Below are 115,343 nucleotides of genomic sequence, written 5' to 3'. Positions count from 1 at the left end.
CGGCGATCGCAGCCGTGGCCAGGGCACGGCGGGCGGCGGTGGTGCGCCACAGCAGCCCCAGGACCGCGTAGACCAGCATGGTGGCACCGACATCACTCACGTAACCGCGGATGAACGGTTGTCCCGGCCCCCGGTAGAAGAGGGTGAATGCGCCGACGGCGAGGGCAACACCACCCAGAAGGATCATGGCGCGGCGCATGAGATCGACATCTTCTCCGAGCTCTACGATCAGGACGAACCCGATCATAGAGCCCGGCCCTCAGAACCTGTTTGAGATCCCATGACTGATCGGTTCATCTGCGTGGTGACCGGTTCTGCTCTGATGCTTGCAGCCGGCATCCTGTTCTCGCCGAGGAGATCGCCAAGGTCTTGGGCAGAGCCCCGCGCGGATGATGGGTCGGCTCCCGTCGTCTGGGTGGCCAGGTTGGACGGCGGACCGTAGTAGAGCGCGCGCACCCGGTAGCTCGCGCGCTTCTCCTCGGGCAGTGTGACGATGCCGAAGGCGTTCACGTCCGGGTCCAGGAGCGCCAGCACCCGCTCGCCGCTCTCCAGCAGGTAGCCCTCCTCGTCGGAGGCGTGGTCGGTCCAGGTGAACCGGATCCCGTTGGCGTGCACGATCGTGGCGCGCAGCCCGCCGGGCGTGCCACGGGGGCCGGTGGTGACCGGGCCGGTGCGGATCACCTGCGGGTCCGCCCAGGCGTGGTCGGCGCCGGGGTCCAGCTCGCCGGGCGGCAGGCTGACTTCGACCGCGTTCGACGTGGGCCCGCCGTACGGCCGGAGCCGGTAGTGGAAGCGGGTGTGCGGGATCAGCTCTTGGTGCTCGTACGAGGTCTGCCCCGGCGGCGCGAACGCCAGAATCGTCCATGGCCCCGCGGGGTCGGTGGCGAACTCCACCACGTGGCCGGTGTCGCCGGCCTGCCAGGTGAGCGTGATGTCGGTGGGGCCGGCCAGCCGGGCCTGGAGCCGCGGCGTCCCGGTGATCTCCGGTACGGCGGAGCAGCCCGCCAGCGCCAGCACGCAGATCACCAGGAGCCGGGTTCTCATCATCTGCGCCAGAATCCGATGTTGCTCCACTGGACGGTGATCTGCCCCTGGCCGCTGGCGGTCCGGTAGGCGCCGAACTTGTCGTAGAAGCTGCCGCTTGGGCTGGACACGGTGTGCTTGCGCGAGCCGTTGATGTAGGTCCGGTGCTCGCCGCCCACCACGTGCACGGTGTTGACGCGGACGGTGGTGCCTACGGTCGCGCCGGTGGCGATGGTGGTGCCACCGTGCACGGCGTACAGGCGCCCGCCCTTCTCCACAGCGAGCATGAAGAACGGCCCGGTGGTCTGGAAGGTCTGCTTCAGGCTGATCCTGGTGCCCGACATGCTGCTGATGCGGAAGTAGCCCTCGAACTGTCGGGTGCCGCTGGAGTAGGTGGCGTAGCGGCGTTCGGCGCGCTGGTCGCCGGAGGCGTCGCTGCAGGTGAGCTTGAAGGTCAGCCCGCTGATGTCGCCACAGCCGCGTTCCTGCTCGGTGTAGGTGGGCGAGTAGGAGGTCCAGGATCCGCTCTCGACGGGTCCGGCCATGGCCGGTGCCGGTAAGGCCGCGAGCAGGGCCGCCGCGGCCGGGAGGATGAGTAGTCGCATGATCGCCGATCCCTCTCTAGAGGCGCTGCCACAACGCGGGAGTGGTGGGCGGTTCCCAGCCGGTCTGAGCCGTGTGCGCCTGGAGGCAGCGGTAGGTGACGCCGTTGTAGGTGACGGTGGCGCCGACCGCGTAGGCCGTACCGGGCTGCCAGGAGGTGGTGCCGGTCTGCGTGGGTGTGGGTGTGGGCGTTGGCGTGGGAGTGGACGACGGCGAAGGGGTGGAGGTGGGGGTGGGCGTCGGGCTGGGCGTGGTGGTGGTGCCGGTCTGCTGGTAGGCCTTCATGTTGCGCAGCAGCAGGTAGGTGTCCTGAAGCGAGCCGGAGGTGTCGCCGAGGGAGCGGTAGATGCCCCACTTGGGTCTGACCCGGTCGGCCAGGAACGTGTCCACGCCGGTCCTGGTGGCGTCCACGACGGTGCTTCCCGCGCTCTTGACCACCCAGCGGACCGAGCCCGCGGTGCCGTCGCCGATCTTGATCTCGTACTCGATGTCGATCCACTTGTTGTGCAGGGGCTCCAGGTTGGTCCGGCCGACCAGGACGTCACCCGCGATGACCTTGTGCTCGATGGTCTGCACGCCGTTGACGCGGCGCAGCGAGGTGACGGTGATGGGTGAGGTGCCGCTGCCCGGCTGCTTGGTCTGGAAGATGTGGGTGAAGCTCGTGGTGGCCTTGAGCGAACTCGGGATGTACATGGAGTAGGTGACCCGCCAGGTCTGGCCGAGCTTCCACTGCAGGTAGGACGTGGAGGAGGTGCGGTTGCCTGTGACCTCGTGCCGCTGCCGGTCGGTGGAGGTGTCGCGGTCGACCATGTGCATGTCGAAGCGGTAGGAGTCGCCCGACACCTTGATGTGCGGGCCGAAGCTGGTGTGCGAGTCGGCGCGGTCGTCCTCGAGGGTCTCGAACGCGCCGAGACCGACGCCGGCGGGGGTGGGGCTCCAGCGCAGCGTCCACACGGGCGCGGCCTGGGCGGGCACGGCCATCGTCACCGCGAGGACCGCGGCGGCGCAGGCGAGTAATCCGGATTTCGTCACGGAAGGCTCCAGGAGTTGGGGGGTGGCCTCCCATGCTGCACGCCGCCAGTTCGTTAGTAAAGGTTCCTATCGATCTAATTTTTTCTTCCGTCAACTATTGTGCGGCCGCAGCCTCGCCTCTATCCTCCTCCATAATTAGGAAAGCTTACTAACGATTGGAGCAGGAGCGATGCGCCGCATCACCCCCCTCGTCGCGCTCGCTGCGTTATGCGCCCTCGGCACAGCGCCGACGCCCGCATTCGCGCAAGCCGTACAGCACTCGGTGGTGGCCTACCCGGCCTGGAGCGCCGGGACCTACTACGCCGTCGGCGCACGAGTCACCTACGGCGGGATCGACTACGAGTGCCTGCAGGCGCACACCGCGCTGGCCGGCTGGGAGCCGTCAGCCGTCCCCGCCCTGTGGAAGGCCGTCGGAAGCGGGGGCGGAGGGGGCGGCGACACGACCGCACCGAGCGTCCCCGGCAGCCTGCGGGCGACCGCCACCACCTCCAGCAGCGTCTCGCTGGCCTGGAACGCCGCCACCGACAACGTCGGGGTGACTGGCTACAACGTCTACCGCGGCACCTCACTGGTGACGACGGTGTCCGGCACCACCCACACCGACTCGGGGCTGAGCGCGAGCACGAGTTACACCTACACCGTCCGGGCCCGTGACGCCGCGGGCAACCTGTCGGCGGCCAGCGCCGCCGTAACAGCGACCACCTCCTCCGGAGGCACCACGCCCACCGGCACCCCCGTCCAGGCCAACGGCCAACTGCGGGTCTGCGGGGTACGGCTGTGCAACAAGAACGGCAAGCAGATCCAGCTGCGGGGCATGAGCACGCACGGCCTGCAGTGGTACCCGCAGTGCGTCACCGACGGCTCGCTCAACGCCCTGGCCAATGACTGGAAGGCCGACGTCGTCCGCCTGTCGATGTACATCCAGGAGGGCGGCTACGAGACCAACCCCCGCCTGTTCACCGACCGCATGCACAACCTGATCGACAAGGCCGTGGCACGCGGCCTGTATGTCATCGTCGACTGGCACATGCTCACCCCGGGCGACCCGAACTACAACCTGTCGCGAGCCAAGACCTTCTTCACCGAGATCGCCCAGCGGCACGGCACCAAGCCCAACGTGCTCTACGAGATCGCCAACGAGCCCAGCGGCGTCAGCTGGTCGACCATCCGCAGCTACGCCAACCAGCTCATTCCGGTCATCCGCGCCCAGGACCCCGACAACATCATCCTCGTCGGCACCCGCGCCTGGTCCTCGCTCGGCGTCTCAGAAGGCGGCAGCGAGACCGAGGTCGTCAACAACCCGGTCAGCGGCACGAACGTGATGTACACCTTCCACTTCTACGCCGCCTCGCACGGCTCCACCTATCTCAACACCCTCTCCAGGGCCGCCGACCGCATCCCGATGTTCGTCACCGAGTTCGGCACCCAGAACGCCGCCGGCGAGGGCGCCAACGACTTCACCCAGTCGCAGGCCTACCTCAACCTGATGGCCCAGAAGAAGATCAGCTGGGTGAACTGGAACTTCTCCGACGACAACCGCTCCGGCGCCGTCTTCAAGACCGGCACCTGCAACGCGGGCGGACCGTGGACCGGAACGGCGCCGTTGAAGGAGGCCGGAATCTGGATCCGCGACCGGGTCAGGACCGCGGACGACTTCTGACCCCCGTGAGCGGCCGGAGGGCATGATCCAGGACCCGGGACCTCGTCACGGACCGTGGCGGGCGCCGCGGCCACCGAGCCCCGAGAGCACCGGATCGGCCCTCCACCCGGCTCAGCCGTACGGCGGGCCGGCGTGAACTCTGTCACGGAGCTCCCGCCGGCCCGCACCGCTGCCTGTCATCGTCAGCCGAGCAGGAACCCGCGCGCCTGCTCGGCGACCGGCTCGGGAGCCATCCAGAAAGCGGAGTGATCCTGGCCGTCGAGCGTCAGCACGGTGACGTTCGGCAGGATCGCGGCCAGCGCCTCGGCCCCGGCGCGCATGAAGTCCTCGCTGTCGCCGCCGACGGCCACCGCGATCGGCGCCTTGATCGACCAGCGGTCGGCGGGCAGCGGCTTGCCGTCCTGCAGACCTCGCATGATCTGACCGTCGTAGGCGTAGGTGTGGGCGTACGCGGCCATGGCATCCCAGGAGGGGTCCTGCTTCATCGCCGGGATGTACTCGGCCGGGACCCCGATCATCTCGGTCATGAAGTATTCGACCGCTTCGCTGCGTTTTCCGGCCGCGACCAGGGCTCGCTGGTGTTCGACGTAGCCGGCGGGCGCCGGCGGCCTGGAGTCGTCGACGATGAACGCCGGCTCGTACAGATAGAGCCCGGTGACCTTCTCCCCTAGCGCGCTCGCCGCGTCCAGGGTCAGCCCGCACCCTCCGGATCCGCTGGTCAGCGCCGCGGATCCGCCCGCGACCTCGATGAGCGCGGCGATGTCGTCGATCTCGCGCGCCGGATCGTAGGGTTGCGGATCACCGCTGGCCCCGCGACCGCGCCGATCGAAGCTGATCACGGTGAAGTCCTTCGACAGCGCCGCGGCCACGCCCGCGACGCCGGTGTGGTCCTCGGCGACGTTGCTGACCACGATGATGGCCGGGCCTGACCCACTCTTCTCGTAGGCGATCGTGGTGCCGTCGGCGGAGGTGACGGTGGAAAGCTCAGACATGATCGTTTCTCCTTCATGGTTGGAGGGGCCGTCCAGCAGCCCGCCGAGCCGGTCGAGGGCTTCGGCGTAGCCGTCGGCCATCTGAAGGTCGACGGCCCGCTGCAGGGCCTTGCTGTCGGGAAAGCTCGCGGCGACGGAGACGAGGCAGCCGTCGCCGGCGGTGGTGAAGGTGACCGAGGTCGGGAAGGCGTCCGTGCCGTCGGGCTGCCAGGCCGCGTCGGCGAACACGTCGTCGTAGGCGAGCTCGCGACGATCGACGACGGTGGTGTAGGTGGCGATGGTGCGCACCGGCGCGGCCGAGCCGTCCATCGGCGCGATCTCGAAGCGCCAGCGTCCTCCCGGCCGCACGTCCATTTCGTGCACGGTCGCGGTCCACCCTTGCGGCCCCCACCATCGAGTGATCGCCTCGGCGTCGGTCCAGGCCCACCACACCCGCTCGACCCCGGCCGCGTACGTGCGGCTGATGCGGAGGGTGTTGGCCGACCTGTCGACCACGATCCCGTCGGCGGCGTCTGGGGACATCTTCAAGCTCCTCGTCGATCGTCGGTGTCGTCGGTGTCGTCAAGAAAAGTGCCGAGGCGATCCATGCGCTCCGACCACAGGACGGCGAATCCCTGGACCCAGTCGCTCAGCTCACGCATCGCGCCCGGGTGCAGCCGATAGATGCGCTGCTGGGCCCGCTTGGTGACCTCGACGACGCCCGCCTCGGACAGCAGCCGCAGATGCCGGGACACCTGCGGCTGGCCCAGGCCCAGCGCCTCGACGATGTCACCCACCGAGTGCGGGCCCTCCCTGAGCAACTCGACGATCCGGAACCGGTTGGGCTCCGAGATCGCCGTCATTCGCAGTTGCACGCTGTTGACCACACATCGAATATACATGGCGCTGTATATACGCGCAAGAACATGTACAGAGCTGAGGCAGCCCGTCAGCTGGCAGAGGCGGCGCGACGGCGGCGATTGTTCGGTGACCGGCAGCCGTTCGCGCGAGCAGCCGCAGGAGCGCGTCATCCTCCGGCATCCTCGACCGGTGCGAGCTGGAGTGCCGGGCCCGCCCCTCGGTCTAGCGTCATCGTCAGCGTCTACCTACCGGGACCCGCCCCGGCAGGCCGGGGCCGCCGGGGTGGTCATCTGGGGCGGCGACCACGCCACCACCCGGTTCACAGCGTGCGAAGGAAGGCGAGTCCCTCCACCGCCAGCGCATCCTGACTGGGCGCGAGCGGCCGCCAGATGGAGGCCGCGGTGGCGATCGTCTGGTTGTGGGCGGTGAACGACTCGATGACCAGCGGCCCCCGATAGCCGGCGGCGTCGAGCGCGGCGGTGAAGTCCGGCCAGGCGAAGCGGTCCTGGCCGGGTGCGCCCCGGTCGGTCCCGCACACCTGAACGTGTGCGATCCGGTCCGCGGCCAGCCGTACGGCTGCCGCGGGATCCTTCTCCTCGATGTTGAGGTGGTAGGTGTCGAGCGTCAGCCCGGCCTCCTCGGGAAGCGCCTCCAGCGCCTGCTCCACGGTGTTGATCAGGCTCGTCTCGTAGCGGTTGAGCGGCTCGACGGCCAGCCGTACCCCGTGCTCTGCCGCGTGGGCGAGCACGGGCTTGAGGTTTTCGCGCAGCTCCGCGTAGGCGCGCAAGCGCTCTTGCGCCGACATGCGCCAGGTACGGCCGACGGAGGTGTAGGCCGGTCCCCCGATGACCGGCGATCCCACCGTCGCGGCCACGTCCACGCAGTGCCGCAGGTAGTCCTGCGTCTCGGCCACCGTGTCCGCCGCGACCAGCTCGCGGCCCGGCGGCATGACCAGCACCACCGAGGCCGCGAGCCCGTGCTCGTCCAGGAGGTCCCTGGCACGGACGGGGTCCCAGTCGCCGGGCTGCTCGACGGGCAGCTCGATGACGTCGAATCCCCATCCCGCGATCTGCGGCGCCAGCCGTGCCAGGTCGTCGTCCGTGAGGGGCGAGACCCAGACCCAGGTGTTGACGCCGAGCTTTCTCATCCCTTGCCGCCCCAGTTCGCCGGGAAGCCGGGCAGGGTCTCGCAGCCGCACAGGGCGTAGTGCAGGGGCGGCATGTTCGGCTTGAGGTACTGGTCGAGGTTCTCCGCAGTGATCTTGGGCTGCGGCAGCTTCCAGGTCTTCGGCACCTCCTCGCCCTTGAGGATCTTCAGGGCGGCGATGACCGGGGTGCGCCACTGGTAGGTCGGGTAGGTCGGGGCGACGGCGGTGAGGTTGTTGTCCTTCCACTTCTGCAGGAAGTCCTGCTGGTCCTCGCCGACGATCGGCGGCACGGGCAGGCCCGCGTCCTCGAAGGCCTCGATCGCGGCGACCGCCGTGGCGCCCGCGTCCATCCAGACTCCGTCGATCTTGCCGTGGCGCTGCACGTAGTCGCTGACGATGTTCTTGGTCTTGGCCGCGTCACCGTCGGTGAACTCCACGCCGACGACCTCGAGCTGCGACTTGTCGAAGGTGACCTTCGCCGCCGACCAGCGCGTCTCCAGCACGTCCACGCCGGGCAGGATGCGCAGCGCGAGGATCTTGCCGCCGGCCGGCACCTTCTCCACCAGGAACTCGGCACCGTCGGCGCCGAAGGCGTAGCCGCCGATGGGGTTGATGAAGGTGACCGGGCAGTCGGTCTCCACGCCGCGGTCGAAGACGATGACCGGCACCTTCTGGCAGGCCGCCTCGACGGCCGGGGTGAGGGTGGCGGTGGTGTTGGGCGAGACGATCAGCGCGTCGCAGCCCTTGCCGGTCAGCTCGGCGATGTCGGAGATCTGCTTGTCGTCCTTGCCCTCGGCGTCCAGGGCGGTGAACTTGGTGATCTCCTTGTGCAGGCTCACCTCGGCCTGCATGTTCTTCCAGCCGACCTGCCGCCACGGGTTGTTGACCGCGGCGTTGGAGAAGCACAGGTGCACGTCGCCGGACTTCTTGTAGCCGGCCGTGTCGGTCATCTGCGGGTCGATGGCCTGCTCCCACGGCTTGTCCGCCGGACCCTGCGCCTGCTTGGTGCGCATCGCGAGTTGCGCGTCGTAGTCGGCCTGGACGAAGAACTTCGACTGCTCGCCCGTTCCGGCGGCCGGGGACTCGGTGGCCGAGGCCTGCGGCGCGGTCGCGCCCTGGCTCGCGGTCACGGTGGCGGTGGGTTTGTCGCTGGCGCAGCCTGCCGCGAGCAGCGCGACCGCGACGACCGCTAAAGACGTGCTACGACGCATGTGCGTCTCCTTTTCGGGGGGTTGGCGTAAGGCGGGGAAGCTGTACGGCTCCCGCGGCCACGGCCGCGATGATGATGACGCCCTGCAGGGTGTACTCCAGCGCTCCGGAGATCCCGTAGAGGTTGAGCAGGGTGAACATGGCTTCCAGGGTGAACGCGCCGCCCATCGCGGCGACGACGGAGCCCCGGCCGCCACCGAGGGCGACGCCGCCCAGGACGACGGCGGTGATCGCGGAGAACTCCAGTCCCTGGCCGACCTGCGCCGAGACGCCGGCGAATCCGCCGAGCATGATGCCCGCGACCGCCGCGGCCAGGCCGGAGATGACGAAGGCGAGGATCCTGGTCCGGGTGACCCTCACGCCGGACAGGGCGGCGGCCCGTTCGTTGTCGCCGGTGGCTATGAGGGTCCTGCCGTAGGTCGCCCGGGTGAGCAGCACCGCCGCCACGCCGACCACGACCATGATCGCCACCGCGTACAGGGTGTCGCGGCCGAAGATCCGGAACGTCTGCGACAGCGCGCCGCGTGGCGCGCCGCCCGTCCACAGGAAGACCGCGCCGGACAGGATCAGCATCATGCCCAGCGTGGTGATGAACGAGGGCACTCGCAGCAGGGTCGTCACCACGCCGTTGACCAGCCCGACCAGCAGTCCGAGCGCCAGCAGCAGCGCGAGCACCGGCCAGGTGGCCGCCTCGTTCCCGTCGATGAGGCGGGCGGCGACGACAACCTCGACGGTCACCAGCGAGCCGACCGAAAGGTCGAACTCGCCGGAGACGATCACGAAGTACTGCCCGGCCGCCAGGATCACCAGGGGCGCGGCCCTCTTGACGAACGCCAGGAAGCCGGCCGGTTCGAGGATGAACGGGTTCGCCAGCGCGATCGCCGCCAGCAGGAGGACCAGCACCACGAAGATGGCGTATTTCATGACTTGCGCCTCCTGACGTAGACCGCCACCGCCGCCACGATGACCACACCGCGGACCACGTCCTTGAAGAAGGAGTTGACCTCCAGCAGGTTGAACAGGCTGTCCAGGACCGCCAGCAGCAGCACGCCGCCCACCGTCCCCGCCACCCCGCCGCGCCCACCGGCCAGGGCCGTACCGCCCAGCACGACCGCCGCGATCGACTCCAGGTCGTAGCCGCCGTCGGTGCCGACGGTCGGCGCCCCCGCGCCCAGCCGGCTGGCCAGCAGCAGGCCCGCGATGCCCGCGCACAACGAGCAGAGCACGTGCGTGATGATCACCACGCGGTCGGTGCGCACCCCCGACAGCCGGGCCACCTCGACGTCGCCGCCGACGGCGTAGATACGGTAGCCGGTGCGTGTCCTGGTCAGGATGAACCAGACGGCCAGCGCGACCCCGGCCCAGAGCAGCGCCGAGACGGGGATCGGGCCGATCCGGTCGTAGCCGAGGCGCTGGAAGGAGTCGGGCACTCGTCCGGCGGGGCCGTCGTACAGGTGGTCGAGCACGCCCTTGATGACGAGCGTCATGCCGAGGGTGGCGATGAAGGCGTGCACCTTGAACTTCGTGATCACCGCGCCGTTGACCAGCCCCACCAGAACGCTCACCGCCAGGGCGCCGGCCACGCCGCCGGCCACGTTCCCGCTCTCCATCATCTCGGCGGCCACCAGCGAGGTGAGGCTGATCAGGACCGCCACCGACAGGTCGAGCGAGCCGGCCAGGATCGCCAGGGTCTGGCCGATGGCCACGATGCCCAGAGCCGCCGAGCGTTGCTGGATGCCGACGACCGTCTCCATCGACATGAACTCCGCGCCGCCGACGATCGCGCCGAGGACGAGCACGGCCAGCAGGGCCAGGAAGACGACCTGCGCGGGGCCCATTCTCAGGGACAGGCTGCCCAGCACCCTCTCGCTCACGCCGCCGCCTCGTCCGCCGCGGCCAGGTGCATGATGGTCTCCTCCGAGGATCCCGGCGGCAGCTCTCCGGCCAGGCGTCCCTCACGGAGGACCAGGATCCGGTCGCTCATGCCGATCAGCTCGGGCAGTTCCGAGGAGATCATGAGCACCGCCATGCCTTCCCTGGCCAGCTCGCGGATCAGCTCGTGGATGGCCGCCTTGGCGCCCACGTCCACGCCGCGGGTGGGCTCGTCGAAGACGAGGACCCTGGGCGCGACCGTCATCCACTTGGCGAGGACCACCTTCTGCTGGTTGCCGCCCGACAGGTAGCGGACCTCGCGCTCGGGGTCGGGTGGCGCGAGCCGTACTCTGCTCAGCAGTTCGCGCACGCGCGCTGCCGTACCGCGTCCCATGGCACGGGAGACCAGCAGGGCGTTGTCGCCGACCGACTGGCGTAACGCGAGCCCTTCGGCCTTGCGGTCCTCGGTGACCAGCCCGATGCCCGCCGCGATGGCCTGGCGCACGGAACGGGGGCGCAGCGGTGTCATGGTGCCGTGGGTGAACGGCTCGGCGCCGAAGACGGCCTTGGCCAGCTCGGTACGGCCGGAGCCCTGCAGCCCGGCCAGCCCGGTGATCTCCCCGGCGCGCAGGTCGAGGTCGATGTCATGGAGCGTGGCGTTGCCGGCGCCGCGGATGCTGATCACGACCTCGCCCTTCTCCTCCGGCGCGGCCCTGGGCGGGTAGTAGTGGCTGAGCTCGCGGCCGACCATGAGACTGACCAGCTCGCTCTGGGTGACGTCCGCGGTGTTTCTGGTGGCCACGAGCGCGCCGTCCTTCAGGACGGTGACCCGCTGCGACAGGTCGAAGATCTCGCGCATGCGGTGGGAGATGTAGAGGATCGCCATGCCGCGCTCGCGTAATCGGCGCACGAGGTCGTAGAGCAGCTCCACCTCGTGCTCGGCCAGTGAGGCCGTCGGCTCGTCCATGACGATGATGCGCGCGTCGACCGACAAGGCCTTGCAGATCTCGACCACCTGCTGCTGGGCGACGCTGAGCCGGCCGACGGCATCGCGTGGGCCGAAGGTGCTCTCCCCCAGCTCCAGCAGGAGCTTCGAGGTCTGGCGCTCCATGGCGGAGCGATCGACCATGCCCCGCCGCGTGGGCTCCCGTCCGAGGAAGACGTTCTCCGCGACGCTGCGCTCGGGCAGCAGGGTGAGCTCCTGGTAGATGATCGCCACCCCGGCTCGCTGGGCGTCGAGCGGATGACCGAAGGTCACCGGGACGCCGTCGATGGAGATCGTGCCGGCTTCGGGGGTGTGCACTCCCGCGAGGATCTTCATGAGGGTCGACTTGCCGGCGCCGTTCTCGCCGACCAGCGCGTGCACCTCGCCTGCCTCGGCGTCAAGGCTTATGTCAGACAGGACACGAACACCGAGGAAGCTCTTGTCAATCTCCCGCATGCTAAGCATGCAAACCTCCTTGGTTACGTCGAATGTCGACATAATCACTGGATGGCCTGGATCGTAAGAGCCACTTATAGCGACGGTCAAGCAAAAGGCATGATAGAAACCTAAACAGTCGGACATGAGGGGGATAGCTGGTGGAAGGCACGGCAGCGCTGCTCGCGATACTCAGGGACGGCCAGGCGCGCACGAAAGCCGACTTGGCCCAGCTCACCGGGCTGGCCAGGTCGACCATCACGCAGCGGCTGGACGTGCTCCTGAACGAGCGCTGGATCGTGCCGCACGAGGAGGCCATCGCCTCCGGCGGCCGCCCGGCCACCGCCTTCTCCTTCAACCAGGCCGCCCGCGTCGTGCTCACCGCCGACCTCGGCGCGACGCACGACCGGCTGGCGGTGACCGACCTCGGCACCACCATCCTCGCCGAACGCATGGCGGACGTGCAGATCGACCGAGGCCCGGAGGCCACGCTCGGCTGGCTCGTCACCAGCTTCCACGAACTGCTCGCCGAAGCCGGCTACACCCTCGACGACGTCTGCGGCGTCGGCGTCGGCCTCCCAGGGCCGGTCGAGCACTCCTCAGGCCGCCCGGTCAACCCGCCGATCATGCCCGGCTGGGACGGCTTCGCCGTACCCGAATGGCTGAGCGAACGGCTCGGCGTGCCGGTCCTGGTCGACAACGACGTCAACATCATGGCCCTCGGAGAGCACTGGGCCGCGCACCCGCAGACCGACCACCTGATCTTCGTCAAGATCGGCACCGGCATCGGCTGCGGCATCATCTCCGACCGGCGCCTGCACCGAGGCTCCCAGGGCGCCGCCGGCGACATCGGCCACATCCAGGTGGCCGGAGGCCAGGACGTGCTGTGCCGCTGCGGCAACACCGGCTGCCTGGAGGCGATCGCCGGCGGCGGCGCCCTGGCCGCCCAGCTCGAGGGCGCCGTGACCACGCGCGACGTGGTCAGCCTCGTGCGCGCCGGCAACCTGCCCGCCATCCGGCTCGTACGGCACGCCGGCCGCGAGATCGGCACCGTGCTCGCGTCGATGGTCAACTTCTTCAACCCGGCGACGATCGTCATCGGCGGCACCCTGGCCGAGGCCGGCGAGCACGTGCTGGCAGGGGTGCGCGAAGTCGTCTACCGGCGCTCCCTGCCGCTGGCCACCGAACATCTGCGGATTCAGTTCAGCGAACTCGGAGGGCGGGCGGGCATGATCGGCGCCGCCGTGATGGTCATCGAACAGGTGCTGGCTTCCGTCGACTGAACCCTCGCTTCTTCGCCGAGCGATCGGACCCACGAGCCGCTCGAGCGGCGAGCCGAGGGATGACTCAGCGTGGCGTGTCAGCACCAGGGATGAACGCGGGACCATGGCCGGGGACGACGATGTCGGCCACCGCCAGGACACGCTCCCGGCCACGATGCAGAGCGTCAAGATCGACGGCGTGCCTGTCTCCTGTGGACGCGGCGTCGTTCCATAGATGGGTGAAGGCGACGACCCCGTCCGGAGTTCCGACGAGGGTGGTGATGTCCTCTTGCGTGTGCCCAGGCGTCCTGATCAGCTTGATCGACGGCGTGAGCTCGTAGCCCTCGGCGTCCCGCCAGGTCCACTCATCACCGAAGTAGATCGCCCAGTGGTCATGGAACCTGGCCTTGGGAAACAGCGCCGCATTCAGCGTGTGATCGGGATGATGATGACTGAAGACGACGTCGGTCACCGACTCGGGCTCCACGCCCATCGCCCGCAGCGGATCGAGAATGAGCGACTGGCTCTTGACCATGCCCGGGTCGGTCACCAAACGCACGTCGCCGTCCTGGACATATCCGACTGTGCTCGCCACGCCGTCGCTGCCGTATCCCTCGTACAAGACCGTGTAGGAAGCTGTCCTGGCGGCCAAGATGTCCTTCATCAGTTGCCTCGCAAGTATTCGGTGGGCATGTATCGCCTTCGGGGGCGGGTCTGGACGTCAGCCAAGTCGACGTCGCCGCCGCAGGTGGAACAGCGGATCTCGTACTCGACCTCAGCGCCGCACTGCCGGTGCACGATGTCCACCGGCCCGGGGCCGATCCATTGATCGCCCCATCGCGTCAGCGAGACGATGACCGGCTTGAGCGATTGGCCCATGTCGGTCAGGAGATACTCCTGGCCCCGGGACTCAAGAGCACTTGCCCGGAAAATCCCGGCCTCGACCAGGGTGTTGAGGCGTTTGGCCAGGATGTTCGGCGCAATGGCCAGGCTGCTCTGGAACTGGGAGTACCGGGTGAAATGCCGGAAGAGCGCGTCGCGCAGAATCAGCAGGCTCCATCGTTCGCCGACCACTTCCAGCGCCCGTGCCGCCGCGCAGTCTTCGCCTTCGTACATCCGTCCCAGCATGCGCCTGCCCGTTTCCTGCAGGATGAAGCACCCGAACTAGCATCACGCTATCAGGCGAGGCCGAGCCGGGGACGCACCCATCGCGCGAGCCTCCTGATCGCCTCGTCGGCGGCCGGGCAACGACCGGCGCCCATGTGCCAGGTGTGCTGCCAGCCTGGATGTACAGCGGGGGCAGGCCGGACAGGTCGGCGTACAGAGCGTTGACGGCCGGGTCCTTCGGGCTGCCGTTCTCGCCCAGGAGGATCTGCGACAGGAACTCCATATTCATCGGTGTCTCGCCACCGAACAGGACGTCCGTCATCCGGTTGGCCGTGCGCGTCTGACCGCCGTTCTCGATGTCGAACCAGGGCGACAGCGGCATCACGGCCGCCGCGACGGGCAGCCCGTTGTCGCGGGCGTTCAGCATCGTCAGCACACCGAGCCCGCCGCCCGCCGCCCGCCGGTGACGGCGATGCGCCCGGCCTCGACGCCCTGATCGAGCAACCAACGGTAGGCAGCGGCGGCGTCATCGAGCTGGGCGGGGTGCTGGTGCTCGGGTGTGAGGCGATAGTCGACGATGAGAGCCCTGGCACTGACGGTGCCGATCGCTCACCAGTCATGGCGAGGTTCGGCGTCCCCGGATCCCGATCACCCAGGTGGCCCAGCTTCCGGCGGAGATCCCCGCCATCACCGCGAGAGTCGCGACGATCCACCGGTAGAGGTCGGCGGCCTCGGTGTACCGGTGGCCTCCTGCGAGGACGATGAGCAGCGATGCCGTGAAGCTGCCCACGGCGACGGCGCAGACCAGCCCGAGCGACACCGCGAGCAGGGTGTGGGGCCAGCGGGAGCGGGGCGGGCGGGGCGCGACGAACCGCAGCCGGTCGGCGATGGCCTCGGCGGGCTCGTCGACCCGCCCGAGGATGCCCTCCGCCTCTACTCCCGAGGCGCTCTCGCTCAGGCACACCCACTGCTGCTCGTGCACGAACAGGATCGCCCGCCCGCCGCCGGGATGCCGGAGCCGGGCGTGGCGCTGCCCCTCGGGGAAGGTCTTCACGCGGTAGCTCACCTGCGGCCAGCGGGTGTCCAGGGCGTCGAGGATCTCCTCGATCCTGGCGTCTTTGAGAGCCATGACGACACACCTTTCCTCGGATCGTTAGAGCTGCTCAGCGCAGGGCCATGATGACGTCGAGTTCCACGGGCATCCCGGCGGGAAGCGAGGCGGCGCCGAAGGCCAGCCGCGCGTGCCGGGCGGGCGCGAAGGCGAGGTCGAACACCCGGGACGCGCCGTCGGCGACCGCGGCGTGGCCGTGGAAGGCGGGCGGGCACGCGATGTGCACCGCCAGCCTCACCACGGCAGCCACCGCTTCCAGGCCGACCTCGGCGTGCGCGACGGCGAGAGCGTTGAGCGCCGCGACCTGCGCGGCGGCGCGGCCCGCGCCGGGGTCCAGGTCCTGGCCCACGAGCCCGGTCGCCACCGGCTCGCCGTCCTGCAGGGGCAGCATGCCGCTGAGGTACAGCAGGCCGCCCGCACGGAACGCGGGCACGTAGGAGCCCAGCGGGCGCGGCGCCTCGGGAAGGCGCAGTCCCGCGTCGCGCAGGCGGTCCAGGGGTTCGTTCATCGTTGCGGCCGTTCTGACGAAGGGTTCACAGGACGCTGTAGACGCGGTAGTTCACGTGCTCCAGCGACAGTTGGTTGACGACCACGGCGACCGTCGAGTTCAGCCACGCGTAACCGGCGGCGCCGGTCTCGAACAGGGGAGCCGACCGGGCGTGCATCTCGTGCGCCGCGATCACCTCGCCCGCCATCAGCCGCCCGACCGCCTCGCCCGGCAGCGCCGCCCGGCCGGTGGAGGTGACGAGCACCGGCTCGCCGTCGTCGGTGCGGATCGTCGCCCTGACGTCCAGGCGGGCGACGCCGTCGGCGCCGAAGGTGACCCAGTCGCCGCCGCCGGGGAGGAACCGTCCACGCAGCCGCGGACCGTCCACGGTGCCGCCGCCGATGACCGCGATGAGGCGGGTGGCGACCGGAGTGGAGACGATCTGCACGTCGCTGAACCTGACGGCGAAGTCGCACAGGTGCTCCAGCTCGACCGCCGTGACGGCCGGATCGGTGTCCAGCAGGTTCACGAGACCTCCCCCGTCGGATTGTCCTGCCCAGCACTAAGACGAGGTGGCGCCGCCGAATGTGACACGTTCACGGGGTGAGAACCACCCTGCCGCGCACGCCGCCGCGTTCGAGCAGCTCGTGAGCCGTACGGCTGCGCGCCAAGGGCAGGGTCCTGGCCACGCGCGGCGTGAGGGCACCCGCGTCGACGAGGGCGGAGAGCTCGGCCAGCCGACGGCCGTCGGCGAACACCTCCTGGACCACCACGCGCGTGCCGCGGATGGGCGGCGGCGCGTAGGGGGCCACCAGGGCGACGAACGTGCCCTGGCCGCGCAGGGCCTGGTGGGCCTGGATGCCGAGCACGGCGGCGTCGATCACGGCGTCGACGCCGCCGGGAACGATCGCGCGCACGGCGGATCCGAGGTCGTCGGCCGAGGTCAGGACGTCGGCGACGCCCAGCGAGAGCACCCGGGCGGCGTCGTCGGGACGGGCGAGCGCCACCGTCCGCAGCCCGGCCAGCGCGGCGAGCTGGACGGCGAAGCCGCCGACGCCGCCTGACGCGCCGGTGACCAGCAGTGTCTGTCCCCGCTCGAGCCCGGTCAGGCGCAGCGCCCGGTCCGCGGTGAGCGCGTTGAGCGGGAGTGCGGCCGCCTCGACCGGCGACACCGAGGTGGGAGCGGGCGCCACGGCCTGCTCGTCGAGCACGACGTGCTCGGCGTGGGAGCCGCCCGCGAAGAGCAGGTCTCGAAGGCCGATCACGGGGTCGCCGGCCCGGAACCGGCGTGCTCCCTGGCCCACCGCGTCGACCGTGCCGGACACGTCCCAGCCGAGGCCGAGGTGCTGCGCGGGGGCTACGAGCCCCGCCTCGGTGAGGCGCCCGGCACGCGCGGAGAGGTCGATCGGGTTGAGCGCCGCTCCGGCGACCCTCACCCGCACCTGGCCGGGTCCGGGCTCCGGCACGGGGGTGTCGATCACTTCGAGGACCTCGGGGCCGCCGAACCGGCGGACGATCACGGAATGCATACGATCGACGCTAGGAAGGCCGGGGTGCGGCGGGAAGGCGGCACCCGGAAGTGCCTACGGTACGCGGGAGAGACGATGCCCACGATGAGCGCCGCCGACCGGCGGGAAGTCCTGAGACGCGAGTACAACGCCAACCTCGCCGAGTGCCCCGGCCACGAGATCCTGGCGACGCTGAGCGACAAGTGGGTGACGCTCGTGCTCAGCGCGCTGGCGGACGGCCCGCTGCGTCACAGCGAGATCGCCCGCATCGTCGCGGGGGCGACGCAGAAGATGCTCACCCAGACGCTCCGCAAGCTCGAACGCGACGGGCTGGTCCAGCGCGCGGTCACGGCCTCGGTGCCGCCGCGCGTCGACTACGAGCTGACGGAGCTCGGGTTCGGCCTGCTCCCGATCCAGCGGGCGATCAAGGCCTGGGCCGAGAGCCACATCGCCGAGGTCCACGCGGCCAGGGCTCGCTACGACAAGGAGTAGCTTCCTTTTTTTGAATTTCCTACTTCAATTTCAGGAAGTAGGATCCCGCCATGACGACCTTCATCCTGATTCACGGCGCATGGCACGGTTCCTGGGCGTGGGACCGCCTCGCGCCGTTCCTCCGAGCCGCCGGTTCCCGAGTGATCGCCCCTGACCTGACCAGCCCCGACGACCGCGGACTCCACGACGACGTGCAGACGGTCGTCTCCGCTCTCGACGCCGTGACGGACGACGACCGGGTGATCCTGGTGGGGCACAGCTACGCGGGCCTGGTCGTACGGCAGGCGGCCGACCTGCGGCCCGACGCTGTGGATCATATCGTCCTGGTCGACGGCTGGGCGGGCGGGGACGGGCAGAGCATGCTCAGCCTGGCGCCCGGCTCCTTCGCCGCGGCCGTGCGCGCCGCCGCCGAGACGCTGGGCGACGGGCGGTTCATCCCCGCCCCGCCTCCCGAGCTGTTCGGGGTGGGCGCCGACGACGCCGCCTGGCTGGCCGTACGCCTGCTCCCGCAACCGCTGCGCACCTTCACCGACGCCACCCGGTTGAGCGGGGCCGTCGACAAGATCCCCGGAACCGCCATCCACTGCCGCCCCGAGACCTACCCCTTCGACCGGTTCGGCCGGGAGGTCGGCTACCGGACGATCCCGCTCGACGGCCCCCACGACGTCATGCTCAGCCACCCCGAGCGGCTCGCGGAGGTACTGCTCCACGTCGCGGCGCCGGAGGAGGAGCGGCCCGCGCTCTAGGTGACGGGTGCCCGGGCGTCACCCGCCGCCCGGAAGATCTCCCGCAGCACCTCCGACACCCTGTCCGTCACCGGCTCCACGTCCTCGCTCTCGCGTGCCACGAGCAGCACCCTGGGCGAGGGCAGGCCCGGCGCCTCGATCGTGGCCAGCCGCCCGTCGCGCACCGCGTCCGCCACCGTGACGCGGGGCACCACGCTGAGCCCGAGCCCGGCCGCGACGCAGGCGCGCACCGCGTCGATGTTGCCGAACCGGCTCACCCGCGCCCGCCCCCTGGCCGCCATGGCCAGCCGTCCGGCGACCACGTCGCTGTAGCTGCACCCCTCCTCCAGCAGCATGAACTCGTGCTCGGCCAGCCGCTGCCAGCCCACCCGCCGCCCTGCCAGCGGATGGGACGGCGCGCAGATGACGGTCAGCGGCTCGGCCCCGACCCGCTCGCCCTCCACCCGGGCGCCCGGCGACCATTCGCAGTCGAAGACCAGCGCCACGTCGGCGGAGCCCTCGCCCAGGGCCTCCAGCGCCCGCGCGGTGCCGGCGGCGGCCACGGAGATCTGCACCGGCGGCTCCTGCCCGCGCAGGATCGACGCCGCCTGGGGCAGCCGATGGCCGCAGATGGTGCCAGGGGCGATGATGCGGACCTGGTGACCGCCGGCGGCCGGGTCGCCGATGCGCTCGGCGCGTTCCACCAGCTCCAGCATCTGGCGGGCGATCGGCAGCAGGTGCCGGCCGTGGGCGGTGAGCAGCGTACGGCTGGGCAGCCGGTCGAACAGGCGCACGCCGAGCCGTTGCTCCAGCGCCTGGATGTGGGCCGTCACCGTCGACTGCGCGTAGGCCAGTTCCTGCGCGGTCGCGGTGAAGCTGCCCGTGGTGTGCAGGGAGAGGAACGTCCGCAGCAGCCGCGTATCCATGCGCCCAGCCTATCGGGATTCCCGATAGCAGTGAGCGAGAACGTTCGTTGGACTCGATCGACCGTGGGGAGGCAAGCTGGCCGGGCGGCGACGCGCCCGCCTCGATGGAAGGAGAGCCATGCGCAGCTACGACTGGACCTGACACACGACACCCACTCACCACTCTGAAAGGACCCTTCATGAAGATCGGGATCCTGGGCACAGGGCGCATGGGCGTCCGGCTCGCGATCATGTACAGCGAGGCGGGTCACGAGGTCGTCCTCGGCTCCCGCCACCCGGCGCGCGCGGCCGGCATCGCCGAGAAGCTCGACCATCCGCTGCTGACCGGCGGAGGCTACCGCGGCGCCCTGGAGGCGCCGGTGGTGCTGCCGGCCATCTTCATCCGCGACGGCCTCCTCGACCAGCTCGAGGACATGCGCGAGCGGCTCGCAGGCAAGATCCTCATCGACATCACCAACCCGTTCAACGACGACTACTCCGGCTTCGTCACCCCGTGGACCACCAGCGGCGCCGAGCAGATCGCGGTACGACTGCCCAGGACCCGGGTCGTGGGAGCGTTCAAGAACGTCTGGTGGGAGGTGTTCGACGCCCCCGACTTCGGCGACAGGCGCAGCGACGTCTACGTGGTCTCCGACGACGACGAGGCCAGGACCGAGGTGATCCGGCTCGGCGCGGGCACACCGTTCCGCTACCTGGACGCCGGGGCGCTGGTCAACGCCCGGACAGTCGAGCGTATGACGTTGCTGAGCGGCGAGCTCGGCACCCGCTACGGGTTCTTCCCGCGGATGAACTACGCGCTGCTGGGCGAGCCGTGGACGCCCGGCCAGGCCGACCACACGGTCGGCCCGCTGATCGCCTGACCCGGGAGCGTGACGAGATCATGCCGGCCTCGCCACCGATCGTGCTCATGTGAGTAATTTTCAGCGGTAGCGCGACGCTTCGATGGTCATGATGGCCGCACGGACATCGATCCACGCCGAGAAGGAACCGATCATGCCCTCAGTCATCGTTGGACACGACGGCCCGCTGGCCGGCAGGCGGTTCCCCCTCGGCGACGCGCCGACGGTCTTCGGCCGCAGGCAGGACGCCACCGTGGTGATCACCTGCGGGCGAGCCTCGCGCTCCCATGCGGAGGTGCGGCGGGAGGGCGAGCGCCACGTGCTGCGCGATCTGGGCAGCCGCAACGGCACGCTGGTCAACGGCCGCCGCGTGACGACGCACGTGCTCCAGCCCGGCGACACGATCACCATCGGCAACGAGCGCTTCCGCTTCGTGGCCTCCGACGACGCGGTGACGATCGCGGCGACCTCCCTGCTGCCGCCCTCCGCCCGGCAGCACGCCGCGGACGAGCCGCTGCGCGTGACCGTGGCGGGCGGCGGGCCTGTCGGGCTCAGCTTCGCGCTGCTCCTGGAGCACCTGATGGGCCCGCGCGTCGCCGTCACGGTCTACGACGGCCGCTGGATCGAGCGGGGGTCGCGGATCGTGTGGAAGGGCGCCGAGCACGGCAACGTACGGCGCCAGCAGGTCGTCACCGTGCAGAGCCGTCAGTACCTCAACCTTCCTGAGGCGGTGCAGGAGCGCCTGTTCGCCGCCGGGTCGTACTCCGAGATGTGGCCGCCGGGCCCCGACTCCATCCGCGGCCACGCCCCGCGCAACCTGCGCATCTCCTTCATCGAGGACACCCTGCTGGACCTGGCCAACGACAAGGCCGGCCGGATCCGGCTGGTGCCCGCCCGCTTCAGCCCCGACGAGCACGGCGAGATCGCCAGGCAGGACCACGTGCTGGCCATCTGCGACGGCGGCCGGTCGCGCACCCGCGAACACTTCGCCGCCAAGTTCGGCACCGCCGACAGCTCGATCTACTCCCTCGACGGCCGGCACCTGCAGGATGTCGTGCTGGGCCTGCGGGTGAAGTCGCGCCTGCCCGACGCGATGAGCGTCCTGCTGACCGTGGCCCAGAACCGGTTCCTGCTCAACGCCCTCGACGGCGAGGGCTTCCTCAACATGCGCCTGACCGACGAGGAGGCCAAGGAGGTCATCGGGATCGACCCGGTGCGTCACGTGTTCGAGGAGTGCGTCGCCGCCAGCCCCTGCATGATGGGCCGCGACGGGCACGGCGACTTCCACTGTTCCACACACGGCACGCTCTTCCTGCCCGCCCTGCTCAAGGGCTCCGCCCTGTGGCGGCGGGTGAGGGAGGGGCTGGCCATGTTCGGCGTCGCGGAGGACGATCTGAGCGCGGTCACCGCCTTCCGGCTCGACATGGTGCAGCGGCCCCGGTTCACCGCGCGCCTGCACGCTCCGACCGCCTCCACCCCAGGCACGTTCGGCTTCCTGCTCGGCGACGCCGCCAACGCCATCCACTTCTGGCCGGGCCGGGGGCTCAACAGCGGACTGGCCTCGGCCATCTCGCTGGCCCGCTCGCTCCGCCAGGCCTGGCGCGGCCAGTCCTTCCGCGACGCCGACTTCATCCGGCACGAGGCGGCCATGGCCATGCTGCAGTACCGGCACAAGAGCCGCGCCTGGCAGGCGATGGTCACCACCGACGAGCAGGGCGTCACCCAGGCCATCAAGGACAAGATCGCCACCGGTCTCGCCGAGGACGACCGGACGACCGGAGCCGCCGCCATCGACGTGCTCATGGACCGGCTGCGCCGCATCCGCGGCCGCCTGGCGCAGCGGGTCTCCGGCCTGCCCGACGACGTCCGGCTCCGCGCGCACCTCGGCAGGCTCTCGGCCGAGACCCTGCGCAGCCTGGCCGTCAGCGGCGCGTGGGACACGCTGGTCATGGGCGGTGAGGAGGTCGACATCGACATCTTCTACGGCCAGGAGCCCGAGGACCGTAAGGGTGCCGAGCCGGTGTGGGCTCCCCGGCTGGCCCGCGAGCGCGAGGAGCACACCCGGGTGGTCTCCAGGGGCACGCTCAGGCCGCTGCGTCAGGCTCAGGAGGTCCGCCCGGCGGGAGCCGTACCCCGCCCGCGGGCCGCCGGCCGCCTGTCGGCGCCGGCCTGACGCCGTCCGCCGGCATACCCGCGGCATAAGGCCGTGGGGGTTGAAGACGGCCCCAATCCCCGCTCCGGGTACGGAACCTGGCTTCTGCCCGCCAACGCGTGGTCAACCCTTGATAGATCGCCGCGTTATATCCCGAGGTGGCGGGCACAGCCCTCAGCATGACTTCGTGCGGAATCGTCTCCGTCGTGCTCGCAGGCGGAGAAGGCAAGCGGCTGCTCCCCCTGACTCAGGATCATGCCAAGCCACATCTGAGGTTCGGTGGAACACCCCGGCTGATCGACTTCGTGCTCGCCAATCTCACCAACGCGGGCTATTCGCAGATTCTGGTGCTGACCCAATATCAGAGCCGCAGCCTGGACGACTACATGGCGTGCGCCTGGCGTCCGGCGTCGGGTTACATCAGACCTGTGCCCGCCGGCGGGCGGACGCACTGTTCCGGGACCGCCCAGGCCCTGGCGCAGAACCTGCATCTGCTCCAGGCTCAGACGTCGCGGATGCCCGAGCACGTGATGGTGTTCGGCGCCGACCACGTCTACCGGATGGATCCGCGGCAGATGGTCGCCCAGCATCGGGAGTCGGGTGCGGACGTCACCGTGGCGGCGATCCGTCAGCCGGTCGGCCTCGCGCGCCATTTCGGCGTCATCGAGTGCGTCCCCGGCAGCCGCCGCGTCGACCGCTTCGTGGAGAAGCCGCAGACGTGCCGGGGCCTGCCCGACGCGCCCGACCAGATCCACGCCTCGATGGGCAACTACGTCTTCAGGACGGAGGCGTTGATCGAGGCGCTGCGCAGCGACGCGCTCGATCCGTTCAGCGCCCACGACATCGGGGCCAACATCATTCCGATGATCGCCGGTGACGGTCACGCCGACGTGCACGAATTCGCCGACAACCTCGTCCCGGGAGTGGACGAGCGTCAGCGCGGCTACTGGCGTGATGTCGGCACCCTTCAGGCCTACTACGACGCCCACCTCGATCTGCTCGGCCCGGAGCCCGCCTTCAGCTTGCACAACGACCGGTGGCCTCTGGGCCATCGGCATGACCCGGCCCTGGCGATGCTGCTCGGCGGGCAGCGCACACATTCGGCCGCGGTGACCGACTCGATCCTCTCCCCCGGCCTGCAACTGGGCAGCAGAGCGTCGATGAGCCGCTCCGTGGCCGGTCCGCGCGTGTTGCTGGAATCCGGGGCGCGGGTGGAGGACAGCGTGCTGCTCGACGGCGTGCGAATCGGCGCGGGCGCGCAGCTGCGCCGGGCCATCGTCGACCAGGACGTGGTCGTTCCCGCGGGAACGGTCGTCGGCTTCGATGCCGAGGAGGACGAGCGGCGCTTCAGCGTGACTGAGTCGGGTGTGGTGGTCATCAGCCGCGACAGCTTCGGCCTCGCCGAGCGTCCCATGCCTGATCAGGCCTTGGTCAGATAACCCTAAAAACTGCCAAACGCAGCCTTTCTGGCAAAACTCGACGGGTACGGCCTGACTTGCCATTCAACTCGAAGCGGCCCGCAGCGGGCCGCCTTCCAGGAGGCCAGATGTTCACGTACGGCAAAGCCAGCCGGGACGGCCGGGTGCAGGTGCACTTCGCCCTTCCCGCAGAGACCGGCCCGGTGTCGGTCGTCGGAGACTTCAACGCGTGGGACCCCTACGCCCATCCGATGGTCAGCAAGGGAGACGGCACGTACTCCGTGACCGTGTCCGTCCCGAGGGGCGAGGCCTTCGCCTTCCGCTACCTCGGCGACGGGGGGCGCTGGTTCGACGAGCAGGACGCGGAGGAGTACGACCATCGGGGCGCCATTCTGCGCGCCCCCGTGCCGGCTCGCCAGGTCAAGGCCGCGGCAGCGCCGGCCGGCCGCGCCAAGACCGCGCCCGCTCCGGTCCGCCGCGCCAAGTCCGCGGCAACGGCCGTCTAGCTACCCGCACGGGCGACAGGCGGTCTTGCCATGGCGCCGGGTATCTAGTCGTTCGTTGTGGTCACCGCCCAGGTAGAGGACGTTTCTTCGTGACGTCGTGAGCTCCGCCGATCTCGTCGGGGCTCCCTGGGCGGTGACCACGGGGCCGGCCGCCGAGGGTCCTCGCCCCGAGGGACCTGGGCGCACACGGCACTCAGCTCCCCGCCACCCCCGCCCAGGCTCGCGCTTCGCCGTCCAGTTCCCATCGGCCGCTCACGAACGCCGTCGGCGACAACCGTGCGAGCGTGGCCGCGTTGGCGGCCACCACCTGTTCGTCCAGTCCCGCCAGCACGCTGACCGGCGACAGGTCCACCAGCCACAGCGGCCGCAGCCGCGCACCGCGCAACGCCTTGGCCTCGCTGGATCCGGTGCCCAGGTGCACCCAGCGCGCCCCGATCGCGGCTGCGCGGCGCAACATCTGGTAGATCACGACGTTGAAGTACTCGGCCACTCCGCGCAGCCGCGCGTAGGTGAAGCCTGCCGAGCGGATGTAGAGCGTGTCGCCGTACACGTAGAACAGCACGTGGCCGACCGCGGGCCCCTCGGGCGGCAGGCACAGCAGCACCCTGGCCTTGTCTCCGAGATGGCGGGCCTGCGACCGCAGCGTCTCGAGGTAGAGCAGGCCGCTGCGGCCGTACTTCGCCTCGGTCTCCTCCAGCTGGACGGCGGTGGCCTCGGCGCACTCGCTCAGCGCCACCTCGCGCAGCCGGTATCCGGCCTCGGCGAAGCGGCTCGACTCCTGACGCACGACGTGGCGGCGGCCCCGGCTGAGCCCGGCCAGCCATTCGTCCCAGCCGCCTTCGGGTACGGCCAGCCAGGCGTCGGCGTCGAGCAGCACCGGTGTGACGGGCGCGCCCGCCTCCCGCAGTGCCGCCGCGTCGGGGGTGACGAAGAACATGCCGATCGCGGGCATCCCGGTCCCGGCCAGCGTGTTCCGTACGGCTGCCGCGGCCTCCTTCCTGCCGACGCCCGGTGTGCTCAGCAGGTGCGCCTGGTGGCCGAGGACGGGCCCGGCCATCAGGCCGAAGCGCGGCGGGAGGGGCAGCCCGCGTTGTCCCAGGAGGGTGTGCCAGTCGCAGAACGGCTGGAGGTTGGGACCGGCCAGCGATACAGGCAGCCCCGCCATGCCGCCGCCGGGCAGATCCACCACGACGGCGGCCGCCGGGGCGAGCGCGGTCTCCGAGCAGTAGGCGAGCCACGGCCGGGTCGAGTAGAACCGGTCTCCGGCGAGCTTGTCCCAGGTCAGGCTGATGGGGCCGGCCAGGGGGTCAGCGAGCGTGGGCATGGGTGCTCCGATCCGGGCGGCGATCCGCGATCGCGGCCCACCAGATGATCACTGTCGAATTCCCCTTGAATGCCGACATGTCGTCCCTAAAGTGATCAGTGGGACCGACTCTTTGGAGGCTTTCGTGCGGCTCGGATTCAGCATCGGCACCCTCGGCCCGATCGCGGCCTCCCACGACGATCAGCTCACCCTGGTCCGCGAGGCAGAAAGGCTCGGATACGACTCGGTATGGGCGTCCGAGGGGTACGGCGTCGACCCGGCCGCCACGCTCGCCTGGCTGGCGGCGGGCACCGAGCGGATCGGCCTGGGCACCGGCGTGCTGCAGGTGACCGCCCGCACCGCCGTCGCCACCGCGATGACCGCTGTCACGATCGACCGGCTGTCGCGCGGCCGATTCCTGCTCGGCCTGGGCGCCTCGGGACCGCAGGTCGCCGAGGGCTGGCACGGCCACCGCTACGAGCGGCCGCTGGCCCACCTGCGCGACTACGTGGCGGTCGTGCGCACCGCCGTCGACGGCCGCCCGGTCGCGCACGACGGTCCCGAGCTCACCCTGCCGCTGCCTGACAGCCGCGGCAAGGCGCTCAGCATGTCGGTGGCTCCCCTGCAGCGCCCCCTGCCGCTGCACCTGGCCGCCATGGGACCCAGGGCGGTCGAGCTGGCCGGCGAGATCGCCGACGGCTGGCTGCCGATCCACTTCCCGCCGGAGCACGTCGCCGAGCTCGGCGAGCGCCTGACCGCCGGAGCCGCCAGAGCGGGCCGCCCGGCCGGCGCCGTCGAGATCTCCCCCATGGTCATGGCCATGGTCGACGACGACGCCGACTACGCGCGCGACATGGTCAGGCCCATGCTCGCGTTGTACCTGGGCGCGATGGGCACCCGCGGCGTCAACTTCTACAACCGCCTGGCGCACCGGCTCGGCTTCGGCCAGGAGGCCGAAGCCGTGCAGGACGCCTACTTCGAGGGTGACCTGATGGCGGCCACCGACGAGCTGGCCGACGACCTGGTCGACGCGCTGACGTTGTGCGGCACGCCGGAACGGGTGCGCGAGCGCCTCGGCGCCTACCGCAAGGCGGGCGCCTCGCGGCTCATCGTCGGGCTCAACGCACCCACCCTGGACGACCGCATGGAGCAGCTGGCCTGGCTGGCCGAGCTGAACGCATGACGGCTCAGCCGGGGACGGGAGCAGTCGGCACCTCTTTCATCTTCGGCACGGGAGAGAACCACAACACGAGCATCGGCACGATGGCGCCGATGAGCGCCGCGCCGAGCACCACAGGACGCATGCCGAACGTCTCGCCAATCAGGCCCGCCAGCAGCGCGCCCAGCGGCGCGGGCACCAGCCCGAGCGCCCAGATCGTGGCGATGACGCGGCCGCCCATCTCCCGGGGGGTGGCCGACTGCAGCACGGTGATGTTGTTGACGACGAAGACCTGCGTGCAGATGCCGACCAGCAGCTGGGAGAAGCCCAGCACACCGATGGCCGCCCACAGCGGGCCACCGGCCAGCGGCACCAGGATGAGCGCGCTGTTGCCGATGATCGTCGACCAGACCATGACCGGCCCCGGGCCGTACTTCTTCATCAGCCGCACCGACAACCACGCGCCGATGATGGCGCCCACGCCACCCACGGCCAGCACGCCGCCGGTCCAGGCGGCGGGCACCCCGACCTCTGCCACGACGAACGGGATGTAGAGGGTCTGCAGCACGCCGATGTCGAAGAAGGAGTAGACGGCGGTGGCGATGGCGATCGGCCGGATCATCGGCTGCGTCATCACCCACGCGAACCCGGCCTTGATCGCCGGGATCATGCTGCCGCCCGCCTCCTGCTCGGGCGGGTCCTCCCGCTTGCGGATCGCGCCCAGCGTCAGCGCCGAGACCAGGTAGCTGGCGGCGTCGACGAGCAGGATCACCGGGGCGGCGTTCCTGGCCGCGATCAGCAGGCCCGCCAGGCTCGGCCCGGCGAAGCGCGAGATCGACTCGCTGAGCTGCAGCTTGCTGTTGCCGTCGCCGAGCAGCTCGGGCTCGACCAGCGCCGGCAGGTAGGAGCGGTAGGCGATCTCGAACAGCACGCCCGCCACTCCCATGATCAGCACGACGCCGTAGAGCCACCACAGCGTCAGCATGTCCATGAAGAACAGCACGGGGACGCTGGTCAGGACGGCCGCGCGCACCAGGTCGGTCCAGATCAGCATCGGGCGGCGCCGCATGCGGTCCACCCAGACGCCGACGACGAAGAACAGCACCATCGGCAGCCGGCCGAGCGCTCCCAGCACGCCCATCTCGGCGACCGACGCGTCCAGCATGATGAACGCGATCAGCGGCATGGCCAGCAGCGTGAACTGCGAGCCGACCAGTGACAGGCTCTGGCCCGCCCAGAGCTTGAGGAAGTCCGGGTTGCGCCACAGGGAGGCGGGCGCGTCAGTGGGGGGTGACGCCATGATCGATGGTGCTCCTCAGCTCGTCGGCCGCCAGGGCGACCCGTGGTTCGTACATGACGGTGAAGCGTTCGCCGTGGATGGGCGAGATACGCAAGGAGCCGGTGACGACCTCGCGCCAGCCCATGTCGTCGGGCGGGGCGTCCTGCGACGTGGGCGAGAACAGGAGCACGTCGCCGTCGTAGGGCTCGTGCCGGTAGTAGCCGACGGCGTGCGCGTTGGCGCGGAAGACCGACAGGAACCGCCTGGCCTGGTTGAGGTCGGCGGCGTCGGGCTGCAGGGTGTCGGCGCGGGCCGCGGCGTCGATGACGGCCAGCAGCCGCTCGTCGGGGCGCATCCGGTGCAGTTCGTCGAGGTCCATGCGGACGTTGCCGCCGGCCAGGGCGTGCATGAGGAGCACGGAGTCGTCTTCCAGCGAGGCGCGGATGACCGGCTCCTCTGCGTCGGAGTAGAACAGCACCACCAGCGGCACCTGCTCGCCGAGCGCACGCAGCCGCCGCGCCGTCTCCAGCGCGATGTTGCCGCCGATGCAGTAACCGCCCAGGATGTACGGCCCGTGCGGCCTGACCTTGCGGATGTGGGCGGTGTAGTCGTCGACCATCTCCTCGAGCGTGGCGTGCGGGACCTCCCCCGGCGCCAGACCGGCCGCCTGGACGGTGTAGACCGGCTGGTCGGCGCCGAGCCTGCGGGAGAGCGGCAGGTAGCGGAAGACCTGTCCCCCGAGCGCGTGGAAGAGGAAGATCGGCGAGCGTGGCCCGGCGGTGCGCAGCGGCACGATCCGTTCGGCGTCGGCGTCGTTGTCCGCGGGCCTGCGCAGCTCCGTCGCCAGCGACGCCACCGTGGGGGCGGTGAGCACGGTCGCCAGCGGCACTGTGCGGTCCAGCTCCTTGCGCAGCAGCATGGTCAGCCGCAGCGCCAGCAGGGAGTGGCCGCCCAGGGCGAAGAAGTCGTCGTGCACGCCGATCGCCTGCACGCCGAGCGTCTCCTCGAACAACGTCGCCAGCCTGGCCTCGAACGGGTCGCGCGGCGGCACGTACGGCTCACGCTCGGGGCGGTCGGGCTCGGGCAGCGCGGCCCTGTCGAGCTTGCCGTTGGCGGTGACGGGCAGTTCCTCCAGCCACACCCACGCCGAGGGCACCATGTGGTCGGGAAGGTGTCTTCGCAGGTCGGTGGCGACGACGGCGAAGGCGGGCGGTGGCTGCTCGGCCGAGGCGGGCACCAGATAGCCGACCAGCCGCTCACCGCGCAGGGCCACCACGGCCGCGCGCACGTCGGGCCGTTCGGCCAGCCGCGCCTCGATCTCGCCCAGCTCGACGCGCTGGCCCCGGATCTTGACCTGGAAGTCGGTGCGGCCCAGGTACTCGATCTCGCCGCCGGGCAGCCATCGGGCCATGTCGCCGGTGCGGTAGAGCCGGGTGCCGGGCGGGCCGTACGGGTCGGGCACGAACCGCTCGGCGGTCAGCCCCGGCCGCCCCACGTAGCCGCGCGCGAGCTGCACGCCGCCCAGGTGCAGCTCGCCGGGGGTGCCGACGGGCACGCGGCGGCCGGAGGGGTCCAGCACCTCCAGCCGGGTGTTGGCGACCGGCCCGCCGATGGGCACGATCCGCTCGCCGGGAACGCACGCGTGCCAGGTCACGTCGACCGCGGCCTCGGTCGGGCCGTACAGGTTGTGCAGCTCGGCCCCCGGCAGCCGCTCGTGGAAGCGGGCGGCCAGCTCGGGGCTGAGCGCCTCGCCGGAGCACACCACCCGGCGCATCGCGGCGGGCAGCTCGGGTTCGTCGAGGAACAGCTGCAGCATCGACGGCACGAAGTGCACGATGCCCACGTCGTGGGCGGTGATCAGCTCGGCCAGCCTGCCGCCGTCCTGGTGGGCGCCGGGTTCGGCGACGACCAGCCCGGCTCCCGCCAGCAGCGGCCAGAACAGCTCCCACACCGACACGTCGAACGACAGCGGCGTCTTGTGCAGGACCCGGTCGTCAGGGGTGAGCCGGAAGGTGTCCTGCATCCACTCCAGCCGGTTGACGATCGCCCGGTGGGAGACGCCGACGCCCTTGGGGCGGCCGGTGGAGCCGGAGGTGAAGATCACGTAAGCGAGCGTGTCCTCGTGCGCGCCTCCCGGCTCCGGAGCCGGGCCGTCGAGCTTGTCCAGGGTGAGCCCGTCGCCGATCACGATCCTGGCGCCCGCCTGGGCGATCATGTCGGCCTGGCGTTCCTCCGGCACGCTCGACTCCAGCGGCAGGTAGGCGGCACCGGCCATCAGCACTCCGAGCAGCGCGGGCAGCAGGTCGGGCCCGCGCTCCAGCCGTACCCCGACCACGTGGTCAGGGCCCGCGCCGGCCGCGCGCAACCGCCCGGCCAGGTCACGCGCCCGCTCGGCCAGCTCGCCATAGGTGATCCACCGGCCGGCGAAGCAGACGGCGGGCGCGCCGGGCCGCTCGGCGGCTCGCTCGGCGATCAGCTCGTGCAGCAGCCCCTGCCGGTACGGCCGGGCGGTCTCGTTCCACGCCTCGATGGCAGCCGCGTCGGCGCCGAGGTAGGGCGAGGCGGGACGCGGGTCGGCGCCCGGATCGGCGCACTGCTCCAGCGCCGTCATGTAATAGCCGGCGACGGCCTCCATCTGGGCGCGGCCGTACGTCTGCCGGTCGTAGGTGAGCGTCAGGTCGAAGCCGCCGTGCTCGCGCGAGCGGGTGAACCCGGCCGCGAAGGCCAGGTCGGTCTCCTCGAAGAACTCCTGCCCCTCGATCCTGATGCCGGGAAGGCCGCGGTAGACGTGGAAGTCGCGGAAGTCGAAGAGCACCTCCAGCATCGGGGTACGGCCCGCCAGGCGCTGGATCTCGAACAGCGGATACTGCCGATGCGGCAGCAGCGCCACCTCCTCGTCGAACACCCGCTTCACCAGCTCGCCCCACGTCGGGGCGGCGACGTCGAGCCGCACCGGCACGGTGTTGAGGAAGAGGCCGAGCACCTCCTCGCCGCCCTCGCTCTCCGGCCGGTTGTGCGTGACCAGCCCGGTCACCACCTCGTTCTGGCCCGAGACCAGGGCCAGCACCCGCAGGTGGGCGGCCAGCAGCACGGTGCGCAGCGGCACCCGCAGCTCGCGGGCCACCGCCTCCAGCCGGTCCAGCAGGGCGGCCGGGACCGGGCGGCGCAGCACCGACACGCCCTGCTCGTCCGCGAACGGCCCCGGCAGCCGTGGCACCCGGGTCTGCGGCAGTTCGGCGACCCGCCCCTGCCAGAAGGCGCGCGCACCGGGCGAGGCGACCGCGGCACGCTCCGCGGCCACCAGGTCGCGGAAGGCGGCGGCGGGCGGCGGGGCGGGCAGCGACCGGCCGTCCAGGAGTGCCTCGTAGCGGCTGAAGATCTCCGTCATCAGCGCCGCCACGCTCCACCCGTCGAGGATCGCGTGGTGGAAGCTGAAGCTGAAGGCGAAGCTGTCGTCGCCGGGCAGCAGATGCACGTGGCAGCGGGCCAGCGGCGGCGCCGCCCAGTCGAACGGGCGCCGTTTCTCCAGCTCGCTCCAGGCGTCGATCTCCGCCCGCGGGTCACCGGACCCTCGCAGGTCGGTGACCTCCAGCGGCAGCGTCACCCTGCCGTAGACGAACTGCAGCGCCTCGCTGAAGCTGGTCAGGTCGATCGCGGTGCGCAGCACCGGGTGCCGGGCGCTCACCTCGGCCAGCGCCGCCTCCAGGGCTTCGCGCTCGAAGCGGGCACGGAGCGTGAGCGTGGTCAGGTCGTGGTAGGTCGCGGCGCCCGGTTCGGACACGCTGTGAAAGATCATGCCGGCCTGGAGGGCCGCCAAGGGGTAGGCGTCCTCCGTTCCGCCCCACGCCGCGGCTGTAGTCGCAGCTGTCATCTCGCGTCGCCTTCCTGAAGACGGGCCAGGTCCGCCGGATTGAGCAGGCCGAAGGCCGCCACGGTCGGTGGCGGTTGCTCGGCCGGGGTCGCGGGCAGGAGCGCTCCGGCGAGCTCCCTGACCGTCTGGTGAAGGAACAGGTGCTCCAGCCGTACGGCGTAGCCCCGCTCGCGCAGCCTGGAGAGCACCTTGAGGCTGCGGATGGAATCGCCGCCGGCGGCGAAGAAGTTGTCGTGCGCCGACATGCGCTCCAGCCCCAGCACACCGCACCACGCCTCGGCCACCGCCCGCTCGGCCGCGCCGTCGGGCTCTTCGTACTCGACGGCGTGCGCCCGGGTGGTGCGGGGATCGGGGAGGGCGGCGCGGTCGAGCTTGCCGCTGCGGGTCAGGGGGAGGGTGTCGAGCAGCGTGCAGGTGGCGGGGACCAGATGCGCGGGCAGCACCTCACGCAGCGCCTCCAGCGAGAAACCTCCCGCGTCTGCGTGGCTCGTCGCGGGGACGACGTAGGCGGCCAGGCGCAGGCCCGCGCCGTCGGACACGGCGCGCACGGCGGCCGCCGCGACGCCCGGCAGCCCGCGCAGGGCCGCCTCGACCTCGCCGAGCTCCACCCGCATGCCGCGGATCTTCACCTGGTCGTCGGCGCGGCCCAGGTAGTCGATCTCGCCGTCGGGCCGCCATCTGGCCAGGTCGCCGGTGTCGTACAACCGGGCGCCCGGCGGTCCGTACGGGTCGGGCAGGAACCGCTCGGCGGTGAGGCCGGGCCGTCCCACGTAGCCGCGTGCGAGCTGCACGCCGCCGATCCACAACGTGCCAGGCACTCCCACCGGCACGCGGCGCATCGCGGCGTCGAGCACCTCCAGCCGGGTGGCGGTGATCGGCGCCCCGATCGGCACCGACCGCTCTCCCGGCACGCAGGCGTGCCACGACACGTCCACGGCCGCCTCGGTCGGGCCGTACAGGTTGTGCAGCTCGGCGCCCGGCAGCCGCTTGTGAAGGCGGGCGGCCAGCTCGGGGCCGAGCGCCTCGCCTGAGCAGATCACCCGCCGCAGCGTGCCCGGCAGCTCCTCCTCGTCGAGGAAGGGCGCGAGCATCGACGGGACGAAGTGCGCGGCCGTGATCCGTTCTGTGGCCATGAGCCCGGCCAGGTATCCGGGATCGGCGTGCCCTCCGGGCCGGGCCACCGTGAGTGACGCCCCGGTCAGCAGCGGCCAGAACAGCTCCCACACCGAGACGTCGAACGAGAACGGCGTCTTGTGCAGCACCCGGTCGTCAGGGGCGAGCCGGAAGGTGTCCTGCATCCAGCGCAGCCGGTTGACGATGGCCCGGTGCGAGACGCCGACTCCCTTGGGACGTCCGGTGGAGCCGGAAGTGAAGATCACGTACGCGAGCGCGTCGGGGTGGATCTCCAGCTCGGGCAGCGGGCGATCCGGCCACCTTTCGTCGAGCAGCACCCGCCCGGCTTCGGGCGGCAGCCGTACGGCATGGGCGGCGACGGAGATCGCCACCCGCGCGCCGGCGTCGGCCATCATGCCCGCCAGCCGGTCGGCCGGGTGGTCGGGCTCCAGCGGCAGGTACGCGGCCCCGGCCGCGACCACGGCGTGCACCGCGACCACCAGGTCAGGCCCGCGCTCCAGGCACACCCCCACCACGTCGCCCGGCCGCACACCCGCCTCGGTCAGGAGGGCAGCCAGTCCGCCCACCCGGCGGGCGAACTCCTCGTAGGAGAGCCCGCCACCGTGAGGCGCGGACAGGGCCAGGGCCTGAGGGGTGCGGGCCGCCTGGCCGGCGAGCAGGGCGGCGAGGGTGGCCGGCGGCTCCGGTTCGCCGGTGTCGTTGGCGGCGGCGATCAGGCGCAGCTCCGGCTCGGTCACGAACGGCAGCTCGGCGATCGGGAGGTCCGGCTCGGCCAGCGCCGCGGCCAGCAGCCGCCGGAAGTGGCCGGCGAACCGCTCCATCCGGTCGTGGTCGAAGAGGTCGGTGGCGTAGTGCAGCACGCCCACCAGCTCCTCGCCCGCCTCCTCCACCACCAGGTGCAGGTCGGCCTGGGTGACGCCGGGATCGACATCGAGGGTGCTCAGCCGCAGCGCCGCGTCGCCCGGCGGGGCGGGCGGCACGTTCTGCACGGCGAGCATCACCTGGAACAGCGGGTTGCGGCCCAGGTCACGCTCCTGCGCGAGCTCCTGCACCAGCAGCTCGAACGGCAGCTCGGCGTGCTCGTGCGCGTCGAGCACCCGCTCGCGGGTGCGCAGCACCAGTTCGCCGAAGCCCGGCCGCCCGGACAGGTCGCCGCGCAGCACCAGCGTGTTGAGGAACAGGCCCGCCAGGTTCTCGGCGGCGGTGTGGGTGCGGCCGGAGACGGGAGTGCCGATCGGGATGTCGTCGCGGCCGGTGTAACGGGCCAGTACGGCCTGCAACGCCGCCGCGAGCACCATGAACGGCGTGGCCCGCCGTTCCGCTGCGAAGGAGCGCGTCGCCGTGGTGGTGGCCGCGTCGATACGGAAGGTCAGCCGCCGCCCCTCGTGCGTGGGCAGGCCCTGCCGCTGCCGATCGGAGGGCAGGTCGAGGGTGCCGGGCAGCCCTTCCAGGGCCTGCCGCCAGTAGGCCAGGTCGGCCTCGCGCGAGGCGGCCCGCTCGCGATGCCAGGCGGCGAAGTCGCGGAATCCGGCGGCGAGCGCCGGCAGGTCGCCGGAGGCTCCCAGCCGTGCCCGGTAGCGGGTCATCAGATCGCGCAGCAGGATCGACAGGGTCCACCGGTCGGCCGCGACGTGGTGCAGTGTCAGGTAGAGGTCGTGCGTGTGGTCGTCATGACGCACCAGCAACGCCCGCACGAGCGGCCCTTCGGCCAGGTCGAAGCGGTGGCGTGCCTCCTGCCGTCCCACGTCGGGCGGCAGGCTCGCCGCGTCGTGCACCCGCAGCACCGGCCGGTGGCGGCACTCCGCCAGCTCCGGCTCGCCGTCGCGGGCGACGATGACCAGTCGCAGGGCGTCGTGCCGGTCGACCACGTCGGCGAAGGCCGCCACCAGCACGTCCACGTCGAGACGGCCGGTCAGCCGTTCGGCCCATGCCACGTTGTAGGCGGGGTTGCCCGGGTCGAGCTGGTCGAGGAACCACAGGCGCGCCTGGGCGTGCGTGGGCGCCACCGGCCCAGGACCGGCGGGCGGCAGCGTCGCCGGCCCGCCCGCGGCTCCGGCGGCGGCCACCACCGGCGCGAGCCCGGCGATCGTCGGCGACTCGAACACCCGCCGCAGCGGCACCTCCGCCCCGAACCGCTCGCGCAGCCGGGTCACCAGGCTGAGCGCCAGCAGCGAATGACCGCCCAGCGAGAAGAAATCGTCGGTGACCCCGATGCGCTCCCGTGCCAGCAACTCCCGCCACATCCCGGCCAGCTCGGCCTCCAGTGGCGTGCGCGGTGCCACGTGCACGCGCTCCTGCACGACGGCCTCCGGCGCGGGCAGGGCGCTCCTGTCCAGCTTCCCGCTCGGCAGCGTCGGGAAGACCTCCACCCGCACGAACGCCACCGGCACCATCGCCTCGGGCAGCCGTGCCCGCACGTGGGCGCGCAGCTCACCGGCCTGCGCGGTTCCGCGTACGTAGGCGACCAGGCCCCGGCCGCCGGGCGCGTCGTCGCGCACCGCGACCACGGCCTGCCGGACACCGGGGTGGGTGGCGAGCGCGGCGGAGATCTCGCCCGGCTCGATCCGCACGCCGCGGATCTTCACCTGGTCGTCCAGCCTCCCCAGGTACTCCAGATGCCCGCCGGCGTGGCGGCGTACCAGGTCGCCCGTGCGATACAGCCGCCCGCCCGGAGGACCGAACGGGTCGGGCACGAACCGGTCGGCCGTCAGCCCGGCCCTGCCGTGGTAGCCGCGTGTCACCCCCGCGCCGCCCAGCACCAGCTCGCCCGGCACACCGATCGGCTGCAGGCGCAGGTTCGCGTCGACGACGTGAGCCGCGGTGTTGGCGACCGGGGTGCCGATCGACGAGCCGCCGGGCCGTACGACCTGGTGGCCCGAGGACCAGATGGTCGTCTCCGTGGGGCCGTACAGGTCCCACAACTCGCCGGTCAGCCCCACCAGCTTGGCCGCCAGCGCGGACGGCAGCGCCTCACCGGTGCTGATGATCCTCGCCACCCGCCCGGCCGCCAGCGACGGCACCAGCGTCGACAACACCGACGGGGTCGCCTGCACCGTGTGCGGCACGCCCGCCTCGATGAGCCGCTGCGCCCTGCCGATCTCGCCGGTGTCGGCCACCAGGACCGTGCCGCCGGACACCAGCGGAGCGAACACCTCGGCCATGGCGATGTCGAAGGAGACCGACGTCAGGAACAGCCACGCGTCGCCCTCGCCCAGACCGGGCCGCTCGCGCAGGTCCTCCAGCAGGCTGACCAGCCCCCGGTGCGGCACCGTCACGCCTTTCGGGCGTCCGGTCGAGCCGGAGGTGTAGATCAGGTAGGCCGCCTGCGCGGGATGGCACGGGGGCAGCTCGCCCGGCTCCGGATCCCGGTCGCCCGGCTCGGCCACCGGCGTGGTCGCCATGCCCTCGGGCAGCCTGGCGGCCAGCTCGGGGGTGGTCACCACCAGCTCGGCCCCGCTGTCGTCCAGCAGCGTCGCCAGCCGCTCCGCCGGGTAGCCGGGATCCAGCGGCACGTAGCAGGCCCCTGACTCCAGCACGCCGAGCAGCGCCACGACCAGCTCGGGCGTGCGCGGCAGGCACACTCCCACCCGTTTCTCCGCGCCGATGCCCAGCTCGCGCAGCCGTACGGCCAGCCGCCGTGCGCCGGCGGCCAGCTCGGCGTAGGTCAGCTCCGCCAGGCCCGTGTCGCGTACGGCAGGCGCGTGCGGAGTGCGCTCCGCCTGGGCCGCCACCAGCGCGGGCACGCCCACCTCCGGCACGTCGAGCTCGCGCCCCCTGGCGGCGGCCAGCCCCCGGCGCGTCTCGGCCTCGTCCATGATCGGCAGCTGCGACAGGCGTGTCCCGGGATCGGCGGCGGCCGCTGACAGCAGGGTGCGCAGGTGATCGCCCAGCCGGCGCATGCGGGCGTCGTCGAACAGCTCGTCGCTGTAGTCGAGCACGCACAACAACGATCCGTCGGCCCGCTCCTCCACGATCAGGTCCAGGTCGAACATGGCGGTGCCCTGCCGCACGTCCAGCCGCTCCATCCGCACGCCCGGCAGCCCGGAGGGCAGCGGGGGCGTGTTCTGGAAGGCGATGAGCACCTGGAACAGCGGGTTGCGTGACAGGTCGCGGCCCGTGGTCAGCTCGTCCACGAGCGTCTCGAACGGCACGGCCGCATGCTCGAAGGCCTCGATCACCCGCCCGCGCGTGCGCGTGAGGAGCTCGGAGAACGCGGGATCGCCGCCCAGGTCGCCGCGCAGCACCACCGTGTTGAGGAACAGTCCGGCGGTGCCGTCGAGCGACGGGTGCGGCCTGGCGGCCATCGGCGTGCCGACGGCGATGTCGCGCTGGCCGGTGTAGCGCGACAGCAGCGCCTGGAATCCCGCCAGCACGACCATGAACAGGGTGGCGCGCTGCCCGGCGGCCATCGCACGCAGCGCGCCGGTCAGCTCCTGGTCCAGGTCGAACAGCAGGCGCCTGCCGCTGCTGCCCAGCAACGCGGGCCGCTGCCGGTCGGCGGGCAGGTCGAGCGCCTCGGGCAGGCCGTCGAGCGTGTCCTTCCAGTACTCCAGCCCCGCCGCGGCCGGCTGGGCATGCTGCCAGGCGGCGTAGTCGGTGAACGGCACCGGCCGGGGCCCGACGTCCTGCCCCTGGTAGAGGGCCAGCCAGTCGCGCATGAGGATGGCCACGGACCAGCGGTCGGCGATCACGTGGTGGATGGCCAGGCTCAGCAGGTGCTCATCCGGTCCCGAGGCCGCCAGGCCCGCGCGGACGGCGGGCGCCGCCAGGAGGTCGAACCGGTGCCGCGCGGCGGCCTCCAGCCACGCCGTGCCCTCGTCCTGGCCGTCCGTCCGGGCCAGCTCCAGCCGCGGCGGCGATCCGGGCACCAGGTACGGCTCGCCGCCGATCACATCGATCACCCTGGACAGGATCGGATGCCTGTCGACCAGCGCGTCGAAGGCCGCGGCGAGCCGGTCGGGGTCGACGGGACCGGTGAGGCGGTAGGACCACGACAGGGTGTAGGCGGGATTGCCGGGATCGAGCCGGTCGATCACCCACAACCGGCGCTGGGCGGGTGTCAGGGGCGCGGACTCCCCCTCCGGCCGCGCGGGAATCGGCTCGGGCTCCCCCACCGGCCGCGCGGGAATCGGCTCGGGCCCTCCGCCCGCCAGCAGGCGCGCCTCCAGGGCTGCCCGCTGTTGCGGGCTGAGCCTGGCCAGGCGCTCGCGCAAGGCGTCGCCGTCGCTCACTGTGCCTCCTCCAGCAGCTCATCGAGGTCCAACCCGGCGAGGCTCGCCTCCAGGACGGCCAACGCCTGCTCCTCGACCGTGGTCGCGTCGAACCACCGCCGCAGCGGCACCCGCACCCCGAACTGCTCCTCGACCCTGGCGGCCAGCTTGGTGACCAGCAGCGAGTGGCCGCCGAGTCCGAAGAAGTCGTCGGTCACCCCGACCTGGTCGCGGCCGAGCAGCCCGGCCCAGATCCCGGCGATCGACTCCTCCACGGGGGTGCGCGGGGGCACCGGCTCGGTGCTGCGCGGCTCCTGGCCCGGCGGTGGCAGCGCGGCCCGGTCGAGCTTGCCGCTCGGCAGCGAGGGAAAGCCGTCCACCTGGACGAACGCGGCGGGCACCATCGTTTCCGGCAACCGCTCCTTCAGGTGCGCACGCAGCACCGCGGCCAGATCGGGGCCGCCTGTCTCGGGTGCGGCGATCACGTAGGCCACCAGCCCGCGACCGCCCGGCGCATCGTCACGCACCGTCACGACCGCCCGCCGTACCAGCGGATGCTCGTTGAGGACGGCGGCGACCTCGCCGGGCTCGATCCGTACGCCGCGGATCTTCACCTGGTCGTCGAGGCGGCCGAGGAACTCCAGCACCCCGCCCTCCCGCCAGCGGGCCAGATCTCCCGTGCGGTACAGGCGTGCGCCCGGCGGCCCGAACGGATCCGGTACGAACCGCTCGGCCGTCAGCCCGGCCCTGCCGTGGTAGCCGTGGACGACGCCGTCGCCGCCGATCAGCAGCTCGCCGGGCACGCCGACCGGCTGCGGACACAGCCGGTCGTCGGCGACGTACACCCGCGTGTTGGCCACCGGCCGCCCGATCGTCACCGGGCTGCCCGGCTTCACCAGGTGGCAGGTGGACCAGATTGTCGTCTCGGTCGGTCCGTAGAAGTTCCACAGCCGGCCGCCCTCCAGCGAGCGGCCCAGCGTGGCCGCCAGGTCGGACGGCAGCGCCTCGCCGCCGACGATGAGGTCGCGCGGCCCGGCCACCTGGCCGCCGGCCACCGCCGCCACCGACGGCGTGAGCTGCACGAGTTCGGCCCCGCGCGCGGCCAGCCGGATCTGCTCGGGGTCACGGCCCGCGCCGTCGGGGGCCAGCACGAGGGTGCCGCCCGACAGCAGCGGGGTGAAGATCTCCAGGGCGGCGATGTCGAAGGACAACGACGTCATCAGCAGCGTGCTCGTCCCGCCCAGTCGCTCGATCACGTCGGTGACCAGGTTGACCACCCCGCGATGCGGCACCCGCACCCCCTTGGGGCGGCCGGTGGAGCCCGAGGTGTAGATCAGGTAGGCGACCTGGTCAGGAGAGACCTCCGGCCCGGCCACCGGCCCGCCGGGCGACGGCTCGTCCGGGCCGCCGACCGGCAGCACCGGGGTCGTCGTGCCTTCCACCGGCCGGTCGGTGACCAGCAGGGCCGCCTTCGAGTCGGCGAGCAGGTACGCGACGCGCTCCGCCGGATGACCGGGATCGAGCGGCAGGTAGTGGGCGCCCGCCCGGAGCACGCCGAGCAACGCCACGATCAGCTCGGGCGAGCGGGGCAGGCTGACCGCGACGCACGTTCCCGGCCCCACCCCGTGCCCGGCGAGCCGGGCCGCCATCGCCGCCGACCGGGTGTCGAGCGTGGCGTAGGTGACCTCCGCCCCGTCCGCCGCACGGATCGCGACCGCGTGCGGCGTGGCCGCCGCCCGCTCGGCGACGAGCGTGTGCAGGGGCCTGGCCGGGTACGGCCGCGCGGTCGCGTTCCATCCGCTGACCAGCTGCTCCAGCTCGTCGTCCGGCACGATCCGCACCTCGGAGATCCGCCGGCCCGTATCTGCGGCCACCGAGGTCAGCAGCATCTCCAGGCTGCGCCCGAGCCGGGCGACGGTGGAGGCGTCGAACAGCTCGGTGGCGTACTCGATCCAGATCCCGATCCCGTCGGCCTGCCTGATGACGTCGAACGACAGGTCGGTCTGGGCGGTCCCGATCGGGAACTGCCCCCGCTCGGCCATCGGCAGCAGGTTGAAGGACACCTGGTAGAGGGGGGTGCGGCTGGGGTCTCGCTCCGGCCGTACCGCCTCCACGACCCGGTCGAAGGGCGCGTCCGCGTGGTCGAGCGCCTCCAGCACGGTCGCCTTCACCCGCTCCACCAGCTCGGCGAAGGACGGGTCGCCGGTCACGTCGGTCCGCAGCACGAGCTGGTTGACGAACATGCCGATGACCGGCTCGAACTCCGGCAGGTCACGCCCGGCGACCGGGGTGCCGACCACCACGTCGCCCTGTCCTGCCCAGCGGGACAACACCGCCTTCAGCCCGGCCAGCAGCACCATGAACAGCGTCGCCCCGCCGGACCTGGCGGCCTCCTCCAGCCGGTCGGCCACCTCGGCGGGCAGGTGCAGCGCGTGCTGGGCGCCGGCGTGACCACGGGTGGCGGGCCGCGGCCGGTCGGTGGGCAGCCCCAGGTCCTGGGGAAGTCCCGCCAGCCGCGTCCGCCAGTGGTCGAGGTGCGCCTCCGCTCCGCCACCGGCCAGGAAGTCGCGCTGCCAGGCCGCGAAGTCGGCGTACTGGATGCCCGGCTCCGGCAGCCGCGCCTGCCGGCCCTCCATCCGCGCCGCCAGCAGCTCGCGCAGCTCGCCGCCGAACGTCGTCGCCGACACCGCGTCGAACACCGCGTGATGCACCACGAAGATCATCCGCGGTGGCCCCGACGGCATACGGACCAGCCTGGCCCGCCACAGCGGCGCCCGGTCGAGCTCGAACGGCCGGCGCCCGTCGGCGACGGCCAGCTCGTCGAACGCCGCGGCGGCCGGGCCTGGCTCCAGCCCGCTCAGATCGTCCTCGGGCAGGCTGACCGGAAGCTCGACCCGCACGATCTGAGCGAGCTCGCCGTCCTCGACGGCCAGCGCGGTGCGCAGGGTCTCGTGCCGCCGCATGAGCTCGAGCAGGGCCCGCTCGAGACCGTCGCGGTCGGTGCCCTCCGGCAGCTCGACCACCGCGTTGATGTGGAAGGCGGCGGACCCGGGATCGAGCCGGGACAGAAACCACAGCCGTTCCTGCGCGAACGACGCGGGCAACACGTAGAAACCTGGCACCGGCCGACTCCTCCTATCCGTCCATCGCCTCGCGCAGGCTGCGCGGGCGCATGTCGGTCCAGACCTGCTCGATGTGCTCCAGGCACACCTGCTTGTCGCCGGCGAACCCGGTCTCCCGCCACCCGTCGGGCGCGGGCCGGTCGGCGAACCACACCGAGTACTGCTCCTCGTGGTTGACCACGACCTTGTACTGCTCCTCGCTCATCTCAGGACCTTTCCGTACGGCGCAGCGGGGTCACCTTCGGCTTGTCTGCTCCGGCCTGCTTGCCGCGCATCTCCTCCACCAGCGCGGACATCCCGGCGATCGTCGGCACCTGGAACAGGCTGCGCATCGGCAGCCGGATGCCGATCTTCTTGCGGATCAGGGCGATGAGCTGGACCGCGACCAGGGAGTTGCCGCCGAGGTCGAAGAAGTCCTGCTCGACGCTGACCTGGCGGGCACCCAGCACCTCGCCCCACAGACCGGCCAGCATGGTCTCCAGGTCGTTGCGGGGTGCGACGTAGTCGACGCCGGAGGCGTCGCCGCCCTCGGCCGCCGCCGCCGCGTCCAGCTCGTCGACCAGGGTGTCCTGGGTCAGCTCGCGGGCGCGGGCGACGAACTCCTGCAGGTCCACGGCGCTGATGACGACCTGGGCGCCGAGCCTGGCCGACAACACGCGGCGGAAGGCCTCGGCGCCGTCGGCCGGGGCGATGCCGCGCCTGCCTCCGTCGACGTCGAGCGCCACGCCCGCCGCGGCCGAGCCCTCCTCGACCGTCAGCTCCTCGGCCGTGCCCCGGGCGCCCTCGCCGACGGTCTCGGTCATCGCGCCCCTGTCGATGCGGCGCATGACGAAGTCGGTGATGGCGACCAGCGGTTCGCCGTGCTCGCCGTACAGGGTCAGGTCGGCCGCGAGCACCTCGCCGCCGCCGGTGTCGCGCAGCCTGGCGTGGCTCCACACGACCGGTTCCAGGGCGCCCAGCACCGTCAGACGGCCGTAGCCGAGCGGCAGGTAGCTGTGCTCGGTGGCGACCGAGACGAACGCCGTCGCCTCGTCCAGCAGCGCGGGGTGCAGCGGCAGCGACTCCAGCTCGCCGGAGACCTGGCCGCCGGCCACCAGCCTGGCCACCTGCTCGCCCTGTCCGTGCGCGACGGCCCGCAGGCTGGTCCAGCGTTCGCCGAAGACGACCAGCCCCGACGCGGAGGCGAACGGGTTGCTCTGGTCGGCGGGCAGGTGGGTGCACCGGGCCCGCACGTCGGCGAGCGGGTCGGCGCCGACGTCCGGCACCACCCAGGCGGCGCTGCCCCTGGCGTGCTGCGTGGCGGCGCCGCCGACGACGCTGACGATCTCGAAGTCGAGGCCGTCGCCGCTGGGGGTGAACAGCACCCGCACGTCGGCCGAGGCCTCGTCGGCGACCGCGAGCGGCGCCACGAAGGCCACGTCCGTCAGCTCCACCCGGTAGGCGGGACCGGGGCTGGGCACGGCGGCCTCGAAGGCAGCACGTGCCGTCTCCAGATAGCCGGTGCCCGGCAGCACCGGCACCCCGGCGACGCGGTGCTCGTCCAGCACCCAGTGGGTGGCGGGCGCGAGCGTGCCGCCGTACCAGGGCTGGCGTGCGGCCGCCTCGTGCCGGTGGGTCAGGAACGGATGCTCCAGCTGGGTGACCCGGTCACCACGCTGCAGCGCGCGGAAGGCGACCGGTGCCGCCACCTCGGCGGCCATGCCGACCTCCAGCCAGGCGCCCCAGTTGGCCGACACCACCCGGCCGGGCCAGGCGTGCGCGACGGCGTCGAGGTAGGCGTTGGCCGCGCAGTAGTCGACCTGGCCGAGACCGCCCGCGACCGAGGTGATCGAGGAGCACAGCAGGACGAAGTCGAGCGGCAGGTCGCCGAAGACGGCCCGCAGGTTCGCGGTGCCGGTGATCTTCGGCGCCAGGACCGCCTCGGCCGCCTGGCGCTCCTTGACCTCGGCCATGCCGCCGCCGGGCACGCCCGCGGCGTGCACGATGCCGTCGACGCGGCCGAACCGCTCCAGGGCCGCCTCGCGCACCCGGCGCATGTCGCCGAGGTCGGCGACGTCGGCCGCCAGCACCAGCACGTCGGCGCCGGCCCGCTCCATCCGGGTGACCGCGCGCGCGGCCCGCAGGGCGGTGCCCTCCAGCCCGTCCCACTGCTCGCGCGGCGGCAGCCCGGTACGGCCCAGCAGCACCAGCCGGGCGCGCACCCGCTCGGCCAGGTCTTGCGCGAGGGTCAGGCCGATGCCGCCCAGCCCGCCGGTGATGACGTAGACGCCGTTCTCGCGCAGGGGCCCGTTCGCTCCGCTGTCCGGGACCTGGGCGGGTCCGTAACCCCGCGTCCAGCGCCTGCCTGTCCGCAGCGCCACCGGGGAGGGCGCCTGGCCCGGCTCCGGCTCGCAGACCGCCGCGCGCAGCTCGGCCAGCACCTGCTCGATGTCGAGCTCGGCACCGTGCGGCAGGTCGATGTGGTTGACCGTCAGCCAGCGTGCCTCCAGCGGCACCACCCTGGCGATTCCCGCCACGGTGGCGTGCTCGGGACAGGTCAGGTCCGCCCCGGTGACCTCCTGCGTTCCGGCGGTCAGCACGTCGAGCCGCACGCCGCCCTCACGCTCGGCGGCGGCCAGGGCCTGCGTCAGGGCCAGCAGGCTGAAGAACCCGCTGTCCTGGGCGGCCATGGCGTCGCCTTCGCCGCTCGCGGCGTCGAGCGTCCAGGCGTGCACGATCCGCGCCGGCACCCCTGTCGCGGCCAGGAGCGCCTCGTAGTCGTCGCGCTCGCCGGGCCGTACGGTTACGCGGTCGCCTTCGCTGCTGTAGGACGTGCCCGCGATCACCGTGACGACCTCGGACCCGGCCGCGCGCAGCCCGGCCACCAGCGGACCCGCCTGCTCGCCCGCGAAGACCAGCACGCGCGCGCCCGACAGCTCCGCGGCGGGGTCGGCGATCGCGCCGCCCGGTTCCTGCCGCCAGACCGGCACCGAGAACCACTCGTCGACCGGCAACGCCCCGGTCCTGGCCGGACGCGGGTAGATCAGCTCCGCGTCGACCGGGGTCGGCGCCCAGTAGTGCCGCCGCTCGTACGGGTAGGCGGGCAGCGGCACCCTGCGGCCCCGCGCCTCGACCTCGATCAGCGCGCCCGCCGCCCACAAGGTGCCGGCGGCCTGGTAGATCACCTCCAGGTCGGACCGGGGCTCGCTCGGCGCCGGCAGGCTCTGCAGCGGCGCCGGCCCGGTCTTGAGCTGCGCGCGGGCGAGCCCGGCGAGCTGCCGTCCCGGGCCGCACTCCACGACGTGCCACTCGCCGTCGGCCACGAGCGCCGCGACGCAGTCGCCGAACCGTACGGCCTCGCGGATGTGGGAGGTCCAGTAGGCGGGATCGACGGCCTGCTCGGCGGTGATCCAGGTGCCGGACACGTTCGACAGGAACGGCATCGTCGGCGCCTGCAGCGAGACCCTGGCCACGGCCTCGTGGAAGTCGCCCAGGATCGGGTCCATCATCGCCGAGTGGAAGGCGTGCGAGGTGCGCAGCATGGTGTGCTGCACTCCGGCCGCCTCCAGGTCGGCGGCGTAGCGCTGGACCAGTTCCGTCGGTCCGGCCACCACGCAGGTGCCCGGTCCGTTCACGGTCGCGATCGACAACCCGTCGGGCAGGCCCGGCCGTACCTCGTCCTGGTCCTGCCGTACGGCGAGCATCGACCCGGACGGCACGCTCTGCATCAGCCGGCCGCGAGCCGCCACCAGGCGCAGCGCGTCGGCGGCGGTGAAGACCCCGGCGACCGCCGCCGCGACGTACTCGCCGATGCTGTGGCCGATCATCGCCGCGGGCCGCACTCCCCACGCCTGCCACAGCCGGCTCAGCGCCCACTCGACGGTGAACAGGGCGGGCTGCGTCAGCCACGTCTGCCGCAGCTGCTCCTCGGCCGCCTCCTTCTCCTCGGGTTCGGGGAACAGGAGCGTGCGGATGTCGAGCCCGCCGAGCTCGTCGCGCAGGACGGCCGCGCACTCGTCGACCGCGGCGGCGAACACCGGCTCGCTCTGGTAGAGCTCGGCGCCCATGCCGGCGTACTGCGCGCCCTGGCCGGAGAACAGCCAGGCCACCCTCGGCGCGCCCGCCTTGCTCTTGACCAGGCGCTTCTTGTCGGCCAGCGCGGCCACCGCGTCGGCGGCGTCGCGCGCGGTGACGGCCGCCCGGTGCGGGTAGGCCTTGCGGCCGGTTCGCAGCGTGTACGCGACGTCGGCCAGGTCCACCTCGTCACCGGCGAGGCGGGTGCCCAGCCGCCGCACGGCCTCCTCCAGCGCCGACGGCGTGCGCGCCGACAGTTGCAGCAGGTGCGCGCCGCGCGGGGGCGCGGCGGGCAGCGGCGCGGGCGGCGCCTGTTCCAGGATCACGTGCGCGTTGGTGCCGCCGATGCCGAAGGAGCTCACCCCGGCCCTGCGCGGCAGGTCGTCGGTCTCCCACTTGGTCAGCGAGGCGATCACCCGGAACGGGTTGCGGCCGAAGTCGATGCGCGGGTTGGGCGCCTGGTAGTGCAGGTTCGGCGGGATGAGCCCGTGCTGCAGCGACAGCACCGTCTTGATGAACCCGGCGATGCCGGCCGCCGGGCCCAGGTGCCCGACGTTCGTCTTGACCGAGCCGATGCCGCACCAGCCGGGCTCTCCCGGCCCGAACGCGCTCGACAGCGCGGCCACCTCGATCGGATCGCCCAGCGCCGTACCGGTGCCGTGCGCCTCGACGTAGGTGATCGTGCGCGGGTCGACCTGGGCGACCCCCAGCGCCTGCGTCACCGCGGCGGCCTGGCCCTCGGCGCTCGGCGCCGAGAAGCCCATCTTGGTCGCGCCGTCGTTGTTGATCGCGTTGCCGATGACCACGGCCCTGATGTGGTCGCCGGCGGCGACCGCGTCCGACAGCCGCTTCAGGACGGCCACGCCGCCGCCACCGCCCCAGATCGTCCCGGCCGCGTCGGCGTCGAACGTACGGCAGTGACCGTCGGGGGTGTAGATGCCGTCCTGGTGGTACTGGTAACCCCACTCGGGTGGAAGCTCCAGCGACACGCCGCCGGTCAGCGCCATGTCGCACTCCCCTGTGCGCAGCGCCTCGACCGCCATGTGCAGCGCCACGAGCGACGACGAGCACGCCGTGTGCACGGTGACGCTCGGCCCGCGCAGGTCGAGCTTGTAGGAGACCAGCGTCGACAGGTAGTCGGGGTGGTTGCCGGTGAAGACGGCGAGGTTGCCGACCGAGGCGAACAGCTGGGGATTGTTACGGATGTACATCCATTGGTATTCGTCCGAGCCGACGGTCCCGTAGACCCCGATCTCGCCGTCGAAGCGAGCCGGGTCGTAGCCGGCGTCCTCCAGGGCGGTGTGGGACAGCTCCAGGAACATGCGCTGCTGCGGGTCGCGTAACTCGGCCTCCCTCGGCGACATGCCGAAGAACGCCGCGTCCAGCGCGCCGTAGTCGGCCGCGACCGACGAGGCGGGTACGAAGGTCGGGTCGTCGAGCAGGTAGTCGGGCACGCCGAGGGCGGCCTGCTCCTCCCGCGTGTAGAACCTCACCGACTCCACGCCGTCGACCAGGTTCCGCCAGAACGTCGGCACGTCCTCGGCGCCGGGTAGCCGGCAGGCCAGCCCGACGACCGCGATCGGTTCTACGCCACTGAAAGGTTCTTCGCTAGTGTCGGCGGTCATTGGCCGTTCTCCCGTCTGGCCTGGTGAGGCCGTTGTGTTGCGGGTCGTGCGCGGCGTGACGCGAGTCGTCTCGCGGCACGCGCGGAGCCGGCCGGGCGAGCCTCGCCATCAAGGTGTGCGGCGAGGGCCCGGACGGTCGGATGGCGGAACAGGTCGACGATGGCCACCTCGCGCCCGAGCGAGGTGCTCAACCTGGCCTGGACCTGGGCGGTGGCCAGCGAGTGGCCGCCGATCTCGAAGAAGTTCTCGTCGGTGGAGACCCGCGGCAGGCCGAGGACCTCCTGCCAGACACCGGCCACCAGCCGTTCTGTGGCCGTGGCCGGCTGCTCGCCGCGCCCTGCCGCCTGCGCCCGTGGAGGCGCGGGCAACCGGGCGCGGTCCACCTTGCCGTTGCCGGTCAGCGGCAGCGCGGGCAGCAACACCAGCTCCGCCGGGACCAGATGATCGGGCAGTACGGCACGCAGATGCCTGCGCAGCTCCTCCGCCTGGACGGCGGCACTCGCGGGCACCGCGTAGGCGTGCACCACCTGGCCTCCGGCCCGTTCGGCGACGGTGGCCGCGGCGGAACGCACTCCCGGGTGCGTGAGCAGGGCCTGCTCGATCTCGCCCAGCTCCACCCGGTGTCCTCGGATCTTGACCTGGTCGTCGGCGCGCCCGGCGGGGATCACCCGTCCGTGCGCGTCGTAGCGGCCCAGGTCGCCTGTGCGGTAGGTCAGCCCGTCGGCCCCGAATCTGGCCCTGGTGAGCTCGGCGTCGAGGTAGCCGTGCGACAGGCGCGGGCTCCTGACGACGATCTCGCCCAGCTCCCCGACCGCCGCCGGGGCGCCCGACCGGGTGAGCACGAGCAGGTCGGCCCCGTCGACGCCGCGCCCGGCCGGCACCGTCTCGCCCGCGCCCGTCCCGGCGTCGAGGTCGGCGGAGGTCAGCGGGTGCAGCGCCTGCGCCTGGGGGGTCTCGGTGGTCCCGTAGGAGTTGACGAGCCGGGCGCCGGGTGCGGCGGCGGCCATGCGAGCGGCGTCGCCGCGCGAGAGCCGGTCTCCGCCGAACAAGACCAGCCGCAGGTCAGGCACCGGGGCGGCAGCGGCCGCGACCAGGTTGCCCAGTTGCGGCGTCAGGTGGGCGACGGTGATCCGGTGCTCCCTGAGCCAGCCGGTCAGCAGCAGTGGGTCGCGGATGCGCTCCTGGACGGGGACGTACAGCGTGCCGCCCAGGACCAGAGGGGTGAAGACGTCGCGCAGCAGCGGGTCGTGCGCGAGACCGGCGAGAAGGGCGAAACGGTCCTCCGAGGTGAGGCCGAAGTGGGCTGGGTACCACGACACGAACCTCGCCAGCGGGGCCTCGGCGGCGGCGACCGGCTTGGGCGCGCCGGTGGTGCCCGAGGTGAAGGCCAGGTAACCACGCTCGGAGGCGGGGGCCGGCTCCAGCCCTACGGCTGCCTCGGCCACCTGCGGGTGCACGACCGGCAGGTGGGCCAGCTCCTGAGGCGCCATGGTCCCGGGGCAGGCCACCAGCGCACCCGCCCCTGCCGCCGCGGCCTGCGCCGCAAGGCGTGCGGGCGGGAGCGCCGCGTCGAGGATCGCCCACCTGGCGCCGGAGGCCAGCACCCCGAGCAACAACGCGGGCAGCTCGGGCGTCCTGGCGGCCAGCACCGCGACCACACCCTCGCGCCGTCCGAGCGTGTCGTGCACCCCACGGCAGGTGGCCGCCGCCAGAGCCGCGACTTCCGCGTAGTCCAGCGAGCTCGACTCGCCGACGATCGCCGGAGCGTGCGGCCGCTCGGCCACCCGCTTCATGACCAGCTCGACCAGTCCCGGCCCGTCCCAGCCCGCCACCGGTGACGTGGACTCCGGCAGCCCGGCCGCCCCTGCCCGCAGCCCGGCCGAGGACACCGCCGCCTCCGGCGCGGCCACCACCTCGCCCAGCAGCCGCAGGTAGCCGGCCAGCAGCGCCTCCACCCGCTCCCGGTCGAACAGCGCCGGGTTGTAGGCGGCCTGCAGCTCGTAGCCGCCGTCCCGCTCGGCCACGTACAGGGTCAGGTCGAACAGCGCCCCCGGCAGGCTCGGCGGCAGCGGCGTCGCCCGCACCCCCGGCAGGTCCAGCCTCGGCTCGGCGAAGTCGTACATGTTGAACAGCACCTGCACCAGGGGGTTGCGCGACAGGTCACGCCCCGGCCCCAGCTTCTCGACCAGCCGCTCCAGCCGTACGTCCAGGTGGGCCAGCGCGCCCGCGAGCCGCTCCTGACAGGCCGTCACCTGCGCGCCGAACGCCGCCTCGCCGTCGAGCCGCAACCGCAGCGGCAGCACGTGCACCAGGCACCCCGCCAGGGGTGCCAGGGCGGGGTCGCGCCGGTCGGCGACCGGGGTGCCGATCACCAGGTCGTCCCGCCCGGCCAGCCGTCCCAGCACGTGCGCGTAGGCGGTCAGCATCACCGCGTAAGGCGTGGCCCCCAGCCGGGCCGCGAGCGTTCGCACCGCCGTGCCCAGCCCCGGATCGGCGAAGGCGGCGACCGACGCGCCCTCGAAGGTCTGCACCGGCGGCCGGGGCCGGTCCCGTGGCAGGTCCAGCACCGGCGGCACGCCCGCCAGCTGCCCGGCCCACCAGTCCAGGTCGGCGCCGTCGCGCTCGCCCAGCCACCGCACGTACCCGCCGAAGGAGGCCTCCAGCGGCTCGGCCGTCTCGCCCCGGTAGGCGCGGGCGATGTCGTCGTACAGCACCGCCTGCGACCACCCGTCGAACACGATGTGGTGCGCGGTGATGGCCAGCACGTGCTCCTGACCGGCCAGCCGCAGCAGCCTGGCCCGCCACAGCGGCCCGCTCCCCAGGTCGAACACCGTGCGCGCCTCGGCGTCCAGCACCTCGCCCAGCTCGGCCTCGCCGCACTCCCGCACCGGCAGCGGCACCGGGCCCGGCACGTCGACCTCGACCGTCGGCACGCCCGCGCTCTGCGGCACCCGCCAGCGCAGCACCTCGTGCCGTTCGGCGACCACGGCCAGCGCCCGTTCCAGCGCCGCCACGTCGAGCGGGCCGGAAAGCCGCTGCGCCATGGCGATGTTGTGCGCGGGCGTGCCAGGCGCGAGCCGTTCGACGAACCACATCCGGCGCTGGATCGGCGACAACGCGGCCTCGGCCAGGCCCGGCGGCCGGGCGGTGAGCGGCGGGGCGGCGGCGGCCCTGACCGCCATGCCCGCGACCGTCCGGCCGGTCAGCACGTCCTCGACGGCCACATCCCGCTCGAAGGCACGGCGCAACGCCGCCGCCAGCCGCATCGCCAGCAAGGAGTGGCCACCGGCGGCGAAGAAGTCAGCCGTCGACGACGGCCGAGCCGACTCGAACGCCTCCGCCCAGGCCGTCGCCACCAGCTCCTCCGCCTCCGTCCTGGCCGCCGCCACCAGTTCCTCGGCGTGTCCGGCCGCGGGCGGCTCCTGCTCCACGCCGCCGCCGGCCGGCTCGGCGGGCAGGGCACGCAGCGCCGCCATGTCGATCTTGCCGGCCACGGTGAGCGGCAGCACATCCAGCCGGACCACCCGGCTCGGCACCATGTAGGCGGGCAGGCTCTCCAGGCAGTGCTCGCGCAGCCGCTCCACGTCGGGCGCGTCCGCAGGGGCCAGATAGGCGGTCAGCTCCTGCCAGCCGCCGATGCCCTCGCTCACGTCCGCGACCGCGTGCCGTACCCCTGGATGGGCCCGGATCACCGCCTCGACCTCACCCATCTCCACCCGCTGGCCGCGCAGCTTCACCTGCCGGTCGAGACGGCCGAGAAAGGCGATGCGGCCATCAGGATCGAGAGCGACCAGGTCGCCGGTCCGATACAGGCGCGCACCGGGTGGCCCCTCGGGATCGGGGACGAACCGGTCGGCCGTCATCGCGGGACGGTCCAGATAGCCGCGGGCCAGCTGCGGGCCGCCGATGCACAACTCCCCCGCCGTGCCGGGCGGGCAGGGCCGCAACCGCTCGTCCAGAATGCGCGCGACGCACCCGGGCAGGGCCAGCCCGATGGGCAGCGGCCGGTCCCAGCGCCCTTCGAGCGCGGTGCCCACCACGCAGACCGTCGTCTCGGTCGGGCCGTACCAGTTGTGGAACCGCCGCACACCGGGCCGCGACCAGCGAGCCACCTGCTCGGGTCCTGCGGGTTCACCGGCCGTGAGCAGATCACGCAGCTCGGGCAGCCGCGCCGGGTCGAGCAGCGGCAACAACGCCGGCGGGATGGTGCCCCAGGTGACCCGGTGCTCTTCGAGGAACCGCTGCAGGCGTCCGGGGTCGGCCCGGTCGGCGTCCGGCGCGAACATCACCGACCCGCCCCTGGCCAGCGGTGCGAACACGTCCAGCACCGACACGTCGAACCCGAGCGCGGCGAAGCCGATCGAACGGCACCCCTCGTCGAGGTCGAAATAGGCGCCGGCCATCGTCACGAACGCCACCGCCGAGGCGTGGCTGACCACCACCCCCTTGGGGCGCCCCGTCGAACCCGAGGTGAACAGGGTGTACGCCGAGCCCTGCGGCAGAGTCTCGATCTCCGGCGGCACGGCACTGCGCCCGTGGTCGTACGGCAGCAGCCGCACCCCCGACCCGGCCAGCAGCGCCGTCCCGTCCTCGTCGGCGATCACGGTGGTGATCCCGGCGTCCTCGATCACCGCGCTCAGCCGCTTGCGCGGATGCGCGGGATCGAGCGGCACGTACGCGCCACCCGACATCAGCACGCCCAGCACCGCGACCAGCAGGTCCGGCGTGCGCCTGCCGCAGACGCCGACCCGGACCTCGGGGCCGGCGCCCAGCTCACGCAGCCGGTGGGCGAGCGCGGCGGCGCGCTCGGTGAGTTCGCCGAAGGTGAGGGAACGTTCCCACTGCCGGATCGCGACGGCATCGGGCGTGAGGGCGGCCTGGCGGGTGATGAGGTCGTGAAGCAGCGGAGGGGAATGCCTGGGAGGCACGGTCATTACTGTCCTGCCGGGATGTCGAGGCTCAGTCGGGGGTGCCGGTACGGCGTGGCCACCGCTGCCAGCGCGTCACCCAGGGGGGTGCGCAGTGGCAGGTGGCAGATCTGCCCGCGACCCCATGGCCACGGCGCGGGATCGGCGAGATCAGGCAGCTCGGTCAGGTCGGGAAGCGTGTTCAGGTCGGGTGAGTCGCGGGGGTCGGGCGGCTCGGGGAGGCCGTCGGTGCGCCTGCCGTTCGGCCGGCCGGTTACGGGGAACTCGGCGCCTCGCTGGGCGCCGGTCTGCTGGGCGCCGGTCTGCTGGGCGCCGGCCTGCTGGGCGGCGGCGAGGGCCCGTTTGGCGGTCAGCAGCCGCAGGGCCAGCCAGCCACGATCCTCCTCGGCGTAGCCGTCGAGCTCGTCGAGCTCCGCCGGGGTGAGCCATCGAGCCAGCTTCTCCGCCGACACATCGCCCGTGAGCGCCACTCCCACCCCGAGACCGGCACGCCCGCTGACCGCGACCAGCGCCAGCCCGCCGTCCTCAGCCACCACCACACCCGGCCCACCACCAAGCCCGAGGCCTGCGCCCGGCCCGAAGCCGGCCTCCGCGCGCAAGTCCCGCACGACGGCGGCCCTGACACCCGAGTCCTGCACATCGGAAGTTCCAGCGTCGGTGTCCGGGCGGAGGTTGCCGGGCCAGGAGACGGCCCACAGCCGGACCTCGTCCTCACCGCCGACGCCGGCAGCCGTTCCCGGCGTCGGCCTCGGGGGCCGGGGAGACTCGGCCTGCCAGGGCAGGCTCGGGGGCCCTTCGGCCAGGTCGGCGGCGATCAGGGCGGCCAGTTCGGCGGCGTCGTCTCGCACGAAGAGGTGCCCGCCGCGCAACACCCGCAGCCGGAACCCCGCCGTGCCGTGCCTGGCCCATCCCGCCACGTCGGCCAGGGTCAGCTCGTGATCCCCCAGCCCGGTGAACGCCACCACCGGCACCTCCAGCGGCGCCTCCGGCCGGAACCGGTACCGCCTGAGCCATCCGAGATCGGCACGGAGCACGGGCAGCAACAGCTCCTGGATCTCGGGCTCGGTCCGCAGCAGCGGCATCGCTCCTGCCCGCCGGATCAGCTGCTCGATGAAGGCGTCGTCTGGCAGGTCGACGATGGCGGCCAGCGGCACCCGCGCGTGCGGCGGATGCGCACCGCCGACGTACAGCCGCACAGGCAGCGGTAACCCGCGCCGCCGCAGCTCACGCACCACCTCGAAGGCCACCCTGGCCCCCATGCTGTGGCCGTACAGCGCGTACGGCTCACCGGTCGCCGGCGCGATTTCGTCGGCGATGTCCTCGACGCTGAAGACAGGCGGTTCGGCGATGCGGTTTTCCCGTCCTGGTAATTGGAGGGGGACGACGTGCGCTGGAGCGCTCGCGTGGGTGGCGAGCGTGCGCTGGAGTCCGTTGTAGGCGCTGGCGCCTCCGCCGGAGAAGGGCAGGCAGAACATCGTGCGGACAGTCGTCGGGCCGTGTGGGTGGGGGCTGAGCGACGCCGCGGTGATCTGTCCGGTTATCGCCCAGCACCCCCTCGGGGGCCTGTTGACCAGGGACAAAGCTGTAGCAGGCGAAGGGTGCTCGGCATGAAGTGACGCTCCTCGTCGATGGTCACTACATATGAACTACAGATCATCTACAAACGACAAATCCTCTTATATCCAGGCACATACAAGCAGTCAATGAGGTCCTTTCGCGACCCAGGCAGCCGAAATTACGGTGACAGATTCATTTCTTACGTGTCTCTTGACGCAGCATGATCGCGATGCTATTTTGCGCGGTTTATACGGCACAAGGAGGCTATGTAAACCCCACCTTTGAACGGAAATCCGGATTGACTACTCGTCTGACTGAGTATCAAAAAAATTGGGCCTTGACGAGAACGGAAAGAACTCTTCTTATAGGCGTGCATGACCACGCGCAGGCTGGAAACGCAGGTTTCAGACCGACACTTATCAGGAGTATGATCATCGGCCGCCCTCCCCCAGCGCCCTCGGCCACGCCGGCCACCGATTAGGATTCCGCGCCGCGTCCGTCCGTACTGGTGAGATCGACTCACAGGAGGCTGACGACATGCGGAAACTCACCTATGCGATGAACACGAGCCTGGACGGCTACACGGCCGCGCCCGGCGACGACCTCGGCTGGGGCGCACCGAGCGACGAGCTGTTCCAGTGGTGGTCCGACCGGGTCGCCGCGACGGAGCTGGCACTGTACGGGCGCAGGCTGTGGGAGACGATGAGCTCCCACTGGCCGACCGCCGACGAGCAGCCGGGCGCCACGCCCGCGGACATCGAGTACGCCCGCCGCTGGCGCGACATGCCCAAGGTGGTGTTCTCGTCGACGATCGACAAGGTCGACTGGAACGCCCGCCTGGTCAGCGGCGACGCGGTCGCCGAGATCGCCCGGCTGAAAGCCGGGGACGGCGGCCCGATGGACCTCACCGGCGCGACGCTCGCCGCGGCGGCCATGCGGGCCGGGCTGATCGACGAGTACCTGCTGGTCACCGTACCTGTCCTGCTGGGCGGCGGCACGCCGTTCTTCACCGCGCTGGACAGCTGGGTGAACCTGGACCTGGTCGAGACGCGGAAGTTCCCCGGCGGCGTGCTGCTGACCCGCTACGAGACGAGGAGATGACCGCGAGCCCGTGCGCCGGGCTCGTCTGATCACAGCGTCGCCGGCAGGCCCAGCCATGGCTTGTCGGCGGCGTCGAATCCGGTGAGTTCGGCGATCGTGCCGTCGACGATGTGCAGGACCGCGATGGTGAACAGGCGGTACTCCGGGTCGCCGGGGGCGCGGCGGTAGAGCGCGGCGGCGGGCATGCGGTTGAGCGTCGTGGCGATGCAGCGCCAGTCGTCGTAGCCGGGCTGGAAGAGTCCGGCGCGGACCCAGCCGTCCACGGCGTCCCTGGCCGAGACGATCACGGTGCCGGGGTCGGGCAGCATCGTGAAGCGCAGGTCGTCGCGCAGCAGCGCCATCAGCCCGTCGAGGTCGTTGCGCTCGTGGGCGGCCATGTACGACTTCACCACGCCGCGCTCGACCTCCGACAGCTCGTGCGCGGCGGGGCTGCGCCAGTCGAGGCGGCGGCCGGGCAGCTGCTCGCGCATCGTGACGCGTGCCCGCTGCAGGGCGCTGGTCACCGATGCGACGGTCAGTTCCAGGGCGTCGGCGGCCGTCGACGCCGGCCAGCCGAGGACGTCGCGCACGATGAACACCGCCCGCTGCCGCGGCGGCAGGTGCTGGACGGCGACGATGAACGCGAGCTCGATCGTCTCCCTGGCCACCGCCGATTCCTGCGGGTCCTCCGGGAGCATCCCGTCGGGGTAGGGCTGCAGGTAGCGCACCTCCGTGCCCGCTCCAGGCAGCTCGGCGGGCACGGGTGTGCGGTCGTTGCGTTTGCCCAGGAAGTCGAGGCAGGCGTTCGTCGCGATCCGGTACAGCCAGGTGCGCAGGGCGGCTTCGCCTTTGAACGACTCCCGCTTGTTCCAGGCCCGCAGGAACGTCTCCTGCGTCATGTCCTGGGCGTCGGCGTAGTTCGCGAGCATCCGGTAGCAGTGCACCTGCAGCTCACGGCGGTAGGGCTCCGTGATGAGGGCGAACTGCGCCGCGTCGGTCGAGCGGGCGGCCGCGATGAAGGCGGTCTTGTCGTCGCCTGGCAGGCTGGCGTCGGTCATGGTCGTCAATCCTTCCGCAGGTGGTGGGGGGTTACCAGGACTGACGACGCGGCGGAGGATTTCTGAGCGGTGAGCTATGCTGTGAACAAAAAACCAATTTGTTCAAATGGAGACACAATGCCGCCCGCGTTCTCCGAGGAAGAGCGGTCGCGGATCATCGGGCAACTGCTCGACACCGCCACCCGCCTCTTCTCGACCCAGGGCCTGCGCAAGACCTCCCTCGACGAGCTGACCGCTCCGGCTGGCATCGCCAAGTCCTCGCTGTACGCCTTCTTCGACTCCAAGGAGGACCTCTACTTCGAGGCGATGCTGCGCCAGAGCGAGCAGGTCCGGCGCCGGGTGATCGACGAGGGGCTCAACCGCGGCGCCGACACCCGCGACGCGCTGCGCCGCTTCCTGCGCGCCACGATCGCCGAACTCGACGGCAACCCTCTCTACCGGCGGCTCATGTCCCACCCCCAGGAGATGGCCGCGGTCGCCGCGAAGCTCACCCCCGAGCGCATGGCCGCGGCGGCGGACGGCCCGATGGCCGACCTGCTCCAGTTCCTCGGCACCCATCTCGACGAGGATCCGCAGGTCCTGCTCGGCGTGCTGCGCGCGGTTCTGCTGACCCCGCTGCACGCCGAGCATCTGGGCGCCGAGATCTACCCGGCCGTGATGAACCGCCTGATCGACGCGGTCACTGAAGGGATCACCCCATGATGAACGGCCTGCCGCACCTGTCGGCCGGCGCGGGAGCGCCCCTGGTCGTGCTGCTCTTCACCTCGGAAGCGGCCAATCCGACGGGGTTGGCCCGCTGGTCGACGATGCGGATGGTGCGGCCGTTCGCCGAGCATTTCACCGTCCATGTCGTCAACCGGCCACCCGGCCTGCCGCCGACCACGACGATGGCCGGCCTGGCCGCCGTCTACGCGCGAGCGATCGAGGCCACCTTCGACGGCCCGGTGAACATCCTGGCCATCTCCACCGGCGGCTCCATCGCCCTGCAACTCGCCGCCGACCATCCCGGGCTGGTCGACCGCCTGGTCCTGGCCAGTACGGCCTGCACTCTCGGCCCGGCCGGCAAGCGCGCCCAACGCGCCTACATCGAGCGGGCACGTCAGGGCAGGCGGCCGAGCCCCGCCCTGGCCGAGATCGTCACCAGGTCGGTGATCGGACGGAGAGTGCTCCGGTGGCTGCTGTGGTTGTCGGACGGCGGCCGCAAGGACCACACCGACGCCGTCACCGTGCTCAACGCCGAGGATGGCTTCGACCTGCGCGGCCGGCTGCACGACATCAAGGCGGCCACGTTGCTGATCCAGGGTGGCGAGGATCTCGTCTATCCGCTCGAACTGGCCCGGTCCACGGTCGAGGGCATCCCCGGCGCCCGGCTCATCGTCTACCCGGGTCGCAGCCACAGCCGCACCTTCACCGACAGGCGCTTCAGCTCCGACGCGCTGGCCTTCCTCCTGGACAGGTGATCGGCGCCCGCCGTGGTCGTCAGTGAAGATGCGTGGCGGCGGCGTGGAGCTCATGCAACGCCGCGCGCGTGAGGGGCGCCAGCTCGCCGGGATCGCCGTCAACGGGGCCGGTCCACCGGCTGAAGCCGAGGTTGAAGGCCATGACCCCGAGTTCCGCCGCCACGCGCGCCGTGATCTCCGGGATGCCGCGCCTCGTCAGCGCCTCCGTCATGGCCGCGGCCATGCCGACGCTCTTGGACGTGTTGCGCCGCCGCAGCTCCTCATCGGCCTCGATCGCCGCGTGCATCAGCGTGCCGATATCGCGGTTGACGGAGGTCATGTGGCGAGAAGCCCGCTCCAGGCCCGCTGCGACGGCGGCCATCGGCGTCGCGTCGGAGGGGGCGGCGGCGATGCCTTCGGCCAGCAGCCGGCTGAGAGTCTCCTGCCCGGCGGTGAGGATGTCGCGCTTGTCGCCGAAATGCCGATGGAAGGTGCTGCGGGTGAGGCCGGCCCGTTCGGCGATCTGGGCGACCGTGGTCTCGTCGTAGCCCTTCTCGGCGAACAGCCGTAGTGCCGCCATCACCAGGCGCTCTCGTGCGTCCGGCTTCCATCTGGGCATGACACCAATCATAGATGATGCGACAGGTGTCGCGTCATGAGGTACGTTGATAGGACATCTGTCGCATCGCGGGGGTTTCATCATGCACGTCTTCATCACCGGCGGCACCGGCCTGATCGGCTCGGCGGTCGTCGCCGAGCTGCTGTCCGCGGGTCACACGGTCGCCGCTCTGGCCCGGTCCGAGGCCTCCGCGTCACGCGCCGAAGCGGCCGGAGCGAGCGTGCTGCGCGGAGCGCTGACCGACCTGGAAACGCTGCGCACCGGCGCACGAGAGGCCGACGGCGTGGTCCACCTGGCCTTCGGCAACGACTTCAGCTCGCCGGAATCGGTGGCGCGAGCGGTCGCCGAGGAAAGCCGTGCGCTGGCCGTGCTCAGTGACGCCCTCATCGGCACCGATCGGCCGCTGGTCACCGTGGCGGGCACGCCCACGGCGCCCGGCCGCGCGTCGACCGAGCAGGACCTGCTGCCCACCGACGGTCCGGTAGGGGGACGCGGCGAGTCGGTGAACCGGGTGCTCGCCCTCGCCTCGCAGGGGGTGCGCACTTCGGCGGTACGGCTCCCGCGCACCGTTCACCGCCGGGGGGAGGGCGGATTCGCGGGCATCCTCACCACCGCCGCCCGGCGCGCGGGTGTGGCCGGCTACCCAGGAGACGGCACCCAGCGCTGGCCCGCCGTCCATGCCCTGGACGCCGCCGTGCTGTTCCGGCTGGCCCTGGAGAAGGCTCCCGGGGGAACGTCATGGCACGCCGTCGCCGACGAAGGGGACGCCGTGGGCGACATCGCCGCCGTCATCGGGCGACGGCTCGGCCTGCCGGTGGCGTCGGTGCCGCAGGAGAGCTTCGGCCCGCTCGGGCCGGTCTTCGCGATGGACCAGCCGGCCTCCAGCGCCCGCACCCGCGCCGAGCTCGGATGGGAGCCGACCGGCCCCAGCCTGCTCGCCGACCTGGAGAACATCCAGCCCTGACCCGCGCCCGGCGGGTGGCCTAGGGTGCCATGGTGACCAAGGCCCCGGCCGCCACCGGCTACGTGACCCGCACGCCCCTGCTCACCGGGGCCAACCCGTTCGTCACCCTCTACGACGCCGACGGCGCGCCCACCGGCTACGCGTCGCTGTGGCAGATCGACTGGTCCACGCACGGCACGGGCGCCGTCATGGTGGTGTGGACGCCAACGAGCCTCCGAGTCGTCGGCGATCACCCCGGCTTGGCGGCGTGGATCGAGGAGCACTTCGTCCGCCACTTCGACGAAGCCACAGCGCTGCCGTCCTGGCCCGCCGTACAAGCCCGGCACGCCGTCGTGCGCCTCCGCGTCGACCCGGCCACCGGCGCCCGCGCCGAAGCGGCCGGGATGGCGGTCAGCATCACGGGCCCCCTCGACGCCCGGCCGTTCGCCCAGGCCGACTTCCCGCTGCGGGGGGTGAGCCATGGCCTGTCCATGCAGGTCATCCCCTGCGAGCACGCCACGATCACGATCGACGGCATCGCCGTACCGGGCAGCCCAGCCGTGGTCCGTGCCGACGGCCGGCCCGCCTCCTCGGCCGTCGTCACCGTGCACGAGGCGTGGAGCGCGTGAGGAAGATCGGCGCCGACAGACGCGGAGGGTCATGCCCACGGTGATCACCGGCCTCGACCGGTGCGCGCAGGCGGGGAAGCTGCTGCCGGCGGTGTCGGCGCTGACCGAGTTCGGCTCGGCGTTGCACGTGCTGCGCGACCCCGGCCACCACGGCCTTGACGAGTGGGCGGGCGGCATCCTCACCTCGATGAGCCCCCGCCTGGCGGCGTGGACGCGGTCGTGGTGGTGGACGGCGCAGGCCATCAGGGCGACACCCTTCGTCACCCCTACGACCTCGGCGGAGTCCTTCACCGATCGGCTGGAGCACCTCCGCGCCCTTCCCGCCCAGGAACTGGCATCCCAGTTGCTGCGGCCGATCGCGCCCACCGGCGACCGGCAGGTCGCGCTGCGCTGGTCCCGCTCGCGCGGTGCGGCGGTGGAAGCGTGCGTCGAAGCGCTCGCCAGGCGTCCGCAGGAGGCGGCCGAGGACTTCCTGGCCTTCCTGCGCAGCAGCTGGCAGGAGTGGTTCGAGGCCGAGTGGGCGCGCATCCGGCCGGTGCTGGCCGGGCGGGCTCGTCGCTTCGCCGACCTGGCGGCGCTCCAAGGGCCGGGGCCGGCGCTCGCCGCCCTCGACTCCTCGGTGGAGGCGACGCCGACAGGGGTGACCGTGCACATCGCGAAGGTCCGGGCCGCTCGTCATGACGTGTCGAAGCGCGGGCTTGTCGTGGCGCCCAGCACCTTCATCCGGCCCCACCTGTACGTGGCCGATGTGCCCGGCCGGCCGTTGCTGCTCCTTCACCCCGCCGACGCCGGCCCTGCCGTACCCTCCGCCGCCGTGGTGCGGCGGCGGCTCGAGGCCCTCGCGCACCAGGGCCGTCTGGAGGTCGCCCGGGCGATCGCCACAGAACCGCGTACGGCGGGCGAGATCGCGATGTTGTGGAACGTGGACCCGACACAGGTCAACCGCCACCTGCGCGCCCTGGCCGCAGCGGGACTGGCCACCACGGCCAGGCAAGGACGGTTCGTGCGATACCGGCTCGCGACCGACGTCCTGGAGGAACTCGGTAAGGATGTGCTGTCTCTTCTGCTGCGCTGAGCACGATTGATCGGATTCGTCAGCCCGCTGGCGCGCCCTCGGTGGCGGTGGTGAAGTCCCTCCGACTGCTCACAGAGGGAGAACCACCATGACGATCTTGTCTTCCGGCGAAGCGATCGGCCGGCTGCGCGCCGATCGCGCCATCCTCCTCGCACGCGTCGCCGGGCTGACCGAGGAACAGCTCGGCTCCGAGTGCCTGGTGGATTCGCGCCCGCTCGGCGACTTCTGCCGTTCCTTGCACGACCTCGTCGCCCACGTCCTGATGTGGGACGAGATCAACCTGGCGGTGCTGGCGGAAGCCGCCGCCGGCCGTGAGCACTGGAGCCTCGATGCGCGCTGGGAGGATCCCGCCGTCGGCCGGTCGCTGAACATCGGCGGCGTGGAAGCGGGACGCCACCTCTCGCCCTGGCTGCTGCTGCACCGGTCCGGGGCGGTGCATGACGCGATCCTGGAGGAGCTCGGCAGAGTCGGCGAGGAGTCCTGGGATGAGGTCGGGGCGCTGGCGCAGCGGGTGTGGACCGTGCCCGGGCATCCGGCGTTCTGGCATGCCGCCATCCACCTCGGCCAGGCCGTACGAGGGTCGCTGTGAGGCGCGGCCGGCGTGGTCACACCGACACGAACGGCTCCGTCAGGTGCGGCGCCGCCAGGTGCAGCGTGGTGGCGGGTTCGCAGGCGAGCATGCGCTTCCTGGAGTTCCTGGCCTCCTCGGGGTCCACCTCGTGGGCGTAGGCGAGGTCGGGGTGGAGCACCTGGAGCGCGTGCACGAGGAGGTCACCGGCGACGAGCACCAGCTCCCGGCCGTCGGCGACCAGGACACTCTGGTGGCCGGGGGTGTGGCCGGGTGTGGCGACCGCCCGGCCCGCGCGCAGCGGCGTGTCCCCGTCGAGCAGCCACAGCCGGCCGGCCGCCGCGAGCGGGTCGATGAGCGCTTGGCGAAGCTGCGGGTTGAGCGTGTCGACGGCGTCGAGCTCGGCCCGCTGGAGCACGTATTCGGCGTTCGGGAAGTAAGGGCGGCGGGTATTCGAGGCGCTTGAAGGGACGACTGACTCGGTCACCCCCGGCCAGCCGACATGGCCGGTGTTCGAGGCGTCGCCTGACGGGACGGCCGACTCGGACACAACCGCCCACCCGACGTGGTCGGTGTGCAGATGCGTGAGCACCACGGTGTCGACCTCGGCCGGATCGATGGCCGCGGCGGCCAGAGACTCGGGGAGCCTGCCGGGCACGGGCGCCCACGAGCCGGCCGGGCTGTCCGCGGGACCGATCCCGGCGTCCACGAGCGTCAGGCCCTTGTCGCTGCGGATCGCGTACGCGCGGAACCGCAGCCACCACCGGCCCTCGGCGTCGACCGCGCCGGGATCGTAGCGGTCGGCCTCGGCCCAGTGGTCGGCGGTGGCTTCGGGAAAGGCTTCGGCACGCGGAGAGAAGAAAGGACCCTCGGCATCGGCGAGGGCGATGATCTCGGTCGAGCCGATCCGGAGGCGGGGAACGCTGAGGGACATGGTCGCGATCCTGCCATGCCCGGCTCGGCGGATCGGCGCCCTACCCGAGGTCGAGGACGCCGACGGGCTGGCCGCCCGTGGTCTCCCCGGTCGGGCGGAAGCCGAGCTTGAGGTAGAAGTTCTCCGGCCCGTCGTCTCCCGCCTCCCAGGAGACGAACATCTGCCGCGCCCCGCGCCGTCTGACCTCGGCGGCGACCGCCTCGACGGCGAAGCGCCCGACGCCCCGGCCCTGCGCTTCCGGCATCACGTTGAGGCGCCACAACCCGGACCGGAAGTCGACGCCCTTGCCGTTCCAGTCGATCTCGACGAAGGCCATGAGGAAGCCCACCGCCTTGTCGTCCGCGTCGAGGATCAGCCGCGGCCAGGCCGCGTCGCCGAAGACGTACGCCTCGGCCAGCGATTTCGCCACCGGTGCGACGAACCGCTCCTGATCGGGGCGGACCTTCACGGTGAGGGCGAGATCGATGTTGGCCTGAGTGACGGGAACGAGACGGAAGTTCATGAGAAGAACCCTATGGGGCCTTTTCGGCGCTATGTCCGTCCCAGTTCAGGAAGCGGTAGTGCAGCCCCGTCGACGATTCCTGCCAGTCCCCGACGGAGTCGGGCGGGCGTCGCAGCTCGGGGGCACGGGTGTCGCCCTCGAAGGCCTCGCGGATCTCGGTGACCACGATGCGGTCCGCGAAGGGAAGCGCCGCCTGGTACACGGCCGCGCCACCGATCACCCACACGTCTCCTGATGCCACGGCCAGCGCCTGCCGCAAATCGGGGAACGTCTCCACCCCCTCCTGCTGGCTGCGCGAGAGCACCAGATTGCGCCTGCCCGGCAGCGGCCGGAACCGCGGCGGCAGCGACTCCCAGGTGCGGCGCCCCATGAGGACGGTCGTGCCCGCGGTCAGGGTCCGGAAATGCTTCAGATCCTCAGGCAGGTGCCACGGCAACGTGCCGTCACGGCCGATGACGCCGTTCGACGCCTGCGCCCAGACCAGCCCGATCACACCGCCACCTGGGCCCGGATGGCGGGGTGCGGGTCGTAGCCGTCGAGGCTGATGTCTTCATACGTGTAGTCGAACAGGCTGGCGGCCGGCTTCAGGCTCAGCGTGGGGAACGGCCGCGCCTCGCGTGCGAGCTGGGTACGGACCTGGTCCTCGTGGTTGTCGTAGATGTGGCAGTCGCCGCCGGTCCAGACGAAGTCACCGACGCCCAGGCCCACCTGCTGGGCGATCATGTGCGTCAGCAGGGCGTAGCTGGCGATGTTGAACGGCACGCCGAGGAACAGGTCGGCGCTGCGCTGGTAGAGCTGGCAGGACAGCTCGCCGTCGGCGACGTAGAACTGGAAGAACGCGTGGCAGGGCGGAAGCGCCATACGCGGGATGTCGGCCACGTTCCAGGCCGACACGATGATGCGCCTGGAGTCGGGGTTGTCGCGCAGCGTGCGCAGGACCTCGCTGATCTGGTCGACGTGCCCGCCGTCCGGGGTCGGCCATGAACGCCACTGCACACCGTAGATCGGGCCGAGGTCTCCGTCGGGTGCCGCCCACTCGTCCCAGATGGTGACGCCGTGCTCGCGCAGCCAGGTGACGTTCCCGTCGCCGCGCAGGAACCACAGCAGCTCGTAGGCGATCGAGCGGAAGTGGACCTTCTTCGTCGTGATCAGCGGGAAGCCGTCGGCCAGCCGGTAGCGCAGCTGGTGACCGAAGATCGACCGCGTGCCGGTGCCGGTGCGGTCCCCCTTGCGGGTGCCTGTGTCGAGGACGTGGCGGAGAAGATCTTCGTACTGCGTGTTCGGCATGGTCACAAGCCTAAGGGCTCGGCCATCGCCTCGAAGCGTGATCGCCGCTGGCAGGATGGGGCCCATGCTTCCACGCGACGTGGCACGCGCGGCATCCCGCTACCTGACCACGGCCGACCGGCTGGCGCCGGGCCGCATCCGCGGGTTCTACCTGGTCGGGTCGGTCGCGCTGGGCGCCTGGCGGGCGGGGCGCAGCGACATCGACTTCGTCGCCGTGGTGGACGGCGACCTCGGCGACCGGGATCTTCGACGGCTGTCGCTGCTGCACAAGGCCGCCAATGTCCCCGCCGCCTGGCAGGCGCTCGTCCGGGCCAGGCCGGCCATCCCCGGCACGCTGAACGGGGTGTTCGTGGCGGCGGGCGACCTGAGCAAGCCGGTCTCGCGCATCCGTCCGCTCGCCTCGCACAGCGGGCCGTCCTTCACGCGTGGACGCGGGTTCGAGGTGAATCCGGTCGTGTGGAAGATCCTGCTGGAGAAGGGCGTCACGGTGCGCGGCCCGGCGCCGGGCGAGCTGGGGCTCGATCCGGAGCCGGGCACGCTGCGCGAGTGGAATCTGCGGCAACTGCGCGGGCACTTCGCCACGTGGGCGCGTCAGGCGATGTCGGACAGGCCCCCGCGCAAGCCGCTGCTCCCGGCCCACCGGGTGGCGCTGTCGACCGTGCTCGCGCCTCCCCGGTTGCACCACACGATCATGACGGGCGAGGTGATCTCGAAGGAGGAGGCGGCGCATTACGCGCTGGAGACCTTCGATGCGCGCTGGCGTCCGCTGATCCGGCTGGCGCTGGCACGCCGCCTGGGGTCGCCCGCGCCGGACGAGGCGGCCGCGTCGGTGGACGATCCCCGCGAGCTGCCTCGCCTGGCGGGCGCGTTCGTGCTCGACGTGATCACGAGCGCGGATCAGGCGGGGTGACGCCGTCGGGGGCAGGTGAGACAACAACGCGGCCTCTGGCGCACGCAGGGGTGACGCCGCCCGTGGAGCGCCCAGAAGCGACGCCGCCTGTGGGTCACGCTGAGGGAAGCCACCATCGGGTGAGCGCGTCACGCAGTGCCGGTGCGGCGCTCCCCGGCGGCTCGTCGACGGGGACGGCCCAGGCGATGTGGGCGTCCGGCCGGATCAGCAGCGCGTCGGCGGGACGCCCTTCGGTCTTGGCGGTGTGCACGTCGACGCACTGCCCCCACGCGCGGGCGGCCTCGCGCAGGTCGGAGCGGTCGGCGAGGTCCAGGAGGATGGGCCGGGCGGGCCGCAGGAGCTCGGCGAGGCCGGTGATCCCCTGGTCGGTGTGCAGCGTCAGGTCGGGCGCGAAGGTTCCGGCCAGGGGGTGCGGGTCAGCGCCGGGTACGGCGTAGCGGATGTCGGCGCCCGCCACCATGGCTCCCATGCGGCGCAACGGCGCCTCGTCGCCGAGCAGCTCCTGGAACACCTCCCTGAGCGCGTCGGCGGCGGCGTCGTGCCCGCGCCGCAGCGCCACCTGGGCGCGCGTGTGCAGCATGGTGCGGGCGCCGGCGTGGTGGCGCTCGTCGTGGTAGGTGTCCAGCAGTACGGGTGCCGCCCAGCCCCGCAGGTCGGCGGCCAGTTTCCAGGCGAGGTTCACCGCGTCGAGCATGCCCGCGTTGAGCGCCACGCCGGTGGCGGGGAACAGGTGCGCCGCGTCCCCTGCCACCATGACGCGCCCGGCGCGGTAACGCTCGGCCTGGCGGGCCTTGAAGGTGAAGCGGGACAACCGCGTCGATCCGGCCAGCGGCACGTGGACGCCCAGGACGCGGTGCACGCTGTCCTGCAGCTCGGTCAGGGTCATCGGGACGTCGTCGTCGTATTCGGTGGTCTCGTCCTCGACGGTGTAGAGGGAGACGCTCCGGGCGCCGGGCGTGGAGCCGAGGCCGAGCAGGCCCTGGCCGGTGCGGGTGAATCCGGCCCGGACGACGCCGTGGCCGGGGACGTCGAGGTCGCCGTTGTCGAGCACGGTGACCGAGTCGGGCAGCGTGACCTGGGCGAGCCGGTTGACCTCCGGATAGGTGACGCCGGGGAACGGGATGCCGGCCCACTCCCTGACGCGGCTGCGTGCGCCGTCGCAGGCCACCGCGTAGCGGGCGGTCACCTGGTAGGAGCCGTCGGGACCTCGCACCTCCACCCGTACCGTGGTGTCGTCCTGGCTCAGCCCGGTCACCTCGTGCCCGCGCCGTACCTCCACGTCGAGCTCGGTGGCGCGCTCGTCGAGCACCCGTTCGAGCGCCTGCTGCGGCAGCGGCAGGGCGTGCATGGGCGGATCCGCCAGCCGGGTGAGGTCGATGTGCACCCCGCCGAACGGGAAGCGGGGGGCGGGGACGGGACCGGTGCAGGCCGCGCGGAAGTGTTCGAGCTGGCCCCGGTAGCGCAGCAGCTCCAGGATCTGCCCGCCGAGCCCTCCGGCCTTCGGGGTGTCGCGGCGACGGGGTTGCCGCTCCAGCACCAGCGGTCGCACTCCGGCGAGTCGTAGTTCGTTCGCCAGCATGAGGCCGGTCGGACCGGCTCCTACGATGATCACATCGACGTTCGTCATCGGCGTGCACTCTCCAGGTCGTCGACGGCGCCCGACATGATCGCGCGCACGTGCTCGGTGATGAGCTCAAGGGGCCAGTCCCACCAGGCCACGGCAAGCAACCGGTCGATGTCGGCGTCGCTGAAGCGGCGGCGGATGAGCCGGGCCGGGTTGCCGCCGACGATGCCGTAGTCGGGCACGTCGTCGACGACGACGGCGCCCGAGGCGATGATCGCGCCGTGTCCGATGCGTACTCCTGGCATGACCGTGGAGCGGTAGCCGAACCAGACGTCATGGCCCACCACGGTGTCGCCCCGTCCTGGCAACCCGGTGATGAGGTCGAAGTGTTCGGCCCAGGAGCCGCCCATGATCGGGAAGGGGAACGTCGAGGGGCCGTCCATGCGGTGGTTGGCGCCGTTCATGATGAATCGCACGCCCTCCCCCAGCGCGCAGAACCTCCCGATGATCAACTTCTCCGGCCCGTAGTGGTAGAGCACGTTGCGGGTCTCGAAGGCCGTCGGGTCGTCGGGGTCGTCGTAGTAGGAGAACTCCCCCACCTCGATCAGCGGCGAGGTGACGAGGGGTTTCAGCAGCACCAGGCGCGGCTGGCCGGGCATGGGATGCACGAGGGCCGGGTCGGCGGGAACGAACGCCACGAGATCGTCTTCTTTCCGCGAGGGATTATCGGTACGGAACGTACCGTACCGATAGAGTGGTGGCATGACCAAAGCACCCCACCGTCGCGGCGCCGACCGGACCGAGGCGATCATGCGCACCACGCTGGAGCTCGGCCAGGAGATCGGCTACGCCAGGCTGAGCATGGAGGGGGTCGCCGCCCGCGCCGGGGCCGGCAAGCAGACCATCTACCGCCGGTGGTCCTCCAAGGGCGCGCTGCTGCTCGACTCGCTGCTGTCGCTGCACGAGCCCGCGCTCGACTACCCCGACACCGGAGACGTCGTGGCCGACCTGCGCACCCAGATCCACGCGGCCGTCGACCTGCTGGCCGGGCCGCCCTTCGGACCCCTGTTCACCGCTCTGATCGGCGAGGCCCAGTACGACCCCCGGGTCGCCGCCGCGCTCAACGAGCGCTTGATCGCCCCGCAGGCGGCCAAGACCGTCGAACGCCTCCAGGCCGCCCGCGACCGGGGCCAGCTGTCGGAGGCGTTCGACCTCGACCTGGCCATGGCGATCCTGTCGGGCCCGCTGTACTTCCAGCTGCTGATCACGCAGGAGCCGCTGACCCACGCCTACGTCGACCGGGTTCTCGACGCCCTGTTCACCGGACTCGGCCCGATCAGCCGCGCAGCCGGGCGTTGAGCCTGAGGGCCTGGCGCATGAGGTGCTCGTGTTCCTGGAAGCTGGTCGCCTGGCGGGCGGCCTCGGCGTACAGGCGGGCGGCGGTCGCCAGGTCGCCGTCGCGCTCGTGCAGGTAGGCCGCGACGGCGTTGTAGCGCGGCAGGGCCGGATCGAGCTCGGCCAGCGCCGCCAGGCCGGACCGGGCGCCGTCCGCCTCACCGACCGCGACGGCCCGGTTCAGGCGCGCCACCGGATTGCCCGTCAGGCGCACCAGCTCGTCGTACCACTCGACGATCTGCACCCAGTCGGTCTCCTCCGCCGCCGGGGCGTCGGCGTGGAGCGCGGCGATGGCGGCCTGGGCCTGGAACTCCCCCAGCCGGTCACGGGCCAGGGCCGCCTGGAGCACGTCCACGCCCTCGGCGATCAGGCGGGTGTTCCACAGGCGGCGGTCCTGCTCGGCGAGCGGGACGAGCCGGCCGTCCTCGGTGGTGCGTGCCGTACGGCGGGCATGATGGAGCAGCATGAGCGCCAGCAGCCCCGCGACCTCCTCGTGCTTGGTCAGCGCGGCCAGCTGGCGGGTGAGCCTGATCGCCTCCGCCGCGAGGTCGACGTCGCCGGAGTAGCCCTCGTTGAAGACCAGGTAGAGCACGCGCAGCACCGTGGCGACGTCACCCGGCTGGTTGAGCCGGACGCCCGACACGGTGCGCTTGGCCCTGCTGATGCGCTGGGCCATGGTCGCCTCCGGCACGAGGTAGGCCTGGGCGATCTGGCGCGTGGTCAGGCCGCCGACCGCCCGCAATGTCAGGGCGACGGCCGAGGAAGGCGTCAGGGACGGGTGCGCGCACAGGAAGTACAGCTGGAGCGTGTCGTCGACCGCCTCGCCGGGACCAGGCGCGGGCTCGCTGTCGGCGCGGAGTTCGCGGTCACGCCGCGAGGCCTCGGCGCGGGCGGCGTCGAGGAACTTGCGCCAGGCCACGGTGATCAGCCAGCCCTTGGGGTCGCGCGGCGCCTCGTCCGCCGACACGCGCACGGCTTCGACGAGGGCGTCCTGGACGGCGTCCTCGGCCGCCGCGAAGTCGGCTCCGCGGCGGACGAGGACACCGATCACCGCGGGCACCAGCTCCCGCAGCTCCGGCTCGTTCACTCGACCACCGTGGGCGGCTGGTCGACCATGAACGGACGCACCTCGAGCCACTCGTGGATCGGCTCACCGCCGGCCCCAGGAGCCGCCGACAGCTCGCCGGCCAGCTCGATCGCCCGCTCGTGGCTGTCGACGTCGATCACCATCCAGCCGGCGATCAGATCCTTGGTCTCGGCGAACGGGCCGTCGATGACCGGGGGCCGCCCTTCACCGTCGTAGCGGACGAACATGCCCTCGGGCGCGAGCGCCTGGGCGTCGACGAACTCGCCGCTCTCCACGAGCCGGTCGGCGAAGTCGCGCATGTACTTCATGTGCGCGGACCACTCCTCCGGCGTCCACTGGTCACCGGGCACGTTGTTGACTGCCGCCGGCGCGCCCCGGTAGTGCTTGAGAAGCAGGTACTTGGCCATGGTGTTCTCCTTCGATGTCGTCTTTCGCACCTGGGACGGAGCCGCTCACCGATTCTCGACATCGGGCCCGGGTGAATATCGGGCGGCGATCGCGGCGGCACGCTGGCGCAGGGAGTCGCGCAGCCACGGCGGCTCCAGCGCCTCGGCGCCCAGGGCCAGCTGCCAGAGCGCCCACACGGCGTGCCTGCGGTCCTGGAAGCTCACCTCCATCCGCAGCCGGCCGTCCGGCTCGGCCCGCTCCTCGATGATGGCCAGCGCCGTGCCGGCCAGCTCCTCGCGCCGCGCGGGATCCAGCCTGACCAGGGCGACGACCTGGTCACCGCCGGTGCGGAAGCGTGTGCTGCGTTCCTGCCAGGCCCGGTCCAGGTCGACCCGTTCCGGTCGCTGCGCGGCTTCCGGCAGCACCTCGGCGGCCAGGACACGCGAGAGCCGATAGGTGCGGTCGGCGCCGGACCTGGTGGCCAGCAGGTAGCCCCGGTCTCGTACGGTGACCAGCCCGATCGGGTCCACCGTGCGCCACGTGGGGGTCTGGTCGGCGGCGGCGTAGTGGATGCGCAGCCTGTGCCCGGCGAGCACCGCGCGCCTGACCTCGGCCACCACGGTGTCGGGCACCTCCTCGACGGTCTGGCGGCGCGAGAGCAGGTCGATCTCGGGATCGATGAGCAGCCGTTCGGCCGCGCCGGCGGCGGTGTCGCGGTAGCTCTCCGGCAGGGCGTCGACGACCTTGAGCATCGCCGAGGCGAGCGCCGAGCCGAGGCCGAAGGCCTGCGCGCCCGGCCGCGATCCGGCGACGAGCAGAGCGAGGGCCTCGTCGTGGTTGAGCCCGGTCAGCTCGGTCCTGAAACCGGGCAGCAGCGCGAACCCGCCGTGCCGTCCGCGTTCGGCGTAGACCGGGACGCCCGCCGCCGACAGCGCCTCGATGTCGCGCAGCACGGTGCGGGTGGACACCTCCAGCTCGCGGGCGAGCGCCACCGCGGACAACCGGCCGTGCTGGCGCAGCAGCAGGACCAGGGAGACCAGCCGGTCGGCACGCATGCGAAAACTCTACAGAGATACACGACACAGGATGTCGTGATTTGCCGGGAGGCTGGTTACCGCTCGACGAAACGAATGGAGACCGATATGTCTGTCGAACGAACCGTGGTCAACCCGTGGGAGTGGTCGGTGCCGCTGGGCTACAACCAGGGCGAGGTCGTCACCGGGGAGACCAGGACGCTCTACATCTCGGGGCAGACCGCGATGAGCGCCGAGGGCAAGCCTGAGCACGCCGACGACATGGCTGCGCAGCTGGCGCTGAGCCTCGACAACGTGGAGGCCGTGCTCGGGGAGGCCGGCATGTCGCTGGCGGACCTCGTCAGGCTCAACGTCTACACCACCGACGTCGACCGGCTCTTCGAGCATTACGGCGTGCTGGCGGCGCGGCTCGGCCAGGCGGGGGTGGCGCCGGCCACGACCATGCTCGGCGTGGTGCGGCTGGCCGTCCCCGGCCTGATGGTCGAGCTGGAAGGCACCGCGGTCGCGTGATCGGGCGGGTGGACCGCCTGGAAGGCTCTGTCACGCCTGGGCCTCCCGCAGGCGGTCCACCTGGATCCCGCGCAGCAACACCTCGCTGACCACCACCGCCGCCACGACGCTCACCAGCACCCCGCCGCCCACCAGCAGCGCGACGGGTCCTGGAGCGATCTCGAAGGGCAGCGGCGGCGTGGTCGGCGGCTCGGCGAACTGCGGGATGCGCTCGAGCGCCACCCGCGCCGCCAGCATCCCGGCCCCGAGCCCCGTCAGCATCCCCGCGCCGACCGTGATGAGCTGCTCGACCAGCAGCGCGGCACGCAACGACCGCAGTCCGGCGCCGGAGGCCGCCAGCGCCGCCAGCTCGTAGCGCCTGCGCCTGGCCGAGGAGTACAACGCCAGCACCGTACGGCCCAGCGCGAGCACCGCGGCCGCCAGCGCGGAGACCAGCAGCAGCAACAGGGCCAGCCCGGGCCCTTCGCCGGCGAAGCGGGCCTGGAGGTCGGCCAGGTGGGTGACGGAGAGCACGCCCAGGCCCTGAGCCGTCAGCGCCTCGGTGATCCTGGCGGCCTGGCCCTCGGTCACCCACACCTCGAAGCGGGCGCGGCTGTGCAGGCCGTACGCGATCCGGTCGGCGTATTCGAGGTCGACGATCGCCCCGGTGCCGGTGAGGCCGGGCGCGGCCCAGGTGGGCGCCGCGGCCTTGACGCCGGCGGCGTTGAGGCCGTCGAGTCCGGGCACCGGGCTCCTGCCCGGCACCCCCGTCACGATCGCGGGCAGTTCCTCCGGGAATGTGGCCATCCGTATCGACGACTCCGTCAGGTCGGAGACGTCCAGCCTCAGCCCGTCCTGGGAGGCCTCGCCCTCGCCCGTCCACCGGCTGCTCCTGGTCAGCCCCGCGTCGACCTCCCGCCACACGCCGTCCTGCCGGATCTCCAGCTTGGCGATGGTCACCCCGAACACCTCGCTGGTGGGATCCGGGGCGGGCTCGGCGATCGACAGGTAGTCGAGCTCACCGCGCAGCGCGCGCAGCTCGCACCGTTCCGTACGGCAGGCGGGGGGCAGGTTCCACTCGCGGACGCTGCGGGTGCCCGTCAGGTAGGCGACGGGCACCACGATCGGCCCGATCCTGCTCGGAACGGAGACGGTCATCATGAGGCGTACCGCCAGATCCTGCCGCAGGCTGGGATGGTTCACCGTGAACCGCACCCGGTCGCCGGTCAGCCACGCCCGCGGCATCGCGGGCGCCCTGATAAGCCCCGTCGCGTCGGCGATCTGCCGGCCGGCGGCCAGGTCAGCGTCCCAGTAGGCGACGCTGGTGAACCTGATCGGGTCGGTCGCCACCATCTGCACGCTGCCGGGTACCCGCACCACCGGGGCGGCGACCAGCGCGCTCGGATCGGCCTTCCTGACCGCCTCGGCCAGTTCGTGCGGCCTGACCGGCGTGACCTCGATGACGCTCGGGGCGCCCAGGTGGAAGCGGGCGGTCTCCGCGTAGTTGCCGATCGTCGCCGTCCACGCGCAGACGGCGAAGGTCGCCAGGCCGAACGCGGTGGCCAGGATCACGATGCTGCCCGCCGTCACCGTCCCGCGCGCCACCTGCCTCAACGCCAGGAACGCGCCCAGCCCGCCACGCCTTCTGGTCAGGCCGAAGAAGGCCCTGACCAGGGCGGGCAGCAGCCGCCTTGCCAGCAGCGCCAGAGCCAGCGCCAGCAACGCGGGAACGGCCAGGGCGCCGGCCCGCTGCCCGGAGGCGTCGCTGATCACCCCGGCGGTGAGCAGCTCGACGAGTCCCAGTCCGACGAGTGCCAGGACCACGGCGTCGATGACCCAGCCCGGCCTGGTCCGCCGCGGGGTCCTGCGCCACTCCTCGGTGACCGGGCGCCGGGCCGTACGCCAGGCGGACGCCACCGCGGCCACCAGCCCGCCCGCCAGCGCCGCCGCGCCCGCCAGCGGCGCGGTGGCGGGAACGGTCAGCGGCACGCCGGGCAGCAGGGCGCCGATCATGAGGTCGGCGGCCGCGCGCCCGGCCAGCAGGCCGAGAGGGAAGGCCAGCGCGAGCAGCAGCAGAGGCTCGGTCAGCGCGAAGCGCCAGACCCTGGCCAGCGAGTGTCCGCGCAGCCGGGCCAGGGCGATCTCCTGGCTCCTGGCCCTGACCAGGTCGCCGACGGTCTGGAACAGCAGCAGCCAGGCCAGCGCCACGAGCTGGCCGATCACCACGTAGGTCGGCACCGACAGCGTGCCCGCCTGCGCCCGCATCGTCTTGATCACGTCGTCGAGCCTGCTGAAGACGGCCGCCTGCGTCTGCCTGCCGAGCGCCACGGCGCCCGCCTGCATCGCCGCGATCGTCTCCAGGTCCTCGCCTTCGACCTTGGCCAGGTCGATGCCGAGGATGGCGTAGTTCGTCCAGTTCCGCTTCGAGCCGACGAGGGTGATCGCCGAGCTGGTCTCCCGGGTGACGAAGAACGGCTCGGCCCTGCGCTGGTCGCCCTTGGCGCCTTCGACCGTCGTGAACATGCCGCGGCCGAACCAGAACGGGTCGCCGTGCGAAATCGGGCGGTAGACGCCCACCACCGTCAGCTCCGCCGCCGCGCCGCCGAGCTCGGTGACGATGTTGGCGAACGTCACCTTCTTGCCCATCTTGTCGCCGAACGCCTCGCTGACGATCACCTCCAGGGGCGCCTGCGGGCACCTTCCCTCGATCATCCTCAGGTGCGCGCACTGGCCTTCCTGCCAGATCAGCGGGATGTTCATGTCCTCGGCCGCCAGCAGCCCCTGGGTCTCGATGCCGTAGACGGGCGGGTGCAGGAAGTCGACGCCCCTGGTGAACGCGGCCACGCCCGCGCCGACGTCGCCGGAGGTGGTGTAGCGCCAGCCGCGGGCCTCGGCGGGCGCCGCGCGCAGCACCTCGCGCACGACGGTCGTGCGCGAGGCCGCCGCGTAGATCGGGCCGACGGCGGCCGAGGCCACCGGGATGATCGCGATGATCAGGACGATGAGCGACAGGGTCCGCCGCTCCCACAGGCCGCGCAGGATCATCCCTCGACCCTCCTCAGCACCACGCCGTCGGCCAGCGGCTCGATGCGTGCCCGCGATCCGGGTGGCAGCAGGTGGTGGTATTCCGGCGGCACCTGCACCGCGCCCTCCCGGCCGACGACCACGAGGTTCTCGCCGCGCCGACCCTCCGAGCCCACCCTGCCGTCGCGGATGGTCACGGTACGGCTGAGCCCGTCGCTCACCGCCTTGTCGTGGGTGACGACGACGGCCGTCGTGCCCTCCTGCTCGGCGGCCTGCCTGATCAGCTCCACGACCGCGCGGCCGCTCTCCCCGTCGAGCTGGCTGGTCGGCTCGTCGGCCAGCAGCAGCCTGGGCCGGTTGGCCAGGGCCACCGCGACCGCGAGCCTCTGCTGCTCGCCGCCCGACATCCGGCCCGCCGGGCTGTCGCGGATGTCGCCCAGCCCCACCCGGTCGAGCAGGTCGCCGACGCGGCGCCGGTCGCGGCGCAGCCCGCGCTGGGCGAAGGCGACGTTCTGCGCCGCGGTCAGGTACGGGATGAGGTTGCGTCCCGGGTTCTGCAGCACCACACCCAGGTTGGCGGCGCGCACCCGGTCGAGCTTGCGCTGGTCGAGCGAGCCGAGGTCGGAGCCGTTGATCCAGACCCGGCCCGCGCTCGGCCGCAGCAGGCCGGCCAGCAACCACAGCAGGGTCGTCTTGCCCGCGCCGCTCGGGCCGAGAAGGGCCACGGTCTCACCCTCGTCGACCACCAGATCGACGTCGCGCAGGGCGACGACCTCGACATCCTGCGCCCGGTAGATCTGCACGACGCCCTCGCATCGGGCGATGCTCATGGCCGTAACTCCACGACGCGGTCACACAGCTCGGCCACTTCCGGATCATGCGTGGCTACCACCAGCGCTCCCCCCGCCTCCATGAGTTCCTTCAGGACGACCCCTCGGTGCCCCGCGTCCTGCTCGGCCGTCGGCTCGTCGGCCAGCAGCACCGGCGTGCGCAACGCCAGCGCCCTGGCCACGGCGACCCGCTGCTGCTGGCCGCCGGACAGCTCCTCGACCAGGTGGTCGGCGAAGGCCGAGACCTTCAGCCGTTCCAGCACGACCGCGGCCCTGTCCATCGCCTCCGACGGGTGGTGGCCCGCCGCCCGCAGCGCCACCTCGACGTTCTCGGCGGCGGTCAGCGACGACAGCAGGCCGTACGACTGGAAGACCAACGCCAGCTCCGCCCGCAGGTCGGGCCGCTCGGCCAGCGAAAGGCCCCGCACCAGCACGCGTCCTCGGCTGGGCGGCAGCAGCCCGGCGAGCGTGGTCAGCAGCGTGGTCTTGCCTGAGCCCGACGGTCCCATGAGGGCGACCCGCTCACCCGGCGCGACCTCGAGCCGGAACCCGGAGATGATCTCCCGGCCGCCCGCCCGGCAGGCCAGATCTTCGCACGACAGCACGCTGAGAGCATCGGGTGAAACGGGGACCGATCACAACCGGCGGCCCCAAAACGTTGTAGGTACGTTGCACGTAGCATTGCCGCCGCGCCCGGCGACGGCTCAGCCAGAAGCGGTGAACGTCACCGTGATCGACAGGCCGCCCTCCGGGCGGGGGCAGGCACTGAGGCCGGCGTGGTGGGCCTGGGCGACCGCGTGAACGATCGCCAGGCCGAGCCCGGAGCCGTGCGGTCCTGGGGCGAGTTTCTGGAACGGCTGGAACAGCCGCTGGATTTGGTCGCCGGCGATCAGCGGTCCGCTGTTGACGACCGTCAGCACCGCCCGCGTGCCGCTGGTCCGTGTGAGGACCCGGACGTGCCCGCCGTCGTGGTTGTGGCGCACGGCGTTGTCGACGAGGTTGGCGATCAGGCTCTCGACCAGGCGCGGATCGCCGGCCGTCAGCGCGGGCTCCAGGTCGGCGGTGAGGTCGCGGCCCGCGGCGCGCCCGGAGGCTAGCACCTCCCCGGCGACCAGGGCGAGATCGACACTCTCCCAGCGGGCGACGCCGCGCTCGCTGGTCGCCAGCGTGAGCAGGGACTGCACGAGCCGCTCCTGGTGCTCGCCCAGCGACAACGCCTCCTCGCACGCCGCGCGCAGGGTGGCGGCGTCGGCGTCGGGGTCGGCCAGGGTGACCTCCAGCAGCGTGCGCATCCCGGCCAGCGGGGTACGCAGTTCGTGGGAGGCGTTGGCGACGAAGTGCCGCTGCGCGTCGAAGGAGGCCTGCAGGCGGGCGAACAGGTCGTCGAGCGTGCGGCCCAGCTCGGTCAGCTCGTCGGCCGGCTCGCCCAGGTCGAGGCGCCGGTGCAGGTCACCTGCGGAGATCACCTGGGCGGTGGCGGTGATGGCGCGCAGCGGGCGCAGGAAACGCCCGGCGACGTACCACCCCAGCGCCAGCGCGACAGGGATCAGCACCAGCAGCGCCACGGCCGACCCGAGGAGCAGCTGCGGCAGGGCGATGCCCGCCTCGGAGCCGGGCGCGGGGCTCCCGTCGGGAGCGGTCGCGTCGATGCTGACCAGCGGCACGTCGACCAGCACGACCACCAGCACCCCGGCCGCGTAGATGCCCGCCGCGTAGGCCAGCGCCAGCCGCGCACGCAACGACCGGCGGGGCGTCATGCCGGGCCGATGCGATAGCCGGCCTCGCGCACGGTCTCGATCACCGGAGGATCGCCGAGCTTGGCACGCAACCGGTGCATCGTGTGCTTGACGGCGCTGCTGAACGGGTCGGCCGCCTCGTCCCAGGCCCGTTCGAGCAGTTCCTCCGCCGAGATGACCAGACCGGGTACGGCAAGCAGGCACTCCAGCAGGGCGAACTCCCTCGGGCTCAGCTCCAGCCGCCGCCCCGCCCGGACGGCTGTCCGGCGAGCGGGATCGAGGGTGATGTCACCGCAGACCAGCACGGGCGGCAGCGGCGGCGCGGCCCGCCTGCCCAGGGCGCGCACCCGGGCGACCAGCTCGGCGAAGGCGAACGGCTTGGGCAGGTAGTCGTCGGCGCCCAGGCCCAGCCCGTGGACCCGGTCCTGCAGGGTGCCCGAGGCGGTGAGCATCAGCACGCGCGTTTCACTGCGCCCGTGAGCGAGACGGCGGCAGATCTCGTCGCCGTGCACGCCGGGCAGGTCACGGTCGAGCACCACCACGTCGTACCTGGTGGCGGCCAGCCGTTCGAGGGCCGCGGTGCCGTCCAGGACCACGTCTACGGCCATGCCCTCGCGGCGCAGCCCGGTGCCCAGGGAACGGGCGAGAACCTCGAAGTCCTCGACGACGAGGACCCTCATCGTTCGCCGCCGGGTCGGGGTGCCATGGGGCAACGATGCCAGATCGCCGGTCGCAGCCAGGTCGCGGCGTCCGCGACCGGGCCGCGACCGGGGCCCGCGTACAACCGTCGGCATGACTTTCCTCACCCTCTACCGGGCGGAATGGGCCGGGTTGCGCCGCGTGCGTGGCTGGGCGCTCACCCTGGCCGCCTCCGTGCTGGTCACCGTCGTGCTCGGCCTGCTGGTGACCGGCGGCGCGCGCAGCACCTGCGTCACCGGGGAAGGCGAGGGCGCCTGCCCCGCGCCTCTCGTCGGCCCCGACGGCACCGCCGTCATCGACCGCTACTTCTACGTGCACCGGCCGCTCACCGGCGACGGCAGCGTCGTCGCCCGCGTCTCCGGCATGACCGGCCTGATCAGGATGCCGCATCCCGTGGCCGGGGTGCGGAACGTCGTGGAAGGGGTGGTGCCGTGGGCGAAGGCCGGGCTCCTGGTCAGGCAGAGTCTCAAGCAGGGCACGCCGTACGCGGCCGTCATGCTCACCGGCGACCATGGCGTGCGGATGCAGCACAACTACATCCACGACGTGGCGGGCGGCCCCCACAACGGCGCCCAGTGGCTTCGGCTGACCAGGGCGGGCGACACGGTCACGGGCTACGAGTCCGACGACGGCCGGGCGTGGACGAAGGTCGGCACGGCCGAGCTCGCCGGGCTGCCGCCGACGGTGGAGATCGGGCTGTTCGCCGCCTCGCCCGGCGCCCGGTGGGACATGGCCAGAGCGTTCTCGCAGGTCACGGCAACCTTCGACCAGGTCGCGCCGCAGGGCGCGAACGGGTCGTGGCAGCACGACGACGTCGGCGTCGCCATGGAGGCGGACGGCACGACGCCACATCACCCGGGCGGGGTCGTCGAGTCCGGTGACACGCTCGTCGTGACCGGCGTGGGCGACATCGGGCCCGCGGTGATGGAGGGCGGCCTGCGGGCCGACCTCACGCTGATCGGCGGGGCCGTGGGGATGGTCCTGGTGCTCGTCGTCGGCGCGAGAGCCTTCGGCAGGCACCGATCCCTGGTCGCCGGCGCCGCGGTCGTCGGCACGGCGGCCTTCGCCGCAGGGCTGCTCGCCTCGGGAATCGCCGTCCCGGCCGGGCTCGCGCTGTTGCGGGCCAACGAGAACCGGGTCCAGCCGCTCACGTGGGCCACCGAGCTGCGGGTGATCGTCGGCTTCGCGGCGCTCACCGCCGCCGCCGCCGTGCTGGCGTACGGCCTGGCCGCGCTGGTCAGGTGGCGGCCTGCGGCGATCGGGCTGGCGGCCGCCCTCGTCGTCGTGCCGTACCTGCTGGCCGGCGCGGGGGTGGCGCCCTGGCTGCTGCTCTTCACCCCGGCGGCCGGATTCGCGATCACGCAGAGCGTGCCCACGTTCGCCCACGTGGAGGTGGACGCGTCGCTGCTCGCGGGCTACTACCCGCAACCACCCTGGGCGGGCCTGGCGGTGACCTTCGCCTGGGCCGCGCTCGCGGTCGGCCTGGCCCACCGCACCGGCCTCGAGCGCCGGATCAGGGAGCTCCCGCCCAGCGGCGGCAGATGGACTGGGCCTGTTCCTCGGTGAAGCCCTCCACCAGCGGCGCGCGGCCCGGGCCCGATCGGAGGCCGTCGAGGAGCACCTGCAGGTAGCGGCGGTGCAGGCCGGGGCGTACCTGGCCGGAGTGCTGGGCGAGGTCGGTCACCAGCCACAGCACCATCACCACGTCGTCACCCTGGACGCCCTCGCGAAGGTCGCCCTCCACGGCGGCGCGTTCGAGCAGTGCGGCCATGACCTCGGCGACACGTTCGACCTCGTCGACGCCGAGGTCCCAGGCTCCCCCGCCGAGCGCCACGTCGCGCAGGCCGAGGTTGTCGACCAGCAGCTGGGTGATGCTGTCGAGGAGCAGTTCCAGTCCGTCCCAGGCGCGTGAGGCCTCGACGGCGCGCTGGGCGACCTCGATCAGCTCGTGCAGCGGTTCTTCCAGGGCCGCGCGGATGAGCTCGTCCTTGTCGGCGAAGCGCCGGTAGACGGTGCCGACTCCGACGCCGGCGCGGTGGGCGACCTCGTTGAAGCCGGCGGACAGGCCGCGTTCGGCGAACAGCTCGCGCGCCGCGCGCACCACGCGTTCCCGGTTGCGCTCGGCGTCGCGGCGCAGCGCACCGGGCTTGGCGGTGTCGGGTCGTGGCATCACGCGTCGAGCGTACCTCCAAGCGGATAGGTGGGATCAACATCACAGACCGAAGCGGATGAGCATCATCCGCTTCGCATTAGACTCCAGAATCGGATACCCGTTATCCGGTTATTTGCCCGCACTTCGGAAGGTCGACGATGGCTGAGCTGCTCTACCGGTTGGGCCGGTTCTCCGCCCGCCGGGCCTGGTGGGTGATCATCGCCTGGATCCTCGCCCTGGCTCTGGCCGTTGGAGCGTTCCTGGCCTTCGGCGGGACGATGAGCTCCACCATGACCATCCCGGGCACGCCGACGGCCCAGGTGACCGACCGGCTGAAGGCCGAGCTCCCGGTGGCCAGCGGCGGCACGGGAACGGTCGTCTTCCACGCCAAGGACGGCTCCCCGCTGACCGACGCCCAGCGCGAGGCCATCAGCGACACGCTGCGCGAGGTCGACGGGCTGGAAGGCGTCGACCAGGTCGCCGACCCGTTCGTCACCGCCGGCATGCGTGCGGAGCAGGCCAAGAAGGTCGAGGACGGGCTGGCCAAGGTCGACGCGGGCCGTGAGCAGCTGGAGAAGGGCCAGGAGCAGCTCGACGAGGCCCGCTCGCAGGCCGAGGCGGCCATCGAGCAGGCCGGCTCCACCCCGCAGCTGGAGGCCACCGTCGCCGGCCTCGACGCGCAGCAGGAGGAGCTCGACAAGCAGGACACCACGCTGAAGGAGTCGGAGCAGCAACTGCTCCAGGGCCGTGATCTGCTGTCCGCCTCCGAGGAGCTGCGCACCGTCTCCTCCAGCGGCTCGACCGCGATCGCGACCGTCGTGTTCGACAAGCCGCAGCAGGAGATCACCCCGGAGACGAAGGAAGCCGTCACCAAGACCATCGACGCAGCCCTTCCCGGCGGCGTCACCGCGGACTACTCCGCCGAGATCATGCAGGGCGAGATGCAGCTCGGCGGCGTCGGCGAGGCCGTGGGCCTGGCCGTCGCGGCGCTCGTGCTGGTCATCATGACCGGCACCCTCGTCGCCGCCGGGCTGCCGATCCTCAACGCGCTGCTCGGCGTCGGCGTGGCCGTCGCGGGCGCCATGGCGCTGTCGGGGACCGTCGAGATGACGTCGGTGACGCCGATCCTGGGCGCCATGCTCGGCCTGGCCGTCGGCATCGACTACTCCCTGTTCATCCTGCACCGCCACCGCAGGCAGCTGAAGGCCGGCATGCCGGTCGTGGAGTCGATCGGCCTGGCCAACGGCACCAGCGGCAACGCCGTCGTCTTCGCCGGCAGCACCGTGCTCATCGCCCTGCTGGCGCTGAACGTCACGGGCATCCCGTTCCTCGCCCTCATGGGCACCATCGGCGCCGTCGCCATCGCCGTCGCGGTGCTGGTCGCCGTGACCATGACCCCGGCGCTGCTCGGCCTGCTCGGCCGCCGGGTGCTCCCCCGGCGCGGCACCCCGTCGGGCGCCCACGCGGCGACCTCCGGCAAGCCCGTCAAGACGATGTCGGCCGGCAGCGCCGTCGTGCGCATCGTGGCCGGCATCGGTGTCCTGGCCGTCATCGCGCTTCCCGCCATGTCGATGCGCCTGGGCCTGCCGACCGGCGCCACCGAGGCGGCCGACTCCACGCAGTACCGGGCCTACACCACCACCGCCAAGGAGTTCGGCGAGGGCGCCAACGGGCCGCTGGTGGTCGTCGCCGACCTGGCCAAGGGCGTGAGCGGCGACGATCTCGTGCCCGCCCAGGCCGAGCTCGGCAAGCAGCTCATGGGCGTGGAGAACGTGACGGCCGTCGCCCCCATCGGCGCCAACGACGAGGGCACCGTCCTGGTCTTCCAGGTCGTCCCGACCGGCGGCCCGACCTCGGAGTCGACCGAGGACCTGGTCCACGACCTGCGCGGCCGTACGCTCGGCCTCGACGGGCATGACGCCACGTTGTCGGTCGCCGGCAGCGCCAGCGCCAACATCGACATCTCGGAGAAGCTGTCCGACGCCCTGCCGACCTATCTCGCCCTGGTCATCGGCCTGTCGCTGCTCATCCTGATCGTCGTGTTCCGCTCGATCCTGGTGCCCCTCATCGCCACGGCCGGATTCGTCCTGTCGTTGTTCGCGGCGCTGGGCGGCGTCACCGCCATCTACCAGTGGGGCTGGCTCGGCGACGTGTTCGGCGTCAGCGACCCGGGCCCGATCCTGAACTTCCTGCCGACCCTGATGGTGGGCATCCTGTTCGGGCTGGCCATGGACTACCAGCTCTTCCTCACCTCGGGCATGCGCGAGGCCTACGCCCACGGCTCACCGGCCAGGCTGGCGGTGGCCGAGGGTGTGCGCGCCGGGCGCGCGGTGGTCACCGCCGCGGCGATCATCATGATCTCGGTGTTCGGCGGGTTCATGTTCTCCCACATGACGATGATCAGGCCCGTCGGGTTCGCGCTGGCCTTCGGCGTGCTGGTCGACGCCTTCGTGGTCCGCATGCTGATCATCCCGGCGGTCATGCACCTGGCCGGGGACAAGGCCTGGTGGCTGCCGCGCTGGCTGGACCGCATCCTGCCCGACGTCGACGTCGAGGGCGCCAAGCTGGAGCGTCACCACCACGTGGACCTGGCCGAGCCGCGCGAGGCGGCGATGCGCTGACGGGAGAGGTCAGCCCTCGGCCAGGCGCCGCAGTCGCCTGGCGGCCGCGGCGAGGTCGCCGGAAGCGACCTCGCACGCGGCCCTGTGCGCGTCGACGAGCTCCCTCAGCCAGGTGGGGGCGTCGTCGCCCATGCCGGCGAGGACCCCCGCCAGCCGTGCCCCGCACTCCTTCACGATCCTGGCGTCGTTCTCCAGCGTCGCGGCGTGCTCCGCGGCGGAAGCGGTCATCGACTCCCCCGTGGTCAGGTGGTCTGGATGGGGACGCCCGCGTCGCGCAGGGTCTGGTGAACCGGGACGGAGGTGCAGAACAGGGCGCGCCTGCCGTCCAGGCCGAGCTCCCCGGCCAGGCGGGTGAGCGGGTCCGCGGGCGTTCCGACGCTCAGCCGTACCGTCGGCGCCGGATGGACGCGTGCGCGCCGCGCGCTCCTGATCACCGACCGGTAGGCCGCACGGCCGTCACGGGCGAAGCCGACCAGGTCTCCTGAGACGACGCCGAGGGCCGGGCCGAGTCGTCCTCGCAGCGTGAGCGCCGGTTCGACCCGCAGGTCCACCCCGCCGCCTGCGACGGCGACGCTCACGTCCGTGAACGTGGGCCGGTACCCCCACAGGGAGCCCGCGCGGCCGGCCAGGTCGCGGTTGTCGACCGCCGATGCCAGCAGGCAGACGCCCGCACGCCGGAACTGCGCCGACCGTGCCAGGTCGGGCCAGACCCGCAGCGGGCGCGCGCCCCACGGGTCGTGCACGACCACTCCGAGCATGACCTCCCGGTACGGCCCGGCGCTGGTGTCGTGGTTGGCGCCCACGTGCACGACGACCAGGGCGCGCCCGCCCAGACGCACGCAGCGCCCCAGTCCGTGCTCGTCGACAAGCGCGGCGGCGGCCCGGGGGTCGGCGGTGAAGAAGGCCGACAGCGCGCTTCCCGCGCGGCACCTGATCGGCATCTCCAGGCCCTCCTCGCGACGCGTCGGCACGCTCAGGAAGGGGTAGCCGTCGGGCCGGGGCGGGTCGTCGTAGAGCCGGTAGATCCGGCTGCGGGTGACCTGCCCCCGGTAGGGGGACAGCCGGTCGTCGATGTGCTCGCGGGCCTCGGGCAGGTCGCGTGTCAGGTTGGCGCAGTAGTGCTCGATCGAGTGGCAGGCGGGAAACAGGTGGGTGGGGTCGAAGTAGTCGACGACGTACCAGTCGGGATGCAGGTCGAAGCAGGTGCCCGCGCCCTGGCCGTCGAGCGTCGGGATGATGTCGTGCTGGTTGGTGACGCTGGCGACCCAGGTCCGCGGGTCGGCCGGCCGCTTGAAGTCGACGGGCGAACCGACCGCGACGGCGTGGGTGACGGTGTACCTGGCGCAGAAGCCGGGGTCCTGGACCAGGTTCATGATCGCCGACCCGCCCGCGCTGTGTCCCACGAGGGCCAGCTCGCCGCCCTGCGGGATGCCGTAGTCGTCGACCGCCTTGACCAGAGCCCTGCTGAAGGGACTGCTGGCGAGCACGGAACTGCTGAAGGCGCCTAGCAGGTCCTGGGGCGAGTCGGTGTCGGGCCTGCCCATGCGCATGCCGGGAGCCTGGACGACGTGGCGCTCGACCCCGTCGGGCCCGGTGACCGACTGGATCAGCACCCGGCCCGTGGGTCCGAGCGTGCCGATGTTGGCCAGGAAGTCGAGGAGGGAGCCCCGGTCACGAAGCCTGACGGCTTCGCCGGGGGCCGGTTCCGTGCGCCGGGCGGCTCCCTGGCCCCGGTCGAGGGCGGCGACGAAGCCGTTGCTGATCCCGAGAACCGGGTCGGCGTCGGCGTAGCGGGTTCCCGTGGCGATCAGCCAGGCGGTGCGGTCGTTCAGCGGGTTCTCGTCCAGCAGCGCCTTCAGCGCGAGCACCTCGCCGAACACCGGTGCCAGGTCGCTCAGGGCACGCACCGCGCCGCGGTCCTTCAGCAGGGTTCGCATGGCGCGGAGCGCGGCCAGGTCGCGGTCCTCGGAGACCGCCGTGATCAGCCGTCGCAGGTGGGCGTCCGCGTGGAGCTCGGGGTGGTGCAGCGCCACGGCGGCGATGCGCAGCCGCAGCGACGTGGCCAGCAGCAGGACCGCCAGGCTCTCCTGCCCGAGCAGGCCGCCGAGGCGTGCCGCGAGCCCTCCCAGGCGTCCGCCGGTCAGGGCGTAGCCGAGGCCGCGCCCGTTGGTCAGGGCGTGCGCCAGAGCTCTCTCGGCCTGGTACCAGGGCAGCGGCGCGCGTACCGAGGCGCGGAGCGTCCGGCTGTCGGTGAGCGCGGCGGTGGCGTGCGCGGAGGCCTCCTGGACGGCCGTGGCGACCTCGACGAACACGCGTGCCGCCGCCCTGAGCGGCTCGGCGTCCGCCGCCCCGTCGGGGTGGGCGTGGCCGTCGTTCACAACCTGTCCTTGCGGGTCATGCTGACGAAGCGGGAGCCCTGCTCCTCCGGAATGTTGCGGTTCAGGACGTCCGACAGCGACCGCGTCGTCTCGATGATCTCCATGCCGAGTGGCGAGAAGGTCTGCGCAGTGAACACGCGGGGCGCGAGCAGGGGATTGGTCAGTGCCTGGGAGAAGGCGTCGATCGCGATGATCTTGGTGAGGAGCGGTGGCAGGATGGCCTCGGGCGAGCCGGGCTCCTCGGCGAACAGGCCCACGTAGAGGTCCACGTCGTCCACGCTCCGGTAGAGCTCGCCCAGTGCCTGCCGTACCCGCGGATCTCCGGAGATCTGCTCGAACCGGCGCACGGGCGGGAAGCTGCAGTGCTTCCGGTAGCTGTTGTACGAGGCCAGCCCCAGCACACGCGAGTCGGCGATGCTGGACAGATCCACCGGGAGCAGGACCGGGTCGGTGTTGAACAGGCCGATCCGGCCGGCCCGCTGCGAAGACGCCTCCTCGAAGGCCGTGCCGAGTCCCGCCTTCACCAGGAGCGGTCCGGCGAACAACGTGCGAACCAGCGGCACGTCAGAGCCGCCGACCGCCAGCGTGGAGGGGATGAGGCTGTGCCAGCGGTAGACCAGGTTGAACTCCACCGACGCCCAGTTCTCCCGCTGCCAGGGCACGCCCGACAGCGCGGTCGTCAGGCCGGGGGTCAGGGAGAAGCGGAAGTGGTAGGGCGTGATGTGGTTGATGTACTCCTCGACGACCAGCTTGATGAGCAGGACGATGAGGACGTTGCGCGTCGTCTGGAACAGCCGCTCGTCGTCCCAGCGGGGGTGTCTGTCCGCCATCAGGCGGGCGATCCTGTTGTGCTCACGCAGGAACAGCACCGTGAGCATGGTGAAGCCGATCTGGCCGTTGCCTCGGTCGCTGCCGAGCGCGAAGAGCGTGGCACGCTGCTCCTGCGTCAGCGCCTCGAATCTGATCACGGAGAGCGGCGAGAACTCGGGCCGGATCCTGCCGTCCTCGCACAGATACGGCGGGAACTCCGCGCCGTCGATCTGCTGGCTCTTGAGCAGGCCGCCCTCGAAGGCTCGCAGCGCCGCCGTGGCCGCTCCGTCCAGGCCGTACAGGTTGTTGAGGTCGATGTGGTGGTTGGAGGTGCTTCTGCGCGGGTCACGCGGGGTCGAGGAGTCTCCCCGCAGGAAGCCGTCGGTGAACCACTGGGCGAAGTAGGCGAACAGCACGGTGGAGCGGGGGCACGGGATCATGCTCTCGCCGCGCGCGAACAGCGCCGCGGCGCGCTCCGGCGCCGGCAGGCCGGGCGAGGGGACACTGGGCGGCAGGTGCCGTCCCGCGTAGGTCCTGTCGGTCAGGGAGTCCCACGAGGTGTAGGGCGCCATGGTGCTCAGCGGTTCCGGACGCGGTGGCATCTCGCGGATCGCCTTGTCGATGAGCGCGGCGTTGAGGCGCCGCCGTACCGGCTCCACGTGCTGGATGGCCTCCCACAGGGGCTTGCCGTGGGTGAGAGCAAGGAACCTCAGGCGGTTCGCGGCGCCGTCGGTGGCGATGGTCCGGGCTTTGCTCGTCATCGGGCCTCCGTCCGGAGAGCGAGCTGGTAGCTGTCGGGGAAGGTGTGGGCGAGCCGTACGGGGTCGCCCTCCGGCGACGGCAGCGACGCGACCCCGCGTCTCAGCAGGCGGCGCACGACCTCGCAGACGACGGCCGCCGCCGGGTCGGCGCCAAGGCACGCGTGGTGTCCCATCCCGAAGAACAGGCGCTCGTGGTGCGGCCTTGCGACGCGGAACTCCTCCGGACTCTCCACCGCGCCGGCGTCGAACATCGCCGAGCACGGCGCCGCCAGCACGAAGGTTCCGGCCGGAATGCGGGTCTGCCTCGGCGTGCCCGCGGCCAGGACGTGGTCCTGCTCGCACACGCGCGGGAGCAGCTTGAAGAACGGGCTGAAGCGCAGGGCCTCCCAGACGTAGGGGTCGAATCGGCTCGGGTCGGGCTCCTTGGCCGCCTCCACGGCCTCCGCCAGCACCCCCGGACGGAGCAGAAGTTGTTCCACCGCCTCGGCCATGGCGCCGGGACCGCTCTCCACCCAGCCGAGCGGCAGCCCCGCCAGGTTGACGATCAGGCGGTCGTCGTCCACGCCGAGTTCGTCCGGCAGGCGGGTGCGGATCAGCCGGGCCACGATGTCCTGCGGCGGCGGGCCCTCGGCCGCCGCGATGGCGGCACGCCGCTCCTTCAGCACGCCCCGCAGGTAGTCGAGCAGGTCGGCGCCCGCCTGTTCGCCCGCTGCCCGCAGGTCGGGGTCACCCAGGTAGTTGGCGAAGCCGTCCACGATGATCGCCCTGGTCCAGGCGCCCAGCCGCGCGGGAGTGGGGCCGGGGATGCCGAAATAGCCGGCGCACACCCGCAGGGCCACGTGCCTGAAGAGCTCGTGCACCGCTTCGATCCGGCCGCGCTGCGCCGCCGCGTCGAGGGCTTCGTCGGCTGCCCGCCCTGCCAGCTCACGCACCGCCTCGGCGTCCTCGGGCCTGAGCATGGCCTGCATCAGGCCCTTCTCCCGCCAGTTCACCGGGGTCGCGTCCCTGCTCAGCATGAAGGGCCCGCCCAGCGCCGCCTCCAGGCGGGGGCCGAACGCGCGGACGCTGAAGACCCGCTCCAGGGAGAGCACCTCGCGCACGTCGGCGAACGTGGTGACCACCGTGAAGGCGGGGGTGACGAAGACGGGACGGTGTTCGCGCAGTTCGGCGAAGAAGGCTCGCCACCGCGTACGCATCCATCCGTGCGCCTGAACGACGGCGGCCGCTGGATTCTCACCCAGCGCCGCCTCGTATTGCTGGAGGAAGCCACCCTGCACGACGCCCCCTGATCGATCCGACCTGTACCTGACTCCTGGTAAGGATCTCCGGGAAGATCGGTGCAGTAATGACTCCGAAGAGTGACAGTGCGATCACCATCCGGAAACTTACGTCTCCTGGGCCGTGGTCGTTGAATCGATCTGGTGAGCCCTTCCGAGGAGACCGTGCCGGTGACCGCCGGACGCCGAACCGTCTACCTGCTGATTCTCCTGATCCTTCCGGTGGCGGCGCTGATCGCCGCCGTACCCGCCGTCTGGGGCTGGGGAATCGGGGTGCGCGATCTGGTGATCATGGCTGTGCTGTACGTGATCTGCATCTTCGGGATCGCGGTCGGCTACCACCGGCACTTCACCCACCGCGCCTTCCGATGCCGCAGGCCGCTGCGCATCGCGCTGATGATCGCCGGTGGGCTCGCGGTGGAAGGGCCCGTCACGCTCTGGGCGGCCGAGCACCGCCGCCATCACAAGTACGCCGACGAGCCGGGGGATCCCCACTCTCCCTGGCGCTACGGCGACAGCGGCATGGCGTTGCTGCGCGGGATGCTCCACGCCCACGTGGGCTGGTTCTACACCGCGCGCAGGCGCTCCAGCCGCGCGCACTGGGTGCCCGACCTGCTGGCCGATCCCGACGTGCGGCGCTTCGACGCGGCCTATCCCGCCGTGGCCGTGCTGTCCTTCGTCCTGCCCGCGGCGGCGGGCGGGCTCTGGTCGATGTCATGGGAGGGCGCCTGGACCGCCCTGTTCTGGGGCGGCTTCGTCAGGTACGCCGTGGTGCACCACGTGACCTGGTCGGTGAACTCGCTCGCGCACACGTTCGGCGACCGCCCCTTCCGCACCCGCGACAGGTCGAGCAATCTGCGGTGGGTCGCGCTGCTGACCCTCGGGGAGGGCTGGCACAACTGGCACCACGCGGAGCCGACGTGTGCCCGCCACGGCGTCCTGCGGGGGCAACTCGACCCGAGCGCGTTGCTGATCCGGTTCTTCGAACGGTCCGGCTGGGCCTTCGACGTGCGCTGGCCGGATCCCGCGCGGATGGAGAGGAGGCAGCGGCGGTGAAGGTCAGCGGCTGAGCGCGGCGCCGAAGGTGACGACCGCGCTCACGATCAGCGCGGCCAGCAGCACCTTGCGGAACTTGTCGGGGTCGATGCGGCTGAAGATCGCATCACCCAGGAAGTAGCCGACCTGCACCACGGGCACGCCCACCAGCCCGATCCACAACGACTCGGCGTTGACCTTGCCCGCCACGGCGAAGCCGACGAGGCTGAGCACGCTGGTGCCCGCGAACACCGCCGACAGCGTGGCGCGGAAGGTGGCGGGGTCGTAGCCCATGCCCTGGAAGGCGGCGACCATCGGCGGGCCGTTGGTGCCGGTGGAGGTCGACAGCGCGCCCGACAGCACGCCGACGCCGACCAGGACGGGGACGCTGCCCGGCACCTTCACCTGCCGCCACACCATCAGCGTGCAGACCAGCACCCCGATCGCGATGAGCACGGTCAGCACCTGCTCCGAGGCGATGCCGTACACCCACAGGCCGAGCGGCATGCCGAGCACGATCCCGACCATGGCGATCATGGCGACCTTCCACTCGGCGTGCTGGCGCTGGCGCACGGCGATGGTGACGGTCATGGCCAGAGCGGACAGCGTGGTGGCGACCACGGCGGTGTGCGGGTCGACCGCGAGAGCGAGCAGTGGAGTGGCGACGAGGGCGTATCCGAATCCAGTTACGGCATGCACCGTCGAGGCGATCAGAATGATCACGGCGGCGGCAAGCAACGTCGTCATCACTCATCTCACTTTGCCATAGATCTATATAAATGTGCCAGGATTTACTAGGAACTGGGAAATGGGTCAATTCGGCGAATAGGAGGCCGCGCGATGGAGCCCGCGAATTACGTGGTCAGCCCCGCATTCGACAGTGCGGAGGCCGTCATCTTCGTCCCGGGACTGGGCGGCCGCACCACGTTCGTCGAGCGGTGGAACGACCCCGGCCAAAGCCCCGTCATCCGCCGCGCGAACTGGAGCGAGCCCATGCGGGTGCCCTCCGTCGACGAGCGCGGCGCGGCGCTCGCCTCCCTGGTCGAGGCCTCGGGCGTGACCGGCGTCGTCCTCGTCGGCCATAGCATGGGCGCGCTGGTCTGCCTGGAGGCCGGCAGGCGCCTGGGAGGACGGCTGCGCGGCGTCGTCGTCATCTGCCAGTACCCGCCGCACCGCACGCCCCTGTCGCCGCTGGCCCAGCTGCCCGACCGGGCGCTGGCCGAGGAGATCGAGGCGCCGCCGCACATCTCCGGTACGGCGGCGCTCGCCGACTACGCGCGCCTGTGGCGCTCCGAGTACCACCTGCTCAACCGCTACCTGGAGTCCGACCCGCGCCCGGTGCTCGACGCGCCGATGGTCGCGGTCGGCGCGCGCGACGACGCCAGCTCCTGGAACGCCGAATGCCTGGGCGACTGGAGCAGGTACACCACAGGACGGCTGTCGGTGCACCTGGTCGACGGCGGCCACCAGGTCGTGGAGGAGATGGCCGCCGTGACCCTGCGCGGGTGGATCTCCGAGCTCACCCCGTCAGCCGTTTGAGCTCCAGACCCAGCGCGGCCACCGTCGGATGGTCGAAGATCACCGCGATGCCGACGTCCACGCCGAACTCCCTGCGGATCTCCTCCACCAGCCCCACGGCGGTGAAGGAGTCGCCGCCGAGCTCGAAGAAGTCCTCGTCGTCGCCGATCGAGTCGAGGCCGAACTCCGCGCACCACATCGCCGCCAGCCGCTCCTCGACCGACGTCTGCTCCGGCGCCTGCACCGTGGCCTGCTCCGTGGCCGGCGTGACGGCCGGCGTGGCGGCCGGCGTGGCGGCCGGTGCCTCTGGCTGCTCGCGGACGGCGCGGGCGGGGACCGCCTTCAGCACCGCGTCCTGGCCCGCCATCGTGACCGCCACCTGACGGTGGCTGGGCGCCGCCAGAAGGCGCATCAGCATCTCGACCCCGTCGGCGGGCAGAATCCCGTCGGCCGGCACGCGCCCCTCAACAGGCGCGGCACCTTCGGCAGGCACGATCCCTGCGGCGGGGGCGTCGCGGTTGGCGACCATCGACTCGTCGACGCGGCGCATGGTGAAGCCCCTGACCTCGACGGCGACCTCGCCCCGTGGCGTCACGACGTCGATGTCGGCCACGATCGTGCCCGGTCCGCTCGGGCGGCGCCGGATGTGGCTGTAGGCGAGGGCGGGGATCGGGCGGTGCGCCACGATCGACTGGTAGGCGAAGGGCGCGTGCGGCGGCTCGTGGTCGGGGTCACGAGCCAGCGACACCGCGGCGTCGAGCAGGGTGGGGTGCAGCGCGTGCTCGTCGAGCTCGTGACGGAAGGCCTCGGGGAAGGTCAGCACGGCCAGCCTGGTGGTGTGGTCGTCGCCGGACGACCACAGCTCCTCGCCCGGCCAGTGCGGGCCGATGGTGAACATCCGGTTCTGCGCGTCGTTCACGGGCACCCGCCGGTCGGGCAGCGACGCGCGCAACTTGTCGAGGTCCACCGTGGGGGCCGGCGTGTCCGCCGGGCGGATCTCGCCCGTGGTGTGCACGTGGGAGCCGCCGGCGTGCGTCGTGCGGACGGTGAAGCGCCACAGGCCGTCGTGCGGTTCGAAGCCCACCTCGAGCGTCACGGGCTCGGGTGCGGTGATCGGCCGGCGGAAGACCATGTGACGCATCTGCGCCGCCCGCCCGTCCGCCTGCGCGACCGTCTCGCGGAAGGCACGCAGGACGAAGTCGACCTGAGCCGTGCCCGGCAGCACGGGGATCCCGTCCATGCGGTGCTCGTCGAGGATCGGGTAATCGTCGGCCGACAGCGGGACCGACCAGCGGCGCACGCCGGGATCGCGCACCTGGCGGGCGGCCATCCCGACCTCGGCCCACGACGGCCAGTTGACGGTGACCGAGGCGCAGCCCTCCAGCGGGCCGCGGCGCATCACCGCGTCGAGGAAGGCGTTGGCCGCCGCGTAGTCGGCGCCGCCGACCAGGCCGCGCAGCGCGGCACGGCTGGAGAAGGCCACGAAGAAGGCCAGGTCAGGCCGCCCGCGCAGGACCTCGATGAGCGCCAGGGTGCCGTGGACCTTGGGGGCGAGGGTCGCGGCCATCTGCTCGCGGGTCCTGAACGGGATCATGCCGTCGCCCGCGACGCCCGCCAGGTGGAAGACCCCGTCGACGTGGCCGAAGGAGTCGAGCACGCGGCGCAGCGCGGAGGCGTCGGTCACGTCGCAGCCCTCGACGTGGCATTCGGCTCCGAGCGCCCTGACCTCGGCGAGCTCGCCGGGCTCGCGTTCGCCTGCCGTACGGCCCAGCAGGAGCAGGCGCGGGCGCAGCCCGGTCCCTGCCAGGCCGCGCGCGACGGCCAGCCCGAGCCCGCCCAGGCCGCCGGTGATGACGTAGGCCCCGCCGCGGCGCAGTTCGGCGGGGCCCACGCCGTCGGGAAGGAGCTCGCGTTCGCCCGGCACCCAGCGCCGGTCGCCCCGCAGGGCGACGATCTCCGACCGCTCGAGTGCGCCCAGCTCCGCGAGCAGGCGGTCGTCGAGCACGCCGCCCTGGACGTCGACGAGCTTGCAGGTGGAGCGCGGGTTCTCCAGCATGTGGCTGCGCAGCAGGCCCAGGAGCATGGCGCGCACCGGGTGCACGGCCTCTGCGCCCGTCACGTCGGCGGACCCCTCGGTGACGACGACCACGTCGCGCGCACGTCTGTCGGGAGCGCGCAGCGCCATCTCGCGCAGCAGCGTGACGACGCGGTGGAAGCCGGTGTCGAGCTGGCCGTCGATGCCGTCCAGGTCAGGCTCTGGCAGGTCGCCGAGCTGCGAGGCGTCGACGACCAGTTCGGGGTAGTGCTCCGGCTCATCGAGGACGCGGGCGAGGTCGGCGTCGGGCCGTACGAGGGTGGCGTCCCATCCCGCGCGGACGAACAGGCCCGCCAGCTCGTCCGCGCGGCCTGGGTCGCCGGGCAGGATCACCAGGGTGGGCGGCCGTACGGCGGTGACGTGGTGGGCGGCGGGCGCGGTCTCCACCCAGGTGGGCAGGCGGAAGACCGGGCGGCCGCCGGAGCCGTCGAGCTCGCCCGCCTCGGGCACGCCGGAAACGCCGGAGGCGCCGGAAACGTTGGGGGCGCCGGGGGCGCTCACGCGGTCGATCCAGTGGCGCTCGCGCTGGTACGGGTAGCCGGGCAGCGGCACCCGTTCGCGTGCGCCTGCCGTACCCAGGCACGACCAGTCGATCCGCGCGCCGAGGGTCCACATCCTGGCCACGGCGTTGAGGAAGGAGGCGCGTTCCGTGGCCGCTCTGGCCGGCCCGCTCGGGAGCGTCGGCACCAGCAGGTGACGCCGGTGCCTGCGCGCCCGCGTGGTGAGCGTGCGGCCGGGACCCGCTTCCAGCAGGATCAGCTCGCCGTCGGCCAGCACGGCGTCGAGCTCAGCCGCCGGGTGGACCGGCCGGCGCGGGCGGCGGGCCTCGATGCCGGTGGCGCCGCCCACCAGGCGTGCGGCCTCGGCGAGGGTGTGCACCCCGGCGAGCGCGGCGGCGGCGAGCTCGCCGACGCCGTCACCGACCAGCACGTCCGGCTCGACGCCCAGCGCGAGCCAGAGCCGCCCCAGCGCGTAGTCGACGCTGAACAGCTCCTCCGCGGCTCCTGGCGCGTCGAAGAGTGAGATGGCCTCGTCGAAGGCCGCACCGAACACCGGTTCCGTGCGCCGGAGCTCGGCCGCCATGCCGTCATGGCAGGCCTCCTGGCCGGGGAGGAGAAACACCACGCGCCTGTCCACCGGCTCCTGCGGGGTGACGATGCGCCTGTCGTCGTCGCGCACGGCGCGGGCCGCGTCGGCCAGGCTCTCGGCGACCACCGCGCCACGCACCGGGTACGGCGTGCGCCCCTGCTGGAGCGTGTACGCGACGTTCTCCAGCGGCTCGGCACCCTCCTCGAAGGAGCGCCCCAGCCGCCCGGGGTAGGCCTCGGCCGCGGCCGGCGTGCGGGCCGACCACACGATCAGCTGCGGGGAGGCGGCGACCGGCGCGGCGACGCGGTCGGGCGCCTCCTCGAGGATGGCGTGGGCGTTGGTGCCGCCGATGCCGAAGGAGCTGACCCCCGCCAGCCGCCGCTCGCGCGACCGGGGCCACGGCCGGAGCGCGGCGTTGACGGAGAACGGCGAGGCGCCCAGGTCGAGGAAGGGGTTGACCTCGTCGAGGTTGATGCTGGCGGGGATCTGGCCGTGCTGCAGCGACAGCGCGGCCTTGATCAGCGAGGTGACGCCCGCCGCGTGGCCCAGGTGCCCCACATTGCCCTTGACCGATCCGATGGGGCAACGCCCGGGCTCCAGCGCGCCGAACGCCTTGCGCAGCGCCGCGATCTCGATGGCGTCGCCCAGCCGGGTCGCGGTCGCGTGGGCCTCCACGTAGCCGATGTCGGCCGGCCGTACGCCCGCGACCTCCATGGCGCGCAGGACCACCTCGGCCTGCCGGTCGGCGCTCGGAGCGGCGAATCCGACCTTGTGGGCGCCGTCGTTGTTGACCGCGACCGACCGGATCACGGCCACCACCCGGTCGCCGTCGGCGACGGCGTCGGCGAGCCGCTTGAGCACGACGACGCCCGCGCCGCTGGCGAAGATCGTGCCGGTGGCGGAGGCGTCGAAGGGGCGGCAGTGGCCGTCGCGGCTCAGCGGGCCGTCCTGGGCCCACCGGTAGCCGTGGCCGACGGGGAACTCCACGTCGGCGCCTCCGGCCAGCGCGACGTCGCACTCGTTCAGGCGCAACGCGTTCACGGCGAGGTGCACGGCCACGAGCGAGCTCGAACACGCGGTCTGCACGGTCATGCTGGGGCCGTGCAGGTTGAGCTTGTAGGACACGAGGGTCGAGGCGCTGTCAGGGTTGTTCCACATGCCGACGGCCATACCGGTGGCGCTCCTGAGCGCCTCCGGGTCGCTCAGGACCCGGCCGATCCCGTAGCGGTTGGCGGCCACGGAGGAGAACACGCCCGCCCTGCCGAGCGCCGAGGCGTCGTAACCGGCGTTCTCGACGGCGGCGTGGCAGGTCTCCAGGTAGAGGCGTAACTGCGGGTCACACACCTCGGCCTCACGCCTGGTCAGACCGAAGAACCCCGCGTCGAACAGGTCGAGGCCCTCCGGCTCCGCCACCGCCCGCACGTAGGCGGGGTCGGCCAGAGCCGCACCCGAGACACCGCTCGACCTGAGCTCGTCCTCGGAGGGGAAACGCACCGCCTCCCTGCCCTCGACAAGGTTGCTCCACAACCGCGCGGTGTCGGCCGCGCCGGGGAAACGGCCCGCCATCCCGACGATGGCGATCGGCTCAGCGAGGTTGTCCATCGTGGTCCTCCCGCAGGTGGTCGGCGAACGCTCTGAGGTTGGGGCAGGTGAAGACCAGGACGGGAGAGATCTCCACGCCCAGCCGCGCGGAGACCTCGCCGACGAAACGCATCAGGGACATCGAGGTGAACCCCGCCTCGAAGAAGCCCTCGTCGGGGTCGAACCGGTCGTGGCCCAGCGCCGACCTGGCGCTGTCGCGCAGCACGTCCCACAGGTCCTGCGCGCCGTCCCGCGCGGGCGGATCGGCGAGCGGGTCGTCGACCTCGATGCTCGACGGCAGGACGGCGGGGTCCAGGCAGGCACGTAGCATCGCGCGGAGCTCGTCGACCCCGGCGGTCGCCTCAGGGGTGCGCACGACGGTCAGGCGCACCGAGCCGACGCCCGTGCTGTCCTCGGTGAAGCTCGCCCGCGCGTCCACGACGCCGGGGACGAGCATGGCCGCCCGCTCGATCTCGTCGAGTTCCACGCGTGCGCCGTTGACCTGGACCTGCCGGTCGGCGCGCCGTACGAAGCACAACGAGCCGTCGGGCAGGCGGCTCACGATGTCGCCGGTGTCGTACCACTGGCTCCCGTCGGGCCCGGAGGCCAGCATCGGGCTGCCGTCGGTGTAGCCGAGCGCGCAGGCGGCAGCCTCAACGTGCAGGCGGCCTTCCGTGTCGACCCTGACGGCGGCGTGGCCGAGCGGGCGCCCGATCGGCACCGGGTCGTCCGCGACGGCGCCGGGCTCCAGCCGGTGCATGCACAGCACCTGCGGGGTCTCCGACGCGCCGTAGCAGTTGGCGACGACGGCACGTGGCGCGAACGCCGCCGCCGACCGCAGCGCGGCGGCGGTGAGCCTGGCCCCCACCGAGCAGACCAGGCGCAGGCTCTCGACGGGACCGTCCGACGCGCCCGCCATGAGCTGGAGCAGGACCGGCGTCGCCTGGAGCACGGTGACCGACCGTTCGGCCAGCCAGGCCGCCGCCAGCCGGGGATCGGCGGCGGCGCGGTCGCCGGGGATGACCAGCGTCGCGCCGGTCAGCCAGGGCGCCAGCAGCTCGCGCAGGCTCGGGTCGTGGCCCGGCCTGCTGAGGAAGGCGACCCGGTCGGACTCGTCGACGGGCAGTTCCTTGAAGAACGCCAGGCTCGCCGCCTCGAAGGCGGCCCGCCCGACGACGATGCCCTTGGGGCTGCCCGTCGTGCCGGAGGTGAACAGGATGTGGCTGGCCTCACCGAGCAGCCCCTGACCGTACGGCACGGCGGTGGTCTCGCGCGGCTCCGAGCCGTACATCACGGCGGTGGTCTCGCGCGGTTGCGAGCCGTACGGCGTGGCGGTGTCGAGGAGTTCCAGTGACGGTCCGAGGAGGGCGGCGGCGCCGGTGGCGGCCAATGCGGCGCGGGTGCGCTCGGGGCTCCAGTCGCCCAGGATCGCCGGGACCGCCCCGGCGCTCCACAGCCCCATGATCCGCGCCACGAAATCGGGGCTGCGCTCGGCGGGGACGCCGACCACGCGGCCGCCCAGTCCGTGGGCGCGCACGAGGTCGGCGGTGCTCTCGCCGAGCGCGGCGACGTCGCCGAAGGTGTAGTCACGCCCCTCGCAGACCAGGGCGACGCTGTCCTGGTCTCGGGGTGTCCGGCCGATGAGTGCCGGCCCGGCGGTGCTGATGGTCACGCTGTCGTCTCCCTGAATGGTCGCATCACAGCAGCTCGTCCCAGGTGGGGTGGAAGTACCCGGGGTGGGCGCCGCGCAGGGTGCGCCAGTGGTGCGCGCGTTGGTCCGCGGGCGCGGTGTCGATCGGCTGGCCGGCGTCGGCCGTCCAGGCCAGGTGCAGCAGCGGGTGGATGGCCGCGCCCCGCCTGGCCTTGCCCAGCTCGGCGCCCGCGCCGGTGACGACGCTCGACAGCCCGGCCGCGTAGGCGTGCCTGACGGGTTCGTAGATCACGGCGTTGAAGTAGACGAACGGGTCGGGCGCCTGGTCGTCCAGGCGCCCGAAGTCCGTGACGTGGAGCCGGTCGTGCCATCGGCACAGGACCGCGGCGCCGACCGTACGGCCCCGCACGCGGCAGAGCAGGGCCATGGCCGATTCGTCCCCCAGGGCGGCCGCGTACGCCGCCAGGCGTCGCGTGACGGTGGCCTCGCCGTAGGCCATGCCGTGCTTGGCCCGGACGTTGACGATCATCGGCGCGACGGTCGCGAGCGCCTCGCTCAGGGGGACGATCAGGCTCTCGCACTCCCTGGCGAAGGTCCCCGTCTCCCTGCGGACGCTGGTGCGGGTGTTGCGCGGCAGCGTCGCCAGGTAGTCGCCGAAGTCCTCGCCGGGCAGTTCCAGTTCGGTCAGGGCGACGCCGGCCAGGCGGACGGCGTCGCCGGCGCCGGTGACCGGCGCGAGGTCCCTCCACGCGGAGGGTCCGAGGAAGAGGAAGCAGGTGTAGGGCAGGCCGCGTTCCGCCGCGACGGCGTCGGCGGCCTGGCGTAACGCGCGCAGGACGGCCGTCCTGGCCGGGGCGGGAAGGGTGCGGTCCAGGATGAGCCCGGCGCCGAACCCCGCGCAGGATCCGGCCAGCAGGCCCAGCCGTCCGCCGCGTGACCGTGCCAGCAGATCCTGGAAGTGCAGCTCCGGCCAGTACAGGTAGTCGCCCCTGCTGGGCGGCACCTCGTGGAGCGGCAGGGCCGCCAGGATGCGGGGATCGCCGCGTTGCCGGGCGATCAGGTACGTGACGGGCGCGTCGCCCGACCGTTCGAGAGCGCGCAGCCAGGCGCGGCTCTGGAACAGCTCGCGCGGGTCGGCGACGCCGTCCCACGCGGACCCGGCGACGTCGTCCACCGAGGAGAGGTGCTCGACCACCACCGCGACCATGCGGTCATCCGGCCCCGTGGTGGAGCCATTCGAGCAGGCCGGGCTCCGCCAGCTCGGCCACGCGGCGCTCGTAGTGCGCACGGTCCTCCGCGGTCAGGAACTGCTGCCACTCCCCCGTCTTGCCGCTGCGGAAGAACCGCTCGCGATCGCGCAGGTAGCCCAGTTGCTCGTCGGGGGCGAGGTCGGCGGCGCGGTCGCGCATCTGCTGGAAGGTGGCGGCCTCGATGAGGCGCGGCCAGGTGCGCTCGTCGATCTCGATGCCGAGCCGTACGGCCAGGCGGCGCATCTGGCCGGCCAGGTCGGCGGACAGGTCGCTGTAGTGCAGCAGGATCACGTTGGGGTCCGTGCGGCGCACCCAGGCGCGGCTCTGGGTCCAGATCAGGGCGCGCAGCGAGTCGAGGTTCTCGTAGGGCGAGTCGTCGGTGTCGACCCACTGGAGCAGGTAGGCGCGCTCGTCGAGCAGGTCCCTGTCGTCGTGGCCGTCGACCTCGACCTCGCCTGCCCCCGCGGCTTGGTGGATCAGCTTGCGGATCACTTCGCGCTTGAGGTTCTTGCCGTGGCTGCGCAGGGAGATGGCGACGTCACGGGGGTCGCGTCCCACGGTGATGTAGGTGACGCGCGGGTCGGTGGGGATGCCGTCGAGGGGGATGTGGGTCTTGATGAACCGGCGGTGCCGTTGGGCGGCGAGCTGGGCCCAGACCTCCTGCTTGGGGCGCACCAGCATGTCGATCCAGGGTGACAGGCTGGTCAGGGGTGCGGGCAGGTCAGGCGTCTGGAAGACCAGGAGGGCGCAGATCATCTGGGTCCAGGTGGTGCCGCACTTGGCGGGCGAATTGATGACGATGTCGCCGGGCCGGAATTCGAATCCCTCCCACCGGGAGCTGTCCTCCATCGGTGTGAGGTAACGGGCTAAATCCGTCGTCATTGATCCGACTTTAATGCCTTAAGTTGCGCAAAGAAAGGCATGGCCATATTAACGCTATTCTCTATCTGACACGGCGGGAATTATCTGGTAATTCAACGAGTTCGGATTCAGGGCTACCGGCTCCCCTCCGTCTGACGCAGCGCCTGCATGGCGTCGTGCTCGATCCGCGACAGGTCGCGCAGGAGGGTGCCGGCCCGGTCGAGGAGCGTGGCGTCACCGCTCTCCCCCGCCTTGGCGACGAGCGCCGCGACATCCGTCCACAGGCCCGCGGCCTCGGCGTACAGCCGGTGGCCCGTCCGCAGGTGGGGGTCGTCGACCAGGCCGGTGCACGCGCCGAGGAAGTCGCGGTACAGCGCGCGGAACAGGCCGCCTCCCGTGCCGCCCTTCTCCATGAGGAGGGCGGCCTGCGCCAGGTCGCGGCGCGGGTCTCCGGCGCGCGCCATCCAGCCCGGCACCAGCTTGCCCGCCTTCTCGATCCCGCGATGGCCGAGGTTGGCGATGGGTGCGGCCACGAAGGCCTCGGCGCAGGCACGCACGGCCGGCACCACCTGCTCCTGCCACGGGCGGGTGTCGGCGGGCACGTCGAGGGTGAACGAGCGGTTCCGCGCGGTCATGGGGCCGCGCTCGGAGCGTGCCGCCGCGAGGCTCTCCCTGCTGGTGCGCACCGCGCCGCCCTGCTGGCCGGTGTCCACGAGGAGGACGTCGTGCTCGTCGTAGCCGTACATGGCCACGACATGGCCGCCGAAGTGCACCTTGGTACCGAAGTACTCCAGGTGGAAGCTGTCGAGCTGCAACCCGACCGGGCGGCCCGCCTCGATGGGCGCGGCCACGTTCTCCCACGCCCGGCGCGCCGAGGCCGTCTCCTGGACGGTCAGCGTCAGCCCCAGCCGCGCGGCCAGGTTCCTGGTGAGCTCGAAGGGTTTGACACGTCCGCCGAGGAAGGGGAAGGGCATGCCCTTGCCGTCCCAGTAGACGAACGACAGGCCGGAGCCCAGCCCGAACAGCACCGGCTCGGGCAGGTCGAGCCCCTGGTGCCGCAGCAGCACCCCCAGCGCCGTCGTCTCGCAGTGCTGCGTGCCCCTGGGCTCGATGTCCTTCACGATGCTCGCCGTCATGTTCCGAGCATGAGGCCTCCCTCCGTGGGAGAGTCCAGCGGGCGGTGGTCAGTCGAGCGTCAGTCCCGCGGCCGGGGTCACCCGGGCGGCTCGCCGGGCGGGCAGGACGGCGGCCAGGAGCCCGGCCAGGGCGGCGATGACGACGACGGCGCCGAGCGACGGCCAGGGCACGCGCAGCGTGGCGCCGGCGAGCGCCCGCGTCACGAACGTCTCGTGGCCCGCCCAGGCGAACCCGACGCCGATCACGGTGCCGAGCAGGGCGGCGACCGCCGACAACAGCAGCGCCTCCGCGGCCAGCATGCGCCGCAGCCGGCCGCGCGTGAGGCCGAGCGCGCGCAGCAGCGCGTGCTCGCGGGCACGTTCGAGCACAGAGAGGCCGAGGGTGTTGGCGATGCCGGCCAGGGCGATCACGACGGCGATGGCGATCAGGCCGAGCACCGACCAGGTGAGGACGCGCAGCTGCTGCTCTTCCGTCTCCCTGGCCTGCAGGCCGTTGTCGACCTGCAGGCCGGCCGGATCGGCCAGGTCGTCGAGGGCGTCGACGAGCCGCATCGGGTCGGCGGCGGCCTGGGCTCGGATCCACAGGGCCTGGGTCTCGATCCCTCCGGTGGGCGCGCCTGGCCTGCTGGGCACCCTGCGCGCGAGACCGGTGAGGGTGGCGAGGGTCTCGGAGGAGACGACGCCCACGCGGCCCCAGCCGGTGCCGCCGACGACCCGCAGGACGATGACCCTCTCCCCTGCACGGACCGTGACCTGGTCGCCGGGGCGCAGGCCCAGGTCCTTGCGGAAGGCGGCGTAGTCGATCCTGATCTCGCCCGGCCCCACCTGGGCGAAGGCGCCACCGTCGCGGGCCACCAGCCCGGCGTCCGGCGCGGCGACCACCGGGATCGGCCCGTCGAGCCCCGTCACGAGAGCCGTCACGCCGTACACCGGCAACGCCTGCTCCACGCCGGGGGTGCGGCGCACGCGGTCGACGAGCCCGTCCGTGACCTGGTTCCGGGGCGAGGTGAGTGAGGCGTCGACGGGATGCCGCCTGTCGCGCGCCTCGTCCAGCGCGGCACGGGTGGTGGCCATCCCGGTGAGGGCCGCGCTCGTCACCGTGACGCCGACCAGCAGCGATGCGGTGGTCGTGGCGGTCCTGCGCGGGTTGCGCACGGCGTTCGCGGTCGCCAGCCGCCCGGTGGGGCCCAGCCATCCTCCGGCGGCCCTGACCAGGTACGGCACGAGCACCGGCCCGAAGAGCAGCACCCCGGCGAACACCGTCGCCCCGCCCGCCACCAGGAACGCCGTGTCGTCCTGGGCCATCGCCACGCCGAGCAGAGCCGGCCCGACGGCCAGGAGCAGCACGGCGAGCACCAGGCGCGCCGGTCCGGCTGCCGCGTGTCCGCCGGCCGCGGCCTCCGGGCGCAGCGCCGCCAGCGGGCTCACCCTGACCACCCGCCTGGCCGGCGACCAGGCCGCGACCACGGTGACCACCAGGCCGGTGGCGAACCCGCCCAGCAGCCAGGGCACGGGCACCGCGGCCGAGCCCATGGTGATGGCGGGCGCGAGGGCGTTGATCAGGGCGAGCAGCCCGTAGCCCGCACCGATGCCGGCCAGGACCCCGGCCAGCGAGGCGAGCACTCCCACGACGGCGGCCTCCCGGAGCACCGCGCCCACCACCTGCCTCCGGGTCGCGCCGACGCACCGCAGCAGCGCGAAGTCACGCGACCGCTGCGCGAACAGGATGGAGAAGGTGTTGGCGATGACCAGCACGGAGACGACGAGGGCGACGCCGGCGAACAGCAGCAGCATCGCCGACAGGGCGTCGACCCGGTTGTTGAGCTCGGCCTGCTTCTCCGTGACGAACTCCTCGGGCGGCTGCACCCTGGCGCCCGCCGGGAGCGCCCCCACCTCCCCGCGCACCGCCACGCGGTTCAGGGACAGCGTGGGTTCGTCACGCCAGCGCACCAGCTGCGCCCAGGACACGTACACGGAGGCCTGGGCCGAGGTCGAGGGCGACTCCACCACGCCGACCACCCGCAGATCGGCCGCTGCGGCGCCCTCGCCGACCAGGATCCGGTCACCGACCGCGATCTCCCTGGACCGGGCGACCCATGTGTCCACCACCGCCTCGCCCTCGCGGGCGGGAAAGCTCCCCGACACGAGCTTCTGCCAGCGCATCTCCTGCGCGACGGCGACCGGTCCCACGGCCGTGTCGGGGAAGAGGCGACCACCGGATCGCATCGGCAGCATGGCCCGGCCGATCGGGGACGCGTTCGGCCCGAGGCGCTCGGCGAGGGCGATCGCGGCCCCCGCTCCCAGCCCGGAGACCACGTGATCGGCGTCGCGGTACGGCGCGCCGAAGCCGTCCATGAGTCCGCTCCTGGCCCCGGAGGTGAGCACGCCGACCGCGACGACGAAGGCGACGCCCGCGACGACCGCGATCGCGGCGGCGAGGTACCTGCGGACGTGGACGCGCAGCGAGGCGAGCAGGACGGTCCGCATCAGGCGATCCGCCCGTCCTGCAGGGTGATCACGTCGTCGGCGTACGCCGCCGCGTCCCGCTCGTGGGTGACCATGACGACGGTCTGGCCGAGTTCGCTCACCGACCGGCGCAGGTGGCCGAGCACCTCGGCCGACGAGGTGCTGTCCAGGTTGCCGGTGGGCTCGTCGGCGAACAGCAGGTCGGGCTCGGTGACCAGGGCCCTGGCGATCGCGATCCGCTGCTGCTGGCCGCCCGACAGCTCGGCGGGCCGGTGGCCGAGCCGGTCGGCCACGCCCAGCGTCTCCGCCAGCAGATGGGCACGCTCGCGTGCCGCGTCGTCGACGCGGCGGCCGCCCAGTTCGAGTGGGAGCACGATGTTCTGGAGCGCGGTGAGCATCGGCAGCAGGTTGAACGCCTGGAACACGAAACCGATGTGGTCGCGGCGGAAGACCGTCAGCGCGTCGTCGTCGAGCGAACCGAGATCGATGCCCGCCACCGTGACGGTGCCGTCACTGGCCTGGTCGAGCCCCGCCAGGCAGTGCATCAGCGTGGACTTGCCCGACCCGCTCGGCCCCATGATCGCGGTGAACCCGCCTCGCGGCAGGTCGAGGTCGACACCGCGCAGGGCGTGGACCTCGGTCTCGCCCCGGCCGTAGGTCTTGGTCAGGTTCCTGGCGCCGGCGGCCAGGGCGTCCTGAGCGGCTCGCATCATGGTCGTGAAGTCAAGGCGAGGCGGTGTTGCGGGCGTGTATCGGGTTTTCGATACGCCCGCGATATGCGGCACGTGCCTGCCGCATCGCGGACGCATCGCGGATGTATCAACCCGGCCGGGCAACCTGAGTCTTGTCAGCACCACGACGAAGGAGCCCGAGATGAGCACCACCACCGCGACCAAGACCTACGACGGCTTCTCCGAGGAGGAGCGCGCCGCGATGAAGGCCCACGCCGAGGACCTCAAGGCGACCTCGCGCCGCGGGACCAAGGGCGACGCCGAGTCCGAGGTGCTCGCCAAGATCGCCGAGATGCAGGAGGCCGACCGCGTCATCGCCGAGCGGGTCCACGCGATCGTCAGGTCCGCCGCCCCCGGCCTGATCTCCAAGCTCTGGTACGGCATGCCGGCCTACGCCCACGCCGACGGCAAGATCGTCTGCTTCTTCCAGCCCGCGCCCAAGTTCAAGGCCCGCTACGCCACGCTCGGCTTCAACGACGCCGCCCGCCTCGACGACGGCACCATGTGGCCCACCTCCTACGCCCTGACCACGCTCACCGAGGCCGACGAGGCCCGCCTGGCCGCCCTGATCACGCAGGCGGTGAGCTGAACCGGGTTGCCGATCATCGCGGTGGCGGCGAGGATGGCCCGGACGACAAGGGAGTGTCGCTCGATGCCACCCTCCGCCCGCCCCCTGGCGGCGATGTTGATCGGCCTCCTGGCCGCCTGCGCGTCCCTGCCCCCTGCCGCCCTTCCCGCCCGCTCGCCGACCCCCACGCCCCTGCCTCCCGGCGCGTCAAAGCCCACGCCCACGCCTGTGTCTCCCGGCGCGTCACAGCCCGCGCCCACGCCCCTGTCTCCCAGTGCGTCGCGGCCCGTGGTCGCCGACCTGGTCGAGCGGGGATGTGCCAGGGCGAGCGAGCGCGACTTCGACGGCGACGGCCGTGACGACATCGCCCTCGGCTACCTGGGCGAGACCGGCCAGGTGCGCCTGCTGTCGGGCGACACGCTCGTGCGCGTGCCCACGCCGCCGGGCCTGCGGATGAAGGGCTACGGCTGGTCGGTCACCATGGCCAGGATCAACGACGACCGATGCGCCGACCTCCTGGTCGGCAGCCGCACCCTCACCGTCGGCGGCAGGGAGGGAGCGGGCGCGGTCCATGTCCTGTACGGCGGAGGCGCCGCCCCGCCCAGGAAACTCGTCTCGACCCGGCCGGCACCGGACGCGCGCTTCGGCGAGGCCGTCGCCGTCCACGGTGACCTGATCGCGATCGGAGCGCCGGGCGAGAAGCCGGGCGGAGCCGTCTACCTGTTCCGCAACGGCCGGCCCATCCGCCGCATCACCCAGAACACCCCGGGCGTGCCAGGCGCCTCCGAGCGCGGCGACGCCTTCGGCGACCGGCTCGCCCTGGGCCCTCTCGACGGTGGCGGCGTCGGCCTGGTCGTCGGGGCGAGCGGTGAGTACGACGACGGTCCCGGCCGTCAGGACCCCGACGAGGCGAAGGAATCCGAGCCCGGCTACCGGCCCGTCGGAGCGGTCACGGTCGTGCACGACGTCACCGCCGCCCGGCTCACCGGTACCCGGCTCCCGCAGCCCCGGCACGGCGACGGCGAGCTCTGCGCGGGATTCGGCCAGAGACTGGCCCACGTGCCGGGCGCGGGCGTGGCCGTGTTCGCACCGGAATGCGGCATCCTCCAGTTCTACGGTCTCGATCTCGAGCCCGTTCGCACGGTGACGAAGCTGGAGCCGCCGTGGGACGCCTACCTCGCCGCCTCCCCCGACGGCAGGCTCGCCGCCGTGGGTACCGACCCGAACGCGCCCATCGCCCTGCTGCTGTCGCCGCGTTTCCCCGCCCGGGACCGCACGCTGACCGGCGCCCACCTGCGGTCGCCTGTCGAGGACGGTGTCGTGTTCAGCGGCGGGCGGCTCGTGGTGGCGCTCGACAACCTGCTCGCGGACGTGGCCGTCTTCGACCCGGCGACCGGCGAGCCCGCCCTGTTCGCCACCGCCACCGAGGACCTGTCGGTGCGGGCCGTCGCGGGTTAGCGCTGCCTCGGCAGCAGGCCCCGGCTGAACGCGGCCGCCACGGCCGCCGCCCGGTCGGAGACGCCCAGCTTGGTATAGATGTGGGCCAGGTGGGTCTTGACGGTCGTCTCGCTGATGAACAGCGCCGCGGCCGCCTCCTTGTTGGTGGAGCCGCGCGCGACGAGCTCCAGCACGGTCCGCTCGCGCTCGCTCAGCTCGGCGGGAGCGGGCGCGCGGACCCGGTGGAGCACGTGGGCGGCCACGGCCGGGGAGAGCACCGTCTCCCCCACCGCCGCCGCCCGGATGGCGCGGAAGACCTCCTCACGCGGGGAGTCCTTCAGCAGGTAGCCGATCGCGCCCGCCGTCAGGGCGGGCAGCACGTCGTCGTCGCCGTCGTAGGTGGTCAGCACCAGCACCCGCGCCGAGGGCACCCGCTGCGCCAGCAGCCTGATGAACTCCGGCCCCTCCAGCCCCGGCATGCGCAGGTCGGTCAGCACCACGTCAGGACGCTCGCGCATCGCCACGGCCAGGCCGCGCTCGCCGTTGTCGGCCTCGCCCACGACGTCGAGGTCGGGCTGCTCGACGAGCATGCCGCGCAAGCCGTCGCGCACCACGGGATGATCGTCGACGATCACCAGCCTGATGGTCATTTGGCCTCCCTGTCGGACGGGATGGCGGGGACGCTCACGCTGATCGCGGTGCCCTGGCCGGGGGCCGACTCCACCTCGACGGTTCCGGCCAGCCTGAGCACCCGCTGCCGCATCGCGGTCAGCCCGAAGCCCGTGCCCCGCGCCTGCGAGGGGGTGAAGCCCACGCCGTCGTCGCGGATGTCGACCACCACCACGTCCTCCATGTACGACAGGGTGACCCCCGTCTTGCGCGCACCGGCGTGCCTGGCCACGTTGGCCAGCGCCTCCTGCACCGTACGGTAGAGGGCAGCCTCCACCTCGGGGTGCAGGAGCCTGGCGGTGCCGGTGACGGTGAGCGTGGCGGGGGAATCGTTCACGTCGCTCCACCCTGACACCAGCGCCGACAGCGCCTCGGGCAGGGTCGTGCCGGCCAGCGGGCCCGGGCGCAGGTCGTCGAGGGACCTGCGCACCTCCGACAGGTTCTCCCTGGCCAGGTCGCGGGCGACGGCCAGGCGCCGTCGCACGGTCTCGGGGTCGCTCGCGGCCTCCTCGGCGGCTTCGAGCTGGGTGACGATGCCCGCCAGGCCCTGGGCGACGGTGTCGTGGATCTCCCTGGCCAGCCTGCTGCGCTCGCCGGTGACGCCGGTCTGGCGGGCGGCGGTCAGCAGCCTGCCCTGCAGTTCGGCGTTCTCCTCGCTGAGCTGGGCCAGGCGCAGGTTCGCGCTCTCCAGCTCCCGGTTGGCGGCCAGGCGGCGCTCGACCTCGGCCTCCATGGCCCTGATGCACCAGCCGATGAACGCCGCCAGGGCGCCACCGGCGATGGCCGACGGGATCGACCAGGGGCTTCCCACGTCGAGCACGGCGGCGGGACCGCCCACGACGACGAGCGCCGTGGCGGCCACGCCGACGTAGGCGTACCAGCCGGGCAGCGTCGCGAAGGCGGTGGGGAAGCAGGCCAGCACCAGCAGCCCGTAGGCCGGGTGGCGCGACGACAAGACCGCCGCCAGCACCAGGAGCACGGCGAAGTAGACGACCATCGGCGCGGCCACCCGCTCCGGCCAGTGCGGGTGGGCCATCACCATCCACCAGTGCCATATCCCGGCCGCGACGGCGAGCACCGCCGTGAGCAGCCGCTCGGGTGGCGGCACGGACGCGTCGACGACCGCGATCACGAGCGCCACGGCGAGCAGGATCAGCGGCAGGGCACGCCAGGCACGGTTCCAGTCGTCGACCCGCACAGGCCCTCCCTCATCGGCGCGGATAGGTCAGGCGCCGCAACAGCGACTCGGCGGGACCTCGCCGCCCTGCCCTGCGCATCAGCTCGGCAGCGATCACGGTCGCCGCCCAGACGCCGGCGGCCAGAGCGAGCGTGGCGGCCGAACCCAGCACCCCGCCAAGCCCGAGCGTATAAGGGGGCAAAAGCGCCACGAATCCTACGGACTGGAGAAGATAGCACGTCATCGAGCGCTGCCCGGTGGCCGACAACGCGCGCACGATCGGGCCGCGCCGTGCCCCGATCCGCTGGGCGGCCACGGCGATCAGGGCGGCATACCCCAGCCCGGCGGCGATGCCCGAGACCACGTGCAGGGCGTTCAGCGCCATCACCGTGCCGGGGCCGCCGGCCTCGACGAACTTCGTCGCCGCCAGGCCCACGGGCAGCCCGCCTGCCAGCCCGATGAGCGGGCCCCCCAGCGCGGCCCGCCGTACCCACCGGTCGGGTACGGCCAGCAGCTCGCGGCGGCCCGCCCACACCCCCACGAGCGCAGCCGTGAACACCCCGGTCATCCCGACGGGCGTCATCACCCACTCCAGCGGGCGCAGCATCAGCGCGGTGGCCGCGTCGTCGGCCGCCAGCGACCAGAAGATGGTGCGCTCGCTCGCCCCCTCGGGCGTGGTGTAGGCCAGCGCCGTCAGCAGGGCGACGGGCACCAGCCAGATGGCGGCCAGCACGAGCAGGGTCCGGTCACGCAGGCGCAGCATCCGGCACAGCAGCAGCCCGACCAGCCCGTAGACGCCGAGCACGTCGCCGGAGAACAACAGCACGGCGTGGGCCGCGCCGAACAGCAGCAACCACCGGCTGCGCCGCCTCAGCACCCGCAGCCCCTCGGCGTCGTCGCGCCGCCGGTTCCAGATCTGCACGACGCCGTAACCGAAGAGCGCGGCGAACATGGGGTAGGCGCGCCCGTCGACGAGCGACATGGTCAGCAGCGCCGCCAGCCGGTCGATCAGGTCGTGCTCGATGATGTGCTGCCGCATGCCGTACGGCCTGCCGTACAGGTAGACGGCGGAGTTGGCGACGGCGATCAGGGCCAGCATGATGCCTCTGGCCAGGTCGGGGGCGAGCTGGCGCTCAGTCTCCCCGACCGGCCGCAACCCCAGGGTGGCAACCATGGTCTCTCCTCGGCTCGGTGGGTGTGCTCCGAGTCTGCGAGGAGAGACCGGGTCGCCGAATCGTGCGTCCGTGCGCGAATGCGTGGCGTTCGGACGATGCCTGGCATCCTCCGAATGGAGGATGCCAGGCATCGTCGACCCACCGTGGCTAGGGGAAGGACGTGACGGTGGCCGGGACCGTCTCCACCCCCTGCGCGGGACCACCGGTGTTGTTGATGACGTGGTTGTACCTGCCCCTGCCGCCGAGGGAGACGGCCAGCAGGCTGTGGAAGCGCACGCCCGGCTTGACCGGCACCTCGAAGCCGCGGTCGACCTCGATGGTGGGGTCGCTGGTGAACACGCAGTAGCTGCCCATGCCCCAGCCCTCGTGGGTGTTGACCGAGTCGGCCACCTTGTAGGCGGCCCAGCCCTTGGTGGAGCCGTTCATGTAGGCGGCCTGGCTGGGCGGGTCGTAGGGCAGCTCGTTCTGGAAGAAGACGGTCTTGCCGCGCTCGCCGAACCACTCCACGTTGTACTTCTTGTAGTGCTCGACGAACAGCCCGGTGGCCAGCACGTCGTCGCCGTACACCCGCAGGCCGTAGTCGGCGGGGTTGACGTCCCAGCCCACTCCTTCGCCGTGGTCGGCGCGCCAGATCCACGTGTGGTCGATCACGGTGTCGTCGGCGTGGACGGCGACGCTGACCGTCGCCTTGCCGGCGAACTGGCCGCCGACGCGCACGAAGACGTCCTGCAGCGTGATCGGGTTGGCCGCGTGGTCGGTGTGCGTGCCGGGGCGGCCCACCTCCAGCAGCACCGGCGAGTTGACGAGCCCGGCGTCGATGAGGAATCCGGCCAGCCTGACGCCGTCGACGTCGGCGACCCGCATGGCGACCACGCCGTTGCGGGGCACCAGCGTGGCCAGGCCCAGCCCGAGGACGATCGTGTCGGCCCGGTTGACCTCGACGGTCTGGTCGAGCTGGTAGATGCCGGGTGTGAACAGCAGGTGCAGGCCCTGGGCGAGCGCCTGGTTGAGGGTGGCGGCGCTGACGCCCGGCCTGGCCACGTAGAAGCGGCTGAGCGGGACGGAGGTGCCAGGGGTCGGCCCGTTGGCCCACGAGGTGCCGCGGGCGTTGACCCGCCTGCCCGGCACGAACACCGCGTAGTCCTGGCCGTCGAGGTAGAGGTAGGGCTTCTCGCGGCTGACGGGCGTGGTGTCGAGGGTGGTGTAGCGCGGCTCGGGGAAGCTCGTGGCGGGAGCGCCCTGGACGCCGGAGAAGGTCATGTTCCACACGCTGTTGGACCAGCCGCCGATGGCGCTGTCGCGGGTGTACCACTGCTGCTGGGAGTAGGAGCCGACCTGCCCGTCGATCTTGCTGTCGGCGATGTAGCCGCCGGAGGCCCAGCCGTACCCGCTCGGGGCCAGGTTGAGCGCGCCCCGGATGTGCATGCGGCGGAACGGCGCGGCCTGGGCCACCGCCCACCGGTTGGTTCCGTCGTACGGTTCCACGGCCAGGTTCTCCGTCGCCCGCCAGAAGTTCTGCGTGGCGTTGCCGTTGAACCAGCCCGCGTCGACGCTGACGCCCTTGACGGTGACGTCGTCGGGGTTGCGGCCCAGGCCGTGCACGGAGGTGTAGAAGCCGGTGTTGACGTTGACGTCGTAGCGGCCCGGCTTGAACATCAGCGCGTAGCGGCCGAGCCCGAACTGGGCCGCCTCCTGCTGGGTGAAGATCTGGTCGATCTGCGACTGGATGGTGGAGGCGGGCATCGACGGGTCGAAGACCTTGACGTTCGGCCCGAGGTCGCCGCCTCCCGGCAGCTGGGTGCCGCCGTCGTCGGTGTTCACGGTCAGCTCCCACAGCGAGTAGCCGTAGCCGGTGCCCCTGGCGGTGCCGTGCACGCGCACGTAGCGTCCGGAGCCGGCGACGTCGTAGGAGGCCGTGCCGCCGGTCGCGCCGGTGACGGTGCGCAGCGTCGTCCAGGACGAGCCGTCGGGCGAGGCCTGGATGGTGAAGTCCTTGCCGTAGGCGGCCTCCCATCGCAGTCCTACCCGGCAGACGGTCTTGGCCGAGCCCAGGTCGACCTGGATCCACTGGGGGTCGCTGAAAGCGCTGGACCAGCGGGTTCCCGTATTGCCGTCCACGGCCATCGCCGCGGCGAAGGCGCCGCCCTCGGTCGAGGAGGCGGTGGCGGGGCGGTTGAGTGCGGCGTTGGTGGCTGAGCAGGCGACGGCGTGCGCCGCGGGGGTGGAGACGGCGTAGGCGGACAGGAGGGTCAGCAGGGCGAGGATCGGTCGTTTCATCGGTAGACCCCAAACTCCCAGAGCGAGTAGCCGTAGGTGGTGGCTCGCTGGGTGAGGGAGAGACGGACGTAGCGGACGGATGCGGTGAGATCGAAGCTGTCGAACCCGCCATCGCCGTTGGTGACGGTCCTCAGGTCGCTCCAGGTGCTGCCGTCGGTGGAACCCTGGAGCTTGTAGGCGCGGGCGTGGGCCGACTCCCACCCGAGTTGCACGTGCGTGATCGGGGTGACGGCGCCCAGGTCGACCTGGATCCACTGGGCGTCGGACCACTCGCTGGCCCAGCGGGTGGCGAAGCTGCCGTCGGTGGCGCGGTCGGGGTTGAAGGGGCCGCCGTCGCCGGTGGCCTGGTGGCTGGAGGCGGTGGTGGGCCTGCCGCGGGCGACGTTCGTGCCGTCGACCGTGGGCGGGACGACGCGGAAGGAACGCTGCTCGATGCCGACGTTGCCGTGGCCGTCGAAGGCGTAGACGTAGACCTTCCAGACGCCGAGCTGCTCGGGCGCGGTGACGGTGAGCCGGTTGGCGGAGGTCTGGGTGTAGCGGGCGTGACGGAAGCCGCGGTTGGCGGTGATGTGCTTGTCGCTGAGCATCACGTGGTAGCGGATCAGGTCGCCGTCGGGGTCGGTGGTCTGGGTGTCGACGGTGAAGGTGCCGCCGGCCGGGACCGCGGTCTGCGAGCCGACCGTCATCGAGGAGATGCGCGGCGGGGTGTTGCCGGTGAGCTGGCCGGTGTAGGCCTGCTTGAGCGCGTGGAAGCCGTGCCTGCGCCAGCCGCCGGGGGTGACGTTGAGCCACACGCCGCCGAAGTCGTTCTCCAGGCCGTAGTGGAACATCGTCGCGCCGAGCGCCACCCCGGTGTGACCGGTGATCGCGTTCCAGCTTGCCGTGTACATCTGGCCCTTCTGCAGGTCGGTCGGCTCGTCGGGGATGCCGTTGACGTCGTTGGGCACCTCCCACTCGCCGTCGGGCCCGGCCTCGGTGACGATGTACGGCTTGCCGTACGCTCCGGCGATCCAGTCGTTCCTGACCGTGTGGATGGCGCCGTAGGAGTTGACCGCGAGCAGGTCGAGCGCGGGAGAGTGGGCCTTGTAGTAGCTCCAGGCGTGGGTGTAGGCGTCGGTCGAGGTGACCGGGTGGTTGGGGTCGGCGGCGTGGACGGCTACCGCGACCTCGTTGACGAACTGCGCGTAGGCGACGCGGCGCTGTTCCACCACGTCGGCGGGCAGGCCGTGGTCCTGCATGGTGAGGATGACCTCGTTGCCGACGTCCCACATGAGCACGCCCTGGTGGTTCTTGAGCGCGTTGACGCGGGCGACGATCTCGCTCTTCACGGCGTTCTTGTAGGCGGTGTCGCCGGCGTAGTCGGCGCCCTGGTTGAGCCAGTGACCGATGATGACCTTGATGCCGTTGCGGGCGGCGGCGTCGAGGAGGGCGGGCGTGCTGGCGTCGTCGACACCCCAGGTGCGGATGGTGTTGACGCCCATCGCCTTCAGGTCGCGCATGTAGCCGTCGGCCGCCGCCTGCGGCGGGCCGTAGGTCAGGCCCTTGATCAGGTACGGCTGGCCGTTGACCGACAGTTGCCAGTTCCCGTTGCCGCCGGTCACCCGCACGACGCTCGGCCCGGCGGGAACCGGTCCGTCGGTCATCGGGGTGGGGGCGCTTCCTGTGCGCTTGGCCACGCTCACCCAGTCGGCGTTCAGCACGCCGCCCGAGGTGGTCTGCGGGGACGGGGTGGTGACGCCCGCGATGGCGTTGGGCAGCGAGCCGCCGATGGCCAGGTCGAGGCGCAGGTAGAAGCCGTGGTGCACGGCCGCCCGCCAGGCGGCGACTCCGACCTGGCTCTGCCGTACGACCCACGTCTGCCTGCCGTCGAGGTAGAAGCGGATCTCCTCGTCGGTCTTGGTGAGGTCGATGACCTGCGCGAACTCGTGGTAACCGGCCGAGCAGGCGCCGCAGGTCGCGAAGCCGCTGGTGCGGCCGTTGTACTCGTTGCAGACGCCGTCGGGCGCGGTACCGCAGTGCAGGGTGTTGGAGAACTCGTCGACGCCGTTGACGGCGGTCATGATGTCGGTCTCGCCGACGCCCGGCCAGTTGGTGTAGTTGCCGCGGTAGGCGGCGCCGGTGGCGCGGAAGCCGGGCCAGTAGCCCAGGCCGTCGGCGACGGCGGGCAGCTTCAGCCTGGCGCTGAAGCGGACCATCTCGCCGGGCTGCGCCTGGAAGTCGGTGCGCTGGGTCTCGATGCGTCCCGAGGTCCAGGCGCCGGCGCCGTCCCTGATGGCCTTGATGGCCAGGGAGCCGTTGCCGTCGAGGCTGACGTTGGCGGTGGAGTCGCTCATGGTCTCGACCTCGCCCGTGCCCCAGTTGGCGGCGCCGCCGGGGTAGGAGGTGCCGGTGCGCTTGATCCAGTTGGCTGCGCTCGGCGTGGTGCCGGCCGGTCCTGTGAAGTCGTCGCGCCAGACCTCGGTCCAGTCGCCCGGTTCCTGCGGGCTGTCGCCGGTGTTGACCTGCAGCTCCCAGAGCGAGTAGCCGTGGCCGGTGCCGCGCGCGGAGCCCAGGATCCTGACGTGGCGGGCGGTTCCCGTCACGTCGTGGGTGTCGGTGCCGCCGTCGCCGCCGGTGACGGTCTTGAGGTCGGTCCAGGTCGTCCCGTCGGGTGAGCCCTGGAGCTTGTAGGCGCTGCCGTACGCGGCCTCCCAGTTCAGGATGACGCGGCAGACGCTCTGGCTGGAGCCGAGGTCGACCTGGATCCACTGCGGGTCGGAGGCCGCGCTCGACCAGCGGGTGCCGGCGTTGCCGTCGACGGCGGCGCTCGCCGGGTAGGCGGCGCTCTCGGTCGAGGAGGCGGTGGCGGTCCTGCCCTGGGCGGCGTTGGCGGTGCCGCATCCGGACGGCTGGCCGCCCGCCTCGCCGTACACGCGCATCTCCCACAGGGAGTAGCCGTAGCCGGTGCCGCGCTGGATGCCGAGCATGCGGACGTGGCGGAAGCTCCCGGCGACCGGGTGGGCGTCGGTGCCGCCGTCGCCGTCGGTGACGGTCTTCAGGTCGGTCCAGCTCGTCCCGTCGGCCGAGCCCTGCAGCTTGTAGCCGCGGCCGTAGGCGGCCTCCCAGACGAGCTCGATCCTGGTCAGCGCGGCGGCGCCGAGGTCGACCTGGATCCACTGGGCGTCGCTGAACGTGCTGGACCAGCGGGTGCCGGTATTGCCGTCCACGGCCATGGCCGCGGCGGTGTCGCCACCCTCGGCTGAGGAGGCGGTGGCGGCCCTGCCCTGCGACAGCAGGGTCTCGGCCACCGCGGCCGCGGGCGCGGCCAGGGCCGGGCCGAGTCCGGCCAGGCACGCCACCAGGGCGACGACCAGGCCGAGCCGGAACCGGCCGGGATGTCGGGCGGGAAACACGTTGACTCTCCTCGATAGTGGCTGGTGCTACAGGAGGAGAGCGCTCTCCGTGCCGAGAGACTGCATCGTGGCGAAGAGCTCGTCAAGGCCCAAATGTTGGTGCGGCCGAAACATGCAGGTAACGCGGACGCGGCATTTCTCACGGTCTTGACAAGGCGCGGTGAAGGCGTCCACTCTCAATGGAGAGCGCTCTCCTAACCGCCCCCAGAGGAGAGACCCATGCCCCTGTTCCGAAGAAATCCCCTGCTCTCGTTAACCGCCGCCGTCGCCTCCGCGGTGGCGGCCGCCAGCCTGGCCGTGGTCCTGCCCGCCGCGGCCGACACCGTCCTGTCCCTGGGCAGGCCGGCCTCGGCGTCGTCGTCCGAAGGCGGCTCGCACGCCGCCGGAGCCGCCTTCGACGGCGACCCGGGCACCCGCTGGTCGAGCGCCTGGGCCGACCCGCAGTGGGTCCAGGTCGACCTGGGCGCCGCCGCGACCCTCAGCAAGGTCGTGCTGACGTGGGAGGGCGCCTACGGCCGCGACTACAAGATCCAGTCGTCGGCCGACGGCGCCTCCTGGACCGACCTCAAGACCGTCACCGGCGGCGACGGCGGCACCGACACCTGGAACGTCACCGGCAACGGCCGATACGTCCGCATGTACGGCACCGCGCGCGGCACCGGCTACGGCTATTCCCTGTGGGAGTTCGAGGTGCACGGCACCGGAGGCACCGGCTCCACACCCAGGCCGAAACCGACCTACACCGACGAGGTCACCCACCACGAGTTCCAGGCCAACTGCTCGCTGACCGCCAACCGGCCCGACGACCCCATCGTCTACCCCGGGCTGCCCGGCGCCTCCCACATGCACACCTTCGTCGGCAACACCACCACCAACGCCCACAGCACCACCGGGACCCTGCTCGGCGGCGGCACCTCCTGCACCAACCACCACGACAAGTCCGCCTACTGGTTCCCCAGCTTCTACAAGGGCAACCAGCTCATCGAACCCGTCGGGCCCCAGGTGATCTACTACAAGTCCGGCATCCTGGAGTACTGGCGGGTGCAGCCCTTCCCGCAGGGCCTGCGCTACGTGGCCGGCAGCCCGACCTCCACGCTGGCGCAGTTCCGCGACCACCCGGGGGCGGTCGAGGGCTTCGAGTGCGGCGACCTGTCCAAGAGCTGGGACATCCCGGCGTACTGCGTGCCGGGAAGCCAGGTCAACGTCCGCTTCCAGGCGCCCAGCTGCTGGGACGGCGTCAACCTCGACAGCGCCGACCACAAGAGCCACATGGCCTACCCGTCCGGCGGCTACTGCCCGTCGAGCCACCCGGTCGCGGTGCCGATGCTCGAATTCAAGATCGCCTTCCCGGCCAGAGGTGACCTGTCGCAGGCCCGCCTGTCGAGCGGGCGCGGCTACTCCTGGCACTACGACTTCTTCAACGCCTGGGACGACCCGCGCATCCTCGACGCGCTGGTCACCCACTGCATCAACGGCGGGCTGCAGTGCAACCCGCGCGGCTACGACCTGTACAAGCCGCACCGCGGCGCGGCCCTGACCGAGGACTTCGAACTGCCTTGATGTCCTCCGCAGGGACACCGGCGCCGCCCGCCCGTCCCGGACGCCGGGGCGGGCGGGCGGTCACCGTGGCCGCGCCGCTCGTCCTGCTCGGGCTGGCGGCGGCACTGGTGGGCGGGTGCCTTGCCCGTTCGGAGCCCTCAGTACGGCACGCGCACCACCCTGCCGTCGCCCCGGGCCCCACCGCGCTCACCTCTCCGGGCGCCATCGTGTCCGGGTCACCGGCGCCCGGCGGCGCCTCACCCGCCCCGGCGCGGCCGCTCCCCAGCGGGCGGCTCAACCCCACCGACCTGGCCTGGCTGCAGCTCATGATCCCCATGGACGAGCGCGTCATCCCCCTCCTCGACCTGGGCGCCGCCAAGGCCCACACGCCTGCCGTACGGCGGATGGCCCGGCACCTGCGCGACGCCCACCACGCCGAACTGGACCGCCTGCGCCGGGCCCTGGCCGCCACCGGCCTGGCCGCCGCCAACCCGCACGCCGGCCACGACATGCCCGGCATGATCACCGCCTCCGAACTCCAGCGCCTGCGCACCACGGCGGGCCCCGCCTTCGACACCCTCTTCACCCGCCACCTCGACGCCCACCTGCGCCAGTCGCTGTCCGTGACCCGCTCCGAACAGCTGTCCGGCCATGACCCCGACGTCAAAGCCCTGGCCGCGGCCGTCGAACGAGCCCGCGCCACCCAGCTCGCCGCACTCCCGCCGGTAGAGCGCTCTCCCGCCTGAAAGACATCCCAGGAGATTAGATGTCAAGCAGCGACATTCTCAGCATGGTTCGACCATGCGGTTGTCTCGTTGTAGAGAGTCCCGGTTTTC

Annotated in this window: 89 protein-coding genes and 1 pseudogene (1 of these 90 running past the window's edge); 27 read left to right on the top strand and 63 right to left on the bottom strand. The window is 72.1% G+C overall.

Going from position 1 to position 115,343, the window contains the following annotated elements; all coding sequences use genetic code 11:
• The 4 genes in view from HNR30_RS46025 to HNR30_RS46010 are tightly spaced (at most 16 nt apart) and all read right to left on the bottom strand, a layout consistent with a single transcriptional unit that may run on beyond the window.
• A protein-coding gene (locus tag HNR30_RS46025) for a DUF2809 domain-containing protein (protein WP_181616567.1) crosses the window boundary here: on the bottom strand, nucleotides 1–247 show its 5' portion. It extends 197 nt beyond the left edge of the window; the window shows 247 of its 444 coding nt (coding positions 1–247); its start codon is at nucleotides 245–247; its stop codon lies off the left edge, out of view.
• Entirely contained in the window at nucleotides 244–1,047 is an 804-nt protein-coding gene (locus tag HNR30_RS46020) for a fibronectin type III domain-containing protein (RefSeq protein ID WP_181616566.1), read from the bottom strand. Before HNR30_RS46020 ends, HNR30_RS46025 begins: the two co-directional genes overlap by 4 nt.
• Complete coding sequence (locus tag HNR30_RS46015; RefSeq protein ID WP_181616565.1) at nucleotides 1,044–1,628, bottom strand: polysaccharide lyase family protein; 585 nt, start codon at nucleotides 1,626–1,628, stop codon at nucleotides 1,044–1,046. The genes HNR30_RS46020 and HNR30_RS46015 overlap by 4 nt, the downstream gene beginning before the upstream one ends.
• Before the next feature lie 16 nt (nucleotides 1,629–1,644).
• Nucleotides 1,645–2,658: a carbohydrate-binding protein gene (locus tag HNR30_RS46010; protein ID WP_220134762.1), complete on the bottom strand. Its 1,014-nt coding sequence runs from the start codon at nucleotides 2,656–2,658 to the stop codon at nucleotides 1,645–1,647.
• Nucleotides 2,659–2,827: 169 nt separating this feature from the next.
• Here HNR30_RS46010 and HNR30_RS50570 point away from each other — a divergent pair, with 169 nt between their 5' ends.
• On the top strand, nucleotides 2,828–4,318 hold the full coding sequence (locus HNR30_RS50570) for a cellulase family glycosylhydrolase (RefSeq protein WP_181616564.1): 1,491 nt from the start codon (nucleotides 2,828–2,830) through the stop codon (nucleotides 4,316–4,318).
• A 182-nt stretch (nucleotides 4,319–4,500) separates the two neighbouring features.
• Here the strand turns inward: HNR30_RS50570 and HNR30_RS46000 are convergent, their stop codons facing one another.
• The 7 genes from HNR30_RS46000 to HNR30_RS45970 form a co-directional block, all read right to left on the bottom strand.
• A complete protein-coding gene (locus tag HNR30_RS46000; RefSeq protein WP_181616563.1) occupies nucleotides 4,501–5,832 on the bottom strand; it encodes an alpha/beta fold hydrolase in 1,332 nt (443 codons plus the stop codon).
• Nucleotides 5,833–5,834: 2 nt separating this feature from the next.
• Complete coding sequence (locus HNR30_RS45995; RefSeq protein WP_181616562.1) at nucleotides 5,835–6,191, bottom strand: ArsR/SmtB family transcription factor; 357 nt, start codon at nucleotides 6,189–6,191, stop codon at nucleotides 5,835–5,837.
• A gap of 278 nt (nucleotides 6,192–6,469) precedes the next feature.
• Entirely contained in the window at nucleotides 6,470–7,297 is an 828-nt protein-coding gene (locus HNR30_RS45990; protein ID WP_181616561.1) for a sugar phosphate isomerase/epimerase family protein, read from the bottom strand.
• Nucleotides 7,294–8,508, bottom strand: coding sequence for an ABC transporter substrate-binding protein (locus tag HNR30_RS45985; RefSeq protein WP_181616560.1), 1,215 nt, complete (start codon nucleotides 8,506–8,508; stop codon nucleotides 7,294–7,296). The genes HNR30_RS45990 and HNR30_RS45985 overlap by 4 nt, the downstream gene beginning before the upstream one ends.
• Nucleotides 8,498–9,430 carry an ABC transporter permease gene (locus tag HNR30_RS45980; protein WP_181616559.1) on the bottom strand — a complete coding sequence of 311 codons (933 nt, stop codon included), beginning with the start codon at nucleotides 9,428–9,430 and terminating at the stop codon, nucleotides 8,498–8,500. The genes HNR30_RS45985 and HNR30_RS45980 overlap by 11 nt, the downstream gene beginning before the upstream one ends.
• Nucleotides 9,427–10,380 carry an ABC transporter permease gene (locus HNR30_RS45975; RefSeq protein WP_220134761.1) on the bottom strand — a complete coding sequence of 318 codons (954 nt, stop codon included), beginning with the start codon at nucleotides 10,378–10,380 and terminating at the stop codon, nucleotides 9,427–9,429. The genes HNR30_RS45980 and HNR30_RS45975 overlap by 4 nt, the downstream gene beginning before the upstream one ends.
• Entirely contained in the window at nucleotides 10,377–11,819 is a 1,443-nt protein-coding gene (locus HNR30_RS45970) for a sugar ABC transporter ATP-binding protein (protein WP_376771790.1), read from the bottom strand. Before HNR30_RS45970 ends, HNR30_RS45975 begins: the two co-directional genes overlap by 4 nt.
• Nucleotides 11,820–11,959: 140 nt before the next feature.
• Between HNR30_RS45970 and HNR30_RS45965 the strand changes: the two genes are divergently transcribed.
• A complete protein-coding gene (locus HNR30_RS45965; protein WP_312895075.1) occupies nucleotides 11,960–13,081 on the top strand; it encodes an ROK family protein in 1,122 nt (373 codons plus the stop codon).
• 64 nt (nucleotides 13,082–13,145) lie between these two features.
• Here the strand turns inward: HNR30_RS45965 and HNR30_RS45960 are convergent, their stop codons facing one another.
• The 8 genes and pseudogenes from HNR30_RS45960 to HNR30_RS45930 all read right to left on the bottom strand — a co-directional run bounded on the left by HNR30_RS45960 (nucleotide 13,146) and on the right by HNR30_RS45930 (nucleotide 17,294).
• Complete coding sequence (locus tag HNR30_RS45960) at nucleotides 13,146–13,712, bottom strand: MBL fold metallo-hydrolase (RefSeq protein WP_220134759.1); 567 nt, start codon at nucleotides 13,710–13,712, stop codon at nucleotides 13,146–13,148.
• 11 nt (nucleotides 13,713–13,723) lie between these two features.
• On the bottom strand, nucleotides 13,724–14,176 hold the full coding sequence (locus HNR30_RS48915) for a winged helix-turn-helix transcriptional regulator (protein ID WP_246380377.1): 453 nt from the start codon (nucleotides 14,174–14,176) through the stop codon (nucleotides 13,724–13,726).
• Between the two features lie 172 nt (nucleotides 14,177–14,348).
• Nucleotides 14,349–14,675, bottom strand: a pseudogene (locus tag HNR30_RS50750) (alpha/beta hydrolase fold domain-containing protein); the annotation flags it as partial.
• Complete coding sequence (locus HNR30_RS50745) at nucleotides 14,597–14,773, bottom strand: alpha/beta hydrolase (RefSeq protein ID WP_181616577.1); 177 nt, start codon at nucleotides 14,771–14,773, stop codon at nucleotides 14,597–14,599. The gene HNR30_RS50745 and the pseudogene HNR30_RS50750, both read right to left, overlap by 79 nt.
• Before the next feature lie 10 nt (nucleotides 14,774–14,783).
• Entirely contained in the window at nucleotides 14,784–15,296 is a 513-nt protein-coding gene (locus HNR30_RS45945) for a hypothetical protein (protein WP_181616555.1), read from the bottom strand.
• A 34-nt stretch (nucleotides 15,297–15,330) separates the two neighbouring features.
• Entirely contained in the window at nucleotides 15,331–15,786 is a 456-nt protein-coding gene (locus tag HNR30_RS45940) for a RidA family protein (protein WP_181616554.1), read from the bottom strand.
• 25 nt (nucleotides 15,787–15,811) lie between these two features.
• Complete coding sequence (locus HNR30_RS45935) at nucleotides 15,812–16,294, bottom strand: DUF3237 domain-containing protein (protein ID WP_181616553.1); 483 nt, start codon at nucleotides 16,292–16,294, stop codon at nucleotides 15,812–15,814.
• A 67-nt stretch (nucleotides 16,295–16,361) separates the two neighbouring features.
• Entirely contained in the window at nucleotides 16,362–17,294 is a 933-nt protein-coding gene (locus tag HNR30_RS45930) for an NADP-dependent oxidoreductase (RefSeq protein ID WP_181616552.1), read from the bottom strand.
• Nucleotides 17,295–17,369: 75 nt separating this feature from the next.
• Here HNR30_RS45930 and HNR30_RS45925 point away from each other — a divergent pair, with 75 nt between their 5' ends.
• Together HNR30_RS45925 and HNR30_RS45920 are read left to right on the top strand one after the other, a co-directional pair.
• Nucleotides 17,370–17,765 (top strand): winged helix-turn-helix transcriptional regulator, encoded by a 396-nt coding sequence (locus HNR30_RS45925; RefSeq protein WP_181616551.1) that lies wholly within the window; start codon nucleotides 17,370–17,372, stop codon nucleotides 17,763–17,765.
• A 50-nt stretch (nucleotides 17,766–17,815) separates the two neighbouring features.
• Nucleotides 17,816–18,511, top strand: coding sequence for an alpha/beta hydrolase (locus HNR30_RS45920; RefSeq protein WP_181616550.1), 696 nt, complete (start codon nucleotides 17,816–17,818; stop codon nucleotides 18,509–18,511).
• Here HNR30_RS45920 and HNR30_RS45915 read toward each other — a convergent pair.
• Nucleotides 18,508–19,416, bottom strand: coding sequence for a LysR family transcriptional regulator (locus tag HNR30_RS45915; RefSeq protein ID WP_181616549.1), 909 nt, complete (start codon nucleotides 19,414–19,416; stop codon nucleotides 18,508–18,510). The genes HNR30_RS45920 and HNR30_RS45915 overlap by 4 nt on opposite strands.
• Before the next feature lie 179 nt (nucleotides 19,417–19,595).
• On the opposite strand from HNR30_RS45915, the gene HNR30_RS45910 reads away from it, so the two are divergent.
• The 4 genes from HNR30_RS45910 to HNR30_RS45895 all read left to right on the top strand — a co-directional run bounded on the left by HNR30_RS45910 (nucleotide 19,596) and on the right by HNR30_RS45895 (nucleotide 24,331).
• Nucleotides 19,596–20,276, top strand: a complete 681-nt coding sequence (locus tag HNR30_RS45910) for an NADPH-dependent F420 reductase (protein ID WP_181616548.1) — start codon at nucleotides 19,596–19,598, stop codon at nucleotides 20,274–20,276.
• A 133-nt stretch (nucleotides 20,277–20,409) separates the two neighbouring features.
• The gene (locus tag HNR30_RS45905; RefSeq protein WP_181616547.1) at nucleotides 20,410–22,428 is read left to right on the top strand and encodes an FHA domain-containing protein; all 2,019 of its coding nucleotides are present in this window, start codon (nucleotides 20,410–20,412) and stop codon (nucleotides 22,426–22,428) included.
• Between the two features lie 158 nt (nucleotides 22,429–22,586).
• Nucleotides 22,587–23,846 (top strand): glucose-1-phosphate adenylyltransferase, encoded by a 1,260-nt coding sequence (locus HNR30_RS45900; RefSeq protein WP_181616576.1) that lies wholly within the window; start codon nucleotides 22,587–22,589, stop codon nucleotides 23,844–23,846.
• A 107-nt stretch (nucleotides 23,847–23,953) separates the two neighbouring features.
• Nucleotides 23,954–24,331, top strand: a complete 378-nt coding sequence (locus tag HNR30_RS45895) for an isoamylase early set domain-containing protein (protein ID WP_181616546.1) — start codon at nucleotides 23,954–23,956, stop codon at nucleotides 24,329–24,331.
• A gap of 193 nt (nucleotides 24,332–24,524) precedes the next feature.
• Here the strand turns inward: HNR30_RS45895 and HNR30_RS45890 are convergent, their stop codons facing one another.
• Nucleotides 24,525–25,655, bottom strand: a complete 1,131-nt coding sequence (locus tag HNR30_RS45890) for a GNAT family N-acetyltransferase (RefSeq protein WP_181616545.1) — start codon at nucleotides 25,653–25,655, stop codon at nucleotides 24,525–24,527.
• Between the two features lie 124 nt (nucleotides 25,656–25,779).
• On the opposite strand from HNR30_RS45890, the gene HNR30_RS45885 reads away from it, so the two are divergent.
• Entirely contained in the window at nucleotides 25,780–26,817 is a 1,038-nt protein-coding gene (locus HNR30_RS45885; protein WP_181616544.1) for an LLM class flavin-dependent oxidoreductase, read from the top strand.
• Nucleotides 26,818–26,821: 4 nt separating this feature from the next.
• Here the strand turns inward: HNR30_RS45885 and HNR30_RS45880 are convergent, their stop codons facing one another.
• Genes HNR30_RS45880 through HNR30_RS45845 form a run of 8 tightly spaced genes read right to left on the bottom strand, consistent with a single transcriptional unit; the run spans nucleotide 26,822 to nucleotide 53,490 of the window.
• The gene (locus tag HNR30_RS45880; RefSeq protein WP_181616543.1) at nucleotides 26,822–28,093 is read right to left on the bottom strand and encodes an MFS transporter; all 1,272 of its coding nucleotides are present in this window, start codon (nucleotides 28,091–28,093) and stop codon (nucleotides 26,822–26,824) included.
• On the bottom strand, nucleotides 28,074–31,943 hold the full coding sequence (locus tag HNR30_RS45875) for a non-ribosomal peptide synthetase (protein WP_181616542.1): 3,870 nt from the start codon (nucleotides 31,941–31,943) through the stop codon (nucleotides 28,074–28,076). The genes HNR30_RS45880 and HNR30_RS45875 overlap by 20 nt, the downstream gene beginning before the upstream one ends.
• Nucleotides 31,940–38,308, bottom strand: coding sequence for a non-ribosomal peptide synthetase (locus HNR30_RS45870; protein ID WP_181616541.1), 6,369 nt, complete (start codon nucleotides 38,306–38,308; stop codon nucleotides 31,940–31,942). Before HNR30_RS45870 ends, HNR30_RS45875 begins: the two co-directional genes overlap by 4 nt.
• Nucleotides 38,305–41,409 (bottom strand): non-ribosomal peptide synthetase, encoded by a 3,105-nt coding sequence (locus HNR30_RS45865; protein WP_181616540.1) that lies wholly within the window; start codon nucleotides 41,407–41,409, stop codon nucleotides 38,305–38,307. Before HNR30_RS45865 ends, HNR30_RS45870 begins: the two co-directional genes overlap by 4 nt.
• A gap of 13 nt (nucleotides 41,410–41,422) precedes the next feature.
• The gene (locus HNR30_RS45860; protein ID WP_181616539.1) at nucleotides 41,423–41,614 is read right to left on the bottom strand and encodes an MbtH family protein; all 192 of its coding nucleotides are present in this window, start codon (nucleotides 41,612–41,614) and stop codon (nucleotides 41,423–41,425) included.
• A gap of 1 nt (nucleotide 41,615) precedes the next feature.
• Nucleotides 41,616–47,087, bottom strand: a complete 5,472-nt coding sequence (locus HNR30_RS45855; RefSeq protein ID WP_181616538.1) for a type I polyketide synthase — start codon at nucleotides 47,085–47,087, stop codon at nucleotides 41,616–41,618.
• Nucleotides 47,084–52,015, bottom strand: coding sequence for a non-ribosomal peptide synthetase (locus HNR30_RS45850; protein WP_312895074.1), 4,932 nt, complete (start codon nucleotides 52,013–52,015; stop codon nucleotides 47,084–47,086). Before HNR30_RS45850 ends, HNR30_RS45855 begins: the two co-directional genes overlap by 4 nt.
• 5 nt (nucleotides 52,016–52,020) lie before the next feature.
• Entirely contained in the window at nucleotides 52,021–53,490 is a 1,470-nt protein-coding gene (locus tag HNR30_RS45845; protein WP_181616536.1) for a thioesterase domain-containing protein, read from the bottom strand.
• Between the two features lie 619 nt (nucleotides 53,491–54,109).
• Between HNR30_RS45845 and HNR30_RS45840 the strand changes: the two genes are divergently transcribed.
• Nucleotides 54,110–54,673 carry a dihydrofolate reductase family protein gene (locus HNR30_RS45840; RefSeq protein ID WP_181616535.1) on the top strand — a complete coding sequence of 188 codons (564 nt, stop codon included), beginning with the start codon at nucleotides 54,110–54,112 and terminating at the stop codon, nucleotides 54,671–54,673.
• A 29-nt stretch (nucleotides 54,674–54,702) separates the two neighbouring features.
• Here HNR30_RS45840 and HNR30_RS45835 read toward each other — a convergent pair whose 3' ends face one another.
• The gene (locus HNR30_RS45835; protein WP_181616534.1) at nucleotides 54,703–55,710 is read right to left on the bottom strand and encodes an RNA polymerase subunit sigma-70; all 1,008 of its coding nucleotides are present in this window, start codon (nucleotides 55,708–55,710) and stop codon (nucleotides 54,703–54,705) included.
• Between the two features lie 117 nt (nucleotides 55,711–55,827).
• On the opposite strand from HNR30_RS45835, the gene HNR30_RS45830 reads away from it, so the two are divergent.
• Nucleotides 55,828–56,412, top strand: a complete 585-nt coding sequence (locus HNR30_RS45830; RefSeq protein ID WP_181616533.1) for a TetR/AcrR family transcriptional regulator — start codon at nucleotides 55,828–55,830, stop codon at nucleotides 56,410–56,412.
• Nucleotides 56,409–57,170 (top strand): alpha/beta fold hydrolase, encoded by a 762-nt coding sequence (locus tag HNR30_RS45825; protein ID WP_181616532.1) that lies wholly within the window; start codon nucleotides 56,409–56,411, stop codon nucleotides 57,168–57,170. The genes HNR30_RS45830 and HNR30_RS45825 overlap by 4 nt, the downstream gene beginning before the upstream one ends.
• A 19-nt stretch (nucleotides 57,171–57,189) precedes the next feature.
• Here the strand turns inward: HNR30_RS45825 and HNR30_RS45820 are convergent, their stop codons facing one another.
• Entirely contained in the window at nucleotides 57,190–57,768 is a 579-nt protein-coding gene (locus HNR30_RS45820) for a TetR/AcrR family transcriptional regulator (RefSeq protein ID WP_181616531.1), read from the bottom strand.
• A gap of 82 nt (nucleotides 57,769–57,850) precedes the next feature.
• Between HNR30_RS45820 and HNR30_RS45815 the strand changes: the two genes are divergently transcribed.
• The 4 genes from HNR30_RS45815 (at nucleotide 57,851) to HNR30_RS45800 (ending at nucleotide 61,004) form a co-directional block, all read left to right on the top strand.
• A complete protein-coding gene (locus HNR30_RS45815) occupies nucleotides 57,851–58,732 on the top strand; it encodes an SDR family oxidoreductase (RefSeq protein ID WP_181616530.1) in 882 nt (293 codons plus the stop codon).
• A 32-nt stretch (nucleotides 58,733–58,764) separates the two neighbouring features.
• The gene (locus tag HNR30_RS45810; RefSeq protein ID WP_220134756.1) at nucleotides 58,765–59,340 is read left to right on the top strand and encodes a hypothetical protein; all 576 of its coding nucleotides are present in this window, start codon (nucleotides 58,765–58,767) and stop codon (nucleotides 59,338–59,340) included.
• Nucleotides 59,341–59,371: 31 nt separating this feature from the next.
• Nucleotides 59,372–60,415: an ArsR/SmtB family transcription factor gene (locus HNR30_RS45805; protein WP_181616528.1), complete on the top strand. Its 1,044-nt coding sequence runs from the start codon at nucleotides 59,372–59,374 to the stop codon at nucleotides 60,413–60,415.
• 88 nt (nucleotides 60,416–60,503) lie between these two features.
• Nucleotides 60,504–61,004: a hypothetical protein gene (locus tag HNR30_RS45800; RefSeq protein WP_181616527.1), complete on the top strand. Its 501-nt coding sequence runs from the start codon at nucleotides 60,504–60,506 to the stop codon at nucleotides 61,002–61,004.
• A gap of 16 nt (nucleotides 61,005–61,020) precedes the next feature.
• Here the strand turns inward: HNR30_RS45800 and HNR30_RS45795 are convergent, their stop codons facing one another.
• The 4 genes from HNR30_RS45795 to HNR30_RS45780 are packed head-to-tail and all read right to left on the bottom strand — an operon-like array spanning nucleotide 61,021 to nucleotide 63,706.
• Nucleotides 61,021–61,917, bottom strand: coding sequence for an MBL fold metallo-hydrolase (locus HNR30_RS45795; RefSeq protein WP_181616526.1), 897 nt, complete (start codon nucleotides 61,915–61,917; stop codon nucleotides 61,021–61,023).
• Between the two features lie 40 nt (nucleotides 61,918–61,957).
• Nucleotides 61,958–62,419, bottom strand: a complete 462-nt coding sequence (locus HNR30_RS45790) for a GNAT family N-acetyltransferase (RefSeq protein WP_181616525.1) — start codon at nucleotides 62,417–62,419, stop codon at nucleotides 61,958–61,960.
• A gap of 10 nt (nucleotides 62,420–62,429) precedes the next feature.
• Complete coding sequence (locus tag HNR30_RS45785) at nucleotides 62,430–62,912, bottom strand: dihydrofolate reductase (RefSeq protein ID WP_181616524.1); 483 nt, start codon at nucleotides 62,910–62,912, stop codon at nucleotides 62,430–62,432.
• Entirely contained in the window at nucleotides 62,909–63,706 is a 798-nt protein-coding gene (locus HNR30_RS45780; protein WP_181616523.1) for a thymidylate synthase, read from the bottom strand. The genes HNR30_RS45785 and HNR30_RS45780 overlap by 4 nt, the downstream gene beginning before the upstream one ends.
• Before the next feature lie 64 nt (nucleotides 63,707–63,770).
• On the opposite strand from HNR30_RS45780, the gene HNR30_RS45775 reads away from it, so the two are divergent.
• Nucleotides 63,771–64,616 carry an aminoglycoside adenylyltransferase domain-containing protein gene (locus HNR30_RS45775; RefSeq protein WP_181616522.1) on the top strand — a complete coding sequence of 282 codons (846 nt, stop codon included), beginning with the start codon at nucleotides 63,771–63,773 and terminating at the stop codon, nucleotides 64,614–64,616.
• Between the two features lie 94 nt (nucleotides 64,617–64,710).
• On the opposite strand, the gene HNR30_RS45770 is transcribed toward HNR30_RS45775, so the two are convergent.
• Together HNR30_RS45770 and HNR30_RS45765 are read right to left on the bottom strand one after the other, a co-directional pair.
• Entirely contained in the window at nucleotides 64,711–66,243 is a 1,533-nt protein-coding gene (locus tag HNR30_RS45770; protein ID WP_181616521.1) for an FAD-dependent monooxygenase, read from the bottom strand.
• Nucleotides 66,240–66,839 (bottom strand): CatB-related O-acetyltransferase, encoded by a 600-nt coding sequence (locus HNR30_RS45765; RefSeq protein ID WP_246380390.1) that lies wholly within the window; start codon nucleotides 66,837–66,839, stop codon nucleotides 66,240–66,242. The genes HNR30_RS45770 and HNR30_RS45765 overlap by 4 nt, the downstream gene beginning before the upstream one ends.
• A gap of 103 nt (nucleotides 66,840–66,942) precedes the next feature.
• Between HNR30_RS45765 and HNR30_RS45760 the strand changes: the two genes are divergently transcribed.
• A complete protein-coding gene (locus HNR30_RS45760) occupies nucleotides 66,943–67,539 on the top strand; it encodes a TetR/AcrR family transcriptional regulator (RefSeq protein ID WP_246380375.1) in 597 nt (198 codons plus the stop codon).
• Here the strand turns inward: HNR30_RS45760 and HNR30_RS45755 are convergent.
• The 3 genes from HNR30_RS45755 to HNR30_RS45745 are packed head-to-tail and all read right to left on the bottom strand — an operon-like array spanning nucleotide 67,517 to nucleotide 70,104.
• Nucleotides 67,517–68,662 carry an RNA polymerase sigma factor gene (locus tag HNR30_RS45755; RefSeq protein ID WP_181616519.1) on the bottom strand — a complete coding sequence of 382 codons (1,146 nt, stop codon included), beginning with the start codon at nucleotides 68,660–68,662 and terminating at the stop codon, nucleotides 67,517–67,519. The genes HNR30_RS45760 and HNR30_RS45755 overlap by 23 nt on opposite strands.
• A complete protein-coding gene (locus HNR30_RS45750; protein WP_181616518.1) occupies nucleotides 68,659–69,069 on the bottom strand; it encodes a YciI family protein in 411 nt (136 codons plus the stop codon). The genes HNR30_RS45755 and HNR30_RS45750 overlap by 4 nt, the downstream gene beginning before the upstream one ends.
• A gap of 45 nt (nucleotides 69,070–69,114) precedes the next feature.
• Nucleotides 69,115–70,104 (bottom strand): helix-turn-helix transcriptional regulator, encoded by a 990-nt coding sequence (locus HNR30_RS45745; RefSeq protein ID WP_181616517.1) that lies wholly within the window; start codon nucleotides 70,102–70,104, stop codon nucleotides 69,115–69,117.
• Between the two features lie 87 nt (nucleotides 70,105–70,191).
• On the opposite strand from HNR30_RS45745, the gene HNR30_RS45740 reads away from it, so the two are divergent.
• Nucleotides 70,192–70,593, top strand: a complete 402-nt coding sequence (locus HNR30_RS45740) for a RidA family protein (RefSeq protein WP_181616516.1) — start codon at nucleotides 70,192–70,194, stop codon at nucleotides 70,591–70,593.
• Nucleotides 70,594–70,623: 30 nt separating this feature from the next.
• Here the strand turns inward: HNR30_RS45740 and HNR30_RS45735 are convergent, their stop codons facing one another.
• The 5 genes from HNR30_RS45735 to HNR30_RS45715 all read right to left on the bottom strand — a co-directional run bounded on the left by HNR30_RS45735 (nucleotide 70,624) and on the right by HNR30_RS45715 (nucleotide 76,842).
• Nucleotides 70,624–73,617: an FtsX-like permease family protein gene (locus HNR30_RS45735; RefSeq protein ID WP_181616515.1), complete on the bottom strand. Its 2,994-nt coding sequence runs from the start codon at nucleotides 73,615–73,617 to the stop codon at nucleotides 70,624–70,626.
• Entirely contained in the window at nucleotides 73,614–74,426 is an 813-nt protein-coding gene (locus tag HNR30_RS45730) for an ABC transporter ATP-binding protein (protein WP_181616514.1), read from the bottom strand. Before HNR30_RS45730 ends, HNR30_RS45735 begins: the two co-directional genes overlap by 4 nt.
• Nucleotides 74,423–75,031: an ATP-binding cassette domain-containing protein gene (locus HNR30_RS45725; RefSeq protein ID WP_181616513.1), complete on the bottom strand. Its 609-nt coding sequence runs from the start codon at nucleotides 75,029–75,031 to the stop codon at nucleotides 74,423–74,425. The genes HNR30_RS45730 and HNR30_RS45725 overlap by 4 nt, the downstream gene beginning before the upstream one ends.
• A gap of 99 nt (nucleotides 75,032–75,130) precedes the next feature.
• Entirely contained in the window at nucleotides 75,131–76,183 is a 1,053-nt protein-coding gene (locus tag HNR30_RS45720) for a sensor histidine kinase (protein WP_181616512.1), read from the bottom strand.
• On the bottom strand, nucleotides 76,180–76,842 hold the full coding sequence (locus HNR30_RS45715) for a response regulator transcription factor (protein ID WP_181616511.1): 663 nt from the start codon (nucleotides 76,840–76,842) through the stop codon (nucleotides 76,180–76,182). The genes HNR30_RS45720 and HNR30_RS45715 overlap by 4 nt, the downstream gene beginning before the upstream one ends.
• Before the next feature lie 112 nt (nucleotides 76,843–76,954).
• Between HNR30_RS45715 and HNR30_RS45710 the strand changes: the two genes are divergently transcribed.
• A complete protein-coding gene (locus HNR30_RS45710; protein WP_181616510.1) occupies nucleotides 76,955–78,427 on the top strand; it encodes a DUF1349 domain-containing protein in 1,473 nt (490 codons plus the stop codon).
• On the opposite strand, the gene HNR30_RS45705 is transcribed toward HNR30_RS45710, so the two are convergent.
• Complete coding sequence (locus tag HNR30_RS45705) at nucleotides 78,375–79,031, bottom strand: TetR/AcrR family transcriptional regulator (protein ID WP_246380387.1); 657 nt, start codon at nucleotides 79,029–79,031, stop codon at nucleotides 78,375–78,377. The two genes, HNR30_RS45710 and HNR30_RS45705, sit on opposite strands and share 53 nt — an antisense overlap.
• Before the next feature lie 140 nt (nucleotides 79,032–79,171).
• Between HNR30_RS45705 and HNR30_RS45700 the strand changes: the two genes are divergently transcribed.
• Nucleotides 79,172–81,634: an MMPL family transporter gene (locus HNR30_RS45700; RefSeq protein WP_181616508.1), complete on the top strand. Its 2,463-nt coding sequence runs from the start codon at nucleotides 79,172–79,174 to the stop codon at nucleotides 81,632–81,634.
• 9 nt (nucleotides 81,635–81,643) lie between these two features.
• On the opposite strand, the gene HNR30_RS45695 is transcribed toward HNR30_RS45700, so the two are convergent.
• From HNR30_RS45695 to HNR30_RS45680, 4 genes are read right to left on the bottom strand one after another with little or no spacing between them, the layout of a single operon-like run.
• Nucleotides 81,644–81,862, bottom strand: a complete 219-nt coding sequence (locus HNR30_RS45695) for a hypothetical protein (RefSeq protein WP_181616507.1) — start codon at nucleotides 81,860–81,862, stop codon at nucleotides 81,644–81,646.
• Nucleotides 81,863–81,876: 14 nt separating this feature from the next.
• A complete protein-coding gene (locus HNR30_RS45690; RefSeq protein WP_181616506.1) occupies nucleotides 81,877–84,012 on the bottom strand; it encodes a hypothetical protein in 2,136 nt (711 codons plus the stop codon).
• Entirely contained in the window at nucleotides 84,009–85,583 is a 1,575-nt protein-coding gene (locus tag HNR30_RS45685) for a peroxidase family protein (protein WP_181616505.1), read from the bottom strand. The genes HNR30_RS45690 and HNR30_RS45685 overlap by 4 nt, the downstream gene beginning before the upstream one ends.
• Entirely contained in the window at nucleotides 85,580–86,779 is a 1,200-nt protein-coding gene (locus HNR30_RS45680) for a cytochrome P450 (protein ID WP_181616504.1), read from the bottom strand. The genes HNR30_RS45685 and HNR30_RS45680 overlap by 4 nt, the downstream gene beginning before the upstream one ends.
• A gap of 225 nt (nucleotides 86,780–87,004) precedes the next feature.
• Between HNR30_RS45680 and HNR30_RS45675 the strand changes: the two genes are divergently transcribed.
• On the top strand, nucleotides 87,005–87,916 hold the full coding sequence (locus HNR30_RS45675) for an acyl-CoA desaturase (protein ID WP_312895073.1): 912 nt from the start codon (nucleotides 87,005–87,007) through the stop codon (nucleotides 87,914–87,916).
• Between the two features lie 3 nt (nucleotides 87,917–87,919).
• Here HNR30_RS45675 and HNR30_RS45670 read toward each other — a convergent pair whose 3' ends face one another.
• Nucleotides 87,920–88,642 carry a sulfite exporter TauE/SafE family protein gene (locus HNR30_RS45670; protein WP_181616503.1) on the bottom strand — a complete coding sequence of 241 codons (723 nt, stop codon included), beginning with the start codon at nucleotides 88,640–88,642 and terminating at the stop codon, nucleotides 87,920–87,922.
• Nucleotides 88,643–88,735: 93 nt separating this feature from the next.
• Here HNR30_RS45670 and HNR30_RS45665 point away from each other — a divergent pair, with 93 nt between their 5' ends.
• A complete protein-coding gene (locus HNR30_RS45665) occupies nucleotides 88,736–89,434 on the top strand; it encodes a thioesterase II family protein (RefSeq protein WP_181616502.1) in 699 nt (232 codons plus the stop codon).
• Here the strand turns inward: HNR30_RS45665 and HNR30_RS45660 are convergent.
• The 7 genes from HNR30_RS45660 to HNR30_RS45630 form a co-directional block, all read right to left on the bottom strand.
• Entirely contained in the window at nucleotides 89,415–94,199 is a 4,785-nt protein-coding gene (locus tag HNR30_RS45660) for an SDR family NAD(P)-dependent oxidoreductase (protein WP_181616501.1), read from the bottom strand. The two genes, HNR30_RS45665 and HNR30_RS45660, sit on opposite strands and share 20 nt — an antisense overlap.
• Nucleotides 94,183–95,850 carry an AMP-binding protein gene (locus tag HNR30_RS45655; protein ID WP_181616500.1) on the bottom strand — a complete coding sequence of 556 codons (1,668 nt, stop codon included), beginning with the start codon at nucleotides 95,848–95,850 and terminating at the stop codon, nucleotides 94,183–94,185. Before HNR30_RS45655 ends, HNR30_RS45660 begins: the two co-directional genes overlap by 17 nt.
• 25 nt (nucleotides 95,851–95,875) lie before the next feature.
• Nucleotides 95,876–97,036 carry a peptidogalycan biosysnthesis protein gene (locus tag HNR30_RS45650; protein WP_181616499.1) on the bottom strand — a complete coding sequence of 387 codons (1,161 nt, stop codon included), beginning with the start codon at nucleotides 97,034–97,036 and terminating at the stop codon, nucleotides 95,876–95,878.
• Nucleotides 97,037–97,040: 4 nt separating this feature from the next.
• Nucleotides 97,041–97,961, bottom strand: coding sequence for a sulfotransferase domain-containing protein (locus HNR30_RS45645; RefSeq protein WP_181616498.1), 921 nt, complete (start codon nucleotides 97,959–97,961; stop codon nucleotides 97,041–97,043).
• A gap of 113 nt (nucleotides 97,962–98,074) precedes the next feature.
• Entirely contained in the window at nucleotides 98,075–99,076 is a 1,002-nt protein-coding gene (locus HNR30_RS45640) for a BtrH N-terminal domain-containing protein (protein ID WP_181616497.1), read from the bottom strand.
• Nucleotides 99,077–99,124: 48 nt separating this feature from the next.
• Nucleotides 99,125–101,563 (bottom strand): ABC transporter permease, encoded by a 2,439-nt coding sequence (locus HNR30_RS45635; protein WP_181616496.1) that lies wholly within the window; start codon nucleotides 101,561–101,563, stop codon nucleotides 99,125–99,127.
• Entirely contained in the window at nucleotides 101,563–102,252 is a 690-nt protein-coding gene (locus tag HNR30_RS45630; RefSeq protein ID WP_220134764.1) for an ABC transporter ATP-binding protein, read from the bottom strand. The genes HNR30_RS45635 and HNR30_RS45630 overlap by 1 nt, the downstream gene beginning before the upstream one ends.
• A 163-nt stretch (nucleotides 102,253–102,415) precedes the next feature.
• Here HNR30_RS45630 and HNR30_RS45625 point away from each other — a divergent pair, with 163 nt between their 5' ends.
• Entirely contained in the window at nucleotides 102,416–102,862 is a 447-nt protein-coding gene (locus HNR30_RS45625) for an iron chaperone (RefSeq protein ID WP_181616494.1), read from the top strand.
• A 63-nt stretch (nucleotides 102,863–102,925) separates the two neighbouring features.
• A complete protein-coding gene (locus HNR30_RS45620) occupies nucleotides 102,926–104,299 on the top strand; it encodes an FG-GAP repeat protein (RefSeq protein WP_181616493.1) in 1,374 nt (457 codons plus the stop codon).
• Here the strand turns inward: HNR30_RS45620 and HNR30_RS45615 are convergent.
• From HNR30_RS45615 to HNR30_RS45595, 5 genes are all read right to left on the bottom strand, one after another.
• The gene (locus tag HNR30_RS45615; RefSeq protein WP_181616492.1) at nucleotides 104,296–104,928 is read right to left on the bottom strand and encodes a response regulator; all 633 of its coding nucleotides are present in this window, start codon (nucleotides 104,926–104,928) and stop codon (nucleotides 104,296–104,298) included. The genes HNR30_RS45620 and HNR30_RS45615 overlap by 4 nt on opposite strands.
• The gene (locus HNR30_RS50565; RefSeq protein ID WP_181616491.1) at nucleotides 104,925–106,145 is read right to left on the bottom strand and encodes a sensor histidine kinase; all 1,221 of its coding nucleotides are present in this window, start codon (nucleotides 106,143–106,145) and stop codon (nucleotides 104,925–104,927) included. The genes HNR30_RS45615 and HNR30_RS50565 overlap by 4 nt, the downstream gene beginning before the upstream one ends.
• A gap of 10 nt (nucleotides 106,146–106,155) precedes the next feature.
• Entirely contained in the window at nucleotides 106,156–107,298 is a 1,143-nt protein-coding gene (locus HNR30_RS45605) for a DUF418 domain-containing protein (RefSeq protein WP_181616490.1), read from the bottom strand.
• Between the two features lie 148 nt (nucleotides 107,299–107,446).
• Nucleotides 107,447–109,576, bottom strand: a complete 2,130-nt coding sequence (locus HNR30_RS45600; RefSeq protein WP_181616489.1) for a discoidin domain-containing protein — start codon at nucleotides 109,574–109,576, stop codon at nucleotides 107,447–107,449.
• Entirely contained in the window at nucleotides 109,573–112,968 is a 3,396-nt protein-coding gene (locus HNR30_RS45595) for a discoidin domain-containing protein (RefSeq protein WP_181616488.1), read from the bottom strand. Before HNR30_RS45595 ends, HNR30_RS45600 begins: the two co-directional genes overlap by 4 nt.
• Nucleotides 112,969–113,187: 219 nt before the next feature.
• Here HNR30_RS45595 and HNR30_RS45590 point away from each other — a divergent pair, with 219 nt between their 5' ends.
• Nucleotides 113,188–114,528 (top strand): DUF1996 domain-containing protein, encoded by a 1,341-nt coding sequence (locus tag HNR30_RS45590; RefSeq protein WP_181616487.1) that lies wholly within the window; start codon nucleotides 113,188–113,190, stop codon nucleotides 114,526–114,528.
• On the top strand, nucleotides 114,528–115,253 hold the full coding sequence (locus tag HNR30_RS45585; protein ID WP_181616486.1) for a DUF305 domain-containing protein: 726 nt from the start codon (nucleotides 114,528–114,530) through the stop codon (nucleotides 115,251–115,253). The genes HNR30_RS45590 and HNR30_RS45585 overlap by 1 nt, the downstream gene beginning before the upstream one ends.
• The last annotated feature ends 90 nt before the right edge of the window (nucleotides 115,254–115,343 follow it).

The sequence above is a fragment of the Nonomuraea soli genome, assembly GCF_013761175.1.
In the GTDB taxonomy this organism is placed as follows: domain Bacteria; phylum Actinomycetota; class Actinomycetes; order Streptosporangiales; family Streptosporangiaceae; genus Nonomuraea; species Nonomuraea soli.
Note: the sequence above shows the minus strand (reverse complement) of the source record. Positions and strands in the feature narration are given on the sequence as shown.

Coding starts and splice junctions, on each gene's coding strand:
- HNR30_RS45760 (WP_246380375.1), top strand. CDS start 66,943: ATGACCAAAGCACCCCACCGTCGCGGCGCCGACCGGACCGAGGCGATC.
- HNR30_RS45845 (WP_181616536.1), bottom strand. CDS start 53,490: ATGTTCTGCCTGCCCTTCTCCGGCGGAGGCGCCAGCGCCTACAACGGA.
- HNR30_RS45800 (WP_181616527.1), top strand. CDS start 60,504: ATGACGATCTTGTCTTCCGGCGAAGCGATCGGCCGGCTGCGCGCCGAT.
- HNR30_RS45780 (WP_181616523.1), bottom strand. CDS start 63,706: ATGCCGAACACGCAGTACGAAGATCTTCTCCGCCACGTCCTCGACACA.
- HNR30_RS45660 (WP_181616501.1), bottom strand. CDS start 94,199: ATGGACAACCTCGCTGAGCCGATCGCCATCGTCGGGATGGCGGGCCGT.
- HNR30_RS45915 (WP_181616549.1), bottom strand. CDS start 19,416: ATGGATACGCGGCTGCTGCGGACGTTCCTCTCCCTGCACACCACGGGC.
- HNR30_RS45995 (WP_181616562.1), bottom strand. CDS start 6,191: ATGTATATTCGATGTGTGGTCAACAGCGTGCAACTGCGAATGACGGCG.
- HNR30_RS46000 (WP_181616563.1), bottom strand. CDS start 5,832: ATGTCCCCAGACGCCGCCGACGGGATCGTGGTCGACAGGTCGGCCAAC.
- HNR30_RS45630 (WP_220134764.1), bottom strand. CDS start 102,252: ATGCGAGCCGCTCAGGACGCCCTGGCCGCCGGCGCCAGGAACCTGACC.
- HNR30_RS45665 (WP_181616502.1), top strand. CDS start 88,736: ATGGAGCCCGCGAATTACGTGGTCAGCCCCGCATTCGACAGTGCGGAG.
- HNR30_RS45625 (WP_181616494.1), top strand. CDS start 102,416: ATGAGCACCACCACCGCGACCAAGACCTACGACGGCTTCTCCGAGGAG.
- HNR30_RS45830 (WP_181616533.1), top strand. CDS start 55,828: ATGCCGCCCGCGTTCTCCGAGGAAGAGCGGTCGCGGATCATCGGGCAA.
- HNR30_RS45670 (WP_181616503.1), bottom strand. CDS start 88,642: ATGACGACGTTGCTTGCCGCCGCCGTGATCATTCTGATCGCCTCGACG.
- HNR30_RS45635 (WP_181616496.1), bottom strand. CDS start 101,563: ATGCGGACCGTCCTGCTCGCCTCGCTGCGCGTCCACGTCCGCAGGTAC.
- HNR30_RS45590 (WP_181616487.1), top strand. CDS start 113,188: ATGCCCCTGTTCCGAAGAAATCCCCTGCTCTCGTTAACCGCCGCCGTC.
- HNR30_RS45730 (WP_181616514.1), bottom strand. CDS start 74,426: ATGAGCATCGCCCGATGCGAGGGCGTCGTGCAGATCTACCGGGCGCAG.
- HNR30_RS45695 (WP_181616507.1), bottom strand. CDS start 81,862: ATGACCGCTTCCGCCGCGGAGCACGCCGCGACGCTGGAGAACGACGCC.
- HNR30_RS45815 (WP_181616530.1), top strand. CDS start 57,851: ATGCACGTCTTCATCACCGGCGGCACCGGCCTGATCGGCTCGGCGGTC.
- HNR30_RS45970 (WP_376771790.1), bottom strand. CDS start 11,819: ATGCGGGAGATTGACAAGAGCTTCCTCGGTGTTCGTGTCCTGTCTGAC.
- HNR30_RS45875 (WP_181616542.1), bottom strand. CDS start 31,943: ATGACAGCTGCGACTACAGCCGCGGCGTGGGGCGGAACGGAGGACGCC.
- HNR30_RS45945 (WP_181616555.1), bottom strand. CDS start 15,296: ATGGCTCTCAAAGACGCCAGGATCGAGGAGATCCTCGACGCCCTGGAC.
- HNR30_RS45895 (WP_181616546.1), top strand. CDS start 23,954: ATGTTCACGTACGGCAAAGCCAGCCGGGACGGCCGGGTGCAGGTGCAC.
- HNR30_RS45790 (WP_181616525.1), bottom strand. CDS start 62,419: ATGAACTTCCGTCTCGTTCCCGTCACTCAGGCCAACATCGATCTCGCC.
- HNR30_RS45900 (WP_181616576.1), top strand. CDS start 22,587: ATGACTTCGTGCGGAATCGTCTCCGTCGTGCTCGCAGGCGGAGAAGGC.
- HNR30_RS45640 (WP_181616497.1), bottom strand. CDS start 99,076: ATGACGGCGAGCATCGTGAAGGACATCGAGCCCAGGGGCACGCAGCAC.
- HNR30_RS45645 (WP_181616498.1), bottom strand. CDS start 97,961: ATGACGACGGATTTAGCCCGTTACCTCACACCGATGGAGGACAGCTCC.
- HNR30_RS46015 (WP_181616565.1), bottom strand. CDS start 1,628: ATGCGACTACTCATCCTCCCGGCCGCGGCGGCCCTGCTCGCGGCCTTA.
- HNR30_RS45985 (WP_181616560.1), bottom strand. CDS start 8,508: ATGCGTCGTAGCACGTCTTTAGCGGTCGTCGCGGTCGCGCTGCTCGCG.
- HNR30_RS45820 (WP_181616531.1), bottom strand. CDS start 57,768: ATGCCCAGATGGAAGCCGGACGCACGAGAGCGCCTGGTGATGGCGGCA.
- HNR30_RS45860 (WP_181616539.1), bottom strand. CDS start 41,614: ATGAGCGAGGAGCAGTACAAGGTCGTGGTCAACCACGAGGAGCAGTAC.
- HNR30_RS45775 (WP_181616522.1), top strand. CDS start 63,771: ATGCTTCCACGCGACGTGGCACGCGCGGCATCCCGCTACCTGACCACG.
- HNR30_RS45685 (WP_181616505.1), bottom strand. CDS start 85,583: ATGACGAGCAAAGCCCGGACCATCGCCACCGACGGCGCCGCGAACCGC.
- HNR30_RS45750 (WP_181616518.1), bottom strand. CDS start 69,069: ATGGCCAAGTACCTGCTTCTCAAGCACTACCGGGGCGCGCCGGCGGCA.
- HNR30_RS45700 (WP_181616508.1), top strand. CDS start 79,172: ATGGCTGAGCTGCTCTACCGGTTGGGCCGGTTCTCCGCCCGCCGGGCC.
- HNR30_RS45740 (WP_181616516.1), top strand. CDS start 70,192: ATGTCTGTCGAACGAACCGTGGTCAACCCGTGGGAGTGGTCGGTGCCG.
- HNR30_RS45620 (WP_181616493.1), top strand. CDS start 102,926: ATGCCACCCTCCGCCCGCCCCCTGGCGGCGATGTTGATCGGCCTCCTG.
- HNR30_RS45735 (WP_181616515.1), bottom strand. CDS start 73,617: ATGATCCTGCGCGGCCTGTGGGAGCGGCGGACCCTGTCGCTCATCGTC.
- HNR30_RS45890 (WP_181616545.1), bottom strand. CDS start 25,655: ATGCCCACGCTCGCTGACCCCCTGGCCGGCCCCATCAGCCTGACCTGG.
- HNR30_RS45710 (WP_181616510.1), top strand. CDS start 76,955: ATGACTTTCCTCACCCTCTACCGGGCGGAATGGGCCGGGTTGCGCCGC.
- HNR30_RS45910 (WP_181616548.1), top strand. CDS start 19,596: ATGAAGATCGGGATCCTGGGCACAGGGCGCATGGGCGTCCGGCTCGCG.
- HNR30_RS45990 (WP_181616561.1), bottom strand. CDS start 7,297: ATGAGAAAGCTCGGCGTCAACACCTGGGTCTGGGTCTCGCCCCTCACG.
- HNR30_RS45795 (WP_181616526.1), bottom strand. CDS start 61,917: ATGTCCCTCAGCGTTCCCCGCCTCCGGATCGGCTCGACCGAGATCATC.
- HNR30_RS45745 (WP_181616517.1), bottom strand. CDS start 70,104: ATGCGTGCCGACCGGCTGGTCTCCCTGGTCCTGCTGCTGCGCCAGCAC.
- HNR30_RS45835 (WP_181616534.1), bottom strand. CDS start 55,710: ATGACCGACGCCAGCCTGCCAGGCGACGACAAGACCGCCTTCATCGCG.
- HNR30_RS45930 (WP_181616552.1), bottom strand. CDS start 17,294: ATGCATTCCGTGATCGTCCGCCGGTTCGGCGGCCCCGAGGTCCTCGAA.
- HNR30_RS45980 (WP_181616559.1), bottom strand. CDS start 9,430: ATGAAATACGCCATCTTCGTGGTGCTGGTCCTCCTGCTGGCGGCGATC.
- HNR30_RS45615 (WP_181616492.1), bottom strand. CDS start 104,928: ATGACCATCAGGCTGGTGATCGTCGACGATCATCCCGTGGTGCGCGAC.
- HNR30_RS45600 (WP_181616489.1), bottom strand. CDS start 109,576: ATGAAACGACCGATCCTCGCCCTGCTGACCCTCCTGTCCGCCTACGCC.
- HNR30_RS45840 (WP_181616535.1), top strand. CDS start 54,110: ATGCGGAAACTCACCTATGCGATGAACACGAGCCTGGACGGCTACACG.
- HNR30_RS45925 (WP_181616551.1), top strand. CDS start 17,370: ATGCCCACGATGAGCGCCGCCGACCGGCGGGAAGTCCTGAGACGCGAG.
- HNR30_RS45940 (WP_181616554.1), bottom strand. CDS start 15,786: ATGAACGAACCCCTGGACCGCCTGCGCGACGCGGGACTGCGCCTTCCC.
- HNR30_RS45905 (WP_181616547.1), top strand. CDS start 20,410: ATGCCCTCAGTCATCGTTGGACACGACGGCCCGCTGGCCGGCAGGCGG.
- HNR30_RS45765 (WP_246380390.1), bottom strand. CDS start 66,839: ATGCCCGGCCAGCCGCGCCTGGTGCTGCTGAAACCCCTCGTCACCTCG.
- HNR30_RS45825 (WP_181616532.1), top strand. CDS start 56,409: ATGATGAACGGCCTGCCGCACCTGTCGGCCGGCGCGGGAGCGCCCCTG.
- HNR30_RS45650 (WP_181616499.1), bottom strand. CDS start 97,036: ATGGTCGCGGTGGTGGTCGAGCACCTCTCCTCGGTGGACGACGTCGCC.
- HNR30_RS45880 (WP_181616543.1), bottom strand. CDS start 28,093: ATGGCGTCACCCCCCACTGACGCGCCCGCCTCCCTGTGGCGCAACCCG.
- HNR30_RS45855 (WP_181616538.1), bottom strand. CDS start 47,087: ATGACCGCCGACACTAGCGAAGAACCTTTCAGTGGCGTAGAACCGATC.
- HNR30_RS45805 (WP_181616528.1), top strand. CDS start 59,372: ATGCCCACGGTGATCACCGGCCTCGACCGGTGCGCGCAGGCGGGGAAG.
- HNR30_RS45715 (WP_181616511.1), bottom strand. CDS start 76,842: ATGAGGGTCCTCGTCGTCGAGGACTTCGAGGTTCTCGCCCGTTCCCTG.
- HNR30_RS45605 (WP_181616490.1), bottom strand. CDS start 107,298: ATGGTTGCCACCCTGGGGTTGCGGCCGGTCGGGGAGACTGAGCGCCAG.
- HNR30_RS48915 (WP_246380377.1), bottom strand. CDS start 14,176: ATGTACGAAGGCGAAGACTGCGCGGCGGCACGGGCGCTGGAAGTGGTC.
- HNR30_RS50570 (WP_181616564.1), top strand. CDS start 2,828: ATGCGCCGCATCACCCCCCTCGTCGCGCTCGCTGCGTTATGCGCCCTC.
- HNR30_RS45920 (WP_181616550.1), top strand. CDS start 17,816: ATGACGACCTTCATCCTGATTCACGGCGCATGGCACGGTTCCTGGGCG.
- HNR30_RS45705 (WP_246380387.1), bottom strand. CDS start 79,031: ATGCCACGACCCGACACCGCCAAGCCCGGTGCGCTGCGCCGCGACGCC.
- HNR30_RS45585 (WP_181616486.1), top strand. CDS start 114,528: ATGTCCTCCGCAGGGACACCGGCGCCGCCCGCCCGTCCCGGACGCCGG.
- HNR30_RS46020 (WP_181616566.1), bottom strand. CDS start 1,047: ATGATGAGAACCCGGCTCCTGGTGATCTGCGTGCTGGCGCTGGCGGGC.
- HNR30_RS45770 (WP_181616521.1), bottom strand. CDS start 66,243: ATGACGAACGTCGATGTGATCATCGTAGGAGCCGGTCCGACCGGCCTC.
- HNR30_RS45720 (WP_181616512.1), bottom strand. CDS start 76,183: ATGACGCCCCGCCGGTCGTTGCGTGCGCGGCTGGCGCTGGCCTACGCG.
- HNR30_RS45680 (WP_181616504.1), bottom strand. CDS start 86,779: ATGCGTACGCGGTGGCGAGCCTTCTTCGCCGAACTGCGCGAACACCGT.